We start from the raw sequence: 115,343 nt of genomic DNA on the forward strand, positions 1-115,343 counted from the left end.
GCCGGGGCCGGGAGGTGGGTGGCGCCGCAGACCGGGCAGGGCGCGCCCGGCGTCAGCCCCTCGGCCAGCAGGGCGGCCTGTCCCTGCAGGTGGCGCCGGCTCTCCTCCTGGGCCCGGCGCTGGGCCTCTGCCAGGGCCGTTTCCGCCTCCCCCCGGGCAAGGGCGGCCTCCCGCAGGGCGGTGAGGGCGCGCCGCTGCTCCTCCCCCTCTTGGCGCCTGTCCCGCAGCTGCAGGTACGCCTGCAACTGCCCCAGCCGCTGCAGGGTGCGCTCGCAGCGGGCCAGCTCCCCCTCCACCCGCTCTCGGCGGCGGGCCTGTTCCTGCTGTCCCCGCAGGGCTTCCGCCCGGCGCAGGGCTGCGGTGCGGGCGGTCTCCTGCCTCAAAAGGGCCTCGGCCCCGGCCTGGGCGTCCTCCCAGCGGGGGCGGTTCTCCGCCAGGGCGCGGGCGGCTTCCTCCGCCTGCCGGCGGGCGCTCTCGGCCCGCTCGGCCGCCTCCTTGGCCCGGCGCATGGCCTGGCGGCAGAGTTCGGCCCGGCGGGCCAGGTCCAGGGCCTCCTCCCGCTGGGATTGCAGGGGGCCCTCCGCCTGCCAGGCGGCCCATTCGGCCTTGGCAATCGCCAGGGCGGCAATGCCCTGGTTTTGCCGGGCCAGGGCGTCGGGGTCCAGGGCGCGGCGGCGGGCAGCCACCTCCTGCCGGCGGGCGGCGGCGCGCTCCAGTTCCCCCTGGGCGGCCTGCAAGCTCTCCTCCAACTGCTGCAGGATGGCGTCGTAGTCGGGGTACTCCGCCCCGCAGAGCCCCTCTAACAAGCTGCCCGGCACGCAGGCGATCTTCTCCCGCTCCACCTGAAGGCGGACGGTCAACTCCTCCATCTTGGCCTGGGCCTCCCCCGCCTGCTCCCGCAGCAGGTCCTCCAAGCGGCTGAACTTCTGGGTGCCGAAGATGCGTCGAAAAATCTCCTGTTTCTCGGCGCTGGAGGAGTCCAGCAGCTTGCGAAACTCCCCCTGGGGCAGCAGCACGATCTGCCGAAACTGCTCGGCCGTCAGCCCCACCAGCTCCACCACCCGGGCGTCCACCTCCCGGATTTTGGAGAGCACCTCCCCCTTGGGGCCGGTGAGCACCGCCCCCGCCTTCACCGTGACATACCGGCCCTTGGCGTTCTGGCGCACCTGCTGGGGCTGGCGCTCGATGCGGTAGCGCTCGCCGCGGATGGCAAATTCCAGCGCCGCCGAGCAGACGGCCGTCTCCTCCGCAAAGTCGCTGCGAAACTGTTCGGGCTGGCGGCGGTCGCCGCTGGCCCGGCCGTAGAGGGCGAACATCACCCCGTCGAAGAGGGTGGTCTTCCCCGCGCCGGTGGGGCCGGTGATGAGAAAGATGCCCTCTTCCCCCAGGGCCTCAAAGTCGATTTCCTGGCAGCCCCCAAAGGGGCCGAAGGCGCGCAGTTCCAGTTTGACAAGGCGCACGGCGCTACACCTCCCCTTCCAATTTTTCCAGCAGGGCGCGGATGGTCTCCATCTGGCCGGGGGTGGGCTCCATCCCCTTCACGTCCCTGTAAAAGGCCGCAAACCGCTCGTCGGTGGGCCGGTCGTCCTGGGGCGTGAGGTCGGGCAGGTCCTCCCCCTGTACCCGCGCCACCAATTTGACCCCCAGCAAGTTGGGGTAGAGCGCCCGCAGCCGGCTCACCGCCCCGTAGACCAACTCGTTGTCGGCGATGACGGCGTAGAGGTAGTCCTCCCCCGGGGGGTGGAGGGCGCCGGACGCCAGCTCTTCAAAGCTGCCCCGCACCACCGCCAGGTCCCGGCGGACGGGCAGCCGCTCCTGGCGCACCGAAACGGCGCCGGCGGCGTCGATCTCCACCACCGCCACCGCCTTTTTCTGCCCCTGTTCCGAGAGGGAGTACTTGAGCAGCGACCCGCTGTACCGGGCCGTCTCCCGCCCGCAGGTCTGGGGGGCGTGCAGGTGCCCCAGACAGGCGTAGTCGAACCCCCGCAGGGCGGAAGCGGCCACCAGGTCGCCGGTCCCCACCGAGAGCTCGGAGTCGCTGCGCACCAGCTCCTCCCCCCCGGCAAAAAAGCCGTGGGCCACCAGCACGTTGGGCCCGGCGGGAAGGGGCGTCCCCTCCAGCAGCGCCCGGTAGGCGTCGGTGTAGGTGGGGTACTCCCCCTCCGGCAGCAGCCGCCGCAGTTGGTAGCGGTCGGTAAAGGGGGCCAGGGTGAAGGTGACGGCGACCCCGTCGCGGCCGGTGACCGGCACCTGCGCCAGGGGGAGGGTGCAGCTCCCCTCCACAAAATAGCCCTCACTGCGCACCAGGCGGTTGGCAAAGGAGAGGCGCTGGGGGCTGTCGTGGTTGCCGGCGATGGCCAGCACCTTCACCCCCATCCCCACCGCGGCGCTGACAAAGTCGTCAAAGGCGGTGACGGCCGCCGCCGGGGGCACCGAGCGGTCGTACACGTCCCCGGCGATGACCAGGGCGTCCGCCCCCTCCCGCCGCAACAGCTCCAGCAGGCCGTTCATGGCAAAAATCTGGTCTTCCAGCAGGGAGAATTCCCCCAGCACCTTTCCCAGGTGCCAGTCGGCAGTGTGGATAAACTTCACGCGCGCGCCCCCCTATCCGGCAAAGACCAGCTGCACCAGCACCATGTAGAGGGCGGTGCCCCCCAGGATGCTGATGAGGTTGTTTTTCTTCCACAGGTGCAGCCCCACCACCGCGGCCCCCGCCAGCAGTTCCGGCAGGCCGTAGGGGTAGGTCAGCAGGCTGACCCCCCGCAGGCAGTAGACCACCAAAATGGCCATGATGGCCGGGGGCAGCACCCGGCCCAGGTAGTTGACCCAGCGGGGGGTCCCCCGCTTGAAAAACCAGAAGGGGGCCGCCCGGGTCAAAAAGGTCACCGCCCCCACGACGGCGATCACCGCCACCACATGCCAAGCGCTCACTGCTCCCCCTCCTCTCCCAGCTTTTTCACGATCGGCCGCGAAAAGGCCAACAGCCCCAGCACCGCCAGCAGCAGGGCGGGGATCAGGAACTTGTCCGGCCCCAGCAAAAGCAGGCAGGCCAGGGCGCACCCGGCCCCCCAGAGGGCGGGGAAGCGGCTCTTGTAGGCCTGCCACTGCTCGACGGCGATGACGATGAAGAGGGCGGTCATGGCAAAGTCGATGCCGGTGGTGTCAAAGGGGAGCAGCCCTCCCACCACCGTGCCCAGCACCGCCCCGGCGATCCAGTAGAGCTCGTCCAACAGGGCGATGGCAAAGAAAAACTGCCCCTGCTCCACCCCTTCCGGCGCCCGCTGGGAGCAGAGGAGGGAATAGGTCTCGTCAGTGAGGGAGTAGATCATGTACCAGCGCTTTTTCCCCATCTGGCGGAAGCGCTCGGTGAAGGAGAGGCCGTAAAAGAGGTGGCGGAAGTTCACCGCCAGGGTCATCAGCGCCACCTGCACCAGGGAAAAGCCGCCCCCCAGAAAGTTGAGCATCACAAACTGCATCGAGCCGGCGTAGACCGCCGCGCTCATCCCCGCCGCCCAGAGGGGGCCGTACCCGCCCTGGCGCAGCAGCACCCCAAAGGCAAGCCCCACAAACAGGTATCCCAGCAGCACCGGCACCGTGACCGGAAAGGCCGCGCGAAAGGCTTTTTTCAACTGTCTCCTCTCCCCTTTTCAACATCCCAGACCCGGGGCGTCAGCGCCCCAGGGTGTGTTCCAAAAAAATCTTGACGCCGATGCCCACCAGCAGCCAGCCCCCCACCACCTGGGCCCAGCGCCCCAGCAGACAGCCGAAGCGGTGGCCCAGGTAGACCCCGACAAAGCAGCACAAAAAGGTGCAGCCGCCGATGATGGCCGCCGCCTGCCAGATATTCGCCCCGATGCAGGAGAGGCTGACCCCCAGGGCCAGGGCGTCGATGCTGGTGGCCACGGCCTGGCCCAAAAGCAGCCGCCCGGTGAGCCGGCGGGGGCGGGAGAGGGGTTCGATCTCCTCCCCCCGGGCCTCCCAGACCATCCGCCCCCCCAACAGCGCCAGCAGCGCCAGGGCCACCCAGTGGTCGAACCGATGGATGTACCCGCTGAAGGTGTACCCGGCAAAAAAGCCCAGCAGCGGCATCGCCGCCTGGGCCAGGCCAAAGGCCGTGCCGCAGGCCAGGGCGCAGGGGAGCGGCCGCCCCCTGTGCGCCAACCCGTTGGAGACCGAGACGGCAAAGGCGTCCATGGCCATCCCCAACCCCAGCAAAACCATGGTGGCAAGATCCACGCTCTTCTCCCCTCCCGCCGGGCAGTGTGCCCGTGTGATACCGCAGTGGTCGTCGGCCATTGGGCAGGGGGCAAGCGGGTCTGTGCATCTGCCTGGCCATTATACCGCTATTTGTATGCACTCGGCAACCGCTTTACCTCTCCCCCCGCCCGCCGGGGGGTGGATTTTCCCCGCCAAATCCTCTATAATAGATGCGGCGCAGGCGCTCGGGCGGGCCGCACGGCCCGCCGGCGCCCCCTGCCCATTCGCCGCTAAAGGAGTTTTTTGCCATGATCATTGAACCGAAGATCCGCGGGTTTATCTGCACCACCGCCCACCCCGCCGGGTGCCGCGAAAATGTGCGGGAACAAATCGCATACGTCCGCTCGCAGCCCAAGACCGAGGGGGGCAAAAAGGCCCTCGTCATCGGCAGTTCCACCGGGTACGGCCTGGCTACCCGCATTGCCCTGGCCTATTCCTGTGGGGCCGCCACCCTGGGGGTGCAGTTTGAAAAGCCCGCCGCGGGCAAGCGCACCGCCTCCGCCGGGTGGTACAACACCGCCGCCTTTGAGGAGTTCGCCGCCGCCGACGGCCTCTACGCCAAAACCGTCAACGGCGACGCCTACTCCCAGCAGTGCAAGGACGAGGTCATCGCTAAAATCAAGGCCGATCTGGGCCAGGTGGACGTGGTGATCTACAGCCTGGCCGCCCCCCGGCGCACCCTCAAAGACGGGACCACCGTCTCCTCGGTGCTCAAGACCACCGGCAGCGACTACACCAACAAGACCATCGACTTGAAGGAGCGCACCCTCTCTGAAATCACCATCCCCCAGGCCAGCGAGGAGGAGATCGCCCACACCGTGGCCGTCATGGGCGGCGAGGACTGGGAGGACTGGATGCTCGCCCTGCAGGGCGCGGGGGTCCTGGCCGAGGGGGCGGTGACCGCCGCCTACTCCTACATCGGGCCGGAGCTGACCCACCCCATGTACAAAGACGGCTCCATCGGCCGGGCCAAGGACCACCTCTTTGCCACCGCCGCCAAGCTGGCCCAAGAGATCCCCGGCCTGCGCAGCTACCTGTCGGTCAACAAGGCCCTGGTGACCCAGTCCAGCGCCGCCATCCCCATCGTCCCCCTCTACATCTCCCTGCTCTACAGGGTGATGAAGGAGAAGGGTCTGCACGAGGGCTGCATCGAGCAGATGTACCGGCTGGTGCACGACCGGCTCTACGCCGAGCCCACCCCGGTGGACGGGGAGGGCCGCATCCGCCTGGACGACTGGGAGATGAGGGATGAGGTCCAGGCCGAGGTCGCCCGCATCTGGGAGGGGCTGAACGACGAAAATCTGGAGCAGTACGCCGACATCGACGGCTACTGGCAGGACTTCTACCAGATGTTTGGCTTTGACCTGCCCGGCGTCGACTACCAGGCGGACGTCGACCCCGCCGTGAAGATCCCCAGCATCGCCGAATAGTGCCGGAGCGGGTGGGATACTGCCCGCTCCTTTTGTGTTAAAGAGAGGAGGGGGAGCAGATGCTGCGCATCGGGGTGTTTTCCGACCCACACGGCAACCTGCCCGCCCTGAAGGCCGCCCTGGCCTACTTGGAGGGGGCGGGGTGCCGCGAGTTTCTCTGCTGCGGCGACCTGGTGGGGGTCGGCCCCTGGCCCCGGGAGGTGGCCGCCCTGCTGCAAAGCCGGGGGGACATCCGCTGTCTGGCGGGCAACCACGACCGCTATTTCGACCGCTGCCTCACCCCGCCCTATCCGCCCCGGATGGAGGAGGGGGAGGCCGCCCACCACCGCTGGGTGCACAGCGCCCTCACCCCCGCCTGTCGGGGGTGGCTGCGGGACCTCCCCCTCTCCCTGACCCTGCAGCGGGAAGGGGTCTGTATCAGCGCCCTCCACTACCCGCTGGACGCGGCGGGCGAGTTTGCCGCCCCCCACCCGGCCCCCACTGCCAGGGACTGCCGCGCCCTCTTTGGCCATCTGCCCGGGCAGGTGGTCCTCTGCGGGCACGACCACGCCGGCTTTGCAGTGGCGGACGGGGAGCGCCTCTACCTCGATCTCGGCTCTCTGGGCTGCCCCCACGGGCGGGGCGGGATCGCCCGCTGCGGGGTGCTCACCCTGGACCGGGGCCGCTGGCAGTGGCAGGCCGCCGCCCCCGCCTACGACCTGGGGGAGGTGCGGGCCGCCTTTGCCCGCCGCCGGGTGCCGGAGGGGCCCGCCCTGTTGCGGGACTTCTACGGGCTGCCCCACCCCTCCTCTTGAATCAAAACCACCGGTAAATAGAAGGGCGCCATGCAGGCTTCACCGCGCAAGGGACAGTGAAACTTCGCATCACACTCCCCCCTGCCACTGGCAAACCGGCAACCTAGGACAACTGTTCACCTACCCCCAAAGATCGCTTCTCTTTTGCACCTTCGGCACCCTTTCGTTCCGAAAGCCTATGACGCCAAAGCAATTTACTTTCCCCGGCAGAAGCGAGGGCTCCGGGGCCAAAGCGACAAAAAAATGCCCGCGGGGATCTCCCGCGGGCGCTTTTTTGCCCTTTTTACCGCTCGGCCCCCTCCCCTTGCAGGTGAGCCAAAACAGGGGCCAACTCCCCCTCGTCCGCCCGGCGCACCGCGACGCCCAGCAGGTCCCGCCTCGCCAGGCGGATGAGCCCCTTGTGCACCAGCCCCAGCGCGTCAAAGTCAAAGTCCCCCGGCAGCCAGAAGGCGGCGGCTCCAGAGGGGAGGTTTTGTCCCTTGAGAGCGGCCAGGTCCACCTCTTCCCGGGGGGTGAGCCCGCAAAAACAGGCGACCACCTCTTTGCCGGCCAGTTGGGCCGCCCGCTTTTTTACCCCGGAGGCACAGCTCCAACAGCCGGCATAGACCCCGCCCACCAGCACCAGGGTCTGCACCCCGGCCAGCGCCTCCGGGCGCACCCGATCCCACTCCACGGCGGGGCAGTGTAGATGCTCGGCCAGCCATTCGGCGTACCGGCGGGAACTGCCGTAGTGGGAGCGATGGGCCACCAGAATCGTCTTCGTCATCTCTCCATCTCCTCCAGTCGGTTGCAGAGGGCCAGCAGCAGCCGGTTTGCCGCCGCCAGGTCTGCCGGGGCGACACCGGCAAAGAGCTCCTCGACAAAGGTCCCGTCCTGTTCCTGCCGCTGGGCCCGGTACTCCTCCAGCCGTTCGGTGGGCGCCACCCGCAGGGCGCGGCGGTCACTCTCGTCCCGCACCAGGGCGACAAACCCCTTCTTTTCCAACTTCAGGGCCAGCTGCTTGACATTTTGGCGGGAGCTGCCCATCTGCCCCGCCAACTGGCTCAGGGTCGGGGGCCGCTCAAAAAAGGTGGTGAGGCAGAGCAGCAGATACCACTGCTTGGCTGTCAGCTCCTCCAGATAGCGGTCCCCCACCGTCTCCAGCCGGTTGCTGGCCGCAAAGAGCAGGCCAAAGGCCAGATAGCGCCCGTCCATCCCCTCCAACTTCTCCATCCCCTGCACAGCGCGTTCCCCCTCGCAAATAGGTAATATATTACTTGTTTGAGTATACTCTCACTTTTCTTCCCTGTCAACCGCCCGATGGCGCAAAACAGCCGCCCTCCCCGCAAACGGGGGAGAGCGGCTGTCACTCTTATGAGCTGCGGCCCCGGTCAGTTTTGGTAGAAGGCCACCATCTCCTGCAGCAGGGCGTAGAGTTTTTCCTTGTCGGCGGACATGGCCACGTCCACATTGGGCTCTTTCTTCCAGCGGTTCGGCAGGTCCACCACCGTCTGTCCCTCGGTGAGGCTGCCCCGCACCTCACAGGTGGCAAAATAGGGCTCGGTGCGGATGACCTCCGGGCAGTAGAGGGCGGCAATGGCCAGCGCGTCGTGGAGGATGATGCCGCTCTCCCGCCCCTCTCTGGCCTTCTGGGCCCGGGTGTACTCCCAAATGCCCCGCAGCAGCGGCGAGATCGCGCAGTCGGGGGCCAGCAGCCGGTCCATCTCCTCCGCGGTGAAGAAGGTCTGGCGGGTGGCGTCCAGCCCCACCATGGTGATGGGGATGCCGCTCTTAAAGACCACGTCGCAGGCGTGGGGGTCGATCCAGATGTTGAACTCCGCGTAGGGGGTGGAGTTGCCCACCCCCCAGGCCCCGCCCATCATGGTGATGCGCTTAATCAGGGGCTTGATGTCGGGGTATTTCAGCAATGTGATGGCGATGTTGGTCAGGGGGCCGATGGCGGCGATCTCCAACTCGCCCTTCTGGGCCACCGCCTCCCGGTAGATCACGTCCCAGGCGGGGTCCTCTTCAAAGGTGCAGCGGGGGGCGGGCAGCTCCACCTCGCCCAGCCCGTTTTCGCCGTGGGTGGCGGGGTTGATCACCCGCTCCTTGATCATGGGGCGGGCGGCCCCCTTGCCCACCGGCGCCCCCAGGCCCAGATAGTCGTTCAGGGCCAGGGCGTTGGGGGCGGTGTGCTCCAGCCCCACGTTGCCGGAGACCGGGGTCAGGGCGCGGATGTCCAGCCGGCCACTGGCCTTTGCCAGGGCAATGGCAAAGGCGTCGTCGGTGCCGGGGTCGCAGTCGATGATGACGGGGATCTTCTTCACAGCAATCTCTCCCTTTTGATCTGTTCGGGCGGCCGGGGCCGCGCGTGTTTCCTCGCTCTAGGGCAGCCGCCGCAGCGCTGCCAACAGGCGGCGGGCAAAGGCCTCGCGGTCCACCTCCACCCCCACCAGGGCGTTGCAGGGGCGGCCGGTCTTGGCGCCGCCCACATCCACCACTGTGGCGCCGCGGGTGGTGCGGCCGCAGAGGTCCGCCTCCAGATGGGCGGGCAGGGCTTTCACCAGCGCCTCGTCCAGCGCCCAGGCGGCCGCCAGGGGGTCGTGGAGGGCACAGCCGGGCGCGCCCTCGTAAAAGGCGGCGTAGTGGACAAACATCTCCCAGGCAAACCGGCCCGCCCGGGTGCCGCAGTCCCGCCAGGCCTCCCGCTCCGCCGCGGTGGCGTAGGCCTTGTAGGTGACGTCCAGCCCCGCCAGCTTGACGGGGATGCCGGCGGAAAAGACGACCTGTGCCGCCTCCGGGTCGCGGCCGATGTTGGCCTCGGCCACCGGGGAAAAGTTCCCTCGGCACCAGGCCGCGCCCCCCATCAGCACCAGCTGGTCAATCTTCTCTTTCAGGTGGGGGTAGCACAGCAGGAAGGTCGCCAGGTTGGTCATGGCGGCCACCGCCACCACAGTGACCCTTTCCGGGCTCTCCTCGATCAGCCGGGCCATCAACTCCACCGCCCGGCAGGGTTCGGGCCGCCGCACCGGGTCGGGGATGGAGACATTCCCCAACCCGTTTTCCCCGTGGATGGAGACCTTGCCGGAGGGGGAGAACCGCCCCAGCAGCGGCTTTTGGGCCCCCAGCGCCACCGGGATGTCCTCCCGCCCACAAAGCCGCAAAATCGCCAGGGTGTTGCGGGCCACCTGCGCCAGGGGGACGCTCCCCTCCATGGCGGTGATCCCCAGCAGCTTGGCCCGCGGCTCCCCCAGCAGGTAGAGCAGGGCCAGCGCGTCGTCGATTCCGGTGTCCACATCCAGCAAAATCGGGACTGGACGCCCCTCTTTGCCTCTCACTTCAGCCTCTCACAGGCGGCGGCCAGCAGGTCGATAAAGGCCTCGCGGTCCAGATCCATCGCCACCTGGGCGTTGGGGGCCTTGCCGGTGACCCCTCGCAGGTCGCAGACGGTGCAGCCCTGGGTGTACTCCCCCTCGATGTCCACCGTCACGTAGCAGTCGCGCAGGGTGAGCACCTGGGGGGCCACCACCGCCGCCACCGCCACCGCGTCGTGCATCGGCACCTCCAGCCAGTCGGTGCCCGGCAGGGTCTGGTCTTTAAAAAAGTCCATCAGCCCGGCCACCAGCCGCCCGCCCCGGGTGTCGATGGCGTGAAAGCGGGCCAGGTCGCCCAGGGTGGGGCGGGCCTTGTTGGTGGCGTCCAGCCCGCACATGGTGATGGGGATGCCCGCGTCAAAGACGATGCGGGCGGCCTCGGCGTCCTCCCAGATGTTGAACTCGGCGGTGGGGGTCCAGTTGCCCCCCACCGCGGCGCCCCCCATCAGGCAGATGCGGGCGATCTTCTGGTGCAGCTCGGGGTTTGCCAGCAGGAAGATGGCGATGTTGGTCAGGGGACCCATCCCCACCAGCACCGTCTTCTCCTCGCTGCCGCGCACCTTTTCGGCCATGAAGTCCCAGGCGTTTTGCTCCACCGGCGCGTGGGTGATGGGCGGGAAGACCGGGCCGTCCAACCCGCTCTCGCCGTGCACGCTGTCGGCGATCTCCAACCCCCGCATCAGGGGCTGGGCCGCCCCCTGGCAGACCGGCACGTCGGCCCGGCCGACCCACTCCAACACCCGGATGGCGTTTCGCGAGGTGTTTTGCAGGGTGCTGTTGCCGGCCACCACCGTCATCCCCCGCACCTCCACCAGGTCGCTGGCCAGGGCCAGCACCATGGCCATGGCGTCGTCGTGCCCCGGGTCCCCGTCCAGCAAAACAGGTATCTTTTTTGTCGTTTCCACCGCTTCAAACTCCTCCCCTGTGCGGCGCAAAAAGGGCGTCGCTCGTCCCCCCTAGTATACAGGAAAAATCCCCCTGGCGCAACGCTGTCCCGCCGGGGAGAGCCCCCTCTTTTTTCGCCTTTTCGCCCGGCCGCCACCCCGCCTTTGCCGCGCGCAAAAAGGGGGGCGTTCCCGCCAAAAGGGAGCGCTTCCCCGCCCCGGCGCGCATATCCCCCCCGCCCCGGCCGTATAGATAAAGCAGTGCAAAACTTTGGCAGCGATGGAGTGGATGATATGAAGTGTTATGTGTTTCGCCTGAAAAAGCGGATGCTCGTGATCCCCCTGGCGGTGCTGGCGGCCATCGGCATCTGCGTCGCCGCCTTTGCCGGGCGGGGTGGGAAGAGCGAGTCCGACCTCTTCCCCAGCGAGTACGGGCTGGATGCCGAGACCCTGGCAAACGCCGCCCCCCAGTCGGAAAATGGGCAGAAGGTGGCCTACCTGACCTTTGACGACGGCCCCTCGGAGGAGACCGAGAAAATCCTCAACGCCCTCCAGGAAAAAGACGTCAAGGCCACCTTTTTCGTGCTGGGCACAGAGCTTGAAAAGCGGCCCGACACCTACAAGCGGATCGTGAGCGAGGGGCACGTGCTGGGGCTCCACTCCTTCTCCCACGAGTACAAGGAGATCTACGCCTCCCCCGAGTCCTTCTGGAACGACCTCAACAAGCTGCAGGAGGCGGTGACCACCCTCACCGGCCAACCCAGCACCGCCTACCGCTTTCCCGGCGGCAGCTCCAACACGGTCTACCGGCGCTACAGCAAGGTCAGCGGCCTGATGGACACCATCATCCCCCAGCTGTCGGAAAAGGGGCTCTCCTACTACGACTGGACCGTCTCCGCCGAGGACGCGGTGGGGAGCAAGAAGAGTGCCGACTACATTGTGAACAAGGTGGTCAAGGAGGCCCTCAAGCAGGACTGCCCGGTGATTTTGATGCACGATGGCCCCGGCCACAAGGCCACTGCCGAGGCGATCCCCCGCATCGTCGACGAGCTGCAAAAGGAGGGGTACTCCTTCGCCACCCTCTCCGACTCCGTCACCTGCCACCACAGCCGCAGCAAGTGATCCCCTGCGGCCTCCTCCCCCCTGTGCAACCCGACAGGCGGGCCTTGCGGCCCGCCTGTTTTCGTGGTATTTTGTACGGTAGACCAAAAACAGAGGAGGGCGAACCGTGGCACAGAGAGAGAAGACGGAGCCGGTGGAACTGACCAACATGGTGATGGTCTACGACCCCCAGAGCAACCGGGCGGTGGTCCAGCGCCGGGTCAAGAGCTGGAAGGGGGTCACCTTCCCCGGCGGCCATGTGGAGCCGGAGGAGAGCTTGGTGGACTCCGCCGTGCGGGAGGTGAGAGAGGAGACCGGCCTTGAAATCTCGCAGCTGGAGCCCTGCGGCGTCATCCACTGGAGCACCGGGCACGGCCGGCCCCGCTACCTGGTCTTTCTCTACAAGACCTGCCACTACCGGGGGCAGCTGCTCGCCGCCACCGACGAGGGGGCGGTCTGGTGGCAGGACCTGAACACCCTGCCCCAGCTCGACCTCTGCAAGAATTTTGAGCACTATCTCCCCCTCTTTTTGGAGGGCGGGCACTGCGAGGTCTACAGCACCGGGATCGAGGCCGACGGCAGCCGCCGCATCGCCTACAAATAGGGCGTCAAAACAGGGCCCCCTGGAGGGCAAAAAGCAAAAAAAACCGTTTTTCTCACCCCATTTTGGGCCGCGCGCTCCACTCGGGCGAAAAAAACGGCTAAAATTGTCTACACAAAGCCAGTATTTACAAATTGTCCATTGTCAAAGGCGGTGGGCCGTTGTAAACTGATACTATTCCAGAGCAGCCGAACCGGCTGCTCTGTCCATCGGGTGGTGTTTCCTTGTTTGGCTATGTCAAGCCCTTTCAGCCCCATCTCCGCGTCTGCGAGTTGGACACCTACAAGTCCCTCTACTGCGGGCTCTGCCGCCAGCTGGGGGCCAGTTTTGGCCCCTTTTCACGGCTGACCCTCAGCTACGACTTCGTCTTTCTCGCCCTCCTCTTCACCGGCCTTTCGGAGGAGGGACCCCAGTACGGCCGCTGCCGCTGTATGGCCAACCCCCTCAAAAAAAAGGCCTGCTGCCTCGAAAACGAGGGGCTGCGCTTCTCCGCCGGGTGCGCCATGATCATGGCTTACTACAAGGCCAAGGACAACCTGCACGACCACGGCTTCAAGGACCGGCTGCTCTCCGCCCTCTCCTACCCCTTTTTGGCCCGGGCGCGAAAGAAGGCGGCCCGCCAGTACGGGGAGATCGACGCCATCATGGCCGAGGCCATGGCCACCCAGCGCCGGATCGAGGAGGAGGGCTGCGACAGCGTCGATCGGGCGGCCGACCCGTCCGGCACCTTTTTGCGCCGGGTGTTTGAGCAGGTGGCCCGCACCGACGGGCAGCGGCGCATCCTCTCGCGCATGGGCTACCTCCTGGGCCGCTGGATCTACATGATGGACGCTTTTGACGACCTGGAGAGCGACCTCAAGCGGGGAAACTACAACCCCCTCATCGGCCGGTACAGCCTGCACAGGGGAACTGATTATAATCGGGCGGCCATCGGCCAAGATATTGTGGAGATGCTCAACTTCACCATCAGTGAATTTTCCGCCGGCTACCAGCTGCTGGACCTGTATCACTACAAGCCCATTTTAGACAACATCGTCTTTTTGGGGTTTAAAAATACCCAAGCCAACGTTTTTACCAAATACAAAGGGGACGCATAAATGGACGCATATCGAGTACTGGGGGTATCCCGCGACGCCAGCGACGAGGAGATCAAATCCGCCTACAAAAAACTGGCCACCAAATACCACCCGGACAACTATGTCAACAACCCGCTGGAGGACCTGGCCGCCGAGAAGATGAAGGAGATCAACGCCGCCTACGACGAGATCATCACCGCCCGGCGCTCCGCCAAGCACACCGGCAGCACGGCCGGCTCCAGCGCGGGGTCGGCCGGCTCCCAGCGCCGCTACGGCGCCACCACCCAGTTCGGCGACGTGCGCAAGCTCATCGAGCAGGGGCGGATCGTCGAGGCCGAGGAGATCCTCGACGGGGTGCCCGGCGGCTCCCGCAGCGCCGAGTGGTATTTCCTCAAGGGCTCCATCTTCTACAACCGCGCCTGGCTGGAAGACGCCCTCAAGTACTTTCAGCAGGCCCAGAGCATGGACCCCGGGAACCCCGAGTACGCCGCCGCCATCCGCCAGATCCAGAGCCAGCGGGGCGGCGCCATGTACGGCAACCCCTACGGGGGCGGGTACAACACCAACCCCAATGTGGGCGGCTGTTCGGCCTGCGACGTCTGCAACGGCCTCATCTGCGCCGACTGCTGCTGCGAGTGCATGGGCGGCGACCTGATCCGCTGCTGCTGACAAGCTCTATAAACGCCTTTCAAGATTGCGGGGGACCGTTGTGAAATCCAGAAGTTTTCGGGTGGCCCTGGGCGGGGTCCTGGGCGCGTTGAGCGTGGTCATGCTCTTCTTCTCCGGCCTCTTTCCCTTTGCCTCCATCGCCCTGCCCGCCGTGGCGGGGGTGCTGTTTATGCCCATCGTGGTCGAGTCGGGCCGCCGGTGGGCCTTTTTCTGCTACCTGGGGGTGGCGGTGCTGGCGGCGCTGCTGGTGCCCGACAAAGAGGTGGTCTGTCTCTTTGTCTTCTACCTGGGCTACTACCCCATCCTCAAATCCAAAATAGAGGAGCTCTCTCACCGCTGGCTCCAGTGGGGCTGCAAGCTCCTCCTCTTCAACGGGGCGATCCTCCTCGCCTACTACCTGATGCTCCACGTCTTTGGGCTGGCGGCGGTGGCCGACGAGTTCTCCACCTACACCACCGGCTTCCTCGCGGTGCTGCTGGCAGTGGCCAACGTCACCAACGTGGTCTACGACATCGCCCTCACCCGGGTGGTCTCGATGTACATCCACTGGTTTCGCCCCAAATTTCTGCGCCGCTTCTGACCCCGTTTCAACGCCCTCCGCCCCTCGCCCTGCTGCGGGGGCTTTTTTGCGTCCACTTTTGCAGGGAGCGCCCGCCCTTCCTGCAACTCAAAAGGGGGACCTCGGTGGACGCGCCTCTGTTTTCTCTCCAATAATTTCCGTTCAGCCCGTTTCCTACAGGCGGCCAGGGAGAGCGTTCCCCCCGATCCCGCATTTCCCTTTTCGGGGAGAAATCGCTCAAAAAGCAGCACGAATTTTGACTTTTTGCATAACATGGGGTATAATATCTTTCACTTGTGAAGAGAGAGGAGGGCAGGGGAAGAGAAAGCGCCAGGGCCCACGGGGCCGACGAGGCGGAGGGTGATCGAAGATTCGGCGGATGCCCTCCCGGCTTTGGCAGAAGAGATTCTGCCCGGTCGTGACCGGCGCCACAAAACCCGCTGGCAACGGCGGGGACAAAGGGCGTTCGGGGAACAATTTTGAAATGATTTGAGGGATACATAGTATGTGTGGAATCGTAGGGTATGTCGGCCGTGAAAACTGCGCCGACCTGTTGATCGACGGTCTGAGCAAACTGGAGTACCGGGGGTACGACTCGGCCGGGGTGGCCATCTTTGACGAGGGGGCCATCCGGGTCGTCAAGGCCCAGGGCCGCCTGGCCTGCCTGGAAGAGAAGCTCAAGTCCCAGGGCTGGCCCACCGGCCACTGCGGCATCGGTCACACCCGCTGGGCCACCCACGGGGTGCCCTCCGACGTGAACTCCCACCCCCACTGCGGCAAGCACACCGCCGTGGTGCACAACGGCATCATCGAAAACTACATCGAAATCAAGGAATTTTTGCTGGGCAAGGGCTACACCTTCCAGTCCCAGACCGACACCGAGACCGTCGCCAAGCTGCTTGACTACCACCTGGAAAACGGTGCCAAAGACGAGTTTGACGCCATCAGCCGCACCCTGCGGCAGGTGCGGGGCTCCTACGCCCTGGGCATCCTCTTTGACAGCTGCCCCGACAAACTCTTCGGCGTGCGCAAGGAGAGCCCCCTCATCGTCGGGCTGGGCGAGGGGGAAAACTTCATCGCCTCCGACGTGCCGGCCATCCTCAAGCACACCCGCAACTACTACCTGCTGGAGGAAAACGAGGTGGCCACCCTCACCGCAGAGGGGGTCACCATCACCGACCTGGACAGAAACCCCATCGAGAAAGAGGTGCTCACCGCCACCTGGGACATCGAGGCGGCCGAAAAGGGAGGCTACCCTCACTTCATGCTCAAGGAGATTTTTGAGCAGCCCTCGGCCTTCTCCAACACCGTCTCCCCCCGCCTGCGCGACGGGAAGATCGACCTGGGCATCGAGCTGACCGACGAGCAGCTGAAAAACTTTAAGCAGATCCACATCGTCGCCTGCGGCACCGCCATGCACGCCGGCATCGTCGGGCGCTACCTCATCGAAAAGCTGGCCCGCATCCCGGTCAATGTGGACGTGGCCTCCGAATTCCGCTACCGCGACCCCATCCTCAACAAAGAGGACCTGGTCATCATCATCTCCCAGTCGGGCGAGACCGCCGACACCCTGGCCGCCATGCGGTTGGCCAAGAAACACGGCGCCCACACCCTGGCGGTGGTCAACGTGGTGGGCTCCTCCATCGCCCGCGAGGCCGACAGCGTCCTCTACACCTGGGCCGGCCCCGAAATCGCCGTGGCCAGCACCAAGGCCTACACCGTGCAGCTGTCGGTGATGTACCTGCTGGCCTTCAAGTTGGGGCTTTGCAAGGGCACCCTCTCCCAGGCCGACGCCGACGCCCTTATCGACGAGCTGGCCGGCATCCCGGCGCAGCTGCAGTCGATCCTCGGCCACGCCGAAGAGTACAAGGCCATTGCCGAGAAGTACTGCCGCGCCGAAGACATGTTCTTCATCGGCCGGGGGCTGGACTACGCCCTCTCCCAGGAGGGGTCTCTCAAACTCAAAGAGATCTCCTACATCCACAGCGAGGCTTACGCCGCCGGCGAGCTGAAGCACGGCACCATCTCCCTCATCACCGACGGGGTGCCGGTCATCGCTTTGGCGACCCAGCAGCGGCTGTGCGAGAAGATGGTCAGCAACATCAAAGAGGTGAAGGCCCGCGGGGCCGACGTCCTCTTCATCTGCTACGAGGGATACGGCGACTGCTCGGAGTTTGCCGACAGCGTCATCGCCCTGCCCCAGTCAAACGACCTCTTCGCCCCCCTGCTCTCCATCATCCCCATGCAGCTGTTTGCCTACTATGTGGCCCTCCTCAAGGGCTGCGATGTGGATAAACCCCGCAACCTGGCCAAGAGCGTCACTGTGGAGTAAATTTCCAAACGGAAAAGTCTTTAAGAGGGAGCCCGCTTTGATGCGGGCTCCCTCTTTTGCACCCCAGCCCCAGTCCCTGTGGAAATAGAGAGGCGGTTGTGTTATGGTGGGTAAAAAGCAGAGCGCCCACCGCAAGGCGGACGCCCCAGAAAAAAACACTTGTGGAGGTGTAGGAAAAATGGAGTACCGGGTGGACGACCGGGAACTTGACGCGGCGGCGTTTCTCTCCTTTGTCAACCAAATATGGCCGGGCGACTACGACCTGCAAAAGACCGAGTGCGCGCTGGCCAAGACCATCAACATTGCGGCCTACGACGGCCAACTGCTGGTGGGGTGCCTGCGCATCCTCACCGACGGCTACTATTTCGGCACCATCACAGAGCTGTTGGTCCTCCCGCAGTACCAGCGGCAGGGCGTCGGCAGCCGCCTTCTCCAGCTGGCCCGGGAGCACACCCCCACCATGCTGTATTTTGGCGCGCAGCCAGGAGCAGAGAGGTTCTATGAAAAGAACGGGTGTCGGCCAAGTCTGCCCTCCTACGCCATTCAAAAAGAGGGGGCGCAGTAGACCCGTTCCTTCTCTAGCGAGCAACTTGCCGTGAACGGCTCTTCTCCTTTTGGAGTGAAGACGGGCTCCCCCCCTCCTCCACACCGGCGGCCGATCGCGCTGGCGCTGCGCCTCTTGCCGCCTCGGCAATGAAGTTTCTTTTGTTTGAAGGGGAGTAAAAAATCGCGGTCGCGCACAATCCTCTTTTTTGATATCGGGAAACCCGCCCTTCCCCGCATAGGCGAACACTGCAGCCTGCCTTTCTCCCTTAAAAAGCGGCCTGATGCAGAGACATCTCTCCCTTGGCAGAGAGATGCAAGCCATTTTCCCCCCGCCCCTGCACCCGACCGTGCTGGGGCAGGGGCCTTTCACCCCTCTAACAGTAAAACTTCTTTCAACCGAGAGAAGAACTATGCAAAATCTCTGTGGGCAGTGCTGTTTAATCCGACAGCCGGAAACGCACTGCATCCCCCCTCTCCCCCACTGCAGGAAAGGGGTTCCCATATCAGAGAGGGCGAGTTTCCTTCTCCCTCTTCCCGCACTTGACCGCATTCACGCCGGATATCCTAGACACCTGGCAGTGAAACTTCGTTCATCTCTGGAAGACGTCGAAAAGCGGCAATGGACAGTATCGCTGCTCCCCACAGCCGCCCCAACTGGCCCCCCTCACCATATAGAAGGCCTATTGCAGTGCACTTTTCTCCCCCAGAGAGCGACCTATTCAGGGAGAGGTCTCCTTTGTAAAAAAGGGCAAGCCTCTCCTTCCCTTTTCCGCACCCAACCGCAGCTGCACCGGGCCCTCTCCCATATCTATCAGCAAATTTTCTTTTATCTCTGGAGGATGTCAAAAAGCGGCAATGAACAGTATCGCTTCTCCCCACAGCCGGCCAAACTGTCCCCCTCACCATATAGAGGGCCTATTGCAGTGCACTTTTCTCCCCCAGAGAGCGACCTATTCAGGGAGAGGTCTCCTTTGTAAAAAAGGGCAAGCCTCTTCTCCCTCCCCTTTTCCACCCCCAACCACAACTGCACCGGGCCCTCTCCCACATCTGTCAGCAAATTTTCTTTTATCTCTGGAGGACGTCAAAAAGCGGCGATAGGCATCGCCGTTTTTTCGGCCGATCGGCCATTTCTCCTCGCCACATAGGGGCGTTCTTCCCTTCAAGGAGCAACCTGCTGCAGAAAAAAACGCCTTTATTAGAAGAGGCCAGCCCTTCTTTTGACCAGTTGCACCAGCGCAGGCCACCCGGCTGGCCTGGCGACTCGATTGCTCCGGCCTTTTGAGAAATGCACAGAAAGTCGCGGACTTGTGCCGCCTTTCGCCCGCGATTGACAGGCTTTTTGTCCGGCCGTATAATAAGTGAGGAAGTGCTGTAAAGCAGTAAAATAATTGCACTGCCCCCTTATCCGCGACCGCGGGGCAGCTGCTATCGGGAGGAAAAACAGATGGATCTGCATCAACTTGTCAAATCGCATGAGTCGTACGTGGTGGAGCGCAGACGGGAATTTCACATGCACCCCGAGCTGAGCTTGCAGGAGGAGTGGACCTCCGGCCGCATTGCCGAGGAGCTGGGCGCCATGGGCATCCCCTACGAGATCGTGGGCCGCCGCAATGTGGTGGGCGTCATCGAGGGGGGAAAGCCGGGCAAATCCCTGGCCATTCGCGCCGACTTCGACGCCCTCCCCATAGAAGAGGAGACCGACGTCCCCTACAAATCCCAAATTCCCGGCTGCATGCACGCCTGCGGCCACGACGCCCACGCCGCCATGCTGCTGGGCACCGGCAAGGCCCTGCTGGAAATCAAAGACCAGCTGGCGGGGAAGGTCTATCTCTGCTTCCAAATCGCCGAGGAGGCCGGCCAGGGCGCCGACGAGATCGTGGAGTACCTGCAGGGCAAGGGCGGGGTCGATCAGGCCATCGGCATCCACGTGCTGGGCGACCTGAACCCCGGTACCCTTGAACTGGTGCCCGGCGCCCGCCTCTCCGGTGCGGAGATTTTCTACATCGATGTCAAGGGGGTGGGGGGCCACGGCTCCCGGCCCGACCTGACCGTCGACCCCATCAAGGCCACGGTGGACTGCTACCAGCGGCTCATCACCATCCCCGTCAACCACCACAGCATGTTTGACACCTGCGTGGTCAGCCCCTGTGCCATCAAATCAGGGGACCGCTTCAACATCATCCCCGAGACCGGCCACATCGAGGGCACCATCCGCTACTACAAGTACGGCGACGGGCAGAGGGTGCTGGAAAAGATCCGCCAGACCTGTGAAGGGGTCTGCGCCTCCCACGGCTGCACCGTCGAGGTAACCAGCGCGGTCGCCGCCAAGTTCCCCCTCATCAACGATCCCGCCGCCACCGAGGCCGGCCGCCAGATTGCCCAGGAAATGGGGCTGGAACTGGTCGACGGCAGAGACCCCTCCGCCGCCTCCGACAACTTCGCCGAATTTCTGGCCGCCTTCCCCGGCTTCTACGCCAACCTGGGCTGCCACTCCACCCGTCCCGGCACCTCCGGCAACCACCACAACCCCACCTTTGATGTGGACGAGAGCGCCCTTCCCCTGGGAACCGAGTTCTTTGTCCGCTACGCCGCCTCCTTCCTGGGCGAGTAGGCGCCTTTCCCCCGCATGCCAAGAGGGCGCTGCACAGATTTTTGTGCAGCGCCCTCTTTTCTATCCGCATCGCCGTCCCCTCCAATTCTCTTGGCGCGGTCCTTTTACGCCAAGATGTGCAGGCCCTCAGGGCCGACAAGGCGGCATTTCTCCAAACAGCTGGCAGGATAGTTGACAGCCGCTCCCAGCGCAAAGCCATTACCCCTCCCCGACAGATCATCCCCCGCACCTGACCGCGCACAGATGGGAAAACAGGCGATATGCCCGCCTTCAAGAGTGGGTATATCGCCTGTTTTCCCATTTGTTTTGTCAGAGAGAGGGCAGAACGCCTCTCCTCTCCGCCAGCGAGCCAAGGACACATACCGGGCTGCAGAGGCTGCACGAAAGAGAGGTTTCGTGCCCTTCGTGCTGGAAAGGGGAGCGAAAAAGCCCAGCCCATCAGCGCTGGCAACTCCACCAGGTGCTTTGACCCCTCCTCCCGGGGAAATGCAGTCAAAGCCGACAGCCGCGCTGGAAAATAGCTCTCGAACTCTGTCAGGAGAGAAGGATACCGGCCTTGTCCGCCATGAATTTCATCCACCGGTCCCGCTTCATCATCGAGACTTTGTCGGTCACTGTCTCCCCTGTTTTCGCGTCCTCATGGGTGATGGCAATGCCAATGGGCATCAGGCTCTGGGAGCACTTTCCCAGCTCGCGGATGGTCTTATAGGGGATGATGAGGTTTTCCTCCAGCAGCCCCGTTGTGACGATCAGCCGCTCCTCTGTAAAATAGGCCCAGCCCTGTTTCCATCTGCCCATCTTCCCGACCAGGCGCTCCACATAACTGGCCTGCAGGAAATCAACCAGGGTATCCTCCGGTTCCATGGCGCCCAACTCCACCAGTTTCGCCTTCTGTTTCTCCAATTTTGCTGTGCTCATCTGTTTCTACCTCCTATTTCTTTATCTGTCCTATTTGGGTAAAATGTCTACCCCTATTCTATCACCATTTCAAAGATATGCAAATAGGCAGTTTTTTGCAAGGTGTTGGCCCTCAAAAAAGCGGTTAACAGGCGCTTGTCCCCCTGTGTCCAACTGCTTCAATTCATTCCCAAATCTGTGCAATTCCCCAAATAAGAGACCGCCAGGCAAGCTGCAAAAGGCATCTGTTTTTACCCATTGGGAAGGAGGGCCCTCAAGCCCCCACAGACAGTTCCGCCCCCGCCTTGCGGCAGTCGGCCTGCAAAGACAGGATACTTTCCCCAGCGCCAAGCCGGACGTCCTTCCCCCTTCTTTGCACAAAAAAACGCGGCTGCGCACTGCGGCCGCGTTCTTTTATTCTGGATGCTATTTGGCGTAGACTTCCGCCATCTTGTAGAAGAGGTCGACAAATTTCTGGCGGTCGGCGCTCTTGACCACCCGGCAGTTGGGGGTCTTGCCCGCCCGGTTGCGGTAGTCCACCACCGTCCGGCCCATGCAGGGGCCGTGGGTCTCCACCGACACGGGCAGACACTCGTAAGTAAAGAGGTCCTCGTCCAACAGGGCGGCAATGGTCACCGCGTCGCAGGGGCCGTATTTGCCGGCATAGGGGGTGCCCGCCATCCGCTTGCGGCGCTCCCCATCCCGCTTGGCCATAAAGTCAAAGAAGCACTCGCTGTACCGATTTCTCATCCCCACAAAGACGTCGTACTCCTCGTCGGTGAGGTAGCTCATGTGACAGGCGTCCAGGTCAATCATGGTCATGGGAATTCCCGCCTGGAAGACAATTTCCGCCGCATGGGGGTCGGCCCAGATGTTGAACTCGCCGTAGGGAGAATGGTTGCCCGCCGTCTGGGCGCCCCCCATAATGGTCAGGTGCTTGATCAACCCCTTCAGTTCGGGGTACTTGAGAAGGGCAATGGCGATGTTGGTCAGGGGACCTACCGCGGCGACCTGCATCTCGCCCCCTGCCTTTTTGCACTCTTCATAGATGACGTCCCAGGCGGGCAGGGGGTCTACCTCCTTGTCGGTCTCGGGCAGCTCCAGCCCCCCCATTCCGTTTTTCCCGTGGGCCATCTCCGCCGTCTCCTGGGGCACGATCAGCGGCTTTTCCGCTCCAGCCGCCACCCGGGTCTCGGTCAACCCCATCATCCCGGCCAGACGGCGGGCGTTTTCCAGGGTGTAGTGCAGGGGTACATTTCCCGCCACTGCGGTGATGGCGCGAATCTCCACCCGGTCGCTGGAATTCGCCAGCAGCAGGCAAAAAGCGTCGTCCACACCCGGGTCGGTGTCAATGATCAGGGGAATTCTCTTTTCCAAATGAATCATACTCCTCTCAAATGGCGGTCTGCCCGCCTGTTATACCAGTCGACAGAGAGCGCCCTTGGAAAGCGCTCTCTTTTGTGACAGTTCGCCGGCCTGTGCGGCCAGCTGTCAGCCGGTTCCGCAGTGTCGGCTGCAGCCGACATCCCGGCTGCCCAGCTCTCAATATCTCCAAGTTCTCAGTTTCTGCGGCAATCGGCTTGGCCCCTTGGGGGATCTTCCCGGCCGGCACTGTTTTCACCTTTGCGGACCCTGGCCGCAGGGCGTTCTCCTGAACGCCGGAGCGGGAGTTCCCCTCTGGCCGCGCCAGCTGGCCCGGCCCCCCGCACAGCCATCGGGCGCCGTTTGCCTGTTGAAAGCACTCACGCCCATCCGGCTGCACCAAGGCGGTTTTGATCACGGGACTGTCCTGGTGACAAGCTCCCCTCCGGCTCCTAGCTCTTTGCCCTGCAAGGCGAATTGCAATGGGCATTGCCGTATGCCGCGGCCATCTGCCGCCGGTCTCCCATGCGGTTTTAACACTTAAGCGGCCTGTTCGTCGTAATGGTGCAATAGCTCTTTGATGAGATCGACAAAGGCCTCCCGGTCAATGTCCAATCCCACATCGCAGTTGGGCTCTTTGCCGGTGACGCCGCGAAAATCGGTCACCGTACAGCCCACCGTGTGCTCGCCGTCCAGGTCGACCGAGACATTGAGGTGTTCTGTCCGGCAGATGGTGGGGTCGATGACCCAGGCCACAGCCACCGGGTCGTGCAGAGGGGTCTCATTGACGCCAATGGACTTGTAGTAACTCGAGAAGAAATCCAGCAGATCGGCCACCATCACCGCCGCCCGATTGCCAATGGCCCGGAAGTCGGCGATGTCGCTGTCCCGAATCAGTGCCTTGTGGGTGATGTCGATGCCGCACATGGTGATGGGGATGCCGGAGGAAAAGACCAGGTGGGTCGCCTCCGGGTCCTGCCAGGTGTTGAATTCAGTGGTTGGGGTGCGGTTGCCGCTGATGGCGGCCCCACCCATCAGGGAAATGCGGCTGATCTTCGCCTTGAGTTCCGGGTGAGCCAAAAAGAGGGTGGCGATATTGGTCAGGGGGCCCAGGGGGATCAGGGTGACCGGACGGTCACACCCTTCAATCAACCGGCGCATAAATTCGACTGCGTGGGTGGAAACGGGTTTGGAGTGGGGCGGCGGCAGCGTCGGGCCGTCCAGTCCGCTCTCTCCGTGCACATTGGCCGCCACCGTCAGCTCCCTGCGGATGGGGCCCTCGGCCCCCACGGCCACCGGCACCTCTTTGCCAATGTAGTCGAGCACCGTCAGGCAGTTCTTGGTGATCTTCTCCAGGGTCTGGTTGCCCCCCACCAGGGTCACTCCCAGCACCTCCAACTTCTCGCTGGCCAGCGCCATGGTGAGGGCGATGGCGTCGTCGTGCCCAGGGTCGCAGTCGATAATAACGGGGATTTTCTCCACAGATGTCTCCTCCTTTGAAAAGCTGCAGCCATTTGGGTCGGCTGCCTTGGAAAAAACAAATGGATAGCCAAACAGCTATCCATTTGCAAGGTATTCGGATTTTGACTATCTGGACATGCGGAGCTTTTTGATTTTCGCTTCGCGACGGATAGCGTAGACGATCAGGCCGATCAGGGTGACGAAGTAAGGGATCATCAAAACCAGCTGATAGGGGATCTTCAGCGACTGCAGGATGGTGGCAATAGCTTCGGCAGCGCCAAACAGCATGGCGGCCAGCATGGTGCCAACAGGATGCGAGTTGCCGAGGTTCATAGCAGCCAGGGCGATAAAGCCACGGCCAGAGGTCATCTCACGCTGGAACCAGGTCACATAGTCCATGGAGAGGTAGGCGCCGCCCAGAGAAGCGAAGAAGCCGCAGATGATCAGAGACATGGCTTTGATCCTCTTGACGTTGACGCCGACAGACTCAGCGGCATCGGGGTTCTCGCCGACTGCACGGATCCGCAGACCAATGGCGGTCTTGAACAGCAGGAAGGCGGCAATGAACACGCAGGTGAAGGCAAAGTAGGTCAGGATACTGTGCCCGGAAAGGATCTCGCCCAGAACAGGGATATTCTTGATCAGGGGGATGTCGATGCTGGGCATTTTGTAGCTGGTCAGCTTTGTTGATGTGCCCTTCTCACCCGTTATCATAAACAGTACGAATATGGTAAGACCGGAGACGAAGGTGTTCAAAGCGGTACCGGCAAGCACCATGTTGGATTTCATGTAAATGCCGTCCCAAGCGAGGATAGCAGCAATCAAAACGCCTACCAGAATGGCGGCCAGAACGCCGGTCCAGAGGCTTCCACCGTAGTGGCACCCGAGAACGCCGCCCAAAGCTGCGGCCAGCATAGTACCTTCCAAGTTCAGGTTCAGAACGCCTGCTCTCGCAGTAAAGATAGCGCCCAGAGAAGCCAGCAGGATGGGGGTTGTAAAACGCAGAGCAGCTTTCAGGGTAGCCCAACTAAACAGAGTCGAAAAAATCTGTTCTAACATTACTTCGCAACCTCCTTCACAGCAATCTGTTTCTGAGCATTCTTAACGATGAGCTTGTGTTTCCACTTGGCCAGGAACATGTCGGCGGCAACCAGCATGATGACAACGCCCTGGATGATGAACACGAACTCGATGGGCATATCGGTAACACGGGACATGACGTCAGCACCGGTACGGATATATGCCAGGAACAGAGCAGACAGGGGAACCATCGCGGGGTTGTAGCGAGCCAGGATGCCGACCATCAGAGCGTCGTTGCCGTAGGTCGGGGGAGCTTCCCAGGTGAACCGGGTGAACAGACCCATCATCTCGACAGAGCCGCCGATACCGGAGATGACACCGCCGATGATCTGAGAGTACATCATAACGGAGGCAACCGCGATGCCGGAGTACTTGGCGAAATCCTGGTTCTGGCCGACTGCGCGAATGGCGTAGCCCCATTTGGTTTTGTAAAGGAGCAGGTAAGCGAAGACCACGACCAGGGCGCAGACGATGATGCCGGTGTGAATGCGGGTGCCCTTGATCAGAACGGTCAGCTTGGCGGACTTGTGGAACTCGTAGGATGCGTTGAAGCCTGCGTCTTTATCTTTGAAGATGTAAATCAAGAAGTAGGCGACAAAGTTGTTGACGATGTAGTTGAGCATCAGGGAAGAAACGACCTCAGAGGCCTTCCATTTCACCTTCATGAAGGCGGGAACAGCGGCGATGGCACCACCGATGATAGCGCCCATGAAGATGACCAGCAGGCTGTGCAGGCCCTTCGGCAGCTTCACGTAGATGGCAAACCAGGAGCTCAAGCAGGCCGCCAGGAAGAAGGAGGACTGGGTGATCATGGAGAACTGGTTGGCCGAGTACATGATGGCAACACCGACGCCGCAGAAGGTCAGGGGGATTGCCAGCTCAATGACGTTTGCCATCCGGCGGACGGACTGCAGAGGCCCGATCAGGAAGACCTTGAAGGTCTCAAACGGGTCTTTACTGACCATCAGGATGAGGATAAACGCAATTACAAAAGAAATGAGAACACAGAGAACGGTTTTGAAAAAGTCAAAGCGTTTTTCAATTTGTTTACTAGTCATAGCAGACCCTCCCGATTTCCTCGTCGGACATTCTCTTCAGGCCCAGCATATACTCACCAAGAATGAAGTCGGTGACCTGAGAGGCATCTTCAAAGTAGGCAACGATCTCGCCGCCGCACATGACAACCAAGCTGTCGCTCAATTCCAGCGCTTCGTTGAGGTCTGCGGTGATCAGCAGAACAGCCGCGCCGTTATCTCTCAGCTCGACGAGCTTTCTGCGGATAAACTCGGTGGCGCCGACGTCGATGCCGCGGGTGGGCTGGTTGGCGACGATCAGGCGGGTCTCGCCGGAGAACTCTCTGGCGACGACGACCTTCTGCATGTTGCCGCCGGAGAGCATCCGGACCGGCTCATTGCGGTCGCCACATTTGACCAGGAACTCCTTGATGAGCTCGTCTACTTCGGTGTCGAGCTTTTTGTTGTTCATCAGGGGGCCCTGCTTGTAGTCTTTCTTGTAGTAGCGGTCAGAGATGATGTTGTCCTTGACCGACAGGTTCTCGGAGCAGCCGTAGGTCATGCGGTCCTCAGAGATGTGGGCGACGCCCATCTCGCGGATCTGGCGGATGGACTTGCCGCGGATGGACTGGCCGTCGATGGTGATCTCGCCGTTGTTCAGCGGCAGCAGGCCGGTGATGATCTCGGAGATCTCGCGCTGGCCGTTGCCCTCAACGCCGGCAATGCCGACGATCTCGCCCTTGCGGACACTGGCGCTGAAGCCCTTAACGATGTCGCGGCCCTCTTCGTCTTTATATGTAAGGTCGCGGATCTTCAGCACGGTCTCTGCGGGCTGAGCTTTGGTCTTGTCGATCTTCAGCATGACGTCGCGGCCGACCATCATCCGGGAGATATCCTGCTGGGTCACGTCTGCCACGATGGCGGTGCCCACGGATTTGCCCAGGCGCAGGACGGTCAGGCGGTCGCAGAGCTCTTTGACCTCGTCCAGGTGGTGAGAGATGAAGATGATCGTATGGCCCAGCTCTTTCAGGTGGCGCAGCTGCACGAACAGCTCGGCGGTCTCCTGCGGGGTCAGAACGGCGGTGGGCTCGTCGAGGATTAGGATCTCGGCGCCGCGGATCAGAGCTTTGAGGATCTCGACTTTCTGCTTGTTGCCGACAGCCAGCTCCTCTACTTTTCTGGTGACGTCCAGCTTGAAGCCGTATTTCTCACAGGCTTCCTGGGCGACCTTGTTGGCCTGCGCCATGTTCAGCGGCCCGAACTTGCCGAACTTTTTGGGCTCCATGCCCAGAATCAGGTTTTCAGCGATGGTCAAAGAGGGGCAGAGCATAAAGTGCTGCCAAACCATGCCGACCCCAAGGGCGATAGCCTCCAGGGGGTTGTTGATTTTGACCTCTTCTCCCTTGATGACAATGCGGCCTTCTTCGGGGGTTTCACTACCGAAGAGGACCTTCATCAAGGTGGACTTGCCAGCGCCGTTCTCGCCACACAGCGCGTGGATCTCGCCCTTATTAACGGACAATGTTACGTCTTTGTTGGCCACAAAGCCATTGGCGTACACTTTGGTAATGTTGTCCATTAATAGAATTTCTTCTGGCATACAATCACCTCGTACTTACCTTTAAACGGCCTGCCTTTTGACAGGACATTTGCAGTAGATTTTCGTGATTTCGGGCGCTCGGGACACCCAAAGATTAGCACTGTAAACCGCGGCCGCACCAAACGCCGCACGGCACCCAATACTAATTTCACTATCATAAATTCTAACCAATTTGCTTGGAAATGTAAACAGGGAATGAAGAAAACCTCTTTATAGCACATATATGGCTTTTGGATTTTATGCAAGTTGTCAATTTCTGAATTTTTGCTAAGAGGAATGTTTGAAAATATCTAGATAAAATTGCCATAAACATTAAAAACAAACTGAACTTAATTTGTATAACTGTATAGATGATTGCAGTTTTGCAGCGGTCCCCTCTTGTCAAATATAACAGTTTCCTCATTTTTACAGTTCGTTCACAACTTTGTTATCCAACATGAGTTTCCTGCTGTTTCCTCCGCTTATCAATCCCTTTCATTTTACTGAAAACTTTTCCATGCCCTTTGAAGAAAAATTGCTTTTTAGCAAACAAGCGGTTTGTGTTGCAGTGCTGACACAAAAAAGAAGGGCGGATTCTCCGCCCTTCTCTTTTATTGCTGAATGAACAGTTTACGGTTTCACAGAGTCACGGCGCTTGTTCAGCTCGTCCTGAGCCATGCCGTAACCGGTGGTGACCTTCACCTTGCCGCTCTTGATGTCCTCGCGGGCAGCGTTCACAGCGTCTTTGCACTCCTGAGGAGCATTCTTCTGGTAGTAGTCGTTCTCGGCGATGTCGGCAACGCCCTTCTCAACACCCCAGTCCTCACGGGTGCCGTAGTAGGTGGCAGTGCCGTTGTAGGTGTCGGTGATGGCGGTCTCCAGAGCCACGTTCACTCTCTTCTCGGAAGAGGTGATGATGACCTTGGCAATCTCGGGTTTCTCGTCTTTGAAGAACTCGTACTGGTCAGCGTCCACGCCAACACCCCAGATTCCCTTCTCCTGGCAGGCCTGGAACACGCCCAGCCCAGCGCCACCGGCGACCTGGTGCAGAACGTCAGCGTTGTTGTTGTTGACCATCATCAGAGAGAACTCTTTGGCCTTGGGGGCGTCGGTGTAAGAACCGTTGTAGACCATGGCGACCTTGCCGTTGGCGTCAGCTCTCTGGACACCCTCGATGAAGCCGACCAGGAAGTCGTTGATAACGGGGGCTTCCATGCCGCCGACAAAACCGACAGTCTTGGTCTTGCTCAGGGTGATGGCGAAAACGCCGGCCAGGTAGTCACTCTCGCACTGGCGGAAGGTGATGGCGAAGACATTGGACATCTTAATATCGGTGCCCGGCTCGATGTCGAAGCAGACGAACTTGGTGTTGGGCCACTCATCGGCGTGTCTCTCGAGGATCTCGAGGAACTCGTTGCCGGAGAAGATAATCATGTCGTACGCATCAGCGCTGTCCAGCAGAGTGGGCTCCATCTTGGATTTGTCGGTGCCGTACTCAACTGCCTTGTAGGTGATGCCCAGCTTTTCGCCGGCGGACTTGACACCCTCGTAGGAGATGTCGTTGAAGGACTTGTCGCCCAGGTTACCACAGATGAAGCCAACACTCTTGATGGCGCCCTCTTTGGCGTCGCCACCGGCGTTGCCTTCATCCTTGCTGTCGCCGCAACCGGTCAGGGCCAAACCCGCGACCATGGTCACCGCCAGCAGCATTGCCAGAAGTTTTTTCATTCGAATAGCCTCCCCATAAAAATACTTGAGATGGGTTTTTCCATGTTTGCAGTATAATCCTTTCGTAACAATTCGTCAATAAAATCGAACCGTTTTCTCTAATATGGAACAAAAACTCGGTCTTTTTTTGTGCACGATTTATATAAAACCATAAATTCCATTTAAAAGTTACCCTTCCTTATATAAATAGGCGTTTCATTCCCAACTTTTGTGCGATTTTTCCTATCAAATGTGATTTTTCGCAAAAATCTCTTTTGTTTTCCCCTGCGGGGAAAATGGCCCTTTCAAGCGGGGAATCGCCCCTTTTTGCAGGCGTTTTCTATGTGGTAGACCTCTGCCCAACAACTGGACAAATAGAAAAGTATCCACTTTTTTATTTCATAAAGATAAAAGCTGTTCTCCCCAACTGCCTACTCCCCATTTCCAATTTCCTTTTCCCCGCTCTTTATCCCCAACTCTCTGCGGACCTTCCTTCCCACTTCATCTGTCCAATCAAAAGGAGAGGGCGCCTACGCGCCCTCTCCTTTTGAAAGAAAGAGAAATTTCTACGGTTTTACCGAGTTGCGACGTCTGTTCAGCTCCTCTTGATCCATGCCGTAACCGGTGGTGACCTTTACCTTGCCGCTCTTGACATCTTCGCGGGCCGCGTTGACTGCATCTTTGCAGGCCTGCGGCGCGTTGGCCTCGTAAAACTCATTTTGGGCCAGGTCGGCAACGCCCTTTTCAATGCCCCAGTCCTCCCGGGTGCCGTAGTAGGTAGCGGTGCCGTTGTAGGTGTCGGTGATGGCGGTTTCCAGCGCCACGTTCACCCTCTTTTCCGCAGAGGTGATGATGACTGCGGCGATTTCAGGTTTTTCATCTTTAAAGAACTCGTACTGATCGGCGTCCACGCCAATGCCCCAAATGCCAGCCTCCTGGCAGGCCTGGAACACCCCTAATCCAGCGCCGCCGGCGACCTGGTGCAAAACGTCCGCCTTGTTCTGGTTGACCATCATCAAACAGAACTCCTTAGCTTTGGGGGCGTCGCTGTAAGAGCCGTTGTAGACCAGCGCTACCTTGCCGTTGGAGTCCACTCTCTGTACGCCCTCGATAAAGCCGACCAAGAAGTCGTTGATGACAGGGGCTTCCATCCCGCCCAGGAAACCGACCACCTTGGTATCGCTCAAGGTCATGGCGAAGGCGCCGGCCAGGTAGTCGCTCTCGCATTGGCGGAAGGTGATGGCGAAGACGTTGGCCATTTTGATTTCGGTGCCCGGCTCAATGTCAAAGGCCACAAACTTGGTATTCGGGAAATCGTCGGGGTATTTGTACAGGTACTCCAAAAATTCGTTGCCAGAAAAGATGACCATATCGTAGGTCTCCGCGCTGTCCAAAAGGGCCGGTTCCATCTTGGATTTGTCGCTGCCGTACTCCACAGCCTTATAGGTGATGCCCAACTTTTCGCCGGCGGATTTGATGCCGGCATAGGAGATGTCGATAAACGACTTGTCGCCGAGCGCGCCGGCAAGGAACGCCACGCTCTTGATGGCCCCCTCTTTGCTCTCGCCCGTTCCGCCTCCCTCCTTGCTCTCGCCGCAGCCAGTCAGGAGTATCCCCACTGTCAATGTCAGTGCCAATACCAGTGCGCCAATTTTCTTCATGTCAAGCAGCCTCCTCAAAATATCCCTCTCAAGGGTGGGGTTGTTGCCTTGACCATATACTATATATAAAAATATGTCAACATGTAGATAAAATCTTCTCTCTTTTCAATTGTTATCGCCGTACATTTTGTATTCATTCAACAAAAATATCGGTAAGGGGTCCTGTTTTACCTCTCTCAACAGGGCCTTTTCTTTTGAAGGGCTTTCCCCCCGCCGCCGGATCCTCCGCGGCGCGTCCTTTCCCTGCACGCAAAAAAGAGGAGAGCGAAACCGCTCTCCTCTTTTGATTTGATTAGCTGTTTGAAAACCCGCTTGTTGAGAGACCTCTCTCTTTAGGCTTTGGCCTTGTTGCGCAGGGCGTTCAGGGTATCCTGGTCCATGCCGTAACCGGTGGAAACTTTGATGGAACCGTCGATGATGCCCTTCTTGCACTCGTCGACAAATGCGCGCTGCTCTTCGGTGGTGTTCTCTTTGTAGTAGTCGTTCTCGACCAGAACGGTAACTTCCTTCTCAACGCCCCATTTTTTGATGGTGCCGAAGTCGCTGGTGTCGCCGTTGCAGGTGCGGGTGACGATGTCCTCGATGGCAATGTCGTTGCGCTTGAGCATGGAGGTCAGAATGACGTTGGCGATCTCGGGCTTGGAGTCCACGAAGAACTGCTGCTGGTCGGCGTCAACGCCGATGCCCCAGACACCCTTGTTGTCGGCCGCAGCCTCGAACACGCCCAGGCCAGCGCCGCCGGCCACGCCGTGCAGAACGTCCGCCTTGTTGGTGGTGATCTGAAGGAGAGCAAACTCTTTGGCCTTGGGGGCGTTGGTGTAGTCGCCCACGAAGGCGATGGCGACCTTGCCGTCAGCCTTGGCGTGGAGAGCGCCCTCGATGTAGCCGACCATGAAGTCGTTGATGACGGGGGCCTCAGCGCCGCCGACAAAGCCGATGACGCCGGTCTTGGAAATCTTCATAGCCAGCGCGCCGGCCAGGAAGTCGCCCTCGTTCTGGGCGTAGGTGATGCAGAAGATGTTGGGGAACTTGGGGTCTTTGTCGGGGTCGATGTCAAAGCCGACAAACTTCACGTCGGAGAACTCCTCCGCGTGGCGCTGGATCAGCTCCAGCTGCTCGCCGCTGGAGAAGAAGACCATGTCAAAGTTCTCAGCCGCGTCCAGGAAAGCGGGCTCCATCTTGGACTTGTCGGTGCCGTACTCGATGACCTTGTACTCCAGGCCCAGTTTCTTGCCGGAGTTGACAATGCCGTCGTTGGCGATGTCGTTAAAGGATTTGTCGCCCAGGTTGGTGGTGACAAAGCAGATGCTCTTGATACCGCCCTTGCTGTCGCCGCTGCTGTCACCGGTGCCCTTGTCTTTGCTGTCGCCGCAGCCAACGAGCGCCAGAGAGGCGATCATGGTCACGGCAAGCAAAGATGCCAGTAATTTTTTCATTTTGAAACCTCCTCCAAATGGTTCCCCGCGCCACACGGGGATTGTCAAACGGGTTTTGCTGTAACTAATTTTAGTCAGCTGGGAATGCCTTGTCAATTCAATTGACCTATCTTTGCCGATTTCCATTAAAAGCAATTTTGATTTTTGTACATTTTCCCTTTTTATATGTAAGTTGTTCATATGAGAAACCGTTTTTACATTTCATTGTAGTAAAATGCTACAACTTTCTTGTCAAAGATTTCTTTCTCCCCCTGTTTCCGGCGGCCGCCCCAAAATGTGCAAACTGCATGCAACTATCATTTTCGCTAAAAACATTCAATAACTTTCACCCTGTGACCGCTTCCTTTCCCGGGTGAAAATGCGCGAAGTCTTCCCTCTTTCAGGCGCGGGGCAACCGCCCCTTTTTTCAGTGCAAAAAAGGGCGCCTTCACCCACTGTATGAAGGCGCCCTTCTATTCATTTTTCCCGCTGTTTACATGTCCCGCTTGTCGCCGAGGAAGAAGATGGCCATGGTGCCGCAGCCGGTGTGGCTGCCGATGACCGGGCCGATGTAGTTGATGTACACCTCTTTGACGCCAAAGCGCTGCTTGATCTGCTTGGCCGTCTGCTGGGCGTCCTCCAGGCAGTCGGCGTGGCAGATGTAGACCACATCGTTGTCCTCCTTGACAAACTTCTCTTCCATGGTCTTGAGCAGGGACTCGATCCCCGCCTTGCGGCCCCGCGCCTTGCCCACCGGGATGAGCTTGCCCTCGTTGTTGACGTGGATGATGGGCTTGATGCCCAGCATGGTGCCAAAGACCGCCGCCGTCTTGGAGACGCGGCCGCCCCGCTGCAGGTGGTGCAGGTCGTCGGCGATGACCTGGTGGCACAGGCGCAGCTTGTTGTGCTCGGTCCACTGGGCCACCTCTTCCATGCTCTTGCCCTCGGCCTGCAGGCGGCGCATGTGGTGGTAGAGCAGCCCCTCCCCCAGGGAGGCGCAGAGGGAGTCGATGACGGTGATCTTGCGCTCGGGGTATTTCTCCCGCAGCTCGTCGGCGGCCACCATCATGCTGCCGCAGGTGCCGCTAAGGCCGGAGGTAAAGGCCAGGTGGAGGATGTCGTACCCCTGCTGCAAAAGGGGCTCAAAGAAGCGGATCCCCTCCTCCGGGGTGACCTGCGAGGTGGTGGGCATGGCCCCCGCCCGCAGGGCGTCGTAAAAGGCCTTGTAGTCGCCCGTTTCGGTGGCGTTGAGGTCGGGGTGGCTCACCCCGTCCAACACGTAGGAGAGGGGGACCATGTGAATGCCGTGTTCCTTTATATAAGCGGGGTCAAAATCGGTGGTGGAATCGGTGGTGATGAGATAGGTGTTTTCCATGTTGGATACCTCCCTGTTTGTTGTCTACATTTTATAGTATCTGCACTGGGAAATCAAGGCAAACCCATTTTCCCCACTTTTTCTCCAAGGCCGCCTTCAAAAAGATGTGCAGTTTGTCGGCACAATTGTTTTTCCCCCCAAATTGTGATAAAATTTGATAAGCTGTGTCGATTTCAGCAAAACTAAAGGAGGTCATCGCTATGGAGCACTTCGGCTTCTGGTCCCTGCTCCCCCCCATTTTGGCCATCGTTCTGGCCCTCATCACCAAAGAAGTCATCTCCTCGCTGCTGGTGGGCATCCTCTCGGGCCTGCTCATCTACACCGGCGGCAATCCCCTTCAGGCCCTGGTGGAACTCTTCTCCCTCATGACAACCAAAATCGGCGAAAATGCCTATATGATCGTCTTTCTCTCCCTCTTGGGCGCCCTGGTCTGCGTCATCACCATGTCCGGCGGCTCCCGCTCCTACGGAGAGTGGGCCACCAAAAAAATCAAAAAGCGCTCCAGCGCCATGCTGGCCACCAGCGGGCTGGGCCTGCTCATCTTTATTGACGACTACTTCAACTGCCTCACCGTGGGCACCGTGATGCGCCCCATCACCGACAAGCACCTGATCTCCCGGGTCAAGCTGGCCTATGTGATCGACGCCACCGCCGCCCCCATCTGCGCCATCGCCCCCATCTCCAGCTTTGCGGCCTACGCCATCTCGGTGCTGGCGGACACCGGCGCCACCCAGAGCGGGATGACCACCTTTTTGCAGTCGGTCCCCTTCAACCTCTACGCCATCCTCACCATCGTCATGGTGCTCGCCCTCTCCCTCTGCCAGCTGGACTTCGGCCCGATGGAGCGCTTTGAGAAGGCCGCCCGGGAAGGGCGGGAGGTAAAGGGCAGCAAGGCCGCCCACTCGCAGGACGAGCTGGACGGGATCGTCCCCTCGGAGAAGGGGCGGATCTGGGACCTGGTCCTCCCCATCGTCGCCCTGGTCCTCTTCACCGTGTCCTCCATGCTCTGGACAGGCGGCTTCGGCACTGTAGTGGACGGCGAAAAGGTCGGCCTGATGGCCGCCTTCGGCAACACCGACTCCAACGCCTCCCTCGCCTACGGGGCGTTTGGCGCCCTGGTCGTGGCCCTGCTCCTCTACCTGCCCCGGCGGCTGATGACCTATAAAGAGTTCTTTGCCGGCATCAACTCCGGCTTCAAGTCCATGACCAGCGCCATCACCATCATGGTGCTGGCCTGGTCCATCGGCGGCGTCTGCACCGAGTACCTGCTCACCGGGCAGTTCGTGGGCGAGCTGGTGCGCTCCTCCCACTTTCCGCTGCAGTTCTTCCCGGCCATCATCTTCGCGGTGGCGGGGGGCCTCGCCTTCGCCACCGGCACCTCCTGGGGGACCTTCGCCATGCTCATCCCCATCTCGGTGGAGATCTCCCGCTACTCGGCGCCGGAGCTGATCCCCATTATCTTCGCCGCCATCCTGGCGGGGGCGGTCTACGGCGACCACTGCTCCCCCATCTCCGACACCACCATCCTCTCTTCCGCGGGGGCCGGGTGCAACCACATCGACCACGTCTCTACCCAACTGCCCTATGCCACCCTGGCCGCCGGTTGCTGCTTTGTGGGCTTTTTGGTGGCGGGCTTCACCGCCAACGCCCTCCTCACCCTGGCGGTGGCTGTGGCCCTGCTGCTGCTCTCCCTCCTCTTCCTCCACCGCCGCACCATGAAAAAAGAGCGGGCCGAGGCAGAGGCGGCCGGCCGCTAGGCAGACGCCCCTCCCGGCAAATCCATCCGCCCCGCGCGGGCAAGCACACACGACCTTGGAAAGGGGAACTTTTATGGACAACGAATCGCTGGTCCGCGCCTCCTACATGGCGGGGCAGACCCTGGTATACGCCCTGCTGATGCTCATTGCGGTCTTTATTGTCCGCAAGCTCATCAGCAACCACTACAAGAAAAAGCAACAGCAAAAAGAGGAGTTCAACCGGGCCAACAGCCGCGCCTACGACGGGCCAGTGGAAAAGCTGGAGATCCAGCCCCAGCCCCCAGAGTCCCCTGCCGAGCACCTGGAGATCCGGGAGCCGGAGGGAGACGATGCCCCCCCAGAAGGCGATCGATAATTTAGACAAAACAGGGCCGGTGGAGCAGTATTTGCTCCACCGGCCCTGTTTTTGCGCCCTCCCCTGTGCGGAGAAATCGCGAAGGAGGAAGCCCTCTGCACCCAGAGGGCCCCTTGGGGCGACAGCGGCTATCAGCACCCGCTTCCCCCGTCGGGGGACAGTGGACGCCCCGTGCCGGGGCCACCGCCCTTCCCCCCTTTGCAGGGCAAGGGGGAGAAGGGCCCCGTGCGGCCCTGTGCCCTTCTTTTTTCTCCAGCGCGCCTATTGCGCCCTTTTGGGACAGGTGTAGCGCGGCAGGCCCCTGCTGTGCCGCCCGTACTCAATGGCCTCTTTGGGACAGCGGCAGATACAGGCCATGCAGTGGGTACAGCGGTCCCCCCACACCGGTTGTCCGCCCGCCAGGTGGACATTGCCGAGGGGGCAGACGTCGACGCATCTGCCGCAGGAGATGCAGTCGCCGGTGGCGTAAAATTTCTTGGCGCGGACAAACAGGGGGTAAAAGAGCCGGTTGACCAACCCGCTGTTGACCCGGTCGCCGAAGGAGACCTCTGACGCGGGAAGATCCTCGCCGCCCTTGAGGAGGCGGGCCGCGCTCTCGATCACCCTGTCTGCCTTCTCTATCGCCCGCAGCGCCTCCTCTCTGGTCGGGGTGGTGAACAGGGCGAGGTAGTTTTCGGGCATCGCGATTTCCATGCAGCCGCGGTAGTTCATCCCCTTTTGGGCGCAGAGCTCCGCCAGGTATTGCCCCGCATTGCCGATGCTCCCGCCGCAGGTCATGGCAAAATAGAGCTCCGCGCTCCCGGCGAGACGGGTGCGCTCCAGCCACCGCTGCAAAAGGCGGGGGATCCGCCAGGCATATGTCGGGGCCACGACCACCCAGGGGCGCTGGGAGCGCAACTCTGAAAAGTCGTCGCTTCGAATCGCCTCAAAGAGGTTCAGGACCTCGTCGTCGATCGCCCGCCCCAGCTTTTGGGCGACATACTCGCTGTTTCCCGTCCCCGAAAAATACAAAATCATCCTTCTTCCCCCTCCGATGGCGCGCCGATGTGCCGGATGCTCGAATAGACGCGGCCCACCAAATCGGCCATCTCTCTCCACCGCGTCTCGTCGGCGCTCAAATAGTAGTAGTGCTTCGTCCCCTCCCGGCGCATGGCGACGATGCCAGACTCTTTCAATATCTTCAGGTGGTGGGAGACAGAAGGGCGGGTGAGGTGGGTTTTCTGGGCGATCTCCCCCACCCGGATCCCGGCCAAATCGCTCTCCAACAGCGCCAGCAAAAGGGCCTGCCTCGTCTCGTCGCCGATCGCCGTAAAGGCATCCCGGCACTGCCGAAAGCCGTCGGCGAGCTGCCGGCAGGTTTCCTCGCACCCCTTTTCCATTTCCGATCCCCCCTATAAATAGCGCGCGTCCAGCGCCCGGTGAGGGGTCGACCGCAGATACTTGACGCCCGGATAGCCGAGCACCAGCGTCATGGCCACCCGTTTCCCCTTGGGGACGCCGAGCACCTGCTTTATCTTTCGCGAAACGCGGGCGGCCATGGTAAAAAAGCCGCTGTACAGCACGCCCAGGCCGTTTGCCTCTGCGACAAACTCCATATTCTGCGCGGCGAGGACGCCATTCGTCGGATCGTTTGCCAGGATGGCGATGGCGATCGGGGCGCGAAAGAAGAAAAAGTGATCGTCGATCCGGCTGTTCCTCGCCAGCGGGCTAAACCAGCCCGCAATCGGCCGCACCGCCCTGAACAGCTTGACCGCCATCCCCTCCACGCGGTCTTTTTCCCTGTCGAGGACGACGAAGGAGAGGTCCTGCGCATTCTTTGCCGTGTGGGTGAGCCGTCCCGCCTCTAAAACCTGTGCCAGCACCTCCCGCGGGATCTCCCTCTGCTGAAAGGTGCGGATGCTCCTGCGAAAGCGGATGGCGTCCAAAACGTCGTCGGGACAGAGGCGGACATCCCTCTTTTTCTCGACCTGTCCGTCCCCACAACCCACCATGGAAATGGCCTTTTGCGGGCAGACTGCCGAGCACTGCCCGCAAAAGATGCAGTCCTCCCCTATTGTGCCCGCTTTTTGACCGCTGACGGCAATGTTGCGGGCGACGCAGACCCGGCTGCACAGACCACACCCCACACAGCGTTCTGTGTCAATGAGCACCTGGCGCTGTTTCATCTCTCCCCACCCTTTCGTCAACCTTCTTTAACTGTTATAACAGAGAGGCAGGGGCAACGCAACATCGGTAAAGAAATTGGTTCCCATCCGGCCCAAAATGGGCTCTCTATCACCCGACATCCCCCGCCAGGGCAGGTGTGGCTTTCCCACAGGGAGGGGGACAAAGGCGTCTCCCAGACGGCAAATGGGGCGGCGGCACAGCCCTCTTGGCCGCGCCGCCGCCCCATATCCACTTCCGCGTTCCCCATTTGGGGGCGCATGTTTTTGTCAGCTCTCCAGGGCGGGGCGGTAGTCCGGATCCCGCCGCTTGAGGATAAAGTCGGCCAGGATCAGCTGGGCCATCCCCATATAGCTGTTGACATAGGCCAGGTAGAGCGAGCAGGCCAGCCGCACCCCTATCGCCGCCCACAGGCCGTAGCCCTCCGCCGCCATCCCCGCCAGTTCCGGCGGCACGATCCAGAGGATAAAGGAGAGGATGAGGACGATCACCTGTGCAAAGTTGTGGCGCATGGCCTTGCAGGAGGCCGCCACCGACTGCAGGGGGTCGCGCCGGGGCGACAGGGCCTGGCAGTACTTGGCCAGGAGGACAAAGAGGGAAAAGATGACCGCCAGCAGGGAGAAGATCGTCAGCACCAGCCCGGTGCCCAGTCCCCCGGTGCCCCGAACGGCCATCAGCCCGTCGGCCCGGCTCAGCAGGGCGGAAAAAAAGCTCATCAGCACGTCGGTGCAGAGGCCCAGGGCCAGCGCCCGCCAGAGGCGGCCGGGGGCTGCGTAAAACCAGAAGAGGTCAGCCATGCGGGCCCGCTCCTCCTCCCGCACCCGCCAGAGGGCGCGCACAAACCCCAGCGAGAGGGGGAAGAGCAGCCATTTGACCGCCGGCGAGACCAGGGTCAGCCCCAGGGTCAATGCCTCCCCCTGGGGGAGAAAATAGCCCACCGCGCCCCCCGCTGTCACCAGGAGGGAGTAGACCAGCGCCACCAGATAGAGCCCCCTCTGGCCCCGGCAGAGCTCCTTCGCCTGCCGCTTGATCTCCTGTGTCAAAACAGACCCCTCCCCCGCGCCGCATCTGCGGCCGCAATGTAGTGAAAAGTATAGCACATCCGCCCGGCCCGGACAAGGTCTGCCCCAGACAGAGAGGGCGGGCGGCGCGATGTGCGCCGCCCGCCCGGGCAGTTCGCGGTTTTCCGTCAGTCAGCGGCCTGGGAATTGGCGTCCTGGGTGCGCAGCCGCAGGGTGCAGATGACCGGGTAGTGGTCCGACGGGTAGAACCCGTCCTCGCTGCGCTTGTCCAGCTGCACGTCCAACACCTCGAACTCCTCGGTGACGAAGATGTAGTCCAGCCGCCGGGTGGTGTTGTCCTTTCCCTTGAAATAGTGAAAGGTGTTGACCCCCTGTCCCCCGTTTTGCAGGGCGGTGAAGACGTCCTGAAAGCGGGGGCCGTTTTTCAGCGACCGCTCCTGGATCCGCCGCACCGACCCCGAACGGGGCCCGGCGTTCAGGTCCCCCATCAGGATGGTGGGCAGGGGGTCGATCCGCTGGTACTCGGCGATGCGGTCGAAGATGACCTTGACCTCCAGGTTGCGGGCCACCGGCAGCAGGTGGTCAAAGTGGGTGTTGAAGACCCGGATGCGCTGGCGCACCTTCTTCAAATAGATCTCCACCACCGTGCAGATGCGGGGGAAGATGGCGAAGGCGTAGCGGCTGCCGATTTTGGCCGGGCTCTTGGAGAGCCAGAAGGTGTCGTGAAAGAGGACGTCCACGTCCTCGTTTTTGACGATGATGTCCGAGTGCTCGTCCCCCAAATTGCGCTTGCGGCCCCAGCCAAAGAGACTGTATCCCTCCAGCAGGGAGGCGATGTCCTGGCGCATCACCGGCATCAGCTCCTGCACCCCCACCACGCTGGCCCCCGAGTCGCGAATGACCCCGGCCGCCAGCTCCCGGCGGTTTTCCCATATTTTTTTGCGGGCAAATCGGCTGTCCCGCTTGAGGTTAAAGGTGATGACTTTCAGCACCTGCTCACTCACAGCTATCCCTCCAACTTACCTTTTCAGTATACCACAATCGCCGCAAAAGGGAACCTGTCCCCAGGGGGTTGGGAGGAATTTTCAGCACTTTGAAAGGGCTTTGTAAGCTTTTTTACCGCCCCGACAGCGCCTCCTCCCCACCCCCCGTAGAGGGCAAAAAAGGGAGGGCAGCCGTTGGCTGTCCTCCCCTGTAAAAAGCGCTATTTTTCATACCGCTTGCGGCGATTTTTGACGCTCCGCCGCACGTTGATGAAGAGGGAGACGGCGATGGCCCCCGCCACAAAGACGGGGATGATCCAGCGGTTGACGTTCTGGTCGTCGCTGAGCACCTCGATCCAGAGCTGCTGCATGTACTCGTTGGTCTCGTCGTCCAGGTTGAGGAAGGTCTCGGCGCTGCCCAACACCTCGTCCCCGGGGTAGAGGACCGGGTCGGCCTTCTCCTCCTCGTCCATCAGCTCCACCGCCCCGGTGTTGGGGGAGGAGTAGCCAATGGTCTCGAAGTTCTCGTAGGCCACGGCGGGGTCGTTGAGGAAGTTGATGAAGAGCTCCGCCGCCTCTTGGTTGTTGCAGTCTTTGGGCACGCAGGCCGCGTCCACAAAGCGGTTGACCCCCTCTTTGGGGAAGGCGAAGGCGATGTCCGGGTTGTCGGCCTTGATGAGGGCGTAGTCCCCCGCGTAGTAGGGGGCGATGGCCGCCTCGCCTGCGCCCAACTTGTCAAAAATCTCGTCCATGACATAGGCCTGCACCATGGGCTTTTGCTCCTTGAGCAGGTCGGCCGCCTCTTTGAGCTGGTCCTTGTCGGTGGTGTTCATCGAGTAGCCCAGCTTCTTCAGGGCGATGCCGAAGGCGTCGCGGGAGTTGTTGAACATCAAGATCTGGCCGGCGTAGTCCATGTCCCAGAGGATGTCCCAGCTGTCCACCTCTTTTTCTACCATGGCGGCGTTGTAGAGGATGCCCACCGTCCCCCAGGTGTAGGCCACCGAGTACTTCCCCTCGGGGTCGTATTCCAGATTCTTGAAGTTGTCGTCCACATAGCGGTCGTAGTTGGGGATGTTCTTGAAATTCAGTTCGGCCAACATCCCCTCCTCGATGAGCTTGCCCACCATGTAGTCGGAGGGGAAGATCACGTCGTACTTGGAGGCGCCGCTCTTGAGTTTGGCGTACATCTCCTCGTTGGTGGCGAAGTTGGTGTAGTTGACCTTGATGCCGGTGAGCCTTTCAAACTCCTTGCAGACGTTCATGGAGTCGTCCTCGCCCTCGGCGATGTAGAGGCCCCAGTTGTAGACGTTGATGGAGACATTTTGCCCCCGGAACTTCTGGTAGTCCACCCCGGTGGTGTCGAACTCGTAGCCGTCCTCCTCGGCCAGGACCGGGCAGGCGGCGCAGAGGAGGAGTGCCAGGCAGAGCAGCAGGGAGAACACCCGCTTGAAAAGACGGTTTTTTTTCATCTTCCCGCCCTCCCTTTGTTGCGCTCCCGCCGGGCGGAAATCAGGTTGTAGATCACCAGCAGGGAGAGGATGACCGCGAACATCACCGCCGAGAGGGCATTGATTTCGGGGCTGACCTTTTTGCGGGTCATGGAGTAGATGGCCAGGGGCAGGGTCTGGGCGGTGGGGCCGGCCACAAAGTGGCTGATGATGAAGTCGTCGAAGGAGTAGGTCAGGGCCATCAAAAAGCCGGACATGATCCCCGGCATGATCTCGGGGATGACCACCTTGAAGAAGGCCTGCACCGGGTTGCAGCCCAGGTCGCGGGCCGCCTCCACCTGGTGGGCGTCCATCTGGCGCAGCTTGGGCATGACGTTGAGGATCACATAGGGCACATCGAAGGTGATGTGGGCGATGATGAGGGTGGTGAGCCCAAACTGAAAGCGCAGAAAGACAAACAGCAGCATCAGCGAGACGCCGATGACGATCTCCGGGTTGATGACCGGCAGATAGGTGAAGTTCATCACCAAACTGCGCATCTTGCGGCCCATGGCGTTGATGCCCACGGCCGCCAGGGTGCCGATGGCGGTGGCCGCCACCGAGGCGATGACCGCCACCACCAGGGAGTTTAGGAGGGCGGACATGATGGCCTCGTTGTGAAAGAGCTTGGCGTACCAATCAAAGGTGAAGCCGGAGAAGACCGCCCGGCTCTTGGACTCGTTGAAGGAGTAGACGATGAGCACCAAGATGGGCAGGTAGAGAAAGGCGTAGACCAGCACCATGTAGAACTTGGCGCCAAAGGACATTTTCTTTTTGTTGTTCACGAGTAGATGCCCTCCTTTCCAGAACTGTCGAACTGGTTAAAGAGGCTCATGCACAGCAGCACGATCACCATCAGCACCAGCGAGATGGCGGAGCCCATGTGGGGGTTGTAGCTGGCGCCGATGAACTGCAGCTCGATGATGTCGCCGATGAGGCTGTTGCCGCCGCCCCCCAGCATCCGGGAGATGATAAAGGTGGAGATGGCCGGCACGAACACCATGGTGACGCCGGTCATCACCCCGGGCAGGCTCAGGGGGAAGACCACCCGGCGAAAGCTCTGAAACCAGTTGGCGCCCAGGTCCTGGGCCGCCTCCAAGGTGGTGTTCTCGATTTTGACCATGATGGAGTGCAGCGGCAGGATCATAAAGGGCAGGTAGTTATAGACCATCCCCAGCACCACCGCGCCAGAGGTGTTGATCATCTGCACCGGGCCCAGGCCGAAAAAGCCCAGGAACTTGTTGATGAGGCCGCCGTTTTCCAGCAGGGTCATCCAGGCGTAGGTGCGCAGCAGGAAGTTCATCCACATGGGGAGCATCACCAGCATGATGAAGGTCCGCTGGACAGAGGCCCGGGTGCGGGAGAGGAAGAAGGCCAGGGGGTATGCGATCAGCAGACAGATGACCGTGGCCACCGCCGCCAGCCAGATGGAGCGCAGCAGCACCCCGGTGTACTGGCCCACCTGGGAGATGTTTTCAATGGTGAAGGCCCCGTCTTGAGTGGTGAAGGCAAAGTAGAGCACCAGCCCCACCGGGACGACGATGAAGACCGCCATCCAAATCAGGTACGGGAGGGAGGGCAGCTTTGACTTCATTTCTCCCCCTCCATCTTCCGCATGATGTGGATGTCGTCGGGGGTGAGGGTCATCCCCACCACGGCGCCCACCTGCTCGCTCTGGGTGGAGTGGACCTTCCAGTGGTAGCCCATGGAGTCGATGCCGATCTCGAAGTGTACCCCCTTAAAGATGATGGATTCCACCACCCCGGTGATCTGGCCGGAAATCTGGGGGACGATCTTCACGTCCTCCGGGCGGACCACCACGTCCACCTGCTCGTCCTTTTCAAAGCCCTTGTCCACGCAGACAAACTCCGCGCCGCCAAACTCCACCAGGAAGTCCCGCCGCATGATGCCCGGCAAGATGTTCGACTCGCCGATGAAGTTGGCCACAAAGGCGTTGATGGGCTCGTTGTAGATATCTTCGGGAGAGCCGATCTGCTGAATGACCCCGTCGTTCATCACCACCACCGTGTCGCTCATGGTGAGGGCCTCTTCCTGGTCGTGGGTCACGTAGACAAAGGTGATCTCCAAACTCTTCTGGATCCGCTTGAGTTCCACCTGCATCCCCTTGCGCAGTTTCAGGTCCAGGGCGCCCAGAGGCTCGTCCAATAAGAGGACGCGGGGGCGCAGCACCAGGGCGCGGGCAATCGCCACCCGTTGCTGCTGTCCGCCCGACAGCTGGTCGATGCTGCGCTTCTCGTAGCCCGACAGGTTGACCAGGGCCAGCATCTCTTGCACCCGGCTGGCGATCTCCTGCTCCGGCAGCTTTTGGATGCGCAGCCCGAACGCCACATTCTCAAAGACATTGAGATGGGCAAAGAGGGCATAGCGCTGAAAGACGGTGTTCACCTGCCGCTTGTGGGGCGGCAGGGCCTTGATGTCTTTGCCATCAAAAAGGACCTCTCCTGCTGTCGGCTCCACAAACCCGCCGATGACGCGGAGGGTGGTGGTTTTGCCGCAGCCGGATGGCCCTAGCAATGTCACAAACTCCTTGTCGCCGATGTCCAGGTCCATCCCGTCGATGACGCGTTCGTCGTCGTAGTCGACGACAAGGTTTTTGATTTCAATTATATTGTTTTTCATCTCTTTATCACATCCCCTTTGCGGTTTTTTGCAGGCCGCCTCCCGGCTTGCGCGCGACAGCTTTTGACTCCACCCCGCAAAAGGTTTTTACCGGATTGCCCCGGTTTCTGTGGGCATACGCTGCCATGCACATGTGCCTGCATGAATGAGATACCCCTACACTATACGTGCTTTGTAACACTTTGTCAACAAATTCAGCCCTCTGCTCTTGTAAAATACATTTTTGAGCGGAAAATGGCATGGCCATCCCCTTTTTGAGGGGGCAAGCAAAAAGAGACGGTTTTTTTGAAAAAACCCCCTTGCAATTCAAAATTGAATATGCTATATTAGTAGGGCAGTTCCGGGTGTAGCGCAGTTTGGTAGCGCGCTTGAATGGGGTTCAAGAGGCCGCAGGTTCGACTCCTGTCACTCGGACCAAGGTGAATCGATTGAATCGATTCACCTTTTTTGTGTTTTCTGAAGGGATGGTTTGAACCGACCTTTGGGAAAACCGCTACATCGGGTTCCTTCCAATGCCAAAGTCGGCGTTAAAAATTCTATCTGTACATCTCATCATTTATTTTTGCGATTTCCACCACGGCAACACCGTATGTGGACAGCAGTTACAAGCCTCCCAGTGACAGTCACAACCTTTTTCTCTCGGCTGTCCGGCGCACCTTCGGTCAAAAAAGCGGGCCCGTCTCACGACGGACCCGCTTTTTCTATTTACAGCCCGACGGCACTTACCCCATAGACCGCCTGCTCCTCTGTGAATCCCTCGTATTTCAACTGATCGATCAGCCCCTGACGGGAATGGGGGGAGATCTCCAGATAAGACTTGGCCGACTTGGCGGCCTGCTCGTTCCAGTTGGCCCCGCAGTTAGCCGCTCCGTAGGCGGCCTGTTCGCCGGTGTACCCGTCATACTGCAGCTGTTGTGCCAGCCCTTTTTGGGAGAAGGCAGCGACTTCCAGATAGGACTTGGCCCCCTTCAGCGCCTGTGCATTCCAGTTTGCTCCACAGTGGTCGGCTCCATAGACAGCCTCTTCATGGGAGAACCCCTCGTATTCCAGCTGTTCCACCAGACCCTTGTGTGAAAAGTCAGAGATGCTCAGGTATGACTTGGCTGTGCTAAGGGCGTTTTTCTGCCCTGCCGTCGCGCCGGAGGAGGCGCTGTTTCCACCGCTCTGAGAAGCGCTGCTCTGAGCGCTGTTGCTGCCGGGTTTTGAGCTGCTCTGCCCCGCACCGCTCTGGGTCGAGCCGCTTTGGCCAGAACTGCTCGCGCCGGCATGGCTGCCCCCGCCCTGATTGCCGGCAGTTCCCTGAGAGCTGCCGGCCGTACCGCCGCCCGCCGCGGCGCTGGAAGAGGGCTTTGACGATCCGCCGCTTTCCCCGCCACCGGATACCTGCCCCCAGCCGATTCCTCGGCTGCTGAAATGAAAGCTGTCGGTGATGGGGGTGATCTGGGCGCTCATCTCCTCTTTGAGGGCGTCGCCCATGGTGAAGATGGCAAAATACATGGCCTCTTTGTCCGGGCCGGCGAAGATATACGCCTCTATGGTGTAGACCCCGTAGGGGTCAACCCGCTCGGTGTAATTGACCTTCAGCGCCTCCACCCCCGCCAGCTTGACCCGCTCTTTTTTGTTCAGGTGAAAGTCGACCGCTCCCTTTTCCATTCCCTCCAAGACCGCGTCATACACCCCATAGAGTGCCTCGGTGTCGGCGGCAGAGGAGACATCTCGGTCGGAGTAAAAGAGGAAGAAATAGCCCGCCTTATTCTCCTGGGTGGGGTAGTGGTAGCACCTCGTGTCGTCCTTTACCCTCCGCCATTCGGCGGGCACTTTATAGGAAAGCCTCTCCAGCTGTACGCTCTCCAGCTGGGGGACAGTGCTCTCTTTTTCGCCCTCTTCCCTCTTGAGGATCGTTTTGCAGCCCGTCAGCTGCAGACACAGGGCCAGCGCGAGGATGGTCCCAACCGCTCTCTTCATATCAACGCCTCCAAACAATCATCTGCAGGCCCACCTGACCGCCCGGTTTCTCACCTGTGAAACTGCACGCTGTTGACAATGGGTTCGATGGCTGGCTTCATGGTCTTGGCCAGCTCGTCGTTCATGATGAAAATCAGAAAGTACATGATGTCGCTGTCCACATCGGCCAACAGGTAGACCACGGTGGTGTAGGGTCCCCGCCCGCCAATGGTCTGGGTGTAGGTGACTTTCATGGCCAATTTGCCCGCCAAATCTACATACTCCTTTTTGTCCAGTCGAAAATTGTCCGCGCTGCCCTGGACCCCCTGAAAGGCCAGCTCGTACCCCAATTTGAGGGCATTTTCGCTGGCGGCGACCGAGAGGTCCGCCTCCATATAGTTGACGTTGAGCAGCCCCGCCGTCTTGTCGGAAGAGGGGTAGTGCCAGTAGCCTGTCTCCCCCGCCTGCTGCGCCCACTCCTCAGGGACCTGGTAGGTGATGCCCTGCAGGGACACCGTCTTCATCGCCACCTTCGACGCGCTCTCCCCGCCCTTCTGGGGCTTCCCCTTGCCGCACCCCGTCAGCTGCAGGGCCAGACACAGCGCCATGACGACTGCCAAACACCTTTTCATACAAACTCCTCCTTGCGGGCCGTCGACGGCCCGTTTTGCCCATTATAACACATCCCAAACGACAAAAAAGGAGAAAATTCGACACACAGGTTGTGCAGATTGCCCGGCGGCCCAAAGCCCCCATTCTCGCCCTCCCCTTTTAAAAAAACAGGGCCCGCACATGATGCGGGCCCTGTTCTCTATTAGGGGGCGCAGACAGCCGCAAACGACACGGCGCCCCTTACTTTTACATTGGGGCCGTCATCCCTTTCCCGTCACCGGGAGGAGGGGGAGCTGTCTGTTCTGCGGTTGCGGCGGGGAAGAAGGGTGAGCCCTCCCAGGCCGGCAGCCAGGGCTGCCAGGAGGAGGACCATCCCAACCCCCTTCTCGCCGGTGGTGGGACTGCCGCCGTCCGGCTCTCCCCCGTCGGGGGTAGGCGCGGGATCGGGGGCAGGGTCGGGGGTAGGCGTGGGATCGGGCTTGGGGATGGGGTCAGGCTCCTCTGTGCCGGCGGCAACCAAGGCCTTGACGGCAAAGAGGGCGCCCGAGTCGTTGCCGTAGTAGGCGACGCCGCTGGCCCCGTCGATGACCACATTGGAGAGGCAGTAGTTCTGGCTCCCCTCCTGGGGGGTGTAGACGGTGGCGAGGGTCAGCTGCCCATCTTTGAGGGTCGCCCGGTAGAGGGCGCCCGGGTTGGCGTTTTGGGTGAACCAGGCACTCACCTCTTCCCCGTCAACGGTGAGGGTGGGGGTGTTGCCTGCGGCCGCCAGGGCCAGTTGGGTGACGGGGGCCAGGGTGGCGCTGTCAAACACCGCCAGGTAGCCGTCGGCGAAGGTCCCGCCGGCCACAAACACCTTGCCCTCCGCCACCACCGGGCTGGCATTGGTGCCGGCGGGGAGGGCGGCCTTGGCCGAGAGGGTGGGGACGCCGCCCTCGCTCAGGGTGACGCGGCAGAGCTGGCCGTCTTTGGTGGCACAGTAGAGGGCCCCGCCCGACTGGACAATGGCGCTGCGCACCCCGCCGCCCAGGTCGAGGGTCCCCTTGACGGCACCGGTCTTGGCGTCGGCCGAGACCAGCACGCCGTCGTCCCCGGCAAAGACGATGAAGTCGCCCACCATGGCGGCTCCCGCCCCGTAGTAGCCGGGGCTGTCCACGCCGTAGGTCCAGAGGGGGGCCACCTCCTCATCGCTGCGGCGGCCGTCGGTATCCGCCGCCGAGAAGGCGGCAAAGTACCCCTTCAACCGGCTGCCGGAAGAGCCGTTGGTAAAGCCGGTGTAGAAGACGCCGTCGCGGTAGGTGATGGTGGAGAGCGTCTGCATCCCGCTGACGCCCTCGGTCAAAAAGAGGGATTCGAGGGTAGAGGCGCTAAAGACCTGTACCCGCCCGTCCCCCAGGGGGACAAAGAGTTTGCCCTCGCCGTAGGCGAGATAGGCGTAGTAGCCGTTCGGGGCCGCCAGGGCCGCCGCCTTCTCCACCTCGCCGGTGGAGGCGTTTAGCAGCTGCACCTGGTTGTCCCGCACCAGGGCCAACTTGCCGTCCACCAGGATGGGGGAACCGGCATAGCCGCCGCCCCAGAGGGGGTCGACCGCGGTGCAGGTCTGCTGCCAGAGCAGCGAGCTGCTGCCCGCGGGCTTGAGGGAGGGGAGGACGGCGTTGTTGCCGACATCCCCCTGGTGCATCGGCCAGGCGGAGGGGAGAGCGGGCTGAACCGGGCCGGGCACCGGGGTACGTTTGAGGACCAGATCGAGGGTGTTGGTCTGCCCCTGCACGGTGACGGCGAGGACGACCGGGGTCTCCTCCCCCGTCAGGGGGATGGTGACGCGCACCGGGTTTCCCTTGGTCTCGGCGGCCAGGGAGACCGCCTGCGCCCCCACCTCTTTGCCGTTTACGGTGACGACGGCGGCGGGGTCCTTGACATTCAGGGTGAGGGTCACCTCGTCCTTGGCCTCGTCCACCGGGATGGTGTAGCTGCTCTCCCCCGGCTGCAACGCGATGTCGAGCCCCTCGACCGAGAGGGCGGCAACCTCGTTGGTAAAGGCGGGGATGGTCAGCGCGACCTGGGCGGTGATGCCGGGGACGGCCGCTGTGCCGTCGGCGTTCTTCACCTTCTCATAGCGCAGGCTCTTCAGAGGGGTGGAGAGGGTGACCTGCGCGTCGGGCTCGCCAAAGTCGGGCCGCTTGAGCAGCTCAAAGAGGTTGGAGCCGCCGTAACCACCGGTGGTGGTGCCGATGTAGCCGTAGGGAGAGGCGCTCCAGCTGCCCAGCTCCACCCCCACGTTGCCGGGGCAGGAGCTGTTTTTCAGGGTGTAGACAAAGGCGTCGCCCTCCCTGTGCATCCGGTAGAAGGAGACGTGGCCGTTTGCCCGGTCCCACCCCAGGTTGTGGGTGATGAAGTCAGGGCTCTCGTTTGCGCCCTTGATGCCGTCAAAGAGGGCGTCCTCATAGGCCTTCATCTCGGCGTTGGCGACGTCCACCTCGGCCTGGGTGATCCCCTTGATGGTGACCGGGAAGGTCTTGGTGGCGCTGACCCCCTGGTAGGTGAGGGTCAATTTGAGGTTGGTCTGGGTGTCGGGCGCGCCGACGCTGCGGTAGACATTGCAGCGCAGATAGCTGGCGGTGAGGTAGTTGGTCCCATCCGCCGCCGCGCTGTCGGTGGACCACTGGTAACTCATGGCCCTGTTCTCGGGGGTGTCGGCGATCACCCCCGCCTTGATCAGGTCGCTGACATCCTTGAGCTGAATGTCGAATTCCAGCGCCTGGGGGTCGATTTCGGTCAGCCCCAGGCTGCTCATCTCGGTAAAGCCGTCGAGGGTGACCCCCGCCAGCGCCGCATCGACGGCCGTCTGGGCGGCGTCGTGCTCCTGCTGGGTGACGGCGGGGACCGTGAGGGGAATCTCCACCGTCCGCTTGGTGACCGAGCCGGAGGTGTAACTGTCCTTGTCGATGGTGAGGGTCAGCTTGACGGTGGCGTCGAGCTCGCCGTAGGCGGGCCGGTTGACCTTCACCGAGCTGGAGCCGTAGGAGGGCGGATCGATAACAGCGGTGTTGTCACTCGCCCACTTCAGCGCGACGTCGCTATACCCGCTCACCCCATAGGAGGAGAGGGTCTTTTGCAGTTTCAGCGGGCCCACCACGTGGTCGGCGTCGGCATTGTCCAGGCCGATGAGGGCAAATCCGTCCGCCCCGCCAAAGAGGGCGGCGGCGCCGTCGATCTGCTCCTGGGTGGTCTTTGTGTGCGCCGGCACGGTGACCAGAACGGTCTTTTCGCAAAAGACGCCGGGGACACTCGCCTTGGAGAAGCGGAAGGTGACCTCTCCCTGCACCTTTTCGTCGGTGAAGGTGACCTTCCCATTTTCATCGCCCGCCGCAGCGGAGATGTTGGCGTTGCCGCTGGAGACCACCTCGACCAAAATGTCGGTGCGGTCCATCCGCAACTGCCAGGTGGTCTCAATATTGTCCACCGGCACGTCGTTGTAATCGCTGTCCCAATCGGTCTCCCGCACATAGAGGCCGGTGGTCGCGGAGAGGCTCACCCCGTCCACCGCGGCCTGGATCTCGGCGCGCACCTCGTCGGCGGTGACGGCCTTGACGGTGACCGAAAAGACCTTGGTGTCGCTCGCGTTGCCGCGGGAGATGGTGGCGGTAAGGGTGAGGGTCACATCCACCCCGTCGGTGGGGCGGGTGAGCTTGCCGTTGTCGCCGAGAACCGCTTGATTGTCGCTCTGCCAGGCGATGCTGGTCCCGGCGCTGCCGGCGGTGGGCAGGGTCAAATCGCCCTTCACCGCCGAGAGGTCGCCCAGATCCAGCTCGCCTTTGGCCTTGGCCACCGCCTCAGCGTCGGTGTAGGTCACCTCGGTGACCGTCAGCTCGGCATAGGGGCGGCTGATGTCGATAGCCGGATTCCCCTTGCTGTCGTACCAACTGCTCTTGCGGACAGCGGAGAGGGTGTACAGGCCCGCCTCGTCAAAGGTGAGGGAGGCGACGCCGTTTTCGTCGGTGGTGCCCACCTCGGCCTCTGCCCCGCCGTCTTTAGAGGCGAGGATGGTGGCCCCCTTGACCGGCGACGCCGCGGCGGCATTCATCCCCGCGGTGCCCATGAGGGTGACCGAGACGGGTTCGCCGGTGTTGGCCGTCAGGCTATCACCGGCAAAATAGGTGTAGAGGCTGCCGGCGTATGCACTGTACCAGAGGTCGTATAGGGTGACCTCGTCGCCATTTGCCAGGGGGCAGCCGTCGATGAGGTAGCCGGTGCCGTCCTTTGCGGGATAGGCGTCGTTGACCATGTACATGAAATAGACATCGGTCGGGGCGTCGGCGTTGGTGTCCAAAAAGTCCTGCAAAAAGCCGGGAGTGGCGTCGATAACGTCCGCCGGGTTCAGGCCGTTGTCCACGCAGTACTGCGCCAGCAGGTGCAGGGGGGTGTAAAAACCGGGGTCCTTGTCCGCCCAGGCCGTGAGGCCGTATTCGGGCAGGGATTTGTAGGTGTCGGGCAGGGTGACGGCCGTCGGCTCAACCGCCGTAAAGCCGTACCCCTCGACCCGCAGGGTGGTGCTAATCCCGGCGCCGCCCCGAGGGGCGCCGGCCGCGGCATAGGCCGGGGTCAGCAGGGCGCCCAGCGCCAGGCAGAGCGCCAGGACCAAGCTTGTCAGTCGTTTTGTCATTGTCTCTCTCCTTTTTTGTTCCCTTCGGGGGAAAAAGGAAAGGGCCCGCCGAAACTCGGCGGGCCCCAAAGAGCGTACAAACATGATTGGGGGGCCAGGACATGCCCCCGCGCACTATTGTACCGTCTTTTCCTCACCGAAAGATAGGTTCCAATGCGCCGGCGGATATCCTGACTTGAGGCTGCGGGCGGCCTGTTGGCCGCCACTCCTCCCCCCGCCCTTCCCAGCGCGCGCCCAGAACGCGCGCCAGTGGTTGCGGGGTTCGTCCCCTCTCACAGTAGAGTGAGCTGCTGCGGATTTGCACCGCATTCCCCGTCCGGCGGCAGGGCTTTTGCCCGCCGCCTCCACAGCCAAAAGGCTGTACCGACACCCCTATGATACAGGCATTTTTTGGAATTGTCAATGCCTGACCAAGCGATTTTTCCCCCTTTCGGCAGGGGGCGGCCTCCCCGCAAAATCGACGGCCTTCCTTGTTTTGCGGCCGGTTTCATGGTATGATAAAAAATATCGATCCCGGCGAACAAGGGGCGCCGACTTGAAACGAAAAAGGAGCGATCTCCCCCATGGGAATTTTTGTTGCAATAGCCATCCTCTTCATTTTGATCTCCTGCGTCCTCTTTTTGGTGCGCACCCCGCTGGCCCAGTGGGGCAGTTGGCAGTGGATCTTCCTGGCCTTCAGCGTGCTGCTGCTGCTCTTCTTTGTGGCCATGGTCTGGTACTCCATCCAGACCCACCGGGAGCGCAAGGAGGAGAAGGCCGAGCGGGCCCAGCAGGAGCGGGAGGCCCGCCGCCGGCAGGCCGCCATCACCTACGACGACCTGGACATCCTCCCCGAGGAGGAGCGGGAGGAACCCGACGACTTTGACTACGAGGGGTACAGCCAGGTCGAGGAGGGTGAGATCGTCTACATCGACGGCAAGGTGATGATCGCCGGTTCGGAAGAGGCCAACGCTGCGGTGGCCGCCCTCAAGGCCGAGAAGGAGGAGGCCCGCCGCCGGGACGCCGAGGAGAAAGCCCGCCTCAAGGCCGAGGAAGAGGCCCGCCAAAAGGGCGAAGATCCCCAGGAATGACCCCGTTTTTCGGCAGCCAAAAGCCGCCCCCGCCGCGCGTTGCGGCGGGGGCGGCTTTTTTGCTGGAAAGGGGCTACTTCTCCCCCTCCTTGTGGCGGGCCTTGATCCCGTCCCAGTAGGCCTTGGCGGCCTGCTCGGTCTTGTTGGGGCCGTACTGGTAGTAGACCCGGCCGCGCAGGCTGTCGGGCAGGTACTGCTGGGCCACATAGTGGTCGGGGTAGTCGTGGGGCAGGCGGTAGCTGAGCCCGCGGCCCATCTTGGCCGCCCCGCCGTAGTGGGCGTCTTTGATGGAGGCGGGCACGTCGGAGTAGCGGCCCGCCTCCACGTCGGCCATGGCGGCGGCGATGGCCAGGTTGGCCGAGTTGGATTTGGGGGCGGTGGCCATGAGGATGGCGGCCTGGGCCAGGGGGATGCGCCCCTCGGGCAGCCCCAGTTGCAGGGCGCTGTCGACGCAGGCCTTGACGATGGCCACACACTGGGGGTAGGCCAGACCCACGTCCTCGCTGGCGATCACCAGCAGCCGCCGGCAGGCCGAGGGCAGGTCCCCCGCCGCCAGCAGCCGGGCCAGGTAGTGGACGGCCGCGTCCGGGTCGGACCCGCGGATCGACTTTTGCAGAGCGCTCATCACGTCGTAGTGGGCGTCGCCGTCCCGGTCGTAGCGCATGGCCGAGCGCTGGGCCACCTGCATCGCCCGCTCCAGGGTGATGGTCTTTTCCTCCCCGCCCTCGTCAAAGCCGGTGCCGTTGCAGCACAGCTCCACCGCGTTGAGGGACTTGCGCACATCCCCCCCGCAGCTCTGGGCGATGTAGTCGGCCACCTCGTCGGGGCAGTGGATGGGGTAGCCCATCTCCCCCGCCATCTTCTCAAAGGCGCGCAGCACCGCCCGCTTGACCTCCTGTGGCTCCACCGGCCGGAACTCGAAGATGGTGGAGCGGCTGAGAATGGCGTTGTAGACGTAAAAATAGGGGTTTTCGGTTGTGGAGGCGATGAGGGTGATGGAGCCGTCCTCCAAAAATTCCAGCAGGGTCTGCTGTTGCTTTTTGTTCAGGTACTGGATCTCGTCCAGGTAGAGGAGAATCCCCCCCGCGCCGGAGAAGGTGTCCAGCTCGGCGATGATCTGCTTGATGTCGGCGGTGGAGGCGGTGGTGCCGTTGAGGCGGTGGAGTTCCTTCCCCGCCTGCTTGGCCACGATGCGGGCCACGGTGGTCTTCCCCACCCCCGAAGGGCCGTAAAAGATCATGTTGGGGATCTGCCCCGAGTCGGCGATGTTGCGAAAGACCGAGCCGGGGGCCAGCAGGTGTTGCTGGCCCACCACCTCGTCGAGGGTCTGGGGGCGAATGCGGTCGGCCAAGGGCATGGCGGTCTCCTCCTGTTTTTTGCAAAGTGAAGTCAAAACAGATGGGCCGGCGGGCTTCTCCCCGCCGGCCCATCTGCTATTGTAACACAGTCTCCCCTGTTTTTTAGAGGTAGAGGGGATATTTTTCGCACAGGGCCCCCACCCGCTGGCGGATGGCGTCGGCCTGGCCCGCAAAGTCGGCGGCGGCCAGGTAGATGAGCTCGGCGATCTCGGTCATGTCCGCTTCCTTGAGGCCGCGGGTGGTGACCGCCGGGCTGCCGGCGCGGATGCCGCTGGTGACAAAGGTGCTCTTGGGGTCAAAGGGGATGGCGTTTTTGTTGACGGTGATGTAGACCTCGTCCAGCCGGCGCTCAAACTCCTTGCCGGTGAGGTCGAAGTTCTGCAGGTCCACCAGCACCAGGTGGTTGTCAGTGCCGCCGGAGACCAGGCGGAATCCCCGCTCGGTGAGGCCGGCGGCCAGGGCGGCGGCGTTTTTCACCACCTGGCGCTGGTAGTCCTTGAAGGCGGGCTGCAGCGCCTCGCCAAAGCAGACGGCCTTGGCGGCGATGATGTGTTCCAGCGGGCCGCCCTGGGTGCCGGGGAAGATGGCCTTGTCGATTTTTTTGCCCAACTCGGGGTCGTTGGAGAGGATGAGGCCGCCCCGGGGACCCCGCAGGGTCTTGTGGGTGGTGGTGGTGACCACGTCGGCCCAGGGCAGGGGGGAGGGGTGCTCCCCGGCGGCCACCAGCCCGGCGATGTGGGCCATGTCCACCATCAGCAGGGCGCCGCACTCCTTGGCGATCCCCGCAAGGGTCTCAAAGTCGATGGTGCGGGGGTAGGCGCTGGCCCCGGCCACGATCAGTTTGGGCCGCCACTCCAGCGCCTGGGCGCGCAGGGCGTCGTAGTCGATCTGCTCGTCCTCGCGGGTGACCCCGTAGGAGGCAAACTGAAAGTATTTTCCCGACATGTTCACCGGGCTGCCGTGGGTCAGGTGCCCGCCGTCGGCCAGGGACATCCCCAGCACCTTGTCGCCGGGGGCGAGGAGGGCGAAGTAGACGGCCATGTTGGCCTGGGCGCCCGAGTGGGGCTGTACGTTGGCCCACTGGCAGTCAAAGAGCGCCTTGGCCCGGTCGATGGCCAGGGTCTCCACCATGTCGATGTACTCGCAGCCGCCGTAGTAGCGCTTGCCGGGGTAGCCCTCGGCGTACTTGTTGGTGAGGATGCTCCCCATGGCGGCCATCACCGCCGGCGAGACGATGTTCTCGGAGGCGATCAGCTCCAAATTGCGGCGCTGGCGGGCCAGCTCCAGCCCCATGGCCTTGGCCAGCTCGGGATCGGTCTTTCCCACAAAGCCGATGGTGTCCATCATATCTGCAAACATAGTTCTTCCCTCCTATTTTCCAAGCCGCAAACCGGGGCCGCGGCCGCATTATCAACCAGTATACCCCGATTTCCCCAAAAGCACAAGGCGGCGCACAGACCGCCGGGCCTCTCACCGGGCGCCGTTTGCCCAAAGTGGGGCGGATGCGGCCAGAACCGCCCCCGCCCCATCCGCCGTCCCCCCGCAGAGTGAGGGCGCACGGCCGCAAAGGGAAGGGGCGGGGCCGGCAAAACCGCACAGACAGGCAGAGGATGTCCCCTACGCCCGTGCCATCGCCACGGCGCACAGACCGGCGCGGCCACAGCCGCCTGATGGGGCCCCCTTCTGCCGTCCGGCTGCGCTTTCCACCCCCTTTCACCGGGGAAGCGAAAGGGCGGGACAACAGGTGCCGCGGGGGCCCTAGCGGCCGACGAGCATTTGAAAGAGGGGGGCGCTCTCGTTCCAGACCAGGGGGTAGGTGTGGGGAAAATAGAGGGCCATGCGCACCACGTAGATCAGCAGCACCCCCACCATCATCACCCCGTAGGGCCAGACCTGGGTGTGCCAGGTCTTTTTGAGGAGAAGGGAGAGCAGGGCAAACCCCGCCGTCAGGGCCACCAGATAGATGGCCGGGTTGAGGGCGAAGGCACCGGCAAAGTCCAGCTGCAACAGGCAGATCCCGGCGCGGGTGAGGCCACAGCCGGGGCAGGGCACCCCGGTGATCGCATAGAAGGGGCACTGGTAGTGGCCGGTGAGGATCAGCACCACCTCCACCGCAAAGAGGGCGACGATGAGCCAGACCAGCCAGCGGTTTTTGGGGCGGAGGGCGGATGGGACACGGTTCACGGACAGACCTCCTCTCCTTCGTTTTTCCGGGCCGCCCAGCACAGAGCAGCGGGCGGCCGATTTTTTTATTTTACCATGAAACGGCCCCGCTGGCAAAGGGGCGCGGCGGGTTTCCAGCAGGGCAAAAATCGGCGAGGGACCCGGCTGCTTACCGGGCGGCAGGGCTTTTCTCTGCCAACTGTGGGTGGATAAAGTATCCTTTCAACTGTGCTCCGAACGGTTCTTCCATTTCAAAATTTCCCGATGCAACAGCGCTCCTGCCTGTCAGGTCTGTCCCACTTCCCCGGCGGCAGAGCCGCAAAAGGGGGGGCACGCCGCCCCCTGCCGCGGGCCGCATTTTTTTACCGCCGCCTGTGCAAACGCCCAACTCGTAGCGGGGAAATCGAACGCCCTTATAATGCCAAACCCGGCCAGCCTCGAAACGGGGGGTCGGCACAGCTTTGGGGAGCTGCGCTCGCGACCCTCTCCAACCGCCGGTTGGGGCGCACCCCATTTTACGACAGATAAAATCTGCAAATCCGCCCCCGCCGTCTTGCGCAACACCGGGCGGTATGGTACACTATTTTTGTCTAATTTGCGGGATAGAGGCCGTTTTCCGGCGGCTTTTTCCGCCCTGTGAGGAGGGTGTTTCATGACCAAAAAAGAGCGCGCCTTAGAGGCGGTGCGGCGGCTGAAGGAGATCTACCCCATGTCCGACTGCACCCTGGAATACGACCAGCCCTACCGGCTGCTCATCGCGGTGCGGCTGGCGGCCCAGTGCACCGACGCGCGGGTAAACCAGATCACGCCCATTTTATTCGAGCGCTTCCCCACCCTGGAGTCCCTGGCCGACGCCGACCCCAAGGACGTGGAGGCCATCGTCCGCCCCTGTGGGCTGGGCAAGACCAAGGCGCGGGACATCGTCAGCCTCTGCGGGATGCTCATCGACCAGTACGACTCCCAGGTGCCCGACAGCTTGGAGGAGCTGCTCAAGCTGCCCGGGGTGGGGCGCAAGACCGCCAACTTGATCGTGGGGGACGTGTTCGGCAAACCGGCCATCGTCACCGACACCCACTGCATCCGCCTGTCCTACCGCATCGGCCTGACGGAGCGCAAAGAGCCGGTGAAGGTGGAGATGGCCCTGCGCAAGATCATCCCCCCGGAGGAGTCCAACAACTTCTGCCACCGGCTGGTCAACTTCGGGCGGGACGTCTGCAACGCCCGCAGCCCCAAGTGCGAGGGCTGCCCCCTGGCAGACATCTGCAAAAAGACCGACGTAGAGAAAAAGCCCGCCAAGAAGCCTGCCGCCAAAAAGGCGGCCGCACCGGCGGTCTGAGGAACAAGTGGAGAGAGACGAGAGGAGAGAGAGCATGGCCCCTTCAAAAGTGTATTTCACCAACATGCGCACCACCCTGGAGGAAAACCTGCTGCAGAAGCTGGAGCGCCTCTGCCGGGAGGCGGGGATGGAGCGCATCGACTTTCACAACAAGTACGCCGCCATCAAGATCCACTTCGGCGAACCGGGAAATCTGGCGTTTTTGCGGCCCAACTACGCCAAGGTGGTGGCCGACCTGGTCAAAAAGCTGGGGGGACGCCCCTTCTTGACCGACTGCAACACCCTCTATGTGGGGCGGCGCAAAAACGCCCTGGACCACCTGGACGCCGCCTATGAAAACGGGTACAGCCCCTTTTCCACCGGCTGCCACGTGATCATCGCCGACGGTCTCAAAGGGACCGACGAGGCCCTGGTGCCCATCGACGGGGAGTATGTGCGCGAGGCCAAGATCGGTCAGGCGGTGATGGACGCCGACGTGGTCATCTCCCTGACCCACTTCAAGTGCCACGAGGCCACCGGCATCGGCGGGGCGCTCAAGAACATCGGCATGGGCTGCGGCTCCCGCGCCGGGAAGATGGAGATGCACTCCAGCGGCAAACCCTATGTGGAGGAGGAGCGCTGCATCAGCTGCGGCAGCTGCCGCAAGAACTGCGCCCACGGCGCCATCTCCTTTGTGGAGAAAAAGGCCCGCATCGACCACAGCCGCTGCGTGGGCTGCGGGCGCTGCATCGGCGTCTGCCCGGCGGACGCGGTGCAGCCCGCGTCGGACGAGGCCAACGAGATCCTCGACTGCAAGATCGCCGAGTACTCCCTGGCGGTGCTTCAGGGGCGGCCCCACTTCCACATCAGCCTGGTGATCGACGTCTCCCCCTTCTGCGATTGCCACGCTGAAAACGACGCGGCCATCATCCCCGACGTGGGGATGTTCGCCTCCTTCGACCCGGTGGCGCTGGACATGGCCTGCACCGACATGGCCAACCGCCAGCCCGCCCTCCCCGGCAGCCACCTGGACGGCAGGGAGGACGGCGACCACTTCTGCGCCGCCCACCCCACCACCGACTGGAAGGGCACCCTGCTGCACGCCGAGAAGATCGGCCTGGGCAGCACCGAATACGAACTGGTTGAAATCTAGGCCCGCCCGGCGGGCTTTCAGCGCGAAAAACCGTCCACCAAAGAAAGCGGGGCCGGAAGGGATCCTCCTTCCGGCCCCGCCTTTTTGCGCCCTCTTTTCACCCCAAATATTTTCGCCCTTTGCTCCATCCCCTGTGCGGGTGCGCCCGGCAGGCCGCCTTTTGGCCCCAGCAACAGGGCCATCGCCGAGGGCGATCCCCGCAAGGCGTTCCCCTTGCCTCCCCCTCTTGTCCGCCCCAAAATAGACGTTGATTGGTTCGGGCCGGGCTTCAAGGGCACAGCCCCCTTCTGCTCGAAGTGGGGGCCAATCGGTCGGGGGCAACCGGCTTCCTCCCCCCTCGTTTGGGCCAGCGGCGCGCCGCCGCAAAGGGGGGCATCCAGGCGGGCCGCATCTGCCCCTGCCCCTGCCCCTGCCGGTACAACGCAAGGTGGGTGCACTCTAGGGAGGGGGAACATCCCGCCGGACGTGGAGTGAACAATCACAGCAAGCACTTGCGACAATATCGTCAAAAAAACATCCCCTCGCGGGGCGACGCTTAAAAGCGCGGCCGCATGGGGAATGGCGGGTCGCACAGCCGCGTATTGCAGCCTCCAAAAATCCCCCCACAACCCGTCGGGGCGTTGGCGGGGCTTTCCCCTGCCTGTCCCGCAGAACTTCTCCTTCCCGGCCGAAGGCCCCGCTGGCAGGGGCGGTGGGGCCTTTTTGATCCGCCGTCAACCCCGTCACCTGGGGTTATCCCTTCTTCCAGCCATATATGGCAATGTAGAAGGGCAAAAGAGGGCAGGGCCGAAAAGGGATTCCCTTTTCTCCCCTACAGGTGGGCGCGGTCGGAAAAAGCCCTGTCAAAATTGACCCTCACCAGCCGCCCCCCTCTCCTATCCCCTTTCATCGCTTTTGGAGTGTAGGGCAAAGGGGCGCGCTTTTCCCCTCCCGCCCCGGCAGAAAAAGGGGGCCGGCGGTCCTTTGACCATCGGCCCCACAAGAGCTTTTTCACAGTTTGATTTCCACCACGCCGCCGTCTTTGGTGCGCACCTCCACCAAGGTGAAGCCCGGATGGGCTTTGCGGTAGCGGCGGATGGCCTGAAAGAGGGTCAGGATCTGCGCGGCCGTCAGCTCGATGCCCCGGTCTTTTGCCGCGCGGGCGAAAACCCTGGCCGAGAGCCCGCTGAAGGCCAAGCGGTTGGGGATGGGGAGGCGAAGGCGAACGCCCCCCTCCCGGATGCGAATATTCATTCCACCACGATCTCCACGTGTTCGCCCTTGGCGGTGTCGACCTCTACCAGGCGGCCGATGACCCCCTGCTCCACCAAATCAAAGATCTTGTCGAAGTCCAGGTCCTTGAGGGCGGGGTTCTCCCCCACCTGGGGGATCTGCAGTCCGATTTGCAGGCCGATGCGCACCAGCGAGAGGGGCAGCTTGATCCGCACCCGATCCCCCTCGTCGCTGTCGACGATGATCTTGATGAGCATCTCGTCCGCGTTCTTCCGCTCCTCCGGCGGCAGCAGCCGCACCTCTTCCCCCCGGGGGCCCCGTAGCAGTTCGTCCACGGTGATGCCGAAGAAGTCGGCGAGTTGGGGGAGGATGAGGATGTCGGGACAGGAGGCGCCGTTCTCCCACTTGGAGACCGCCTGGGGCGAAACCCCAAACTCCTCCGCCAGCTGTTCCTGGGTGAGCCCCTTGGCCCGCCGGTTTTCCGCGATCTGTCTGCCGATCTGATTCTCTTCCATTTTTCATTTCTCCCTTTCGGTGATGTAGGCGGCTCCCTTTGGGGCCTGGTACCAGTATGCCGGAAATGGCCCCCCGTCGGAAGGGACTTGCCGTTGAGCGAAGGGAGAGCGCTGGTTGCATTTTGCCCGCTTTTCCCCGGTTTTTCACAACCGTGAGTTGGATTTTGCCGGTTTTCCCTCAACCGGCGTCCATCTCTCTACTGCTGGTTGTATCACACCTCCAGCAGCTTGTCAAAGCAGAGGCGCTCGGCCCCCGCCTCGGCGCCGTCTTGCAGGTAGATGATCCCGCAGTAGGCAAAGCCATTTTTTTCGAGCATCCGCTGCATCGAGGCGTTTTGCCGGTGGGTGTCGATGCGGATCTGCCCCACCCCCTGCGCCCTGCAGAGGTCGGCCGCCGCCGACACCAGCCGGCCGGCCAGCCCCTGGCCCTTGCAATCCTCCCGCACCGCGACCCGGTGCATCACCGCGTAGGGGCCCTCGCCCCGCCAACTCCCCTGGGAGATGGTGTCGTAGGTGGGCTCCCCCGCAAAGGAGATGGCGGTGGTGCCCAGCACCCGCTCCCCGTCGGCCAGCACATAGGACCAGCCCCGGGCGATGTCCGCCTCGATGGCGGGGCGGTCGGGGTAGCCGTTTTGCCACTGGTCGATCCCCCGCGCCTTTAAGGAGGCCTGCGCCTGGCGGACGATCTCCATCACCCCGTCCAGGTCGGCGGCCTCTGTCTTGCGAAATGTCATCTCTTGCACTCCTCCCTCTTCTCTTTCTCTGTTTGTCCTTTTATTATACGGGATGTGCCCCCCTCCCGCAACACGCAAAAAAGCGCCCCGGACGGGGTCCCGTCCAGGGCGCTTTTTGTCAGTGGAAAACGGGTCACTGCCCCTGTACCATCGGCTCTGCCGACTCCTCGGGGAGGGCCGCCAACCGGCTGCGCAGGTTGTAGATGAGCAGGCCGATGCACAGCAGGAAGGTCAGCAGTTCGGAAGAGGGGGTGGTCAGCCAGACCCCGTCGACCCCCAGCAGGCTCGAGAGGGTCCAGAGGCCCAGCAGCATGAAGACGACCCCCTTGCAGATGGAGAGAAGGTTGGCGCTGCGGGAGCACTCGAGCCCCTGAAAGATGGCGATGGTGGTCAGGTTACAGGCCATGGTCAGGAAGGCAAAGCTGTACAGCCGCAACCCGTGGGTGCCGATGGCGATGAGGGCGTCCTCCCCCGCCTTGGCAAAGACCCCGATCACCTGGCTGGGGAAGAGCTGGAAGAGGGCGAAGAGGAACAGTCCAAAGCCCACCGCCACCGCATAGGCGGTGACGAGGGAGCGCTTGACCCGCTCCCGCTTGCCGGCGCCGTAGTTGACCCCCACCAGGGGCTGGGCCGAGAGGCCGATGGAGTTGCACATGGAAAAGACCACGAAGGAGAGGTTGGAGACCACCGAGTAGGCAGAGACCGCCAGGTCGCCCCCCAGCCGCAGCATGGCGTTGTTGAAGCAGAAGATGGTGAAGGCCGAGGCCAGTTCGGACACGCAGGAGCCAAAGCCGTTTTTGGCCACCCGCCCCAGCCAGGAGAACATGGCCTTGGAGGGGCGGAAGGCGATGGTGTGGGGATGCCCCTTGCGGAAGTGGAGCAGGTTGACGGCAATGCCCACCGCCGGGGCCAGACCGGTGGCCAGAGAGGCGCCGAAGACCCCCATCCCCATGGGGAAGATGAAGACGTAATCGAAGATGATGTTGAAGCTGTTGGAGGCGATGGTCGCCCCCATCACCAGGTTGGGGGCCCCGTCCACCCGCACAAAGAAGCCGATGATCTGGTTGAGGATGTAGAGCACCTGGGTGGCGGTGAGGGGGAGCAGGTAGTCCTTGACCATGGGCAGCAGCTCCTCGCTGGCGCCGGAAAAGCGGGCGATGGGGTCCAAAAAGAGCATGACCACGGCGGTGATGAGCACCCCGGCAATCGCCCCCAAGCTCACGCAGAGGGAGAAGAGCTCGGTCCCCGCCCGCTCGTTTCGCCGCCCGGTCTCGATGCCCAGGATGGTGCAGCCGCCGATGCCCAGCAGCAGGGAGATGACCCCGCCCACAATGACAAAGGGCAGCGCCAAACTCAGCACCGCCAGCCCGTCGGCCCCCACCCCTTTGCCCACATAGAACATGTCGACAAAGGCAAAGGCCGAGACAGAAAAGTTGCTCAGCAGCGTCGGCACAAAGTAGCGGATAAAGTGCCCCTTCACACTTCCCCTGGTCAAATCGTACTGTTTCAAACAAATCCTCCTCTGTCAAAACCGGAGGCGGATGGCCCCGGAAAAATTAGTCCAAAGTTATACTATATACCCCCAAAAAGGGGCACGGCGATGGCTCGCCGCACCCAATTCGGTTGGTTCTTGGCGCCGGTGAAGGCCTTGACAAGGCCCCTGCGGCTATTTTTGAGAACCCCTTAAAGGGGCTTTTTCTCCCGCATTCGCTGGAGGAAGCGCTGGGCCCCCACCACGGCGCGGGTGTGCTCCCCCTCGCCGATCTTGCCAAAGTCGTCCTCGGCGGTGACGGCGAAGCGGGCGGTCCGCCCGTCAAAGGACAGCAGGGTAGCCGTGGCCCGGACGGTGGCCCCCAGCGGGCTGGGGGAGAGGTGGGTCGAGCCGATTTGGGCCCCCACCGAGGTCTCGCCCTCTTTTAACAGGGGGGCCAGGCAGGCGGTTGCCGCCTTCTCCATCAAGGCCAGCATGGCGGGGGTGGCGTACACCTCCAATTCGCCGCTGCCCACGGCTTTGGCGGTCTTTTCGGGCGTCACCTCTTCGGTGGCGGTGTAGCTGCGGTTTTCCTGCTCCATTGGGCTCCCCCTCGATTGTCCGATATTTTACGAATCGTGTTTAGTATAGAAGAACTGGTCGCCATAGTCAAGGGTAATGGCGTCATTTTTTTGCAGTTTTCCGGCCAACAGCTCCTCCGAGAGCATATCCTCCACGTGGGAGACGATGGCCCGGCGCAGGGGGCGGGCCCCGTAGACCGGGTCAAAGCCCACCGAGGCAAGCTGTTTGACCGCCGCCTCGGTCCAGTCCATCTGCACCCCTACGTTTTTCAGCCGCCCGGCCAGTTCGCCCAGCATGTTGCCGGCGATCTGCTCGATGTTTTCCTGGGTGAGTTTGGAGAAGACGATGATGTCGTCCACCCGGTTCAAAAACTCGGGGCGGAAGGTCTCTTTGAGCTGCTCCATCACCCGGGCCTTGACGTCCTGTTCCAGGCTGTCGGCCACCCCGGAAAAGCCCAGGCTCTGGCGCTTTTCGGTGATGAGCCGGGCCCCCACGTTGGAGGTCATGATGATCACGCAGTTGCGGAAGTTGACCTTGCGGCCCTGGCTGTCGGTGAGGGTGCCCTCGTCCATGATCTGCAGCAGCATGTTGAAGACGTCGGGGTGGGCCTTTTCGATCTCATCAAAGAGGACCACGCTGTAAGGGTTGCGGCGCACCTTCTCGGTGAGCTGGCCGCCCTCGTCATAGCCCACATATCCCGGGGGCGAGCCGATGAGCTTGGAGACGGTGTGCTTCTCCATGTACTCGGACATGTCCAGCCGGATCATGGCGGTGTCGTCGCCGAAGAGGGCCTCGGCCAGGGCCTTGGTGAGCTCAGTCTTGCCCACGCCGGTGGGCCCCAAAAAGATGAAGGAGCCGATGGGGCGGCGGGGGTCTTTGAGCCCGGCCCGCCCCCGGCGGATGGCCTTGGCGATGGCGGTGACCGCCTCGTCCTGGCCGATGACCCGCCGCTTGAGGATGTTTTCCATGTCCAACAGGCGCTCGCTCTCCTGCTTGGTCAGCTGGCTCACCGGCACCTTGGTCCAGAGGGAGACCACCTGGGCAATCTCCTCGGGGCCCACCTCGTCGGACTTGTGGGTGTTGCCCTCCTCCCACTTTTTTTTCTGGGCGTCCAGCTTCTCCTTGAGGGTCTTTTCCTGATCGCGCAGGGCGGCGGCCCGCTCGAAATCCTGGGCGTTGACCGCCGACTCCTTCTCGGCTGCCAGCTGGCCCAACTGCTCTTCCAGCTCCCGCACGTCCTGGGGGGCGGTGTAGTTTTTCAGCCGCACCCGGGAACAGGCCTCGTCGATGAGGTCGATGGCCTTGTCGGGCAGGTAGCGGTCGCTGATGTAGCGGGTGGAGAGCTCCACCGCCGCCTCGATGGCCTCGTCGGTGATCTTGACCTTGTGGTGGGCCTCGTACTTGTCCCGCAGCCCCTTGAGGATCTCCACCGAGTCCTCCTTCGAGGGCTCCTCCACCGTCACCGGCTGGAAGCGGCGCTCCAGGGCGGCGTCCTTTTCAATGTACTTGCGGTACTCGTCCAGGGTGGTGGCACCGATGACCTGGATCTCCCCCCGGGAGAGGGCGGGCTTCAGGATGTTGGCGGCGTCCACCGCTCCCTCGGCCGCGCCGGCGCCCATGATGGTGTGCAGCTCGTCGATGAAGAGGATGACGTTTTTGGAGGCGGTGAGCTCGGCAATGGCGTTTTTCAGCCGCTCCTCAAAGTCGCCCCGGTACTTGGTGCCCGCCAGCATCCCGGTCAGATCCAGGGTGATGACCCGCTTGCCCTTGAGGATCTCGGGCACCTCCCCGGCGGCGATCTTCTGGGCCAGCCCCTCGGCCAGGGCGGTCTTGCCCACCCCCGGCTCGCCGATGAGACAGGGGTTGTTCTTGGTGCGCCGGGAGAGGATCTGGGTCACCCGCTCGATCTCCCGGTCCCGGCCGATGACCGGGTCCAGCAGCCCGTCGCGGGCGGCCTTGGTCAGGTCCTTGCCGTATTTGTCCAGGGTGGCGGTGCTCCCCTTCCCCCCCTTGGGGGCGCCGGGTTCCACCGCCTCGCCGCCGTCGGCCGAGACCGACTCGGCGCACTCGCCGTAGAGGCGGTCGATGTCCACCCCGCACTGTTCCAGCAGCCGCACCGCCACCGAGTCCCGCTCGCTCAGCAGGGCCAGCAGCAGGTGTTCGGTGCCCACATAGTTGTGGCCCATCTTGCGGGCCTGGAGGATGGACAGCTCCAAGATCCGCTTCACCCGGGGGGTGAAGTCATTTGGGGTGACGCTGGAGTGGATGCCCCGCCCCACCATCTCCACGATTTTTTGCTCTAAGTCGGTGTAGGTGATCTCGCTCTCGGAGAGCACCTGCCCCGCCACCCCGGAGCCCTCTTTGATGAGCCCGGCCAGGATGTGTTCGCTGCCGATATAGGTGTGGCCCAGGTTCTGGGCCGTCTCGATGGCCATGTTCAAGGCCGTGTTGGCCTTTTCGGTGAATCCGCGAAATGAGTACATCATTTCATCCCTCCTCTATCCCCGCCCTGTGGGCGGGCGCTCTCGGCGGCCTCTGCCACCCTCTGTCACTGGTTTTCCCGGCCCTCTGCCGGGGGCCGGTCTTCTCGGGCCCGCCGCTCCCGGCCCAGGATGTCCCGCACGATCTGGGCGCGGATGCGGTCGCGCTCCCGGGCCGACTGGGCCTCGGGGTGGGCCGCGGCGATGGAATTGGCCCCGGTCTCCCCCAGCAGGCGGGCGGCGGTGAAGAAGTCCAGCTTTTCCACCACCTGCCCGGCGATCCCCAGCCGCAGCTGGGAGACGCAGTCGATGACCTCCCGGTGGGAGAGGAGCCGGGCGTTTTCCAGCACCCCCAGGGCGCGATAGACCCGGTCCTCAAAGGCCAGGGGGTCCTCGGCGCAGAACTGGGCGCGCTGGCGGCGCTCCTCGGCGGCCAACTGCCGCACCACCGCGGCCAGATTGTCCCGCACCTGCTTTTCCGAGAGGCCCAGGCTCAACTGGTTGGAGATCTGGTAGAAGCTGCCCTCGGCCGAGGTGCCCTCGCCGTAGGTTCCCCGAATAGTTATGCCCAATTTGTAGGCGCTGTTAATCAGGCTGCGCAGGTATCCCGAGCGCTCCAGCGCCGGCAGGTGGACCATCACCGAGGCCCGCATCCCGGTGCCCAGGTTGGTGGGGCAGTGGGTCAGGTAGCCCCACCGCTCGTCAAAGGCGAAGTGCAGCCCCTCGTCCAGCAGGTCGTCGAGCCGGTCGGCCAGCTGCCAGCACTCTTCGCAGCAGAGGCCGGCCCCCATGATCTGGATGCGCAGGTGGTCCTCCTCGCAGAGCATCACCGAGACCGTCTCGTCGTCCGAGAGGAGGAGGCCGCCCCCGGCCTTGGCCATCTCCAGGCTGATGAGGTGGCGCTCGACCAGGGCCATGCGGTGGCTCTGGTCAAGGGCGCCCACGTCCACATAGCGCAGCTGCAGCCCCTCGCCAAAGGCGGCGTTTTCCACCGCCGCCTGCACCCGCTGGATAAAGGCGGCCCGCTGCCGGGCGCTCATCAAATCGGGGAAGGGCAGATCGCCCACGTTGCGGGCCAGGCGGATGCGGCTGGAAATCACCACGTCCCCCTCGGGGCCCGACTGAAAGTACCACTTCTCGCCCATCACTGCTCCCCCTCCCCTCTCGCGCACTCGGGCTGTTCTAGGGCGTGGATCTGGTCGCGCAGCACGGCCGCCCGCTCAAAGTTCTGGCTCTCGACGGCCGCCTGCATCTCCTCCTTGAGGGCGGCCAGCTCGGCCGACCGGTCCTGCCGCGGGGCCAGGTGGGCCGAGTGGGGGATCTTTCCCTGGTGGGTCAGGTTGCCGTGGATCTTGCCCACCATCCGCGCCACGTCCTCGCCGAAGAAGGCGTAGCACTGGGCGCAGCCCAACTTCCCCTTCTCGGCGATCTGTTCAAAGGTGCTGCCGCAGCCCGGGCAGCGCCGCTGCACCTGGGGGGTGTGCCCCTCCCCGAAGAGGGCCCCGGCGAGGATGCCGCCGCCCAAAAGTCCCATGTTGGCCATGCAGCTGGGGCAGAGGTGCAAAATGGTCTCCTGCCCGCCCGCCACCTGGCGGTAGCTGATCTGGGCCTGGTTTTTCTTGCAGATGTCACAGAGCATATCGCTTCCTCCTCACGCGTTGAGCAGCATATTTTTAAACAGGGCCGCCCGCACCCGGTCGCGGCAGTCGGGGGGACAGGGGCGCAGGGTCTTGTCGGACACCGCCGAGAGCATCAGCCGGGCAGTGTCCTCGCTCAAGATCTCCCGCTGGGCCAGATTCTTTAAGAGGATGCGGGCGGTGTTCTCGTCCAGCGCCTCGCCGATGGAGTTGACCACGTGCATGATGAAGTTCTGCGGCCCCACGGTGATGCGGGTGATGCGGATGTACCCCCCGCCCCCCCGGCGGCTCTCGATGGTGTAGCCCTGCTCCGGCGTAAAGCGGGAGGTGAGGACGTAGTTGATTTGGCTGGGCACACAGCCGATCTCCCCGGCAAACTCGTTGCGCTGGATCTCGGCAATGCCGTCCTGCTCCTCCATCAGCTGGAGGATGCGCTGGGTAATCAAGTCGCTGATTTTCATCGTTCCCCTTCCCCTTTCTGGGCCTCGTCTCTATCTCTATGCAATAGGAGCTGACTTTATCTGACCTTATAGAATCAGTATACCCATAAGTCAGGAAAAGTCAAAGTATTAAATATTGGAAATAGCTCTCCCGCGCGCCCATTTTTGAAATCGTTCGCCGTTTTTCGCCTTCTGGCAAAAAAAGCGGGCGCTTCACCAGCGCCCGCTCTCTCTTCTCTCTCACAGCTCTTTGAGCATGCTCACATGGGGCCAGCCGTCCTCGGTAAAGGCCTTGCCCTGGGAGGTGTAGCCCGCCGCCTCGTAAAAGCCCGCCGCCTGCACCTGGGCGTGCAGCAGCAGCGAGCGGGCCCCCAGTTCGCGGGCCTTGCCCTCGGTCTCCTCCATCAGCAAGAGGCCCAGCTTTTGGCCCCGGCAGTTCTTCTTAACGCAGACCCGGCCGACGATGTACTGCCCCGGCTCCTCGCCGGGAAAGAGGCGGCAGACGGCCACCGCCTCGCCGCCCCGGCGGACGATCAGGTGGTATGCAGTGTCGTCCACCTCGTCCACCTCGATCTCGGCGGGAAAGTCCTGCTCGTAGGTAAAGACCTCCATCCGCAGGGCAAATCCGTCCTCTGCCCCCTCTTTGCCCCGGTGCCACTCGCACCGCAGGGCCTCGCTCTGCAGCTGTCTCGCCATCTCAAGCGCCCTCCCCTTTTTCACGATTCCCCGCCATTATAGCACAAAGGGAAGGCGGGGAAAAGGCGCGGGCAGTCTCCCCCGATCGGGCGGCCCAGCCGCTCCCTAGCGGCGACGTGCTGGGCGACAGAGGCGAAATTCTGGAGGTCCTCTTCATCCAGCCCCCGGATGGCGCAGAGCTCATCCCAGAGCAGGGTGCTCCCCTCCACCGTGAAAAAGCCGGGGACCGAGTCGATGCCGACGAAGATCCTGCCGCCCGCCCTTCCCCTGGGGACCGAGTCGCCGCCCTCCTCGCACAGGGTCTTTCCCGCCCCGCTGTTTTCCAGGTAAAAGGTCCGCGCGACAGGGCGGGCGCCCGCTGGCAGCTTTTCGCAGTAGCAGGCATTTTCCAAAACGCTGCCGGCCACGCAGTCGGCGGCCCACCCGTCAAACATTTCAGTCAGCTCGTGCCTGCCCTGCAGATAGCCAAGCAGCGCCCGCCCCGAGACCCGGTCCGGCCGCAGCCGGTCGCGGTACCCCTCCCAAAGGGCCCGTCACTGCGCGGTCGTCTCTTTTGTCGGCTCCTCTGTGACAACGGCGCACCGTCCCCCTCTGTTTTTTCCACCATAACAACTGGGCCCTGCCCTGCTACCCCCGGCGGAGGATCCCCATGGGGGTCTGCTCGCTGCACTGGCCCAGGGGGTTGTCCCGCAATAGGTTGCACAGGTGCGCCCGGTCCATCCGCCGGTCGGAGACCCCGAGGATCTCGCCCCCCAGGTCGTTGAGGTCCACCACCGCCACCGCACAGCCCAGGGCCTGGGCCAGCTCTTCGGCCACCCCGTCGGGGCGGAGGGGGCCCAGCACCACATAGCGGTTGTAGGGGGGCAGGGTGTTGGGGCAGGGGCCGTCGATGCTGGCCGCCCGATACCCCGCCACCCGGTAAAACCAGCCCCGCTCCCCCAGCAGCTTCCCCACCGCCGAGACCGCCGCCGCCAGCAGGATGCGGAGGGTGCCGCACTCCCGCAGGGCGCACTCCATGGTCTCGGGCATGGCCAGGCCGATGCCGTAGGGGGTGCAGCGGACAAACCGGCTCAAAAAGCGGGCCAGAGGGCGGGGGTGGATCTCCTCCAGGGGGATGGCCCGCCGCTGGGTGCAGGCCACCGCCTTCTCGGTGACAAAGAGGATGTCCCCCTTCTCGAGCAGCGGCCCGGCGTACCGGCCCGCCACCTGGACGATGTCGTCCCCCGCGGTGATGACGGGGGTGCGGATGCACAGCCGCCGGTAGCGCATCCCCTGCCAGGTGATCTCCTCCTCCTTGTCGGGGTTGATGACGGTCCCCGCCACCGAGGCGGGGCGCTGTACCCCCTTTTCCCCGTCTCTCGACTGCTCTTTTTCTCTCTCGTCCATCTCTCGACTGCTCCTCTCCGGCCCGGGCGGGCCCGTTTCTCTTTGACAAGACCCATTCTAGCGCGGGTGGCGGAGCGGTGTTTTGAGGGGAGGTGGAGAAACCGTGGGGAATTGATGGAGACTTTCTCAAGACTTGACGGAAGGAGGTCAGGGTGATAGGCGGTCACAGCAGCAGGGGGAGGTGGAGGGGGCAGGAGGGCCGAGCGTTCCAGCGCAGAAAAACCGGCAAGAAGGAGGCCGATGTCCACGGCATGGAGAAATCGTCGAAAGGGAAGCCAGTGACCATGGTACAGGGGAACCGGCAAGGGAGCAGTCGGGAGGGGTGGTGCAAGAAACCTTGTAGGGCGGGCGGAAACGGCGGTACAAAAAAGCGGCAGGGGGGCTGCCCAATGCAATCGCATGGAGAAAATGGCGAGAGCATACCTCGCGCCGCAGCGCGGGGAAAGCAATGAGAGGATGTCCGGGAGGCGGGAGGACACAGGGGAATTGGCGGGAGGGCGACTGGGAGCCGCCGCGCAGGGAAACTGGCAAGAAAGGGACTGGAGAATGCGGCATGGGGAAACCAATGGGAGGGCGCTCGAGAGCGGCGGCGCCGGAAAGCTGACGGAGCGGCGCCGGGAGGGGCCGTGCAGAAAAATCGGCAAGCGGGGGGTGAGAGCGACAGCGCGGGAAAACCGCGGGAAGGGAACCGGGAGAGACGGCACAGAAAGGGCAACAGGAGCGCTGCCGAGGGGGGATGGCGCGGGAAACCCCGTGAGCAGACGGCGCGGAAGCGAGACCGGCCAAAAAAGCCGGGCGGCAAAGAGAGCGGGCGGCTGCCCCGTTCGGCAACCGCCCGCTCCTCTCTCTATCTCGCCGGTCCTGATGGCCCTCCGCCAGTCCCCACCGGCAGGTCGACGGTGAAGGCGATGCGCCCGCCCCCGCTCTCGGCCCGGATATCCCCCCCGTGGCGCTGCACGATGTCCCGGGCGATGGCCAGCCCCAGCCCTGCGCCGCCGGTTGCCGTCTGCCGGGAGGCGTCGAGCCGGTAAAACTTCTCAAAGATCGCCTCCAGCTTTTCCTGGGGAATGTCGCCGGCATTCTCAAAGCAGACAGAGACCCTCTCCCCTGTCCGATTGCCGGAGATGTGGATGTCGCTCCCCGGCGCGCCGTAGGCGACGGCGTTTTTGAGGAGGTTTTGAAAGACCCGGGCCATCTTGTCCGGGTCGACCCAGGCGCAGAGCGAGGGGGGGAGGTGCAGCCTCGCCTGCCGTCCCCCGGCGGCCAGCTGGGGGTAGGCCTCGTCGGCCACCTGTACCAGCATGCAGCAGAGGTCCACCGGCTGGCGGGAAAGGGCCTCCTGTTGCAGCAGATCCCGGGTGATCTCGAAAAACTCCCCCACCAGTCCCTCCAGGCGGCCGGCCTTTTCCAGGGCGATGCGGATGTACTTCTCCCGCTGCTGGGGGGGCATATCCGGCGCCTCGTCCAGCAAGCTCAAATAGCCGATGACCGAGGTGAGGGGGGTCTTGATGTCGTGGGCCAGGTAGAGCACCAGGTCGTTTTTGCGGCGCTCGGCCTCCCGCTCGGCGGCGGCGCTGCGCTCCAACTCGTCCTTGACCGCCCCCAGCTTCTCGGCCATAAAGTCCAATTCGGGCGGGAGGACCAGGTTTTCCCCCTTCCCGCCGGCCAGCCAGTCCACCCCGGCGATGATCTCGTCAAAGTAGCCGGTGAACCAGCTCAACAGCGCCCAGAAAAAGAGGAGGAAGAAGGCAACGATGGCCACCCCCAAAAAGATGTCCAGGTACTGGCGCACATAGTTGAAGTAGAGCCGGGCGGCGGTCTCCCAGCTGACCCCCAGGTAGGTGCTGATGAGCCCGGCGATCCAGTTGCCGATCTTCCCCCGCCCGGCCGAGCGCAGCACCACCACCGTCACCACCGCCAGCAGGGCAATGCCCAGCACCCGTCCGAACACCTTGCGCATCATCTGCCGATAGGGCTTTTGCCGCCAGCCGTTACCCCTCAATTTTATACCCCACTCCCCACACCGTCTTGATGTATTTCGGCCGCTCCACCGAGTCGCCCATCTTCTCGCGCAGGTGGCGGATGTGGGTGGCGATGGTGTTGTTGTTCTTGGTGAAATAGGCCTCGCCCCAAATCTGGGCGAAGAGCTGCTCTGAACTGACCACCCGCCCCCGCTCCTCGCAGAGGATCTGCAGGATGGCAAACTCGGTGGGGGTGAGCACCAGGGGCTTCCCGTCGAGGGTGCACTCGTGGGTGCCGGGGTCGACGGTCAGCCCGCCCCGCACCAGCAGCCCGTCGGGGCGGGCGGCGGCGGGGTTGTAGCGGGTGTAGCGCCGCAGCTGCGCCTTGACGCGGGCCACCAGTTCCAGCGGGCGAAAGGGCTTGGTGACGTAGTCGTCGGCCCCCAGGGCAAAGCCGGTGATCTTGTCGGTCTCCTCCCCCTTGGCCGTCAGCAGGAGGATGGGAAAGGTGTGCTCCTCCCTGATTTGGCGGCAGAGGGCAAAGCCGTCCCCGTCGGGGAGCATCACGTCCAGCACCGCCAGGTCGATCTTCTCCCCGGCGATGCAGGCCAGGGCGTCTTTGGCCCGGTAAAAGGTCCGCACTGCAAAGCCCTCGTTTTTCAAGTACACCTCGATGAGGTCGGCGATCTCCCGCTCGTCGTCCACCACCAACACCGTCTCGCCCATCTGCGCATCCCCCTTTTCTCCCGTTTTTCCCATTGTACCAGAAAAGGGGGCGGATATTTATTGAGAATTTCTGTGTTTTTGCAAAATGCGGCCGCCCCTCAAACGGGCGGACTTTTTTGCATTTTGGTTGCGCGGCGGGGAAAAATGGGGTATACTGAAGGCAAGAAAACAGCATTTCACAGCGACGACGGGAACTGCGGTCCGCGAATCCGCCCAGAGAGCCGGTGGTTGGTGCAAACCGGCGGGAGGGACGGGCCTTTCCACCCCTGAGCTGTCGGCGACGAGCCGAAGGCCGGTGCCCTTTACCGCACTGTCGAGAGGCCGCCCCCTGTGGGGGCGAGCAATTTGGGTGGCAACGCGGAAGGAACGCCTTTCGTCCCAACAGCGCCGAGAGGGCGGCTGGGGACGAGGGGCTTTTTTGTTGCCCCACAGCTTTGAGAGAAGAGGAGAGAGAAGCGATGCTGGACATCAATCTGCTGCGGCAGGACCCCGAGCGGGTCAAGGAGAACATCAAGAAAAAATTCCAGGAGGAGAAGCTGGTCCTGGTGGACGAGGTGGTAAAGCTGGACCGGGAGTTCCGCGAGGCCAAGTCCCGGGGGGACCTGCTGCGCAGCCAGCGCAACTCCATCAGCAAGGAGATCGGCGCCCTGATGGGCAAAGGGCTCAAGGAAGAGGCCGAGAAGACCAAGGCCAAGGTGGCCGCCATCGCCGGGGAACTGAGCGAGCTCAAGGCCAAGGAGGAGGAGCTGACCCAGCAGATCCGCGAGCGGATGCTGGTCATCCCCAATCTGATCGACGACTCGGTCCCCATCGGCAAGGACGACAGCGAGAACGTGGAGATCGAGCGCTTCGGCGAGCCGGTGGTGCCCGACTTTGAGGTGCCCTATCACGTGGACATCATGGAGGGGCTCGACGGCATCGACCTGGACAGCGCCCGGCGCACCAGCGGCAACGGCTTTTACTACCTCAAGGGGGACATCGCCCGGCTGCACTCGGCCATCCTCTCCTACGCCCGGGACTTTATGATCGACCGGGGCTTCACCTACTACGTGCCCCCCTTCATGATCCGCAGCAACGTGGTCACCGGGGTGATGAGCTTTGCCGAGATGGAGAACATGATGTACAAGATCGAGGGGGAGGACCTCTACCTCATCGGCACCAGCGAGCACTCGATGATCGGCAAGTTCATCGACACCATCCTCCCCGAGGCCGAGCTGCCCCAGGCCCTCACCAGCTACTCCCCCTGTTTCCGCAAGGAGGTGGGCGCCCACGGCATTGAGGAGCGGGGGGTCTACCGCATCCACCAGTTTGAAAAACAGGAGATGGTGGTGGTCTGCAAGCCCGAGGACAGCATGATGTGGTACGACAAGCTGTGGCAGAACACCGTCGACTTCTTCCGCAGCCTTGACATCCCGGTGCGCACCCTGGAGTGCTGCTCGGGCGACCTGGCCGACCTGAAGGTCAAGAGCCTGGACGTGGAGGCCTGGTCCCCCCGCCAGAAAAAGTATTTCGAGGTGGGCAGCTGCTCCAACCTGGGCGACGCCCAGGCCCGGCGGCTGGGCATCCGCGTCAAGGGGGCCGACGGGAAAAACTACTTCCCCCACACCCTCAACAACACGGTGGTGGCCCCGCCGCGGATGCTCATCGCCTACCTGGAAAACAACCTCCAGGCAGACGGCACCGTGGCCATCCCCCAGCCGCTGCGGATGTACATGGGCGGCAAGGACAAGCTGGGAAAATAGAGCGATTTGCCCGGGAGAGGGGCGCCGGTCTGGCGCCCCTCTCTTTTTTGCGGCCATTTTCCCGTTTTCCCTCCGCCCTCTGCCCTCCGCCCGCTCCCCCTCACCGGCAAAGGGCGTCGCCCGACGGTGGCGCGTCTGCCCGGGCCTCTCCCCCTTCCGCCGAGGCGGCCGCCTGCCGCCTGGGCGGGCAAAACAGCGGGCCCGGCGGCAGGGCGAGAGAGGCTCGGCCGCACGGTTGCCGATAATCCCCCTGTCCGCCCCGAAAGCAAGCAGAGACACCGCCGCCTTGTTGGGACATCCCCGCCGCCCCCCCGAAAATCGCTGTACTGCGCCCGACGTCGGCCCTCACAGTGGGAGGGATCGGCCCACGCAAAAAGCCTCTTTCCCAGCGACGACAGCCGCTTCCGCAGCTCCACCGAAAAGCCCCTTCTCCCATATTTTTCGCGGGATCGCACAGGTCCGCTTGGCCCGCCGCAAGGCGACCCCCTCTCCCCCCTGTGCTCTTGCACAATTTCAGTCTCCACTTTTCTACACTGTCATAGAATGTTTCACAAACTCTTCACCGTTTTGTTTTTTATGCTATAATGGTAAAAAGGTTTTGTCGAAATCAGTCGATGTGGGCAGCTCATCCATTCGGGAGGAGGGGCAGTGCGAAGAAGAGGTTCGGCGGGACGCCGGCGCTGTTCCTCGCCTTGACGCTGTCCCTCACCGGCTGTGGGGTCGACCACAAAGAGGCAATTAAAGGGCAACGGCTGCTTTGCCACCCTGCAGGCAAGGCGATTGGGAGGGGCTGGACAAGCTGTGCACCGATGACTTCGCTGACGGGTGCAAAATCCGCTTTTCCTGCGCTGTCATGAAGACATGAAGGCGGGATCTGGCGCCACCTCGCCGGGCAGCGGGTTTGAGGTGCGGGGCAGGCATTCGCCGGGCACCCGGCCGCACACGCCAGCCGCCAGTACAGCCTGGTGAGCGCCAGGGGGAAAAAGGGCCTGGCCACCATCGCCTTCACGGGGAAGAAAGTCGACCTGCTCAACCACTCCTTCCCCGTGTATGGCGAGGCCTTGGGCACCCGGTACGTCAACGGGTCCCTCCGCGAGCTGCTGATGGCCCTGCAGACCTGGGGAGGAGGCGGTGAAGGGAACCGTCTCCGAGGGGGCTTACGACCTTCTCTTTGAGAAGATGCGCACCTCAGTGGAACAGGTACTTCGAGATGGAGATGCCCTCAAAACAGGCCGATGGAAGGCGGCTGGTCGGCCGCGCTCGGCCCAAGGAGATGGAGGCGCAGAGCGGCCCGCCGAAAAAGGCCGTTTGCAAAAGGGGGAAGTAATATGAAAAAATGGGGAAGCATTTTGTTGGCCGCCCTGCTCTGCCTCGCCCTTTCGGGGTGCGGGAAGAGGGACCAGCAGGCCATTGAGACCACCGTCAACAACTTTTTTGCCGCCGTGCAGGAGGGCGAGTGGGAGAGGGCGAAGGAGGAGAACTGCACCTCGCGCTACGACTCCGGCACCTTCCGCATCGAGGACAAGGTCGCCTACTACTACGACCTGATCCACGTCCTCCTCCGCGAGAACCTGGGCGACACCTTCCGCCAGGAGGGGGAGCGGTTTCTCCATCACGCCCTGAGCAAATTTGTCCCCAGCTACGCCATCGAGAGCATTGAAATCGAGAGGGGCTCCCCCACCAAAGAGCGAACGGCCAGGGTGACGGTGCGCGGCAAGTCCATTGATTTTCACCAGTTGCCCCTGCAGTTGGAGCCGGAGGCCATCATCACCCAGTACACCAACACCCACCTGTACGAATTGGCCGCCATCCTGCGCTCCCAGGGGGAGGACGCCATGGGCCGGCGGCTCTACGACGCTGTCGCCCCCCTGATTTACGACGACCTCTGCAAACAGGTCGACGAGATCGAGCCCGTCGACTTCGCCTGCGTTTTGACCCTCAAGGGAAACGACGGCGAGTGGCGCATCGATCGCATTCAGGAACTGTAAAAAAGCCGCCTGCCGGCAAAAAAAGGGTGGGATGCCCCATCCCCGGCAGAGCGCTTTGAAAGGGCGGTCGACCCGCCTGGGCCATCGCCCGCGAAAGGAGAAGAAAGATGAAAAAGTTGATCGGCACCGCCCTGGTCTTTGTGCTCTGCCTGGCCCTCACCGGCTGCGGCAACAAGGACGAAAAGGCCATTCAAGAGGTGGTCAACGGCTATTTCGCCGCCTTTCAGGCGGGGGATTTGAGCGGGGCCAAGGCCTTTTGCGACGACGATCTCTCGGATCACACTACCATGATCCTCTCCGGCGAGGTGATGGAGGGATTTGTCACCGACCAATTCGGCGACGTCTTCCGAAGCGAGGCCGAGCAGTTTGGCAAGGACACCATCGCCAAATTCGTCAAGGAGTACAAGCTGGACAGCCTCTCCATCGAAAAGGGGAAGGCGGTCGCCACCCTCACCGTCAAGATGCTCGACTTGGGCCAGCTCCCCATGGACAACACCGGGCTGGTGCGGGAGCTGGGCAACCAGTACACCGAGGACCACATGTATGAGCTGATTGCCGTGATGCAGAGCCAGGGAGAGGCGGCCATGAAGAAAAAGCTCTACGACGGCATGGCCCCCCTGATTTTTCAAAAGATGGGCGAGAGTGTGGACAAGATCAAAGCAGTGGACTACACCTTTGAGGTGAAACTCGAAAAGCAGGGCGACCGCTGGGTCATCACCCAGCTCTCCCGGTAGGTCCGGCTTCTCCCCCTGCACAGAAGAGGGCCGCTTTGCGAGGCCCTCTTTTTTTGCCCCGACGGCCGGGCGGGCGCTGTCTTTCCCCTCCCATGCTGTCATCTGTTCGCTTTTTCTTTTGATCCTCTGTTTTTTGGCTAAAATAGTCCACAAATTTTTGTATCTGTGGTATAATGTCCATCAAGTGACCATTATACCTGGGATGGCCAGGCAGGGAATAAACAACGTTTACTCCCTGCCTGGTCATCCCGCTGCGCGCTCGGCGCCTGTGGTATAATGGCAGCAATATTTCTTCGGAAAGAGGGATCATATGAAAAAACTGGCAACTCTCGCACTGGTCCTGGCGCTCTGCGTCTCCATGACCGGCTGTGGGAAAAACAACAAAGAGGCCATCAAAAACGCCGTGGACAGCTACTTCACCGCCATGCAGGCGGGGGATGTGCAGGCGTTGAGCGCGGCCTGTGAAGAGGGCTATTCCGACGAGATGGGGCTGGTCGACTTTGAGAAAAACCTCGACGAGTCCTTCGGTGGTGACGAGATGGGCGAGGTCTTCCAGACCGAGGCCAAAGACTTCTTCAAAAACGTGGTCGGCAAGGTGATCAAAGAGTACACCCTGGTGAGCGCCGAGGAGAAAGACGGCGAGGCCTATGCCGTCGTCAACATCAAACAGCTCGACTTTGACAGCATCGACTTCTCCACCGCCTCCGAGGAGTTCGCCCTTCTGGGCCAGACCTACGCGCTGGAGCACATGGACGAACTGCTGGAAGTCATGCAGAACGAGGGAGAGGCCGCCATGCAGCAGAAGCTGACCGACGCCCTGGCCCCCCAGCTGTTTGACAAGATGGAAGAGATCGTCGCCGCTGCCCCCTACGTGGACACCACCCTGAAGGTGACCGTCGTCGATCACGGCGACAAGTGGCTGATCTCGGGCGTTTACGAGCAGTAGATCGCACCGAACAATCAAAACAGGTGGGCGCCCCAACGGGAGCGCCCGCCTGCTTTTTGTCTCCGCGCTGCAGGGATCGGGGGTCAAAATCGCCGGTCCCTTCCCCGCCGCGCGGGGCAGGCCGTAAAACCCCTGCAAAAAAGGCATTTGGCCCGGTTGGGCCGAATGCCTTTTTTCTCCCTCTGGGGACTTGGCCCGGCGGCCGCCCCTATGTACCCTCACAGCCCAAAGAGGAATTTCAAGAAGAGCATCCCCACCACCCCCGGCACCCCCAGCACCGCCGAGGCGCCACAGGTGTAGAAGTTGAGCTTGAGGGTCGGCCCGATAAAGGGCGAGAGCACGTTGAGCAGCAGCAGAACGCAGATGCCCGCCAGGCCGGTAAAGAGGGCGGTGGGACAGGGGTGCCGCCCCCGCGAAAAAGCCCAGATCATGCAGAGCACGGCCACCACCGCCACCGCGATGAGGGCCCAGGTATAGCTGTCCATCCTGTTTTCCATCCCCTTTTATGGCGGGGGCAGGGCTCACCCCTGCGCCCCGATGTGCAGTCCCTTTTCCTTTGCCTTGCGGTAGAGAAAGGCGAGTCTGCTCTCCAGCGCCTGCATCTCAAAGGCAGCCGCGTCGATGAGCAGGTCGTCACAGGAAAAGTTGAACCGGTTGACCGCCGCCGCCAACTCGTCGTTGGTGCGGGCGATGTCCCCCAATATCTGCTCCAGGTCGGAGGGCTGCTCCTCGCCTTTGGCCCGGCGCAGCCAGTCTCGCGCGCTCGCGCGCGCCTTGATGATCGCTTCCACTGGGAAATCCCCCTTCCGCTTCGCTGTCGGTAGTGGTAGTCTGCCCGGTCGCTACCATTTGTATGCAGCGGGGGAAGGTTTTAGTAACCCGCACCCGGGCGCAAAAAGAGGGCGGAGCCGCAGCTCCGCCCTCGCAAAGGCGTTTTTGGGGGAAAAAATCCTATTTTGCCAGGTCGAAATCCACCTGGCCCAGGGAGACGTTGACCGCCCGCACCTTGACCCTGACCGGGTCGCCGATGCGCAGGGTGTGGCCGGTGCGCTCCTCCACCAGCTTGGTGCCGTCCTCCGACAGTTCAAAGTCGGTGTTCTCGATGGTCGCCAGCCGCACCAGCCCCTCGGCGGTGTTGGGCAGCTGGACGTAAAAGCCGTAGCTGGCCACGCCGGAGATGATGCCGTCCAGCTCCTGGCCCACAAACCGCTCCATGTACTGGGCCTTGTAGGCGTCGTCGCAGGAGCGCTCGGCCAGCATGGCCCCGATTTCGCGGTTGGTGGACTGAAGGGCCGCCTCCTTGACAAACTCGCCGTAGCGCTTTTTGATCTCCTCGGCCGGCACCCCATCCAGATAGTCGGTGAGGATGCGGTGGATCGAGAGGTCGGGATAGCGGCGGATGGGGGAGGTGAAGTGGGTGTAGTCGTGCAGCGACAGGCTGTAGTGGCCCAGGGGGGTCTCGGCGTACTTGGCCTTGGCCATGGAGCGCAGCACCATCTTGTGAATGAGGATCTGCTCGGGCTTGCCCCGGGTGGCGTCCAGCACGTCGGCCAACACCTTGGAGGGGGCCCCGGCCTTGATTTTCAGGTAGGGGTGGCCAAAGGCCTTGACGATCCCCTGCAACACCTCCAACCGCTCGGGGTCGGGGTCCTCGTGCACCCGGTAGACAAAGGGGAGCTGCTTCTCCCTGCCAAAGCGGGCCACCGCCTCGTTGGCGGTGAGCATGAACTCCTCGATCATCTTCTCCGAGTCGCCCCGGTCCCTCACCAGGATGTCCACCGGGTCGCCGTTCTCGTCGATGACGATTTTGGCCTCCATGCTCTCGATGTTCATGGCCCCCCGGCCAAAGCGGCGGGCCTCCAGCACCTTGCCGAAGGCGCCCATCTGCAAAAGGGTCTCCTTCACCTGGGCGTAGGCCGCCTCCACCTCGGGGGTGGCGGTGCCGTCCAGAAGGGCGTTCACCTCGCTGTAAGCGCACTTCTTGCAGGAGCGGATCACCGTCTTGGCGATGCGGTAATCGAGGATCTCGCCCGAGGGGGCCATCTTGCAGATGCAGGAGAGGGCCAGCCGGTCCTCGTCGGGGTTGAGGGAGCAGACCCCGTTGGAGAGCTCCACCGGCAGCATGGGCACCACCGCGTTGGCGTAGTAGACCGAGGTGCCCCGCTCAAAGGCCTCGGCGTCCAGGGCGCTGCCCCGCTTCACGTAGTGGGACACGTCGGCGATGTGCACCCCCAGCTCAAAGCCGCCCTCCACCTGGCGAAAGGAGATGGCGTCGTCGATGTCCTTGGTCTCCTTGCTGTCGATGGTGAAGATGCACCAGTCCCGCAGGTCCTCTCTGCCGGCAAAGTCGGCGGGGTCCACCCCCCGCTCGCCCACGGCCGCGGCCTCCTGCAGGGTGGCCTCGTCAAAGTCCAGCTTGACCTTGTTCTCCACCAGGATGGCGTCGCAGCAGTTTTTGGCCTTTTTGCTGTCGCCGAAGACGGTGACCACCTCGGCCACGTGGCTGAAGTGGCTCTTGCCCCGCACCGCCAGCTTGACCATCACCTTGTCGCCGTCCTTGGCGGTCCCCACGCTGGAGGGGCGCACCTGGATGTCGGTCTTGGGCATCGAGTCGAGCACCACCCAGCAGCTCTGGCCGGCCTGGTGCAGCACCCCGATATAGCCGCCGTCGGGGTCGGGGGTGACGTGGAGCACCTCGCCCTCCAGCGACTGGCCGGTGCGGCTGGGGCGGGTCTTCAGCAGCACCTTCTCCCCCGCCATGGCCCCCATCAAAAAGCGGCCGGGGATGAAGACCTGGGTGCCCTCCTCGTCGTCGAGCTGGGCAAAGCCGAACTTGCCCGCCACCTTGACCACCGTGCCGCTGACGATGCCCAGCCGGGAGCAGAGGGCGTAGCCGCTCTCCTTGGAGAAGTAGACCTTGCCCTCCCTCTCCAGCTCGTTGAGGCAGGCCCGGATCTGGTACTTCTGAAAGCTGGGCATCCGGGTGCACAGCAGCTTCATGTTCATGTAGGGCTGACGGGATTCCCGCAGCTGTTTCTCTACCGTTTCTTTCAGTTTAATGGTCGTTCACCTGTCCTTTTCCCAGGGGCCATCCCGGCCCAACTGTCTTTTCATCCACAATATCCGACGAATTTTTTGCGAAATAAAGCACCCTGCACATCCGGCAGGGTGCTTTTTCTCATCTTACTTAAAAAATATTTCAAGTACGCCGACTAAAATTGTCAGTACAAAAAAGGCGACCGCTGCGATCTTGGTCCATTTCCCCAGCAGAGCTTCCGGGGTCCGTCCGCCGGAGCGCCCCAGGTAGGACTGCGTCGCGCCGCCGCTGATGGCGCCGGACATGCCGGAAGTGGCCTCCTGCATCATCACCATCAAGATGATTACCAGGCAGGCGATGATCAGCAACACGCCCGCTACGATTTGAATTGTATTCACGGCGAACCCTCCGAATAGAATTTTTTCTCGCTCAAGACCTCAAAATAACATTCATATTCTAGCACACCCACCGGGGCTTGTCAATTTTGTTTTTCCCCGATTTTTCGCATAAATACCCGGTGGCGGGGACAGACTAGTTCTTGTCCAGTGTACCTTTATTTTTTGGCGTTTGCAAGTATTGTCCACTGGACAGAGCCGGCGGGAAACCGCCGGCTCTCCTTTTTGCCCAAAGAAAGGGGCGGTGGGGCCGCCAAATTTTCCCCTGGCCGCCCCCCTCTTTTCCTTGTGCTTTTGGGGCGGTTGTCGTAAAATGGGAAAAGAGAGATCTTCACTGCCCCTCGCGGGGCTTCTTTCTTTTGGGGGTGAGCGCTTTTGAATATTGCCATGGCGGGCATTGACCACCGCCGCGCCTCCCTGCAGCTGCGGGAGCGCTTTGCCTTCACCAAGGCCGAGGCGGCCGAGGCCCTGGCCCGGCTGGCCGAACATCCCGCGCTCGAGGGGGCGGTCCTCCTCTCCACCTGCAACCGCACCGAGCTCTGGCTCTCCTGCGCCGAAGGGGCGTCCCTCGACCCCGCCGCGCTGCTGGGCGCCCTCAAGGGGGTCGACCCGGCGGACATCCCCTTTGTCGTCCGCCGGGGGCGGGCGGCGGTGGACCACCTCTTCGCCCTGGCCTGCGGGCTGCGCTCCCGGGTCTTTGGGGAGGACCAGATCATCGCCCAGGTCAAGGGCGCTCTGGCCCTGGCCCGCAGCTGTGGCAGCGCCGACGGGGTGCTCGACCGCCTCTTCCTCTCGGCCGTCACCGCCGCCAAAGAGGTCAAGACCTCGGTGCGGCTGACGGCGGTGGACAGCTCCTCCGCCAGCCGGGCGGCCGACCTGATTTGCCGCCACTTTGCCGATTTAAAGGGCCTTCCCTGCCTGGTCATCGGCAACGGGGAGATGGGCCGGCTGGCCGCCTCCACCCTGGTCTCCCTGGGCTGCCGGGTGGAGATGACGGTGCGGCAGTACCACTCGGGGGAGGTCAAGATCCCCGCGGGCTGCCGGGTGATCCGCTACGACGAGCGGCTGCAGGGGCTGGCCCGCTGCCGCGCCCTCGTCAGCGCCACCGCCAGCCCCCACCACACCCTCCGCTACGAGGAGGCTGCCCCCGTCCTCGCCGACGGGGTGGAGCGGGTGCTCATCGACCTGGCGGTGCCGCGGGACATCTCCTCCCGGCTGGGGGCTCTCCCCGGCGTCACCCTCTACGACATCGACGACCTGGAGGGGGGAGGCGAGGGGGAGGCCCACCGCCAGGAGGTGGCACGGGCCGAGGCCATTTTGCAGGCCGCCGCGGACGGGTTTTGCGACTGGTGCGACTTTCGCCCCCATCTCCCCGCCGTGCGGGAGGTGGCAGCCCTGGTGGCCGACGACGTGGCCGCCCGGCTGGAGCGGCCCATCGCCAAGCTGGCCGCCGGGCCCGAGGCGGCTGCTGAATTGGAGCGCCGGGCGCGGGACGCCTGCGAAAAGGCGGCCGCCCGCCTCCTCTACGGCCTGCGGGAGGAGCTGGACCGCACCCTCTACCGAGACTGCATCGAGGCGCTGCAGCGCTCGGCCCGGCCCCGGGGCGAGGGGGAGTGACCCCCGCCCTTTTCACCACAGAAATCACCTGCAAAGGAGCATTGCCGATATGGATATGATCAAGCGCCCCCGCCGCCTGCGGGGGAACCCCGCTCTGCGAGGGATGGTGCGGGAGACCAGGGTGGACAAGTCCTCCCTGATCTACCCCGTGTTTGTGCGGGAGGGCAGCGGCGTGGTGGAGGAGATCCCCTCCCTCTACGGCCAGCTGCGATACAGCCCTGACACCCTCTGCCAGGGGCTCGAAGAGGTGGTGAAGGCCGGGGTGCCCGCCGTCCTCCTCTTCGGGCTGCCGGCCGAGAAGGACGCCTGCGGCAGCGGCGCCTGGGACGAAAACGGGGTGGTGCAGCGGGCGCTGCGCCAGGCCAGGGCGGCCTTCCCCGAACTCTACCTCATCACCGACGTCTGCCTCTGCGAGTACACCTCCCACGGGCACTGCGGCATCCTCGACGGGGAGACGGTGGACAACGACAAGACCCTGGAGGTGCTCTCCAGGACCGCCCTCTCCCACGTGGAGGCGGGGGCGGACATGGTGGCCCCCTCCGACATGATGGACGGGCGGGTGGGGGCCATCCGCCGGGCGCTGGACGGGGCCGGCCGCAGCGATGTCCCCATCCTCTCCTATGCGGTGAAATACGCCTCGGCCTTTTACGGCCCCTTCCGAGAGGCGGCGGACAGCGCCCCCGCCTTCGGCGACCGCCGCGGCTACCAGATGGACCCCCACAACCGGCGGGAGGCCATAAAGGAGGCTGCCCTGGACGTGGAGGAGGGGGCCGACCTGCTGATGGTCAAGCCCGCCCTCTCCTACCTGGACGTCATCCGCGACGTGTCCCAGGCCTTCCCCCTCCCCTGCGCGGCCTACAGCGTCAGCGGGGAGTACGCCATGATCAAAGCCGCGGCGGCGGCCGGCCTCATCGACGAGGCGGCGGTGGCCTGCGAGGCCGCCCTCTCGGTCTACCGGGCCGGGGCGGACATCCTCATCACCTACTACGCCAAGGAGCTGGCCGGGTGGATGGACGAAGGGAGGATCGGCTGATGGGCCGTTCAGAAGAGCTCTTTACCCGGGCGGTGCAGCACATCCCCGGCGGGGTCAACAGCCCGGTGCGGGCCTTTGCCGCGGTGGGCAGCACCCCCCGCTTTATCCGCAAGGCGGACAAGCAGTTCATCTGGGATGTGGAGGGCAACCGCTACATCGACTACATCGGCTCCTGGGGGCCGATGATCCTGGGCCACAACTTCCCCGCCATCCGCGAGGCGGTGATCTCGGCGGCGGGGAGCGGCCTCTCCTTTGGCGCGGCCACCGAAAAGGAGGTGGAGATGGCCGAGCTCATCTGCGAGCTGGTCCCCTCCATCGAGATGGTGCGGATGGTCAACTCCGGCACCGAGGCGGTGATGAGCGCCCTGCGGGCCGCCCGCGGCTACACCGGCCGCCCCAAGATCGTCAAGTTTGACGGCTGCTACCACGGCCACTGCGACGCCATGCTGGTCAAGGCCGGTTCCGGCGTCATGACCGCCGGGGTGCCCAGCAGCGCCGGGGTGCCCGCGGGCACGGCAGAGGACACCCTCACCGCCGCCTACAACGACCTGGGCAGCGTGCGCGCCCTCTTTGCCGACAACCCCGGGCAGATCGCCGCCGTCATCGTGGAGCCGGTGGCCGCCAACATGGGGCTGGTCCCCCCCGCCCCCGGCTTTTTGCAGGGGCTGCGGGAGATCACCAAAAAAGAGGGGGCCCTCCTCATCTTCGACGAGGTGATCACCGGCTTTCGCCTGGGGCTCGACGGGGCCCAGGGCTTTTACGGGGTGCAGCCCGACCTGACCACCTTCGGCAAGATCATCGGCGCGGGGATGCCGGTGGGGGCCTACGGCGGCCGTCGGGACGTGATGGAGCAGATCGCCCCGGTGGGGCCGGTCTACCAGGCGGGCACCCTCAGCGGCAACCCGGTGGCCATGGCCGCCGGATTGGCCCAGCTGCGCATCCTCAAGGGCCACCCGGAGGTCTACGCCCGGGCCGCCGCCCGCGCCACCGAGCTCTTTGACGGGCTGCGGGAGATCATCGGGGAGAGGGGCGCGCCCTGCACCGTCAACAGCGTGGGCTCCCTGGGCTGCCTCTTCTTCACCCCCGGCCCAGTGGTGGACGCCGCCAGCGCCCGCCGCGCCGACACCGACGCCTACGGCGCCTACTTCCGCCACATGCTGCAAAACGGCTGCTACTTCGCCCCCGCCCAGTTCGAGGCCATCTTCCTCTCCAACGCCCACCAGAGCGAGGACATCGAGCGCACCCTGGAGGTGGCCAGAGCCTATTTCACCCGCTGATTTCCCCCCCCTTTCAGCGCCCCTCACAAGCCTCTTTTCGGCGGCGAAAAGAGGCTTGTTTTCTGCCGAAAAATGCGCTATTCTAGGAGTTGCGTCTGCCGGGCCCTTCTCTGGCGGCGCGGTCAGTTCGAGACCTTCCTGACCCAAAATAAAACTAAAGGATGGATGAAATGATGAAACGAAGGAACCCGACGCGCTACCTGGTGCAGGCCGGCATGATCGCCGCCCTCTATGTAGCGCTCACCTACCTCTCCAACGCCCTGGGGCTCGCTTACGGCATGGTGCAGTTTCGCCTGTCCGAGGCGCTGTGCATCCTGCCCCTCTTCACCCCCGCCGCCGTGCCCGGCCTGGCGGTGGGCTGCATTGTGGGCAACCTGGGCAGTCCCATGGGGGTGGTGGACATCGTCTTTGGCACCCTGGCCACCCTGGGGGCCGCCCTCTGCACCCGCGCCCTGCGCCAGGTGCGGGTGCGGCGGCTCCCCCTCCTCCCCGCGCTGATGCCGGTTCTGTGGAACGCGGTGGTGGTGGGCATCGAGCTGACCATCTGGCTGGTGCCCGGCGAGGCGTTCACCCTGCCGGTCTTCTTCACCAACGCCCTCTGGGTGGCGGTGGGCGAGGTCACCATAGTCTACCTGCTGGGCATCCCCCTGGCCCTGCTGCTGGAGAAAAAGGGGCTGCACCGCCAGCTCTTTGGGGAGTAAGTCGTTGATATAGGTCAAAAGAAGTGCCCGGCGCGCAGTTTCCGCGCCGGGCACTCTCTCTTTTGTACTCCCCCTTGCTTTAACCGAGGTCCGCCAGGGTCTGACCGATGTCGGCATCGATGCAGATGGCCCGCCCCGCCAGCTCCCGCGGGGCGGAGGCCTCCCCCAGGTTGATGCAGCAGTAGGTGGCCCTGGGGTTTTCGGCGCTCATCTGCCAGAAGGGGTACTTGATGATGACCGGGGTGTTGCCCCCCACCCCCAGCTCCAAAAAGAGGAGGCGCCGGCCCCGGTGGCCCTTCAAAAAGGCCTGGTAGCGCAGGGCCGCCTCATGCCATCCCTCCTCCTCCACGAAGCGGCCGTCGCAGCGCAGGTTCATGGCCATGGGCGCGCCGCAGACCGGGCAGCGCGGCACCAGCTCACTGGGGACCCGCTGGTCTTTTTGGCGCTGGACCATCTGCCGCACTGTCTCCTCGTTGTCGTAGGTGCGGTCGTGGCAGGGACGGGAACACTGCCAGAGGCCGTAGTCCCCCTGGGTGTAGAAAAGCCGCCTCTTGTCAAAGCCTGCCAGCTGAAACTGGTGGTCCACGTTGGTGGTGAGGACAAAGTAGTCCCTCCCCGCCAACAGCCGCAACAAGTCGAGATAGGGCTCGCCCGGCGGCTGGTCATAGCGGTTGAGGAGGATTTGGCGGCTCCACCAGGCCCAGTACTCCTCCAAACTGCCGTAGGGGTAGAAGCCGCCGGAGTACATGTCCCCAATGCCGTAGCGGGCCTTGAAGTCGGCAAAGTTCTTCTCGAACCGCTCCCCCGTGTAGGTCAGCCCGGCCGAGGCGGAGAGCCCGGCCCCGGCCCCCACCACCACCGCGTCGGCCGCTGCCAGGGCCTGCCGCAGCCGCTCAACCTCTGCCCAGCAGTCGCCGGTAGAGGGCGAGGTCCCTCTCTGTAAAGACATTGAACACCACCTCCAGTGGTCGCTTTGACAGGGCCCGGTGGACCCGAACGGTTTCGACGGCGATCTCGGCCGCCGCCTCGGCGGGGAAGTGAAATTCCCCGGTGGAGATACAGCAAAAGGCCAGGGAGCGCAGCCCCCTCTCCTCCGCCAGCGCCAGGCAGGCGCGGTAGCAGTCGGCCAGTTGACGGCGGTGCCCCTCAGTCAGGGGGCCGGCCACGTAGGGACCAACTGTGTGGAGGACGTATCGACAGGGCAGGTTGAAACCGGGGGTGATTTTGGCCCGGCCCACCGGTTCCTCCTCCCCCTGGCGGGCCATCAGCTCGGCGCAGGCCAGGCGCAGCTGCACCCCGGCGTAGGTGTGGATGGCGTTGTCGATGCAGCCGTGGCAGGGGCAGAAGCAGCCCAGCAGCTGGCTGTTGGCGGCGTTGACGATGCCGTCGACGCGCAGGGCGGTGATGTCCCCCCGCCAGAGGGCGATGCCCTCCTCCACCGGGGGGAGGTCCGCCCAGTCGACGATCCCCTTGCGGGCGGTCTCCTCCTGCAAGTAGGCGTCCTGCACCTGCAAAAATGCCTCGCTGACCGGCCGGGGCGGGCGGACGTTGAAAAGGCTGCGCAGCAGCCGCCACTGTTCCTCCGGCGAGGGGGGGATCGTCCCCCTCTCCTCCTGCCGCTCCGCCAAAAGGGTTCGCAGCAGGTAGACTCTGCGCTCGTCCTGATTCATCGCTTCTCCTCCTCTTCTGGTCGCTGTGCGCCGGTTTCGGGTCCTCCGTTTTGAGATGGCAATGCCCCCCGGCCGGTTTTGCCCTGTCGGGGGGACTTGCGCTTGCCGCTCAACTGGGTCGTTCCACCGCCCCCACCGGGCAGGCGTCCGCGCAGTTGCCGCAGTGGATGCAGTGGGCCGGGTCGATGGCGCGGGGGCTCTCCCCGCTGATGCAGCCGGTGGGGCAGACCTCCCGGCAGGCCTGGCAGCCGATGCAGCGGGCCGGGTCGATTTGATAGGCCGACGCCCGGGCTCTCTCCCCGCCAAAGGAGAAGGTCTGGCGAAAGGGCGGCAGCTGGGAGAGGTCGAAATACTCCCCCTCCCCCCGGTAGAGGCAGAACACCTCCAGCGCCCGGCGGCTGGCCTCGGTGGGGTAGATCTCCCGCATGTAGGGGTTTTTCTCGAAGATCTCCTCCAGCCGCTGCTGGCCGATGGGCTTCACCCAGCCCCGCACCGAGACGGCCACGGTGGAGAGGGTGTCCTCTCCCTTCATCCCGCTGAGGGCCAGGTAGCGCCGGGCCATCAGCCGCCGGTAAAAGGCCTTGCCCCGGGCGGTGAGAAAGTAGAGGCCCCCCTCGTCGGCGAGCATCATGTCGATGGCGCAGGTGTGGGGCAGTCCCTGCTCATCCACCGTGGCCGCCACGGTGGAGTGGATCCCCTCCACCAGGTAGGTCAGACACTGCTGTGCGTTCACCGCGTTCTCTCCCCTCTAAAGCGTGTACTCCCGGGGCGGGTTGCCGGAAAAGTCGGCGAGGACCGCCTTGGCCCCCTCCAGATAGAAGACCACGAAGATCGGGTTGTCGGCGCTCTGATACTGGCCCTTGACAATGGGGTTTTCCATGCACCCCTCCTTCACCGCCCAGTCGTCGGCAAAGACGGCCTTGCCGCTCAGGCGGATCCAGGCGTAGGCGGGGCTGGAGGTGGAGACCTCCACATAGGGGTTTTCCTGCAGGTCCTTGTAGACCTCTTTGGTGTTGTTGGTGCAAAACCAGAGTTTGCCCTCTCTCTCAAAGCAGAACATGAACGGCCGGCATTTGGGCTTGCCGTCCCGCCCCACGGTCGCCAGATACTGTACCGGGTTCTCCTGCAAAAATGTGACCACTTCGCTCATCATAAGGCACCTCCTGTGTCGCTTAGGGGGAGGAGTTGACTTTTTCCTCCCACAACCCTATACTAGTCCCACAGGTGCTTTTCGTAAAGTACGCACTGCAAAGTGGTGTAGTTACCAAATAGAAACCATTGTGTAACCGTGCGGTTTGTGGGAAACTCCCTTCCCCCCGCACACGGGAAAAGGAGGAGTCGAGATGGAAAAACAGCTGCCCGCCTGCCCGGTGGAGACCACCCTCACCCTCATCGGCGACAAGTGGAAGGTGCTGATTTTACGGGACCTGCTCTCGGGCACCAAGCGCTTTGGCGAGCTCAAGCGCTCCATCGGCAGCGTCTCGCAGAAGGTGCTCACCGCCCAGCTGCGGGCCATGGAGGCCAGCGGCCTGGTGAGCCGCAAGGTCTACCCCGAGGTGCCGCCCCGGGTGGAGTACACCCTCACCGAGACCGGGTACAGCCTCCGCCCCATCCTCGACGCCATGTGGGACTGGGGCGAACAGTACAAGGCCCAAAACGCCCCCTCCGCCTAGGGAAAAAGAGAAGAGGGTGGGCTGCCAGCTCTGCGCCGGCGACCCGCCCTCTCTTTTTATCGTTTGCCCTGTTCCCCATTTCCTCGGCATTTGCCATTGTCCTGCGGCGAGGGGGGCAGTCAGCGCAGGGGACGCCCCTCCCCCGCCCGGCAGAGGGCCTCGACGTCGCCGCTGCGGATGGCGGGCAATAGCGCCTCGATGGCCGGGCGCGGCAGGTCCCACCAGCGGGCCGCCAGCAGCCGCTGCACCGTCTCCTCGTCGAAGCGGCGCTTGATGGGCTTTGCCGGCACACCCCCCACCACGGTGTAGGGCGGCACGTCCCTGGTCACCACCGCCCGCGCCCCGACGATGGCCCCGTCGCCGATGTGGACGCCCGAGAGGACAACGGCCTCGTAGCCGATCCAGACATCGTTTCCGACGACGATATCCCCCCGGTTGTCCCAGGCGGTGGCGACCTCGGTCACCGGCAGCCCCCACTCCTCGTAAAAGAGGGGGAAGGGGTAGGTCGAGAGGGAGCGCTGGGTGTGGTTGGCGCTGGTGAAGAGGAACTTGGCCCCACAGGCAATCGAACAGAAACTGCCGATGATCAGCCTGTCGCCGTTGACGGGGTAGTGGTAGAGCACGTTGTTTTTTGCAAAGTCGGCCGGGTCGTTGACAAAGTCGTTGTACATGGTGTAGGCCCCCACCTGAATGCGGGACCCCTTGGTGACCGCGTCCAGATAGACCGTCTGGCGGTCCCCGGTGCGCGGGTAGATGGTTTTGGCCGGAATAGACATAACTGAAAAACCTCCTTATAAGCGGTGTTTTAGTTCGATGCTATCCCGGCGGCGGCAATGCAGCGCTTCACCTGATCCCCTTCTCTCTGTCTCTGCAGGCCGGGCGGCCCGCCTTCCCCTCTATCCTACCCCACAAAAGGGCCGTTGTCCACACCTTGGAGAGGGGAAAGGCAGAGGAAGATCCTCCCCGGCCGCACAAAAAAGGGGCGCCCCCTGGCGCGGCCTCTCGCCGCGCCGCAGGGCGCCCACTGCATTTTGAAAGCATTCTTCGCCGGCGGCCCATCAGCCCAGGGTCAGCTGGCTGGCCAGGTCCTCCGCGGCGATTTTGGCCCCCATGGAGGGGATGGTCTTGGTGCGGTAGCGGTGCTCGTCGGCCAGCTCGGCCTCCCGCAGGGGGCGCACGCTCTGCAGCACCGCCTTTTTGGTCAGCTTGATGCCCGCCACCCCCTGGGTGTTCTTGGTCTGCTTGGGGGCGATGAGGGCTGAATTGACGATGAGCATCCGGTCCAGCGAGGTGCGCAGCAGGTACTCCTTGTCCTCGGGGGCGTAGTCGATGGCCACCAGGGGGGACTTGTCGCTGTACGCGCCCACCAGCTTTTTGCGGTTGGTCTTGGTCTGATAGGCCGAGAGGCCCACCTTGGCCACCTTGCCGTTTTCAAAGAAGAAGAGCATGTACCCCTCAAAGGTCTTGGTGGCCACCATGTAGAGGCACTTCTCCCCCGGCTCCATCTCCAGCTTGGCGGGGATGAAGTCGCCGATGAGGCTGGCCTTGGTGTCGGCAAAGTCGGCACAGCGGGCCTTGTAGACCTGCTGGCGGTCGGTGAAGAAGAGCAGCTCGCAGTCGTTGTTGGCGTCCATCTCCTGGGCGATGAAGTCCCCCTCCTTGAGCTTGTGCACCTGGCTCATCCGCCAGGACTGGGGGGTGATCTTCTTGAAGTAGCCCTCGGCGGTGAAGAACAGCCGCACCTCGTAGCTCTGCACCTGCTCCTCCTCCGGCTCGTAGACGTGCTCGTCCACATAGCTGATTTCGGTGCGGCGGTCCTGGCCGTACTTGGCCATCACCTCTTTGAGCTCGCCGATGATGATTTTGTCCAGCTTTTTCTGGCTGCCGAGGATCTCCTCCATCTCGGCGATTTCCGCCTTCAGGGTCTCGATCTCGCCGGTGCGGGCGAGGATGTACTCCCGGTTGAGGTGGCGCAGCTTGATTTCGGCCACGTAGTCGGCCTGGATCTTGTCGATGCCAAAGCCGATCATCAGGTTGGGGACGACCTCCTGCTCCTCCCTGGTCTCCCGCACGATGCGGATGGCCTTGTCGATGTCCAGCAGGATCTTTTCGAGCCCCAGCAGCAGGTGCAGCCGGGCCTTTTTCTTCTCCAGATCGAAATAGACCCGGCGGCGGACGCACTCCCGGCGAAAGGCCGTCCACTCCTGCAGCAGCTCCCGCACCCCCATCACCCGGGGCGACCCGGCGATGAGGACGTTGAAGTTGCAGGAGAAGTTGTCCTGCAGGGGGGTCATCCGGTAGAGTTTGGCCATCAGCTTGTCCGGCTCCACCCGGCGCTTTAGGTCGATGGCGATCTTGAGCCCGCCCAGGTCGGTCTCGTCGCGGATGTCGTTGACCTCCCGCAGCTTGCCCTGTTTGGAGAGGTCGATGATCTTGTCGATGATGGCCTCCACCGTGGTGGTGGGGGGGATCTCGGTGATCTCCAGGCAGTTTTCCCTCTCGTCATAGCGGTACTTGGCACGGATCTTAAAGCTGCCCCGCCCGGTGTCGATGACCTTGCGAAGCTCTGCCTCGTCGTAGAGGTAGATGCCCCCCACCGGGAAGTCGGGGGCCTTGATGGTCTCGCTGATGTCGCAGTCCGGATCCTTGAGGATGCCGATGGTGGCCTCGCAGACCTCCCGCAGGTTGAAGGAGCAGATGGCGCTGGCCATCCCCACGGCGATACCCAGGTTGGCGTTGACCAAGATGGTGGGGAAGGTGGCCGGCAGCAGGGTGGGCTCCTTCATGGTGTTGTCGTAGTTGTCGACAAAGTCCACCGTGTCCTTGTCGATGTCGCGAAAGAGCTCCTCGGCGATGGGGTCCAGCTTGGCCTCGGTGTACCGGGAGGCGGCGTAGGCCATGTCCCGGGAATAGGCCTTGCCGAAGTTGCCCTTGGAGTCCACGTAGGGGTGCAGCAGGGTCTGGTTGCCCTTGGAGAGGCGGACCATGGTCTCGTAGATGGCGGCGTCCCCGTGGGGGTTGAGTTTCATGGTCTCGCCCACGATGCGGGCCGACTTGCTGCGCCCGCCCTTGAGCAGCCCCATCTTGTACATGGTGTAGAGGATCTTGCGGTGGGCGGGCTTGAAGCCGTCGATTTCGGGGATGGCCCGGGAGACGATGACGCTCATGGCGTAGGGCATGTAGTTTTCCTGCAGGGTGTTGGTGATGGGCTGTTCCACCACGATCCCCGCCCCGGCAATCTCGGCGTTGGGGATGGCCCGCTTCTGCCGCGGGGCCTCTTTTTTCTTTTTGGGTGCCATATCATTTCCCTCTCAAAAGCGTTTTCCTGGGGCGCGTCGGAATCAGGACACGTCCAGCATGTCCAGGTAGTCCTGCCCGCGCTCGGCGATAAACTCCTTGCGGCCGGCCAGGTTGTCCCCCAGCAGGATGTCGAACATGGCGGCGGTCTCCTCCACCGAGTCGGGGGTGACCTTGATCAGCCGCCGGCTCTCGGGGTTCATGGTGGTCATCCACATCATGTCCGGGTCGTTTTCGCCCAGCCCCTTGGAGCGCTGGATGGTGTATTTCTGGCTGCCGATCTCCCGCAGCATGTCGGCCTTTTCGCTCTCGTTGTAGGCAAAGTAGACCTTGTCCTTGGTGGTGATCTCATAGAGGGGGGACTCGGCGATAAAGACGTACCCCTCCCTTATGAGGGTGGGGGTCAGCCGGTAGAGCATGGTGAGGATCAGGGTGCGGATCTGAAAGCCGTCCACGTCGGCATCGGTGCAGATGATGACCTTGTTCCACTTGAGCTGGTCCAGGTTGAAGCTCAGGAGGTCCTTGTTGGCCTTGCTCTTGACCTCGACCCCGCAGCCCAGCACCTTGATCAGGTCGGTGATGATCTCGCTCTTGAAAATCTTGTCGTACTCGGCCTTGAGGCAGTTGAGGATCTTCCCCCGCACCGGGATGATGGCCTGAAACTCGGCGTCCCGCGAGAGCTTGCAGGCCCCCAGGGCCGAATCGCCCTCCACGATGTAGACCTCCCGCCGGGAGACGTCTTTGGTGCGGCAGTCCACGAACTTCTGCACCCGGTTTGCCATGTCGATGGTGGCGGTGAGGGTCTTTTTCAGGTTTTTGCGGGTGTTCTCCGCCTTCTCCCGGCTGCGCTTGTTGATGAGCACCTGGTCGGCGATCTTCCCCGCCTCCTCCGGCTTCTCGATGAAGTAGACCTCCAGCGAGCGCTTGAGAAAGTCGGTCATGGCCTGGGCGATAAAGGCGTTGGTGATGGACTTTTTGGTCTGGTTTTCATAGGAGGTCTGGGTCGAGAAGGAGGAGGAGACCAGCACCAGCGCGTCGGCCACATCCTGGTAGGTGATCTTGCTCTCCCCCTTGAGGTACTTGGCGTTTTGCTTCAAGTAGGCGTCGATCTGGTAGACAAAGGCCGTCTTCACCGCCCGCTCGGGGGAGCCGCCGTGCTCCAGGAAGCTGGAGTTGTGGTAGTACTCCACCACCTGCCGCCGGTTGGAGAAGCAGCAGGCCACCGACAGTTTGACCTTGTAGTCCTGCTTGTCGGCCCGGTCCCGGCCGGCCGTCTCGGTCTGCCAGTACTGGACGGCGGTGAGGGTGTCCTCCCCTGCCAGCTCCTGCACATAGTCCTTGATGCCGTTTTCGTACCGGTAGGTGAACTCCTCAAAGCCGCCGTCCCCCTCTGCCCGCAGCAGAAAGAGGACCCCCGGGTTGACCACCGCCTGGCGCTTGATGGTCTCCTGGTAGTACTCCAGCGGGATGTCGATGGCGGTGAAGACGTCCAGGTCGGGCCGCCAGCGGATGCGGGTGCCGGTCTTTTTGCGGGTGGTGGGCTCCTTTTGCAGCTCCCCCACCGGCTCGCCCTTTTGAAAGTGCATCTCGTAGCGGAAACCGCCCTGGTAGATCTCCACGTCCATGTACTCGCTGGCGTACTGGGTGGCGCAGAGCCCCAGGCCGTTGAGGCCCAGGGAGTACTCGTAGTTGTCCCCGCCCTGGCCGTACTTGCCGCCGGCATAGAGCTCGCAGAACACCAGTTCCCAGTTGTACTTTTTCTCCCGGGTGTTGTAGTCCACCGGGATGCCCCGGCCAAAGTCCTCCACCTCGATGGAGTTGTCCCGGTACTTGGTGACCACGATTTTATCGCCAAAGCCCGCGCGGGCCTCGTCGATGGAGTTGGAGAGGATCTCAAAGACCGAGTGCTCGCAGCCCTCCAGCCCGTCTGAACCAAAAATAACACCGGGGCGCTTGCGGACCCGGTCAGCCCCCTTCAGGGCGGTGATGCTTTCGTTGCCGTACTGCTTGGCTTTCGCTGTCATATCTGCTCTACATCCTTTTTCTCTGTCGGTGCGGCGTCGGATAACGGGAGCGGCGCCCGGCGGACCCCTCTGGATCAGGGGGCGGCGGGCGCACTTCCCAACTTTATTAGAGTATCTCAAAACAGGGCGGACTGTCAAGGGCCGACGGCCGTCTTTGGTGATTCTGCGCCCTTTTTGCCCACTTATGCGCCCGCCTCGGGGCGCGCACAAAAGGGGCGCGGGGGGCCGGCTCATTGCGCAGCCGGTCTCCCGCGCCATCTATTTTTTCTGCCGGCGGGCAAAAGGGGAGCTATCCCCAGACCCCACCGGGCAGCTTTCGGTGCAGCAGCGCCGCGATCTCCTGCGCCTGTTCCAGGGGCAGGCCGCGGCGGTCCACCGCCAGGTGCCGCGCCCCGTCGCTCAAGTAGATGACGCCGCCCTGCTCTCGGGCACGCACCACCTCGGCGTATACAAGGCGCCATTCCCGCCCGCCGGCGGTACAGATCAGCTGCCGCCGCCCCAGTGTCAGGTGCTGGCGGCCCAGCAGAGGGCTGTTTTTCCGGCAGTAGAGCCGGGGCAGCAGCCCCTCCCAAAAGAGGGCGAGGGCCAACACGGTAAGCCCCAGCAGGAAGAAGGCGGCCTGCAGGAGGAGCCCGCCCCACACCGAGGAGAGGGCCGGGGCGAGGGCGGCGGCAAAAAAGAGGAGGGCGGTAGCAAACAGGGCGGCGCGGGTGACGCGCTGTACCCCGCGCCCGGGGGCCAGCGCCGCGCCCATGGCCTGCAGCCCCTCTCTCGTCACATAGCTGTCGATCTCGTAATAGCAATCCATCGCGTCACCTCACTGTGCTGATAGGATACCCAGCTTTTGTGAAAAAACAGTGACGGGGCGGTGAGATTTGGGTAAAAAATGGGCGGCGAAAGGGAGGACAACTTTTTCTTTCGCGCTGGCGAGTTGGCGCGATGGGAGGGCTAGCGCTTCCTCCTCCCGGTCAAGAACACGGCATTTTCTGCTGCACCGGCAGACCGGCACGTCGGGAGGGCTGGCGTCCTCCCAGGGCAAGAGGTAAGCTCTTTCTACTTCACTGGCAGGTTGGCGCGGCGAGAGGGTTGGTGTTCCCTCCCCTGGGGCAAGAGCACGACTTTTCTCACTGCATCGGCGAACTGATACGACGGGAGGGCTAGCGCTTCCTCCTCTGGGACAAGAGATCGGCTTTTCCCACTGCACCGACAAATCGGCACGACAGGAGGGCTATCGTTCCCTCCTCTAGGGGAAGAGGTCGGCTTTTCCTTCTACACCATCGAACTGGCGTGACGGGATAAATGTTGTCCCCTCTGAGTCTAGCGGGAGGCTTTCCCTTTTGCTCCGGCGAACACCTCCTCCGGGCCAAAAGGTAGGGTAGACTCTTTCCACTTCACTGGTAGGCTGACACGGTGAGAGGGCCGGCATCCCCTCCTCCCGGTCAAGAGCGCTGCATTTTCCACTGCACCGGCAGACCGGCACGGCGGGAGGGCCGACGTCTCCCCCAGGACAAGAGGTAAGCTTTTCCTATCTCACTGGCAGGCTGACGCAGCGATAGGGTTGCTGTTCCCTCATTTAGGGCAAGAGCGAGGCTTTCCCCGCTGCACCGACAAATCGGCAAGGTGGGAGGACTATCGTCCCCTTCTCTAGGGCGAGAGCACGACTTTTCTCACCGCATCGGCGAACTGATACGACAGGAGGGCTAGCGCTTCCTCCTCTGGGACAAGAGGACAGCTTTTCCCACTGCAGTGGCGAACCGGCACGGCAGGGCGAATGTTGTCCCTTCTGAGTCAAGAGGTCGGCTTTTTCTTTTGCTCCGGCGAACCGGCGCAGCGGGAGGACTGCCACCCCCTCCGGGCCAAGAGGTCGGCTTTTCCTACTTCACTGGTGGGCTGACGCAGCGGGAAAGCTTCCGGCTCCTCCTCTAGGGCAAGAGGGCGGCTTTTCCACTACATCGGCGGACTGGCGTGGCGATAGGACCGGCACTTTCTTTCCCGGGCCAAAAGCGCTACTTTTCCCACTGCACCGGCAGACCAGTGCGCCAGGACGACTGCCGCTTCCTCCTCCGAGACTGCGAAAAAAAGGGAGGAGGAGGACAAAAAACGCACCGGCTGCCAAGCAGATGGCCCCCTGCCAGCGGGCGCAAAAAGGCGGCTGCCGATACCTCGGCAGCCGCCTATCTCTGTTCGGTAAAAAGCGCTATGCTTGGGGTCCGCTCTTGTCCTCTTCTCCGCCCTTGCCCGCATCGGGCTGGGCCGAGGGAGCGGGGGGTGTCGGCAGGCCGCCGTTCCCCTCGGGCAGGACCGGGGGTTCGCCCGCCGGGGCCGAGAGGGCCGGAGCCGTCCCTTCCCCCTCCAGCAGCGGGGTCTCCATCAATTTGATGAAGGTCTCGCCGTCGACCTTTTCGTACTCCAGCAAAACCTTGGCCACGGTGTTCAGGGCGTCGGTGTGCTCCTCCAAAATGGTTTTGGCCTGGCTGTACGCCCTGTCGATGATGGCCCGCATCTCCTTGTCGATCTTGGAGGCCACCTCTTCGGAGTAGTTGCGCGCCTGGTTGAGGTCGCGCCCCAAAAACACCTCCTGCTGGTCGGTGCCGTAGACCAGGGGGCCCAGCTCCTTGGAGAAGCCGTAGCGGGTGACCATCGCCCGGGCGATGTTGGTGGCCCGCTCGATGTCGTTGGAGGCGCCGGTGGAGATGTCGTCGAGCATCAGCGACTCGGCCACCCGTCCGCCCAGCAGGGTGACGATGTCCTCAAACATCTGGGAGCGGGTGCGATAGTTGCGGTCCTCCTTCGGCAGGCTCATGGTGTAGCCGCCCGCCTGGCCCCGGGGGACGATGGAGATCTGGTGGACCGGGTCCTGGGACTTGCAGTAGTAGGTGACGATGGCGTGGCCCGCCTCGTGGTAGGCCGTCAGGCGGCGCTCCTTGTCGGAGACCACCCGGCTCTTCTTCTCGGGGCCGGCCACCACCTTGATGGTGGCTTCCTGAATGTCGGCCTCGGTGATGGCCTTGCGGTTTTTGCGGGCCGCCAACAGGGCCGCCTCGTTGAGGAGGTTGGCCAGGTCGGCGCCGGTGAAGCCGTTTGTTGTCTTGGCGATGACGCCCAGGTCCACGTCGGGGCCCAGGGGTTTGTTGCGGGCGTGCACCTGCAAGATCTCCTCCCGGCCCTTGATGTCGGGGTAGCCCACATAGACTTCGCGGTCGAAGCGGCCGGGCCGCAGCAGGGCGGGGTCGAGGACGTCGCGGCGGTTGGTGGCGGCGATGACAATGACCCCTTCGTTGGCGCCAAAGCCGTCCAGTTCCACCAGCAGCTGGTTGAGGGTCTGCTCCCGCTCGTCGTTGCCGCCGCCCAGGCCGGCGCCGCGCTGGCGGCCGACCGCGTCGATCTCGTCGATGAAGATGATGCTGGGGGCGCTCTTCTTGGCCTGGTCAAAGAGGTCGCGCACGCGGGAGGCGCCCACGCCGACAAACATCTCCACAAAGTCGGAGCCGGAGATGGAGTAGAAGGGGACTTTTGCCTCCCCCGCCACCGCCTTGGCCAGCAGGGTCTTGCCGGTGCCCGGAGGGCCGATGAGCAGCACCCCTTTGGGGATGCGGGCGCCCAGGGCGGAGAACTGGCCGGGGTTTTTGAGGAACTCCACCACCTCGCGCAGCTCTTCCTTCTCCTCGTCGGCGCCGGCCACATCCTGGAAGGTGACCCGGTTGGGGCCCTCCCCCTGCTGGGGTTTGACCTTGGCCTTGCCGAAGGAATTCATCTTGCCGCCGCTGCCCGCGGACTGGCGGAACATGAAAAACCACAGCAGCGCCATCCCGCCGATGAGCAGCACATAGGGGATCATGGCCGCCCACCAGGGGGCCTCCACCGGCGGGGTGTAGTCGTACTCAATGGGGGCGTCGGGGTGCTTCTCGTTGTACGCGAGCACACCGGGCTCCACATGGTCCACAAACATCTTTACATTGGGCACGTTGTAGGTGATGGTCTCCTCCTGGCCCCGCAGCTTGGCCTTGAGTTCCCCGCTGCCGAAATCCAGGGTGAACTTCTCCACCTTCTGGTCGTCAAAATACCCGATGACTTCTTGGTAGGTTCTGGTCTCGCCCGTCTTGAGGTTGAGCAGGACGAAGGCGCAGACCACCAGCCCCAACAGGATGAGTACATAGATCCCTGTGCCGGAGCCTTTCCCTCTCTTTTTTGTCAACGGCTTAGCCTCCTAACTGACTGCTTTTGCTATTTCGTGTAAACTTCCGGTTTGAGAACGCCGATATAGGGGAGGTTGCGGTACTTCTCGTCGTAGTCCAGCCCGTAGCCGATGACGAACTCGTCGGGGACGGTAAAGCCCACATAGGCGGGGGCCACCGACACCTGGCGGCGCTCGGGCTTGTCGAGCAGGGTGCAGATCTTTACCGAACTGGGCTCCCTGGCCTCCAACATCTCCATGATGTAGCTGAGGGTCATGCCCGAGTCGAGGATGTCCTCGACGATCAGCAGGTCATAGCCCTTGAGGTCGATGTCCAGATCCTTGATGATCTTGACCACGCCGGAGGTCTTGACCCCCGCGCCGTAACTTGAAACCGCCATGAAGTCGATGGACAGGGGCAGATCGATGGCCCGCATCAAGTCCGCCATAAAGGCAATCGAGCCCTTGAGCACGCTCACCAGCAGCAGGTTCTTGCCCTGGTAGTCCCGGGTGATCTGCTCGCCCAGCTCCCGCACCCGCTCCTTGAGTTCCTCTTCGCCGATCAGGGTCTTCAGCACGTCGTCTTTCATCATTTTATACGTCCTCCCCGCAGTACAGTACCGCTATCCTCTCGGTTTTTCCGGTCACGGCAACCCGGGCCGCCACGTCCACGCCGGGGATACAGACCACCCCTTCGCCGTCGGCGATCACCGGGACCCGCCCCCGCTCTTGGGGGGGGATGCCCAGCTCGCAAAACAGCTTTTTCAGCGTTTTGGTGACGCCCCGCCGGGAGAGGGCGATGCTGTCCCCTTCCCGGCGGCCGCGCGCAACAAGTGTAGTCTTTAGTTTATCATAGTCCATACAATTTATTAAGTGGTTTTTGTGAACTTTTTCTAGAATTGCACCATTTTCCGCTGTTGTGACACAGAGGGTGAGGGTTTTGCCAAAAATACTGGCGCTTTTGCCCACCGCCAGCTCGCAGGGCGCTGCCGGCGGCGGGGGGGCGGTCCGCTCCCGGCAGACAAGCAGGTCCCCCCGGCGGCGCAGGTAGCGCCCGGCGGCCAGCTCCCGCTCCCCCTCCTCCCCGGCGGCCAACCGCGCCACCGCCTCGGCGGCCAGGGCGGTGGCGGGCAGGGCGCAGTCGGTCAAAAAGAGCCGGGCCACCCGGCCCTGCAGGGCCGGGTGGAGGGCCGCAAAGGCGGCGGCGTTCAGGGTCGGGAGCGCCCCGCCGCCGGGGCCCTTGCAATCAGCATATGCCTCGGCGGCCCGGAGATTGAGAAAATCCCGGTCCTGGGCCAGGTAGCCGGCGGTGGCGGCCACCGTCTTTTCCAGGCTGGGGTTGAGCTGCCGCAGGGCGGGCAGCACCTGCAGCCGGATGCGGTTGCGGGCATAGGTCTCGTCCCCGTTGGTGGAGTCCACCACAAAGGGGAGCCCCTCCTTTCGGCAGTAGTCCTCCACCTCGGCCCGGGTGCAGCCCAGCAGGGGGCGGATGAAGGGACCCCGCACCGGGGGGATGCCGCAGAGCCCGTCGAGCCCGGCGCGGCGGGTGAGGCGAAAGAGGACGGTCTCCACCTGGTCGGTGAGCTGGTGGGCGGTGGCGATCTTCGCCCCCTCCCGCTCGGCCAGCTCGCCGAAGAGGCGGTAGCGGATTTCCCGCCCGGCCAACTCCTCTGAAATGCCCCGGGCCCGGGCGGCGGCCCGCACGTCCTCGGAAAAGGCGTACAGGGGCACCCCCCACTGCGCGCAGAGGGCGCGGACGAAGGCCTCGTCCCGCCCGGCCTCCTCCCCCCGCAGCCGGTGGTTGAGATGGCAGGCCGAGAGCCGGGCCCCCAGCTCCCCCTCGCTTGCCAACAGGGCGTGGAGGAGGGCCACCGAGTCCGGCCCGCCCGAGAGGGCCACGATCACCCGCTCGCCGGGGGAAAACATCCGGTGCCTCCGCACCGCCGCGCAGACGGCCGCCCGCAGCCCCTCCCCCTCTGGGTTACGGGGCATCGCGGTAGGTTTCCAGCGAGGCGAAGCGGGTGTAGGAGCCGTCCCAGCTCAGCTTCACCGTGTCCACCTCGCCGTGGCGGTTTTTGGCCACGATGCACTCGGCGATGTTCACGTCCTCGGTGTCCCGGTTGTAGTACTCGTCCCGGTAGAGGAACATGACGATGTCGGCGTCCTGTTCGATGGAGCCGGACTCGCGCAGGTCGGAGAGCATCGGCCGCTTGTCGGGCCGGCTCTCGGGCCCGCGGGAGAGCTGGGAGAGGGTGATGATGGGCACGTCCAGCTCCTTGGCCATGATCTTCAGACTCCGGGTGATCTCGGACACCTCCGCCACCCGGCTCTCGATGCGGCGGCCGGAGGTCATCAGCTGCAGGTAGTCGATGACCACCAGCCCCAGGTTCTTGATCCGCCGCAGCCGGGCCTTCATCTCGGGGACGGTGATGCCCGAGGAGTCGTCGATATAGATCTCCTTTTGGGAGAGGTGCTCGGCCACCGCCACCAGGTTGGCCCACTCCTGCCCGGTCAAATCGCCGGTGCGAAAGGCCGAGTTGGAGATGGACGCCTCGCTGGAGAGGACGCGGGATACCAGCTGCTCCTTGCTCATCTCCAGCGAGAAGATGACCACCGCCTTGTCGCTGCGGTTGGCCACGTTGGTGGCGATGTTGAGGGCGAAACTGGTCTTGCCCATGGCCGGGCGGGCCGCCAGCAGGATCAGGTCGGACTTGTTGAGGCCGAAAATCAGGCTGTCCACCGCCGAAAAGCCGGTGGAGAGGCCGGTGAAGGCCTGCTTGTCGTCGCCGGAAATCTGCTGCAGGCTGTCGAAGGTGTCGATGATGATGCCGTCGATGCGCTGGGGCCCCTGGGCGGTGCGCCCCTGGCGGATGTCGAAGATCTTCTGCTCGGCGATGTCCAGCAGCATCTTGGCGTCCTGCTCCCCCTCGGAGGTGGTGTCGATGATGTCCCGGGCGGTGTAGAGGAGAGTGCGCAGGTAGTACTTCTCCTCGATGATGCGGGCGTAGGTCTCCATGTTGGAGAGGGAGGGCACCATCTGGGCGATGTTGGTCAGGTAGATCTTGGCCTGGTCTTTGGTCTCGAAGATCTGCCGGTCACAGACCTCGTTGAGCAGGGTGACAAAGTCAATGGGCTCGCCGGCGGTGAACATCCGGATGATGCAGGCGTAGATCTCCCGGTGTTGGGGGTTGTAAAAGTGTTCGGGCTTCAGCCTTTCCAACACGGTGGAGAGGCAGTTGGGGTCGATGAGGATGCCGCCCAGCACCGACTGTTCGGCCTCCAGGTTGTAGGGCATATTCAGGCCGTACACGTCCCCGGTTGGTTGCAGCGGTTCCACCGCAGTCCCTCCTTCTTGGGCGGGCGCCCCTCGGGGCCCGCCTCGACTTCTCACTTACACGGCGAAAGGGGACGCGGGCGGGCCGGTTTTCCCGGCCCGCCGTCGTCCCCCTGCGGCGCTGTTACAGCTCGACTACCGAGACCTTGATCTCCGCCTCGATGGAGTGGGCGAATTTCACCTGGGCGCTGTAGCTGCCAAAGGCCTTGATGGCCGTGTCCAGCTTGATCTTGCGCTTGTCCACCGCCACGCCGTAGGCGTCCTGCACGGCCTGGGCGATCTCCTTGCCGGTGACTGAGCCGAAGAGCTTGCCCTCTTTGCCGGCCTTGGCCTTGACGGTGACGGTCTTGCCGTCTATCTTGGCGGCCTCCTCCTTGCAGCGGGCAATGTCCTCCTGGGTGTGGTGCTCGGCGGCGGCCTGCTTGTTTTTCAGGTCGTTGATGGCCTGGGCGTCGGCCTCGATGGCCAGCCCTTTGGGGAGCAAAAAGTTGCGGGCGTACCCGTCGGAAACCTTATGTAACTCCCCCTTTTTGCCCGTTCCCTTCACGTCCTGTTTCAAAATGACCTGCATGGCAGTTCTCTCCCTTCTCTCCCCCGCTCGCGGGGGCCTTTTCATCTGGTGGTATCTATTGAATGTGGTTTTGCTCGTAGTAGAGGTCGATGGATTTTTCCAACATCTTCACCGCGGTGTCCAGGCTGGTCTCCCGCAGCTGGGCGCCGGCCATGGTGTGGTGGCCGCCGCCGCCCAAACTCTCCAAAATCAACTGGACGTTGAGCTGCCCCAGGGAGCGCGCCGAGATGTTCACCTGGCTGCCCTGGGAGAAGAGGACGAAGGAGGCCCGCACGTCGGAGATCTCCAACAGCTCGTCCGCAGCCTGGGCCGACACCACCCGGATGTCGGGGATGTCGTCGGGGGATTTGGCGATGGCGCAGCTCTTGTAGACGTGGGCCCCGGTGACGATGGCGGTGCGGTTTTGAAAGTCCTCCATGGTGGAGGAGAAGAGACGCTTGACCTCCACCGTGTCGGCCCCCAGGGAGCGCAGGTAGCCCGCCGCCTCAAAGGTCTTGACCCCGGTCTTGACGGCGAAGTTCTTGGTGTCCAAAACCAGCCCGGCCAGCAGGGCCTCGGCGAAGACGGCCTCCACCTCCTTCTCCCCGTCGCCCAGGTACTGCAGCAGCTCGGCCACCATCTCGGAGGCGGAGGAGGAGTAGGGCTCGTGGTAGAAGATGACGGCGTTTTCGATGTAGTCCACCCGCTTGCGGTGGTGGTCGATCACCACCACCGACTTGCACCGCTCCAGCAGCTCGGGCACCTCGACCATCGGCTTGGCGTGGGTGTCCATCACCACCACCAGGGTCTCGTCGTCCACCAGGTCGCGGGCCGCGGCGGCGTCGACAAAGAGGGACTCAAACCCGGCGGCGCCGATCTGCTCGATGAGGGGGGCCGAAAGGGTGGTCTGCCGGTCGACGGCCACAAAGGCGTCGATCCCCAGCAGCCGCAGCCCCCGGCAGAGCCCGGCGGAGGAGCCCACGCTGTCCATGTCGGAGAAGCGGTGGCCCATGATGATGACCTGCCGGTGGATCTTGCAGAGTTCCAGCAGGGCGGAGGCGATGATCCGCGCCCGCACCTTGGTGCGCTTCTCCACCCCCTTGGAGACCCCGCCGTAGAAGTCGTAACCGTTGACGGTCTTGACCGCCACCTGGTCGCCCCCTCGGCCCAGGGCCATGTCCAGGGCGTGGCGGGAGGTCTCCAGGTTGCCGGTGAGGCTGTCCGGCTGCATCCCCACCCCGATGGAGACGGTGATGGGCACCTTGCCGTCCACCGTGATCTTGCGCACGTCGTCGAGGATGGGGAAGCGCTCCTCAATGATCTTGTGCATGTAGCGGTACTCCACCACGGCGAAGAAGCGGCGGTTGTTCATCTTGATGAGGATGCCGTTTTGCCGGCCCACAAACTCCTCCAAGCTCCGCTCCACCTCGCCGGTGACCCGGGCCTTTTCGCTCTCCTTGTAGGACTGGAGGATGTCGTCGTAGTTGTCCACCAGGATGCTGAAGATGCAGGGGCGGGATTGCAGGTACTCGATGGAGTCGCGCTTGAGCTTGGTGGTCTCGCAGAGGTAGATCACCGAGGTCTCCCGCCCCTCCCGCAGGGAGACGGCGGCAAAGGCCGAGAAGAACCGGTCGCCGATGCGCACCGGGCAGCCGGTGGGCTGCTTGGCCTTGGCCAGGTTAAAGCCGGAGATGAGCCGGGAGAGGCCGTCGCTGAAACAGTCCCCCTCCCCCTTGCCAAAGATGGCGGCGAAGAGGCCGTTGTGCCAGAGGATCTCCCCGTCCGCTGCGGTGACCGCCGTGGGCAGGGGGAAGGACTGGATGGCCGCCCCCCGCTCGAAGGTGATGTCGGAGGCCACCACGTCGATGACCTGAAAGGCCCGGCGGCGCAGCCCGGCGATCATCCACCAGGCGACGGCCACCACCCCGGCAGAGACCACACCCATGGCCGCGCAGAGCAGCGGGTGGACAAACCAGGCGAGCGCCGTCAGCAGCACACAGCAGCCGGCGATCACATAGAGGAGGGGGTAAAACCCCTTGTAGCTTTTTTTCACGCCTTCACCTTCCCAATGGCGCCGCCCCGCCGGGGGCGGCCAGATCGTTGCCTCAGACCTCCATGATGATGGGGAGGATCATGGGGCTGCGCTTGGTCTTTTGAAAGAGGAACATGGACAGGGCCTCGCGGATGTTCAGCTTTAAGTCGGCCCAGTCGTTGACCTCCCTCTCCAGGCACTTGTCGAGGGTTTTGGTCACCACTGCCCGGGCCTCTTTGATGAGCTGTTCGCTCTCGCGCACATAGACAAAGCCGCGGGTGACGATGTCGGGGCCGGCCACCACTTCGCTGGTCTCGGAGTCGATGGTGATGACGATGGTCAGCAGCCCGTCCTCGCTCAGGCGCTTGCGGTCGCGCAGGACGATGCTGCCCACGTCGCCCACGCCCAGGCCGTCGACCATGACCTTGCCGGCGGTGACCAGCTCGTCTTTCTTGACGCCCCGGGGCCCGAACTCGACCACCCGGCCGTTTTCGCTGATGACGATGTTCTTTTCGGGGATGCCCAGGGAGCGGCCGAGGCCGGCGTTTTTGATGAGGTGGCGGTACTCGCCGTGCACCGGCATGAAGTACTGGGGCTTGGTCAGGGCGAGGATGGTCTTGAGCTCGCCCTGGCAGGCGTGGCCGGAGACGTGCACCTCATACATGCTCTCGTAGATGACCTCGGCCCCCAGCTTGAAGAGGGCGTTGACCACGTTGCCCACATGCTTTTCGTTGCCGGGGATGGGCCGGGCCGAGATGATGATGAAGTCGCGGCTGTTGACCGACAGCTGCCGGTGGGTGCCGTTTGCCATCCGCGAGAGGGCGGCCATGGGCTCGCCCTGGCTGCCGGTGGTGATGACCACCAGCTTCTCCGGCGGGTAATCGCCGGCCTCGGCCAGTTCGATGAGCTGGCCCTTGGGCACCTTGAGGTAGCCCAGCTCGATGGCGCGGGCGGTGACGTTTTCCATGCTGCGGCCGCTGACGAGGACCTTGCGCCGGAACTTGTGGGCGGTGTCGATGATCTGCTGGATGCGGTGGATGTTGGAGGCGAAGCTGGCGATGATGATGCGCCGGTTGCCCGCCCTGGCGAAGAGGTTTTCAAAGGAGCGGCCCACGCTGCGCTCAGAGGCGGTCATGCCGGGGCGCTCGGCGTTGGTGGAGTCCATCAGCAGCGCGGTGACCCCCTCTTTGCCCAGTTCGGCAAAGCGGGCCAGATCGATCATCTCCCCGTCGATGGGGTCGTAGTCGATCTTGAAGTCGCCGGTGTGCACCAGCGTCCCCGCGGGGGTGTGGAAGGCCAGCGCCACCGCGCCGGGGATGGAGTGGTTGACCCGGATGAACTCGACTTGCATCCTGCCCAGCTGCACCCGGTCGCCGGCGGCCACCACGTTGAGCTTGCTCTTTTCCAGCAGGCGGTGCTCCTCCAGCTTGCCCTCCACCAGGCCCAGGGTGAGCCGGGTGCCGTAGAGGGGGACGCTGATCTCCTTTAACAGGTAGGGCAGGCCGCCGATGTGGTCCTCGTGTCCGTGGGTGAGGACCACGCCGCGAATGCGCTTTTTGTTTTCGATCAAATAGGTGAAGTCGGGGATGACGATGTCCACTCCGGGCATGTCGCTGTCGGGGAAGGTGAGGCCGCAGTCGATGACCACGATGTCCTCGCCGTACTCGACGGCGGTGCAGTTTTTGCCCACCTCGTGCAGCCCCCCCAGGGGGACGATGCGCAGCGGCAGGGCGCCGCCCTTTTTGCCGGAAGCCGATTTTTTGCGGCCGCCGAAGGGCTTTTTCTTCCCCTCGGCCTGGGGCTGGGGGGCGGCGGCCGGGGCCAGCGCGGCGCTCTGGGCGGCGGCTGCGGTCTTGGCCGCCTGGGCGGGAGTGGCCTTTTTGGGCTGGCGGCTGCGGCTCGAGGGCCGCCGCTGGCCGCCCTGGGCGGGCTGTTTGGCCGCCGCGGCCTGCTTTTTCTGGGGGGCCTGTTTTTGCTGGGCCGGCTGCTTGGCCGCGCCCGCCTGGGCCTGCTCCTGCGCCTTGGCCGCCTGGGCCGGGGTCGCCTTTTTGGCGGGGCGGCCCTGCCCCTGGCGGGGACGGCGGTTGCCGCCGCTGCGGCCGCTCTTTTTCTGCTGGGGCTGAGAAGCGCCCTGGGTCTTGTTCTTGTCGGTGGTTGATTCTGCCATTTGTTCCTCCTGTAACTGCGGGGCGGGCCCTTTTGGGCACAGCCGCCGCAGGCGCCCCGCAGGGCGCCTCTTTATTTTCATTGATTGGATTGTAGGATTTTCCGAATGCCCGGAAAGGGTGCGCGGCCGCCCGGCTCTGCCGACGCGCAGAGGGTCTGCGGCCACACGCTGCGCCAAAGGGCGCAGGGAAAAACGTACAGATACAGATAAAATCATACTATCCGTTTTCCCCGCAAATGTCAAGGAAGGGGGAATGCCTTCCCCGCCCTTCCGTCTTTTCCCAGTATGGGCCGATCGGGCGAGAAATATCTCCCTTTCGCCAAGGGGCGGCGCTTGTGCCGCCGCCCCTTTTTGGGTATACTGGAAAAAGCGCCGGGCCCCGCCGCGACGGGCGGGGGCCAGGCGGGAAAGGGAGGCAGAGAGATGCCGGCAAATCACGTGGAAATTTTTACCGACGGCGCCTGTAGCGGCAACCCCGGCCCCGGGGGCTGGGGCGCCATCCTCCGCTGCGGCGACGCGGTGCGGGAACTCTCCGGCGGGGAGGCGCAGACCACCAACAACCGCATGGAGCTCACCGCCGCCATCGAGGCCCTGGCCGCCCTCAAGCGCCCCTGCCGGGTGGAGCTCTACTCCGACTCCAAATACCTGGTGGACGGGGTGCAGAAGGGCTGGGCCGTGAGCTGGCGGAAAAACGGCTGGCGCAAGGGGAACAAGGAGCCCGCCCTCAACCCCGACCTCTGGGGGCGGCTGCTGGAATTGCTGGAGGTGCACCAGGTGACCCTGCACTGGGTCAAGGGCCACGCCGGCCACCCGGAAAATGAGCGCTGCGACGCCCTGGCGGTGGCCCAGCGCGACCGCTTCGGCGCCGCCGGGCGCTGAAGCGAGGGCGGCCGGCTGTCGCCAATCGGGGCGGCGGGGAATACCATTTTATCAGAGCCCGCTTTTGGGCCGGGGCCCCTCCCCCCACTCGGCAGCGGCCCTCTTTGAAAATAGACGGGCGTCCCCCTTGCAATTCATACTAAATTGGTGTATATTAGAGTCGACGGGTCCCCCAGCCGCGCCGGACGGCGCAGCCGGCCCCCATTTTACAGAGATATGAGGTGTGTTCCATGAGCAGATATATCTACGCGGACAACGCCGCCACCACCCCGGTGAGCGAGCCGGTGCTGGAGGCCATGCTCCCCTTTTTAAAGGAGGAGTACGGCAACCCATCCAGCATTTACCAAAAGGGGCGGGCCGCCCTGGCGGCCATCGAGCACGCCCGGGTGCAGACGGCGAACGCCCTGGGCTGCGAGCCGGGGGAGATCTACTTCACCGGCTGCGGATCGGAGGCGGACAACTGGGCCCTCAAGGCGGCCGTGATGGCCCTGGCCAAAAAGGGGAAGACCCACCTGATCACCACCGTGTTTGAGCACCACGCCATCCTCCACACCGCCCAGAAGTTGGAGCGGCTGGGCTGTCAGGTGACCTACCTGCCGGTGAGCCCCGAGGGGCTGGTGGACCCGGCCGACGTGGCCGCCGCCATCCGCCCCGAGACGGCCCTGGTCTCGGTGATGTACGCCAACAACGAAATCGGCACCATCCAGCCCATCGCCGAGATCGGCGCCATCTGCAGGGAGCGGGGGGTCTGGTTCCACACCGACGCGGTGCAGGCGGTGGGGAACGTGGAAATCGACGTGAAGGCCCAAAACATCGACATGCTCTCCCTCTCGGCCCACAAGTTCCACGGCCCCAAGGGGGTGGGCGCCCTCTACCTGCGGCGGGGAATCGCCATCCCCAACCTGCTCGACGGCGGCGGCCAGGAGCGGGGCCACCGCGCCGGGACCGAGAACGTGGCCTCCATCGTGGGGCTGGGCCGGGCCATCGAGCTGGCCTGCGACCCGGCGGCCATCGCCCGCAAGAGGGAGCACCTGACCCCCCTGCGGGACCGCATCATCGCCGCGGCCCTCGAGCTGCCCCACACCCGCCTCAACGGCGACCCGGTGAAGCGGCTGCCCGGCACCATCAACCTCTCCTTCGAGGGGGTGGAGGGCGAGTCCCTGCTGCTGATGCTGGACTTAAACGGGATCGCGGCTTCCTCCGGCTCGGCCTGCACCTCCGGCTCCCTCGACCCCAGCCACGTGCTGCTGTCCCTGGGGCTGACCCACGACGTGGCCCATGGCTCCCTGCGCCTCTCCCTGGCCGAGGATATCACCGAGGAGGAGGCCGACTATATCATCGAGACCATCCCCACCGTGGTGGCGCGGCTGCGCGCCATGTCCCCCCTGTGGGAGAAGATCGTCAAGGCCGAGCAGTAGCGGCCCGGCCGGGCGCGGGCGGACCTTTCCCCCGAACGCGCCCCTCTCAACACACATTTTTACAACTGGAAAGGCGGATGACAAATGCTCTATTCTGAAAAGGTACTGGACCACTTCTCCAACCCCCGCAACGTGGGCGAGATCGAGGACGCCGACGCCGTCGGCGAGGTGGGCAACGCCAAGTGCGGCGACATCATGAAGATGTACTTGAAGATCGACGGGGACACCATCACCGACGTGAAGTTCAAGACCTTCGGCTGCGGCGCGGCCATCGCCACCAGCTCGATCGCCACCGAGATGATCAAGGGCAAGAAGATCAGCGAGGCCCTGAAGCTCTCCAACAAGGCGGTGATCGAGGCGCTGGACGGGCTGCCCCCGGCCAAGATCCACTGTTCGGTGCTGGCCGAGCAGGCGGTGAAGGCCGCCCTGAGCGACTACTACCGCAAGCAGGGCATCGACCCGACCCCCATCGTGGGGGAGATCGGCGACTGCGAAGCCTGCCATGGCTGAGCGGGTCCTGGTCGCCATGAGCGGGGGGGTGGACTCCTCCGCCTGCGTCTCCCTGCTGCAAAAGCAGGGCTATGAGGTGGGCGGGGTGGTCTTTGACATGTCCCCCGCCCACCATCAGGCGGTGGAAGACGCCCGGCTGGCGGCCGACTTCTTCGGGGTGCCCCTGACCGTCTGCAACCTGAGGGAGCGGTTTTCCCGCGAGGTCATCGACTACTTCTGCCAGAGCTACCTCTCCGGCGAGACCCCCAACCCCTGCGTCCGCTGCAACCCCACCGTCAAGTTCGCCGCCCTCTACGAGGAGATGCAGCGCGGCGGCTACGACTGGATAGCCACCGGCCACTACGCGGGGATCGTGCGCCGGGGGGACACCTACTACTTCACCCAGGCCCAGTCGGCCCAGCGGGACCAGAGCTATATGCTCTACCGGCTGCCCCAGGAGATCATGGCCCGGCTGCTGCTCCCCCTGGCGGGGATGGAGAAGCCCCAGGTCCGCCAGTTGGCCCGGGAGGCGGGGCTGCCCACCTTCGACAAGCCCGACAGCCAGGAGAACTGCTTCATCCCCGACGGCGACTACCCCGCCTATGTGGAGGGGCGCTGCGGCCCCTCCCGCCGGGGGCAGTTCATCGCCCCCGACGGCAGCCCCGCCGGGCCCCACCGGGGCATCGCCCACTACACGGTGGGCCAGCGCAAGGGGCTGGGCATCGCCCTGGGGCGGCCGGTCTTTGTCCGCGCCATCGACCCTGCCAGCGGGGACGTCCTCCTCTGCGACGCGGGGGAGGAGTACGCCGGGGAGATCCGCCTGCGGGAGGTCTGCGCCCCCGACCCGGCCCAGCTCGCCGAAGGGGCGCAGGTGCTGGTGAAGATCCGCTCGGTGGCCAAACCCTGCCCCGCCACCCTGCACCCCCTGCCCGGCGGCGGGCTGACCGTCCACTTTGCAACGCCCCAGCGGGCGCCGGCCCCCGGCCAGTCGGCGGTCTTTTACCGAGACGGGCTGGTGATCGGCGGCGGGATCATCGACCGGCCTCGGTCGGAGAACGGAGGTGCTGCAGGTGGACCCCAGACAACCGCGTGAAAAGCCCTCTGCCATGAAGGTGCTGGTGATGACCGTCGGGGTGATCGTGGCCCTGGTGCTGCTGGGCTACTTCTTCGGCGGCAAATAGCCCCCTTTTTAAGAGAGCGATCAAAAAGAGCTGTGCCCCGGGCCGACCGGCCGGGACACAGCTCTCTTTTTTTCTCGGTCCGGGAAGGGCGCTTAGCCCCTCCCCCTCACCCCTCCGGGGTGTAGGGCGGGTATCCGGCGGCCGCCAGCTCCCGGTCAAAATCGGCCCGGGCGCGCTTCATGGCGTCCTCCATCGTCCCCTGCACAAAGGTGAAGGGCACCCCCAGAAAGAGGTTGTAGGGCAGCCCCCTGTCCTCGATGAGGTAGCTCTGCCCGTCCACCCAGCGACCCTCCAGATTTTGGTGCTTGGCGCCAGAAAAGCGCTCCACCAGGGGGCGGATGTCCTCCATAAAGGCGTAGCAGCGCAGCCCCAGGGCCCAGGCGGCCCCGCACTCAAAGGCGGTGCCGGAGTCGGGCTCCTGCCCGCGGCGGAAGTCGTTCAGGTTGGCGATGATCATGTCCGAGCGGTAGATCTGGTTCATGTCGTGGGTGAAGATCTTCTTCTCCAGCTCCTCCTGCGAGTTGTCCACCGGGGTGTACTCCCGGTACTGGTCCTCCCTGGCGGGGTCGGGGGGGAAGATGCCGTCGATGCCGTAGCGGTGGCTCAACTCCACATACCCGGCGCCGATCTCCATTCCGTTGGGCCAGAACATGTCCGGCCCGGCCAGATAGGCCACCGGGCGGCGGACCACCCCATTTTTGTCTACAAACACCGGTGTGCGCCCCCTTCCTCGTCCTGCTGGATCCGCTCCAGCGCCTCCTCAAAGCCGCCCTCCACCATGGGCGCGTGGGCGGACATCATCAGGTTCAGGGGGCCGTTTTCCAGAACGATCCCCTCCTTGTCCCGCCAGCCCTTGGAGACGGTGCCCTTGTTCTGGTTTTCGGGGGCGGTGATGTCGATTTGCTCCCCCGGCTCGTCCTGGTACTTCTCCTCGGTGAACTTCTCGGCGCAGCTGCGCAGGTCGTCTAGGTAGAGGTAGATCTTCTTCCCCCAGACATAGCCCGCGCCCAGGACAAAGCAGGCCCCCGAATCGGGCTCCCAGCCGCGGAAGTTGTTCATGTCCCCCACCAGGATGTCGCAGCGCCGAACGGTCTCCATCCAACTGTGGAAGTCGTCCTCCACCCGCTGTCCGGCGCAATCGGGCTCCAGCAGGGCAAAGCCCCGCGCCTCGCAGGCCCTTTGGTATCTCTGTCGCTGCTGTTCCCAATCCGGCGCATACCGCTGGGGGGTGCACAGGCAGATGGTCTGTTTGCTTGCCATTTCATCACTCCTCGATCGATTTGGCACACCACCAGTACAGGCCGATGGAACGTGTCTCCACCAGCATTGACCAATGCGTACGCCACCAGTATAGGGAGAAATCGCCGGGCTGTAAATGCGCAAAGCCCCCAAAGATAGACGGCGCTTTTGATGCCCCCCTACAAGGATCGCCCCGGGCCGTTGACAGCCCCTCTCCCCTTCGCTATACTGGGCTGGAAACCAAAAAACAGAGAGCCCCTTCCCGCTGTTGGGAAGGGGCTCTCACCCTCTTTTCAGGCGGGGAAACCGCCCCCCACCTCCAGCACCTGGCCGGTGATGAAGGAGGCCCCCTCCCCCGCCAAAAAGAGGACCGCCTGGGCTACCTCCTCCGGCCGGCCCAACCGGCCCAAAGGGGTGGCCTCGGCCAGCTCCCGACGGTCGGCAGGGCCGAGGTGGGCGTTCATCTCGGTGTCGATGACGCCGGGGGCCACACAGTTGACCCGCACCCCGCTGGGCCCCACCTCTTTGGCCAGGGCCTTGGTCAGGCCGATGACCCCCGCCTTGAGGGCGGAATAGGCCACCTCGCAGGAGGCCCCCTGCACCCCCCAGACCGAGGAGAGGTTGACGATGCTGCCGCCCCCGGCGCGGATCATCCCCGGCAGGGCCCGCTGGCAGCAGTAGACCGCGCCGTCCAGGTCCACCCCGCAGAGCCGCCGCCAACCCGCGCTGTCCAGGTCGGTGAAGAGGCCCTGGCGGGGGGCGATGGCGGCGTTGTTGACCAGGGCCGCCACCGGGCCCAGGTCCCGCTCGACCCGCGCAAACATCTCCTCCACCGCACGGCGGTCGGAGACGTCGGCCCCCACCGCCAGCACCGCCGCACCGGCCGCCGCCAGCTCCCCCGCCAGGGCCTCGGCCGCCCCGCGGCTGTGGCAGTAGTTGATGGCCACCTTCCACCCGGCGGCGGCAAAGGCCCGGGCACAGGCGGCGCCGATGCCCCGAGAGCCACCGGTGATGAGCGCTGTTCTCCCCATCGCGCTTCCCCTCCATCCTTTTTTTGTTCAGTGTGAGTATAGCACAGCCGCCCCCCTTTGGGCAAATGCGCGCCGGCCGGCACAGCGAAGGGCTGCACCGGCCGGCGCGCAAACTGGTCGGGGGGCCTGCCCCCTCGCCCCGGGAAGGGAAGAGGGGGGCAGTGGCGATGGCCCCGGCGGCCCTTTACAGCCGCACCGAGTCGCGGATCTTTACAAACTCGCTCTGCTCCATGCCGAAATAGCTGCTCACCTTGATCTTCTTCTCGACGATCTCGCCCTTGATCTCCTCCAGGTAATCCCGCACCTCCTGGGGGACCATCTCCTTGTAGTAGTCGTCCTCCACCAGGGCGGTGACCCCCTCTTTGACCCCCATGGTCTCCAGGGTGCCGTAGGCGAGGGTGCCCTCCACCGTGCCCTTGAGCATGTTGTACATGGCGATGTCGTTTCGCTTGAGCATGGAGGTGATGATGACGTCGGCGATCTCGGGCTTGCTGTCCAGGAAGAAGGCCCGCTGGTCCGCGTCCACGCCGATGCCCAGGGCCCCCTTCTCCTGGCAGGCCTCAAACATCCCCAGGCCGGCGGCCCCCGCCACCTGGTGCAGGATGTCGGCCTTCTGCTGGATCATCAGCAGCCCCATCTCCTTGGCCTTGGTGGCGTTGACAAAGTCGCCCACATAGGAGATGGCGATCCTGCCGTTGGGGTCGGCCCGCTTGCTGCCCTCGACAAAGCCCACCAGGAAGTCGTTGATGACGATCACCTCTGCGCCGCCCAAAAAGCCCACGATGCCGGTCTTGCTCATCTTCTGGGCCAGGACGCCCGCCAGGTAATCCCCCTCGTTCTGGGCGTAGTAGACGGCGAAGACGTTGGGCATCTCCACCTGGTAGTCGGGGGGGATGTCGACGCCGATGAACTTGGTGTCCGGGAACTCCTGGTAGTGCTTCTCCACGATCTCCATGAACTCGTTGCCCGAAAAGGCCACGATGTCGTTGTTCTCCGCCGCGTCGATGACCGAGGGGTCAAACTTGGATTTGTCCGTCCCGTACTCCACCACCTTGATCTCCAGCCCAAAGTCCTGCGACGCCTTCTGGAACCCCTCCCAGGCGATGTCGTTGAAGGCCTTGTCGCCCAGCCGGTCGCAGAGGTAGGCTGCCTTGAGCGGTTTCTTCTCCTCCCCCGCGTCCCCCTTTCCACAGCCCGTCGCAAAGGCCGAAAGGCCCAGCACAGCCACCAGCAAAATCGACAGCATCTTCTTTTTCTTCACGGTACCATTCTCCTCTCTGCACCGGCTGGCCGCCGGCTCTCATCACTGTTTGGCGAACGCCTCCGCCACCTCTCTGCAGGCGCGGGGCGACAAGTCGGCGTAGGGGCCGCCGGGGGTTTTGAGACAGCTGCCGATGATAAAGCCCTGCGCCCGCCCCTTGAGCTGCCCGGCGTTTTGGGCGTCCACCCCGCCGCCGATGAGCAGGGGGGCCCCCGTCGCCCGGCCGGCCGTCTCCAGCATCTCCTCGGTGCCCCGCTGGTCCTTGCCGGTGAGGATCAGCCCGTCGGCCTTGCAGCTCTGCACCGCAAAGCGGGCCATCTCCCCCAAATCGGTGTCCCCCAGGGGGTACCCCTCCCTGTCAAAGACGTCGGCGAGAATGTCCACCTCCCCGGCGCCGATCTCCCGCCGGTAGCGGACGGCGTCGTAGTAGAGCCCCTCCAACATGCCGGTCATCTTCACCATGAGACCGCAAAACACCTTGATGCGCACATAGTCGGCGCCGGCGGCCTTGGCGATGGCGATGGGGGCCCTCCCGTCGTGGTCCAGCAGGGTCACCCCCAGAGGGATGGAGAGGGCCTTCTTGACCTCCCGCGCCAGAGCGGCCATGTTGGCCACCGTGTCCGGCGAGGCGGCGAGGCCCACCGGCTCATCCCCCACGTTTTGCAGGAGGACGGAGGAAAAGCCGCTCTCCTCCAGCACCCGGGCGTTTTTCACGCAGTGCTCGACGATCTCCTCCAGGCTCCGCTCTCCCCCCAGCACGCTGGTGGGAAAGGGGGGGACGTGCAGGACGCCGACGGTGAAACAGCCCTCTCTCAACTGGTTCAAAATGCTCATTTTTGCAGGTCCTCCCGATAGGCGCTGTTGTGCAGCGTGTTGTAGTGCTCCTCCTTGGCCTCGTCGCTGGCGAAATCACAGCTCTCGACCCCACTCACCTTGCAGATCTGGTAGCCAAAGAGGCCCAGCAGGGCGCTGATGACCAGGGGGGTGTACCGCTCGGGCAGGCCGGGGGCGTAGGTGATTCGGTGGCTGGCCTCTGCCCTGTCCAGGCCCCTCTCTGTAAAGAGGATGCTGTTGGCGCCGATAAAATTCATCTCCCGGATCAGCTCCACCGCCCGGCTGTACCCGCCGCCCTGGGGGGCGCAGATCAGGATGGAGGTGTCCGGCCCGCT

The 115,343-nt window shown here is 63.4% G+C and carries 102 protein-coding genes, 1 tRNA gene and 1 riboswitch (1 of these 104 running past the window's edge); of the genes, 29 read left to right on the forward strand and 74 right to left on the reverse strand.

Translation table 11 applies throughout. The annotated features are described in order from the left end of the window. The 5 genes from KQI11_RS11480 to KQI11_RS11500 form a co-directional block, all read right to left on the reverse strand. Positions 1-1,460: AAA family ATPase (locus KQI11_RS11480; RefSeq protein WP_216402216.1), on the reverse strand; the 1,460-nt coding region annotated here is incomplete at its 3' end. A gap of 4 nt (positions 1,461-1,464) precedes the next feature. Beyond that, entirely contained in the window at positions 1,465-2,592 is a 1,128-nt protein-coding gene (locus KQI11_RS13550; protein WP_216402217.1) for an exonuclease SbcCD subunit D, read from the reverse strand. 12 nt (positions 2,593-2,604) lie between these two features. Next, complete coding sequence (locus KQI11_RS11490) at positions 2,605-2,931, reverse strand: branched-chain amino acid transporter permease (protein ID WP_216402218.1); 327 nt, start codon at positions 2,929-2,931, stop codon at positions 2,605-2,607. After that, a complete protein-coding gene (locus KQI11_RS11495; RefSeq protein WP_185916083.1) occupies positions 2,928-3,629 on the reverse strand; it encodes an AzlC family ABC transporter permease in 702 nt (233 codons plus the stop codon). The genes KQI11_RS11490 and KQI11_RS11495 overlap by 4 nt, the downstream gene beginning before the upstream one ends. 40 nt (positions 3,630-3,669) lie before the next feature. Beyond that, entirely contained in the window at positions 3,670-4,236 is a 567-nt protein-coding gene (locus KQI11_RS11500) for a manganese efflux pump MntP (protein WP_185916082.1), read from the reverse strand. A gap of 269 nt (positions 4,237-4,505) precedes the next feature. Here KQI11_RS11500 and fabV point away from each other — a divergent pair, with 269 nt between their 5' ends. Both fabV and KQI11_RS11510 read left to right on the forward strand, forming a co-directional pair. Beyond that, positions 4,506-5,687: an enoyl-ACP reductase FabV gene (gene fabV, locus KQI11_RS11505; RefSeq protein ID WP_216402219.1), complete on the forward strand. Its 1,182-nt coding sequence runs from the start codon at positions 4,506-4,508 to the stop codon at positions 5,685-5,687. A 59-nt stretch (positions 5,688-5,746) separates the two neighbouring features. Beyond that, positions 5,747-6,481 carry a metallophosphoesterase family protein gene (locus KQI11_RS11510; protein ID WP_216402220.1) on the forward strand — a complete coding sequence of 245 codons (735 nt, stop codon included), beginning with the start codon at positions 5,747-5,749 and terminating at the stop codon, positions 6,479-6,481. A gap of 283 nt (positions 6,482-6,764) precedes the next feature. Here KQI11_RS11510 and KQI11_RS11515 read toward each other — a convergent pair whose 3' ends face one another. The 5 genes from KQI11_RS11515 to KQI11_RS11535 form a co-directional block, all read right to left on the reverse strand. After that, positions 6,765-7,247 carry a flavodoxin domain-containing protein gene (locus KQI11_RS11515; RefSeq protein WP_216402221.1) on the reverse strand — a complete coding sequence of 161 codons (483 nt, stop codon included), beginning with the start codon at positions 7,245-7,247 and terminating at the stop codon, positions 6,765-6,767. Then, entirely contained in the window at positions 7,244-7,693 is a 450-nt protein-coding gene (locus KQI11_RS11520) for a MarR family transcriptional regulator (RefSeq protein ID WP_256136660.1), read from the reverse strand. Before KQI11_RS11520 ends, KQI11_RS11515 begins: the two co-directional genes overlap by 4 nt. Positions 7,694-7,851: 158 nt before the next feature. Next, positions 7,852-8,787 carry a nucleoside hydrolase gene (locus KQI11_RS11525; RefSeq protein WP_216402223.1) on the reverse strand — a complete coding sequence of 312 codons (936 nt, stop codon included), beginning with the start codon at positions 8,785-8,787 and terminating at the stop codon, positions 7,852-7,854. A gap of 57 nt (positions 8,788-8,844) precedes the next feature. Continuing rightward, positions 8,845-9,756, reverse strand: coding sequence for a nucleoside hydrolase (locus KQI11_RS11530; protein WP_353653980.1), 912 nt, complete (start codon positions 9,754-9,756; stop codon positions 8,845-8,847). Positions 9,757-9,794: 38 nt separating this feature from the next. Next, positions 9,795-10,739: a nucleoside hydrolase gene (locus KQI11_RS11535; RefSeq protein ID WP_353653977.1), complete on the reverse strand. Its 945-nt coding sequence runs from the start codon at positions 10,737-10,739 to the stop codon at positions 9,795-9,797. 273 nt (positions 10,740-11,012) lie between these two features. On the opposite strand from KQI11_RS11535, the gene KQI11_RS11540 reads away from it, so the two are divergent. The 8 genes from KQI11_RS11540 (at position 11,013) to KQI11_RS11575 (ending at position 20,213) form a co-directional block, all read left to right on the forward strand. Further along, positions 11,013-11,840 carry a polysaccharide deacetylase family protein gene (locus KQI11_RS11540; RefSeq protein ID WP_216402225.1) on the forward strand — a complete coding sequence of 276 codons (828 nt, stop codon included), beginning with the start codon at positions 11,013-11,015 and terminating at the stop codon, positions 11,838-11,840. 106 nt (positions 11,841-11,946) lie between these two features. Continuing rightward, a complete protein-coding gene (locus KQI11_RS11545) occupies positions 11,947-12,423 on the forward strand; it encodes an 8-oxo-dGTP diphosphatase (RefSeq protein ID WP_216402226.1) in 477 nt (158 codons plus the stop codon). A gap of 221 nt (positions 12,424-12,644) precedes the next feature. After that, positions 12,645-13,517, forward strand: a complete 873-nt coding sequence (locus tag KQI11_RS11550) for a DUF5685 family protein (RefSeq protein ID WP_216402227.1) — start codon at positions 12,645-12,647, stop codon at positions 13,515-13,517. Further along, positions 13,518-14,165: a DnaJ domain-containing protein gene (locus KQI11_RS11555; RefSeq protein WP_216402228.1), complete on the forward strand. Its 648-nt coding sequence runs from the start codon at positions 13,518-13,520 to the stop codon at positions 14,163-14,165. Between the two features lie 40 nt (positions 14,166-14,205). After that, positions 14,206-14,745 carry a hypothetical protein gene (locus KQI11_RS11560; RefSeq protein WP_185916072.1) on the forward strand — a complete coding sequence of 180 codons (540 nt, stop codon included), beginning with the start codon at positions 14,206-14,208 and terminating at the stop codon, positions 14,743-14,745. A gap of 484 nt (positions 14,746-15,229) precedes the next feature. Further along, positions 15,230-17,056, forward strand: a complete 1,827-nt coding sequence (gene glmS, locus KQI11_RS11565) for a glutamine--fructose-6-phosphate transaminase (isomerizing) (protein ID WP_216402229.1) — start codon at positions 15,230-15,232, stop codon at positions 17,054-17,056. A 178-nt stretch (positions 17,057-17,234) separates the two neighbouring features. Then, positions 17,235-17,621: a GNAT family N-acetyltransferase gene (locus KQI11_RS11570; RefSeq protein ID WP_216402230.1), complete on the forward strand. Its 387-nt coding sequence runs from the start codon at positions 17,235-17,237 to the stop codon at positions 17,619-17,621. Positions 17,622-19,046: 1,425 nt separating this feature from the next. Then, positions 19,047-20,213 carry a M20 metallopeptidase family protein gene (locus tag KQI11_RS11575; protein WP_216402231.1) on the forward strand — a complete coding sequence of 389 codons (1,167 nt, stop codon included), beginning with the start codon at positions 19,047-19,049 and terminating at the stop codon, positions 20,211-20,213. A 534-nt stretch (positions 20,214-20,747) separates the two neighbouring features. On the opposite strand, the gene KQI11_RS11580 is transcribed toward KQI11_RS11575, so the two are convergent. The 10 genes from KQI11_RS11580 to KQI11_RS11625 form a co-directional block, all read right to left on the reverse strand. Next, a complete protein-coding gene (locus KQI11_RS11580; RefSeq protein WP_185916068.1) occupies positions 20,748-21,131 on the reverse strand; it encodes a hypothetical protein in 384 nt (127 codons plus the stop codon). A gap of 405 nt (positions 21,132-21,536) precedes the next feature. After that, the gene (locus tag KQI11_RS11585; RefSeq protein ID WP_216402232.1) at positions 21,537-22,487 is read right to left on the reverse strand and encodes a nucleoside hydrolase; all 951 of its coding nucleotides are present in this window, start codon (positions 22,485-22,487) and stop codon (positions 21,537-21,539) included. 525 nt (positions 22,488-23,012) lie between these two features. Next, positions 23,013-23,954: a nucleoside hydrolase gene (locus KQI11_RS11590; RefSeq protein WP_216402233.1), complete on the reverse strand. Its 942-nt coding sequence runs from the start codon at positions 23,952-23,954 to the stop codon at positions 23,013-23,015. A 105-nt stretch (positions 23,955-24,059) separates the two neighbouring features. Further along, the gene (locus KQI11_RS11595; protein WP_216402234.1) at positions 24,060-24,992 is read right to left on the reverse strand and encodes an ABC transporter permease; all 933 of its coding nucleotides are present in this window, start codon (positions 24,990-24,992) and stop codon (positions 24,060-24,062) included. Beyond that, positions 24,992-26,071 (reverse strand): ABC transporter permease, encoded by a 1,080-nt coding sequence (locus KQI11_RS11600; protein WP_185916064.1) that lies wholly within the window; start codon positions 26,069-26,071, stop codon positions 24,992-24,994. The genes KQI11_RS11595 and KQI11_RS11600 overlap by 1 nt, the downstream gene beginning before the upstream one ends. Continuing rightward, positions 26,064-27,605 carry an ABC transporter ATP-binding protein gene (locus KQI11_RS11605; protein ID WP_353653978.1) on the reverse strand — a complete coding sequence of 514 codons (1,542 nt, stop codon included), beginning with the start codon at positions 27,603-27,605 and terminating at the stop codon, positions 26,064-26,066. Before KQI11_RS11605 ends, KQI11_RS11600 begins: the two co-directional genes overlap by 8 nt. Before the next feature lie 630 nt (positions 27,606-28,235). Beyond that, complete coding sequence (locus KQI11_RS11610; protein WP_216402235.1) at positions 28,236-29,297, reverse strand: BMP family ABC transporter substrate-binding protein; 1,062 nt, start codon at positions 29,295-29,297, stop codon at positions 28,236-28,238. A 581-nt stretch (positions 29,298-29,878) separates the two neighbouring features. After that, positions 29,879-30,973 carry a BMP family ABC transporter substrate-binding protein gene (locus tag KQI11_RS11615; protein ID WP_216402236.1) on the reverse strand — a complete coding sequence of 365 codons (1,095 nt, stop codon included), beginning with the start codon at positions 30,971-30,973 and terminating at the stop codon, positions 29,879-29,881. Positions 30,974-31,305: 332 nt separating this feature from the next. After that, positions 31,306-32,409, reverse strand: coding sequence for a BMP family lipoprotein (locus tag KQI11_RS11620; protein ID WP_216402237.1), 1,104 nt, complete (start codon positions 32,407-32,409; stop codon positions 31,306-31,308). A 472-nt stretch (positions 32,410-32,881) separates the two neighbouring features. After that, on the reverse strand, positions 32,882-33,763 hold the full coding sequence (locus KQI11_RS11625) for a DegV family protein (protein ID WP_216402238.1): 882 nt from the start codon (positions 33,761-33,763) through the stop codon (positions 32,882-32,884). Positions 33,764-33,963: 200 nt separating this feature from the next. Between KQI11_RS11625 and KQI11_RS11630 the strand changes: the two genes are divergently transcribed. Beyond that, the gene (locus KQI11_RS11630) at positions 33,964-35,520 is read left to right on the forward strand and encodes a Na+/H+ antiporter NhaC family protein (protein WP_185916058.1); all 1,557 of its coding nucleotides are present in this window, start codon (positions 33,964-33,966) and stop codon (positions 35,518-35,520) included. A 73-nt stretch (positions 35,521-35,593) separates the two neighbouring features. Continuing rightward, positions 35,594-35,875, forward strand: coding sequence for a hypothetical protein (locus tag KQI11_RS11635; RefSeq protein WP_216402239.1), 282 nt, complete (start codon positions 35,594-35,596; stop codon positions 35,873-35,875). Between the two features lie 261 nt (positions 35,876-36,136). Here KQI11_RS11635 and KQI11_RS11640 read toward each other — a convergent pair whose 3' ends face one another. The 9 genes from KQI11_RS11640 to potA form a co-directional block, all read right to left on the reverse strand. Next, the gene (locus KQI11_RS11640; protein WP_216402240.1) at positions 36,137-36,892 is read right to left on the reverse strand and encodes an EFR1 family ferrodoxin; all 756 of its coding nucleotides are present in this window, start codon (positions 36,890-36,892) and stop codon (positions 36,137-36,139) included. Further along, positions 36,889-37,254, reverse strand: a complete 366-nt coding sequence (locus tag KQI11_RS11645) for an ArsR/SmtB family transcription factor (RefSeq protein ID WP_216402241.1) — start codon at positions 37,252-37,254, stop codon at positions 36,889-36,891. The genes KQI11_RS11640 and KQI11_RS11645 overlap by 4 nt, the downstream gene beginning before the upstream one ends. A 12-nt stretch (positions 37,255-37,266) precedes the next feature. Next, complete coding sequence (locus tag KQI11_RS11650; protein WP_216402242.1) at positions 37,267-38,040, reverse strand: nitroreductase family protein; 774 nt, start codon at positions 38,038-38,040, stop codon at positions 37,267-37,269. 267 nt (positions 38,041-38,307) lie between these two features. Continuing rightward, positions 38,308-39,081, reverse strand: a complete 774-nt coding sequence (locus tag KQI11_RS11655; RefSeq protein WP_216402243.1) for a hypothetical protein — start codon at positions 39,079-39,081, stop codon at positions 38,308-38,310. 146 nt (positions 39,082-39,227) lie between these two features. After that, positions 39,228-40,064: an endonuclease/exonuclease/phosphatase family protein gene (locus tag KQI11_RS11660; protein ID WP_185916052.1), complete on the reverse strand. Its 837-nt coding sequence runs from the start codon at positions 40,062-40,064 to the stop codon at positions 39,228-39,230. 200 nt (positions 40,065-40,264) lie between these two features. Further along, positions 40,265-41,512 carry an ABC transporter substrate-binding protein gene (locus tag KQI11_RS11665; RefSeq protein ID WP_216402244.1) on the reverse strand — a complete coding sequence of 416 codons (1,248 nt, stop codon included), beginning with the start codon at positions 41,510-41,512 and terminating at the stop codon, positions 40,265-40,267. Next, entirely contained in the window at positions 41,509-42,297 is a 789-nt protein-coding gene (locus tag KQI11_RS11670) for an ABC transporter permease (RefSeq protein ID WP_044992208.1), read from the reverse strand. Before KQI11_RS11670 ends, KQI11_RS11665 begins: the two co-directional genes overlap by 4 nt. 14 nt (positions 42,298-42,311) lie before the next feature. Continuing rightward, complete coding sequence (locus tag KQI11_RS11675) at positions 42,312-43,124, reverse strand: ABC transporter permease (RefSeq protein WP_059005476.1); 813 nt, start codon at positions 43,122-43,124, stop codon at positions 42,312-42,314. Then, the gene (gene potA / locus KQI11_RS11680; RefSeq protein WP_021658863.1) at positions 43,121-44,170 is read right to left on the reverse strand and encodes a spermidine/putrescine ABC transporter ATP-binding protein; all 1,050 of its coding nucleotides are present in this window, start codon (positions 44,168-44,170) and stop codon (positions 43,121-43,123) included. The genes KQI11_RS11675 and potA overlap by 4 nt, the downstream gene beginning before the upstream one ends. 340 nt (positions 44,171-44,510) lie before the next feature. Between potA and KQI11_RS11685 the strand changes: the two genes are divergently transcribed. Next, positions 44,511-44,587: transfer RNA gene (locus KQI11_RS11685), tRNA-Pro, on the forward strand. 288 nt (positions 44,588-44,875) lie between these two features. Here KQI11_RS11685 and KQI11_RS11690 read toward each other — a convergent pair. The 3 genes from KQI11_RS11690 to KQI11_RS11700 form a co-directional block, all read right to left on the reverse strand. Continuing rightward, positions 44,876-46,135 carry an Ltp family lipoprotein gene (locus KQI11_RS11690; RefSeq protein WP_216402245.1) on the reverse strand — a complete coding sequence of 420 codons (1,260 nt, stop codon included), beginning with the start codon at positions 46,133-46,135 and terminating at the stop codon, positions 44,876-44,878. Positions 46,136-46,185: 50 nt separating this feature from the next. Next, positions 46,186-46,746, reverse strand: coding sequence for a hypothetical protein (locus KQI11_RS11695; RefSeq protein ID WP_216402246.1), 561 nt, complete (start codon positions 46,744-46,746; stop codon positions 46,186-46,188). Positions 46,747-47,000: 254 nt separating this feature from the next. Then, positions 47,001-51,386 (reverse strand): immunoglobulin-like domain-containing protein, encoded by a 4,386-nt coding sequence (locus KQI11_RS11700; RefSeq protein ID WP_216402247.1) that lies wholly within the window; start codon positions 51,384-51,386, stop codon positions 47,001-47,003. A gap of 143 nt (positions 51,387-51,529) precedes the next feature. Further along, positions 51,530-51,769: riboswitch (cobalamin riboswitch) on the reverse strand. Between the two features lie 180 nt (positions 51,770-51,949). On the opposite strand from KQI11_RS11700, the gene KQI11_RS11705 reads away from it, so the two are divergent. Next, positions 51,950-52,456: an MFS transporter gene (locus KQI11_RS11705; protein WP_021658855.1), complete on the forward strand. Its 507-nt coding sequence runs from the start codon at positions 51,950-51,952 to the stop codon at positions 52,454-52,456. Between the two features lie 73 nt (positions 52,457-52,529). Here the strand turns inward: KQI11_RS11705 and KQI11_RS11710 are convergent, their stop codons facing one another. From KQI11_RS11710 to KQI11_RS11720, 3 genes are all read right to left on the reverse strand, one after another. Further along, positions 52,530-53,813: a replication-associated recombination protein A gene (locus KQI11_RS11710; protein ID WP_021658854.1), complete on the reverse strand. Its 1,284-nt coding sequence runs from the start codon at positions 53,811-53,813 to the stop codon at positions 52,530-52,532. 103 nt (positions 53,814-53,916) lie between these two features. Beyond that, positions 53,917-55,173: a serine hydroxymethyltransferase gene (glyA, locus tag KQI11_RS11715; RefSeq protein WP_161213524.1), complete on the reverse strand. Its 1,257-nt coding sequence runs from the start codon at positions 55,171-55,173 to the stop codon at positions 53,917-53,919. 399 nt (positions 55,174-55,572) lie between these two features. Continuing rightward, positions 55,573-55,998: a DUF2752 domain-containing protein gene (locus tag KQI11_RS11720; protein WP_216402248.1), complete on the reverse strand. Its 426-nt coding sequence runs from the start codon at positions 55,996-55,998 to the stop codon at positions 55,573-55,575. Positions 55,999-56,629: 631 nt separating this feature from the next. Here KQI11_RS11720 and nth point away from each other — a divergent pair. Further along, the gene (gene nth, locus KQI11_RS11725) at positions 56,630-57,313 is read left to right on the forward strand and encodes an endonuclease III (protein ID WP_021658848.1); all 684 of its coding nucleotides are present in this window, start codon (positions 56,630-56,632) and stop codon (positions 57,311-57,313) included. A 34-nt stretch (positions 57,314-57,347) separates the two neighbouring features. Continuing rightward, positions 57,348-58,445, forward strand: coding sequence for a DUF362 domain-containing protein (locus KQI11_RS11730; RefSeq protein ID WP_044992182.1), 1,098 nt, complete (start codon positions 57,348-57,350; stop codon positions 58,443-58,445). A gap of 990 nt (positions 58,446-59,435) precedes the next feature. Here the strand turns inward: KQI11_RS11730 and KQI11_RS11735 are convergent. The 14 genes from KQI11_RS11735 to vanR form a co-directional block, all read right to left on the reverse strand. Next, positions 59,436-59,678, reverse strand: a complete 243-nt coding sequence (locus KQI11_RS11735; protein WP_021658843.1) for a hypothetical protein — start codon at positions 59,676-59,678, stop codon at positions 59,436-59,438. Further along, the gene (locus tag KQI11_RS11740; protein ID WP_059005495.1) at positions 59,675-60,172 is read right to left on the reverse strand and encodes a helix-turn-helix domain-containing protein; all 498 of its coding nucleotides are present in this window, start codon (positions 60,170-60,172) and stop codon (positions 59,675-59,677) included. The genes KQI11_RS11735 and KQI11_RS11740 overlap by 4 nt, the downstream gene beginning before the upstream one ends. A 212-nt stretch (positions 60,173-60,384) precedes the next feature. Beyond that, positions 60,385-60,906: a GNAT family N-acetyltransferase gene (locus KQI11_RS11745; protein WP_021658821.1), complete on the reverse strand. Its 522-nt coding sequence runs from the start codon at positions 60,904-60,906 to the stop codon at positions 60,385-60,387. A 133-nt stretch (positions 60,907-61,039) separates the two neighbouring features. Beyond that, the gene (locus KQI11_RS11750) at positions 61,040-62,416 is read right to left on the reverse strand and encodes an MATE family efflux transporter (RefSeq protein ID WP_216402249.1); all 1,377 of its coding nucleotides are present in this window, start codon (positions 62,414-62,416) and stop codon (positions 61,040-61,042) included. A 173-nt stretch (positions 62,417-62,589) separates the two neighbouring features. Next, complete coding sequence (locus KQI11_RS11755; RefSeq protein WP_216402250.1) at positions 62,590-62,979, reverse strand: thioesterase family protein; 390 nt, start codon at positions 62,977-62,979, stop codon at positions 62,590-62,592. Positions 62,980-63,006: 27 nt separating this feature from the next. Next, complete coding sequence (locus tag KQI11_RS11760) at positions 63,007-65,442, reverse strand: ATP-dependent Clp protease ATP-binding subunit (protein WP_192926655.1); 2,436 nt, start codon at positions 65,440-65,442, stop codon at positions 63,007-63,009. A 65-nt stretch (positions 65,443-65,507) separates the two neighbouring features. After that, positions 65,508-66,584, reverse strand: a complete 1,077-nt coding sequence (locus KQI11_RS11765) for an ATP--guanido phosphotransferase (RefSeq protein ID WP_216402251.1) — start codon at positions 66,582-66,584, stop codon at positions 65,508-65,510. Beyond that, entirely contained in the window at positions 66,584-67,078 is a 495-nt protein-coding gene (locus tag KQI11_RS11770; protein ID WP_216402252.1) for a UvrB/UvrC motif-containing protein, read from the reverse strand. The genes KQI11_RS11765 and KQI11_RS11770 overlap by 1 nt, the downstream gene beginning before the upstream one ends. 12 nt (positions 67,079-67,090) lie before the next feature. After that, on the reverse strand, positions 67,091-67,537 hold the full coding sequence (locus tag KQI11_RS11775; protein ID WP_021658814.1) for a CtsR family transcriptional regulator: 447 nt from the start codon (positions 67,535-67,537) through the stop codon (positions 67,091-67,093). Between the two features lie 219 nt (positions 67,538-67,756). Continuing rightward, the gene (locus KQI11_RS11780; RefSeq protein ID WP_216402253.1) at positions 67,757-68,212 is read right to left on the reverse strand and encodes a GNAT family N-acetyltransferase; all 456 of its coding nucleotides are present in this window, start codon (positions 68,210-68,212) and stop codon (positions 67,757-67,759) included. Between the two features lie 20 nt (positions 68,213-68,232). After that, positions 68,233-68,646 carry a hypothetical protein gene (locus tag KQI11_RS11785; protein ID WP_216402254.1) on the reverse strand — a complete coding sequence of 138 codons (414 nt, stop codon included), beginning with the start codon at positions 68,644-68,646 and terminating at the stop codon, positions 68,233-68,235. 193 nt (positions 68,647-68,839) lie between these two features. Beyond that, a complete protein-coding gene (locus KQI11_RS11790) occupies positions 68,840-69,598 on the reverse strand; it encodes a coenzyme F420-0:L-glutamate ligase (protein ID WP_216402255.1) in 759 nt (252 codons plus the stop codon). Between the two features lie 847 nt (positions 69,599-70,445). Beyond that, entirely contained in the window at positions 70,446-71,600 is a 1,155-nt protein-coding gene (locus KQI11_RS11795; protein ID WP_286172758.1) for a sensor histidine kinase, read from the reverse strand. Further along, positions 71,590-72,285 carry a VanR-ABDEGLN family response regulator transcription factor gene (gene vanR, locus KQI11_RS11800; RefSeq protein WP_185916406.1) on the reverse strand — a complete coding sequence of 232 codons (696 nt, stop codon included), beginning with the start codon at positions 72,283-72,285 and terminating at the stop codon, positions 71,590-71,592. The genes KQI11_RS11795 and vanR overlap by 11 nt, the downstream gene beginning before the upstream one ends. 458 nt (positions 72,286-72,743) lie before the next feature. Between vanR and serS the strand changes: the two genes are divergently transcribed. The 4 genes from serS (at position 72,744) to KQI11_RS11820 (ending at position 77,695) form a co-directional block, all read left to right on the forward strand. Next, the gene (serS, locus tag KQI11_RS11805; RefSeq protein WP_185916405.1) at positions 72,744-74,027 is read left to right on the forward strand and encodes a serine--tRNA ligase; all 1,284 of its coding nucleotides are present in this window, start codon (positions 72,744-72,746) and stop codon (positions 74,025-74,027) included. A 1,328-nt stretch (positions 74,028-75,355) separates the two neighbouring features. Beyond that, positions 75,356-76,015 (forward strand): hypothetical protein, encoded by a 660-nt coding sequence (locus KQI11_RS11810; RefSeq protein ID WP_216402256.1) that lies wholly within the window; start codon positions 75,356-75,358, stop codon positions 76,013-76,015. A 107-nt stretch (positions 76,016-76,122) separates the two neighbouring features. Continuing rightward, positions 76,123-76,749, forward strand: a complete 627-nt coding sequence (locus KQI11_RS11815; protein WP_216402257.1) for a hypothetical protein — start codon at positions 76,123-76,125, stop codon at positions 76,747-76,749. A gap of 310 nt (positions 76,750-77,059) precedes the next feature. After that, positions 77,060-77,695 (forward strand): hypothetical protein, encoded by a 636-nt coding sequence (locus KQI11_RS11820; RefSeq protein ID WP_185916401.1) that lies wholly within the window; start codon positions 77,060-77,062, stop codon positions 77,693-77,695. Between the two features lie 218 nt (positions 77,696-77,913). Here KQI11_RS11820 and KQI11_RS11825 read toward each other — a convergent pair whose 3' ends face one another. From KQI11_RS11825 to secG, 4 genes are all read right to left on the reverse strand, one after another. Then, a complete protein-coding gene (locus tag KQI11_RS11825; protein WP_161213615.1) occupies positions 77,914-78,180 on the reverse strand; it encodes a pro-sigmaK processing inhibitor BofA family protein in 267 nt (88 codons plus the stop codon). 36 nt (positions 78,181-78,216) lie between these two features. Beyond that, on the reverse strand, positions 78,217-78,486 hold the full coding sequence (locus KQI11_RS11830; protein WP_021659759.1) for a DUF2508 family protein: 270 nt from the start codon (positions 78,484-78,486) through the stop codon (positions 78,217-78,219). Between the two features lie 160 nt (positions 78,487-78,646). After that, the gene (rnr, locus tag KQI11_RS11835) at positions 78,647-80,755 is read right to left on the reverse strand and encodes a ribonuclease R (RefSeq protein ID WP_216402286.1); all 2,109 of its coding nucleotides are present in this window, start codon (positions 80,753-80,755) and stop codon (positions 78,647-78,649) included. 123 nt (positions 80,756-80,878) lie between these two features. Beyond that, positions 80,879-81,130, reverse strand: a complete 252-nt coding sequence (secG, locus tag KQI11_RS11840) for a preprotein translocase subunit SecG (protein ID WP_207721336.1) — start codon at positions 81,128-81,130, stop codon at positions 80,879-80,881. Positions 81,131-81,502: 372 nt separating this feature from the next. Here secG and hemA point away from each other — a divergent pair, with 372 nt between their 5' ends. From hemA to KQI11_RS11860, 4 genes are all read left to right on the forward strand, one after another. Beyond that, positions 81,503-82,744 (forward strand): glutamyl-tRNA reductase, encoded by a 1,242-nt coding sequence (hemA, locus tag KQI11_RS11845; protein ID WP_216402258.1) that lies wholly within the window; start codon positions 81,503-81,505, stop codon positions 82,742-82,744. Between the two features lie 49 nt (positions 82,745-82,793). Beyond that, positions 82,794-83,777, forward strand: a complete 984-nt coding sequence (gene hemB, locus KQI11_RS11850; RefSeq protein ID WP_216402259.1) for a porphobilinogen synthase — start codon at positions 82,794-82,796, stop codon at positions 83,775-83,777. Continuing rightward, positions 83,777-85,054, forward strand: a complete 1,278-nt coding sequence (gene hemL / locus KQI11_RS11855) for a glutamate-1-semialdehyde 2,1-aminomutase (protein ID WP_185916398.1) — start codon at positions 83,777-83,779, stop codon at positions 85,052-85,054. The genes hemB and hemL overlap by 1 nt, the downstream gene beginning before the upstream one ends. Before the next feature lie 173 nt (positions 85,055-85,227). Continuing rightward, a complete protein-coding gene (locus tag KQI11_RS11860; RefSeq protein ID WP_286172759.1) occupies positions 85,228-85,755 on the forward strand; it encodes a QueT transporter family protein in 528 nt (175 codons plus the stop codon). Positions 85,756-85,834: 79 nt separating this feature from the next. Here the strand turns inward: KQI11_RS11860 and KQI11_RS11865 are convergent, their stop codons facing one another. The 4 genes from KQI11_RS11865 to KQI11_RS11880 all read right to left on the reverse strand — a co-directional run bounded on the left by KQI11_RS11865 (position 85,835) and on the right by KQI11_RS11880 (position 88,575). Beyond that, positions 85,835-86,704, reverse strand: a complete 870-nt coding sequence (locus KQI11_RS11865) for an SIR2 family NAD-dependent protein deacylase (RefSeq protein ID WP_216402261.1) — start codon at positions 86,702-86,704, stop codon at positions 85,835-85,837. Next, on the reverse strand, positions 86,649-87,425 hold the full coding sequence (locus tag KQI11_RS11870; RefSeq protein WP_216402262.1) for a protein-ADP-ribose hydrolase: 777 nt from the start codon (positions 87,423-87,425) through the stop codon (positions 86,649-86,651). Before KQI11_RS11870 ends, KQI11_RS11865 begins: the two co-directional genes overlap by 56 nt. Positions 87,426-87,534: 109 nt before the next feature. Beyond that, entirely contained in the window at positions 87,535-88,158 is a 624-nt protein-coding gene (locus KQI11_RS11875) for a 4Fe-4S binding protein (protein WP_216402263.1), read from the reverse strand. Between the two features lie 15 nt (positions 88,159-88,173). After that, positions 88,174-88,575, reverse strand: coding sequence for a pyridoxamine 5'-phosphate oxidase family protein (locus tag KQI11_RS11880; RefSeq protein WP_216402287.1), 402 nt, complete (start codon positions 88,573-88,575; stop codon positions 88,174-88,176). A 193-nt stretch (positions 88,576-88,768) separates the two neighbouring features. Between KQI11_RS11880 and KQI11_RS11885 the strand changes: the two genes are divergently transcribed. Further along, the gene (locus KQI11_RS11885) at positions 88,769-89,098 is read left to right on the forward strand and encodes a winged helix-turn-helix transcriptional regulator (RefSeq protein WP_216402264.1); all 330 of its coding nucleotides are present in this window, start codon (positions 88,769-88,771) and stop codon (positions 89,096-89,098) included. A gap of 119 nt (positions 89,099-89,217) precedes the next feature. Here the strand turns inward: KQI11_RS11885 and KQI11_RS11890 are convergent, their stop codons facing one another. The 11 genes from KQI11_RS11890 to KQI11_RS11940 all read right to left on the reverse strand — a co-directional run bounded on the left by KQI11_RS11890 (position 89,218) and on the right by KQI11_RS11940 (position 106,676). Beyond that, positions 89,218-89,874, reverse strand: coding sequence for a CatB-related O-acetyltransferase (locus KQI11_RS11890; RefSeq protein ID WP_216402265.1), 657 nt, complete (start codon positions 89,872-89,874; stop codon positions 89,218-89,220). A 282-nt stretch (positions 89,875-90,156) separates the two neighbouring features. Further along, on the reverse strand, positions 90,157-92,397 hold the full coding sequence (locus tag KQI11_RS11895; RefSeq protein WP_216402266.1) for a DNA gyrase subunit A: 2,241 nt from the start codon (positions 92,395-92,397) through the stop codon (positions 90,157-90,159). A gap of 42 nt (positions 92,398-92,439) precedes the next feature. Then, positions 92,440-94,419: a DNA gyrase/topoisomerase IV subunit B gene (locus tag KQI11_RS11900; RefSeq protein WP_216402267.1), complete on the reverse strand. Its 1,980-nt coding sequence runs from the start codon at positions 94,417-94,419 to the stop codon at positions 92,440-92,442. 289 nt (positions 94,420-94,708) lie between these two features. Next, positions 94,709-95,227: a hypothetical protein gene (locus tag KQI11_RS11905; protein ID WP_216402268.1), complete on the reverse strand. Its 519-nt coding sequence runs from the start codon at positions 95,225-95,227 to the stop codon at positions 94,709-94,711. Positions 95,228-96,616: 1,389 nt separating this feature from the next. Next, a complete protein-coding gene (gene ftsH, locus KQI11_RS11910; protein ID WP_216402269.1) occupies positions 96,617-98,614 on the reverse strand; it encodes an ATP-dependent zinc metalloprotease FtsH in 1,998 nt (665 codons plus the stop codon). A 29-nt stretch (positions 98,615-98,643) separates the two neighbouring features. Next, positions 98,644-99,183, reverse strand: a complete 540-nt coding sequence (gene hpt / locus KQI11_RS11915) for a hypoxanthine phosphoribosyltransferase (protein WP_044992738.1) — start codon at positions 99,181-99,183, stop codon at positions 98,644-98,646. Between the two features lie 4 nt (positions 99,184-99,187). Beyond that, on the reverse strand, positions 99,188-100,585 hold the full coding sequence (tilS, locus tag KQI11_RS11920; protein WP_216402270.1) for a tRNA lysidine(34) synthetase TilS: 1,398 nt from the start codon (positions 100,583-100,585) through the stop codon (positions 99,188-99,190). Further along, positions 100,575-101,930 carry a replicative DNA helicase gene (gene dnaB, locus KQI11_RS11925; protein ID WP_353653979.1) on the reverse strand — a complete coding sequence of 452 codons (1,356 nt, stop codon included), beginning with the start codon at positions 101,928-101,930 and terminating at the stop codon, positions 100,575-100,577. Before dnaB ends, tilS begins: the two co-directional genes overlap by 11 nt. A 121-nt stretch (positions 101,931-102,051) precedes the next feature. After that, positions 102,052-102,498 carry a 50S ribosomal protein L9 gene (rplI, locus tag KQI11_RS11930; RefSeq protein WP_021659427.1) on the reverse strand — a complete coding sequence of 149 codons (447 nt, stop codon included), beginning with the start codon at positions 102,496-102,498 and terminating at the stop codon, positions 102,052-102,054. 55 nt (positions 102,499-102,553) lie between these two features. Then, on the reverse strand, positions 102,554-104,530 hold the full coding sequence (locus KQI11_RS13555) for a DHH family phosphoesterase (RefSeq protein WP_216402271.1): 1,977 nt from the start codon (positions 104,528-104,530) through the stop codon (positions 102,554-102,556). A gap of 52 nt (positions 104,531-104,582) precedes the next feature. Then, positions 104,583-106,676 (reverse strand): ribonuclease J, encoded by a 2,094-nt coding sequence (locus tag KQI11_RS11940; RefSeq protein ID WP_216402272.1) that lies wholly within the window; start codon positions 106,674-106,676, stop codon positions 104,583-104,585. Positions 106,677-107,099: 423 nt separating this feature from the next. On the opposite strand from KQI11_RS11940, the gene rnhA reads away from it, so the two are divergent. From rnhA to mnmA, 4 genes are all read left to right on the forward strand, one after another. Then, the gene (rnhA, locus tag KQI11_RS11945) at positions 107,100-107,555 is read left to right on the forward strand and encodes a ribonuclease HI (protein ID WP_185916386.1); all 456 of its coding nucleotides are present in this window, start codon (positions 107,100-107,102) and stop codon (positions 107,553-107,555) included. 230 nt (positions 107,556-107,785) lie between these two features. Further along, a complete protein-coding gene (gene nifS, locus KQI11_RS11950; protein ID WP_216402273.1) occupies positions 107,786-108,973 on the forward strand; it encodes a cysteine desulfurase NifS in 1,188 nt (395 codons plus the stop codon). Positions 108,974-109,057: 84 nt separating this feature from the next. Next, positions 109,058-109,483, forward strand: coding sequence for a Fe-S cluster assembly scaffold protein NifU (gene nifU / locus KQI11_RS11955; RefSeq protein WP_021660233.1), 426 nt, complete (start codon positions 109,058-109,060; stop codon positions 109,481-109,483). Then, positions 109,476-110,555, forward strand: a complete 1,080-nt coding sequence (gene mnmA / locus KQI11_RS11960; protein ID WP_216402274.1) for a tRNA 2-thiouridine(34) synthase MnmA — start codon at positions 109,476-109,478, stop codon at positions 110,553-110,555. Before nifU ends, mnmA begins: the two co-directional genes overlap by 8 nt. A gap of 194 nt (positions 110,556-110,749) precedes the next feature. Here mnmA and KQI11_RS11965 read toward each other — a convergent pair whose 3' ends face one another. From KQI11_RS11965 to KQI11_RS11990, 6 genes are all read right to left on the reverse strand, one after another. After that, a complete protein-coding gene (locus tag KQI11_RS11965; RefSeq protein ID WP_216402275.1) occupies positions 110,750-111,355 on the reverse strand; it encodes a nucleoside 2-deoxyribosyltransferase in 606 nt (201 codons plus the stop codon). Continuing rightward, entirely contained in the window at positions 111,346-111,903 is a 558-nt protein-coding gene (locus KQI11_RS11970; protein WP_185916382.1) for a nucleoside 2-deoxyribosyltransferase, read from the reverse strand. Before KQI11_RS11970 ends, KQI11_RS11965 begins: the two co-directional genes overlap by 10 nt. A gap of 272 nt (positions 111,904-112,175) precedes the next feature. Continuing rightward, entirely contained in the window at positions 112,176-112,913 is a 738-nt protein-coding gene (gene ymfI, locus KQI11_RS11975; RefSeq protein WP_216402276.1) for an elongation factor P 5-aminopentanone reductase, read from the reverse strand. Between the two features lie 184 nt (positions 112,914-113,097). After that, entirely contained in the window at positions 113,098-114,174 is a 1,077-nt protein-coding gene (locus KQI11_RS11980; protein ID WP_059005540.1) for a BMP family ABC transporter substrate-binding protein, read from the reverse strand. Positions 114,175-114,216: 42 nt separating this feature from the next. Next, complete coding sequence (locus tag KQI11_RS11985) at positions 114,217-115,008, reverse strand: BtpA/SgcQ family protein (protein WP_216402277.1); 792 nt, start codon at positions 115,006-115,008, stop codon at positions 114,217-114,219. Then, on the reverse strand, positions 115,005-115,343 hold the 3' portion of the coding sequence (locus KQI11_RS11990) for an SIS domain-containing protein (protein ID WP_216402278.1). The gene runs 783 nt beyond the window's last position; only the last 339 of its 1,122 coding nucleotides appear in the window; its start codon lies off the right edge, out of view; its stop codon occupies positions 115,005-115,007. The genes KQI11_RS11985 and KQI11_RS11990 overlap by 4 nt, the downstream gene beginning before the upstream one ends.

Source organism: Acetanaerobacterium sp. MSJ-12 (assembly GCF_018917875.1).
GTDB lineage: Bacteria > Bacillota > Clostridia > Oscillospirales > Ruminococcaceae > Bittarella > Bittarella massiliensis.

Bases quoted from the DNA above. Each gene is read 5' to 3' on its own strand.
- mnmA (WP_216402274.1), top strand. From the start codon at position 109,476: ATGGCTGAGCGGGTCCTGGTCGCCATGAGCGGGGGGGTGGACTCCTCC.
- KQI11_RS11905 (WP_216402268.1), bottom strand. From the start codon at position 95,227: ATGGATTGCTATTACGAGATCGACAGCTATGTGACGAGAGAGGGGCTG.
- potA (WP_021658863.1), bottom strand. From the start codon at position 44,170: ATGAAAAACAATATAATTGAAATCAAAAACCTTGTCGTCGACTACGAC.
- hpt (WP_044992738.1), bottom strand. From the start codon at position 99,183: ATGAAAGACGACGTGCTGAAGACCCTGATCGGCGAAGAGGAACTCAAG.
- KQI11_RS11985 (WP_216402277.1), bottom strand. From the start codon at position 115,008: ATGAGCATTTTGAACCAGTTGAGAGAGGGCTGTTTCACCGTCGGCGTC.
- KQI11_RS11730 (WP_044992182.1), top strand. From the start codon at position 57,348: ATGGCCCCTTCAAAAGTGTATTTCACCAACATGCGCACCACCCTGGAG.
- KQI11_RS11760 (WP_192926655.1), bottom strand. From the start codon at position 65,442: ATGTACTCATTTCGCGGATTCACCGAAAAGGCCAACACGGCCTTGAAC.
- KQI11_RS11755 (WP_216402250.1), bottom strand. From the start codon at position 62,979: ATGGAGCAGGAAAACCGCAGCTACACCGCCACCGAAGAGGTGACGCCC.
- glyA (WP_161213524.1), bottom strand. From the start codon at position 55,173: ATGTTTGCAGATATGATGGACACCATCGGCTTTGTGGGAAAGACCGAT.
- KQI11_RS11615 (WP_216402236.1), bottom strand. From the start codon at position 30,973: ATGAAGAAAATTGGCGCACTGGTATTGGCACTGACATTGACAGTGGGG.
- KQI11_RS11785 (WP_216402254.1), bottom strand. From the start codon at position 68,646: ATGTTTGACGGGTGGGCCGCCGACTGCGTGGCCGGCAGCGTTTTGGAA.
- KQI11_RS11780 (WP_216402253.1), bottom strand. From the start codon at position 68,212: ATGGCGAGACAGCTGCAGAGCGAGGCCCTGCGGTGCGAGTGGCACCGG.
- KQI11_RS11600 (WP_185916064.1), bottom strand. From the start codon at position 26,071: ATGACTAGTAAACAAATTGAAAAACGCTTTGACTTTTTCAAAACCGTT.
- KQI11_RS11670 (WP_044992208.1), bottom strand. From the start codon at position 42,297: ATGTCCTTTGGCGCCAAGTTCTACATGGTGCTGGTCTACGCCTTTCTC.
- nifU (WP_021660233.1), top strand. From the start codon at position 109,058: ATGCTCTATTCTGAAAAGGTACTGGACCACTTCTCCAACCCCCGCAAC.
- KQI11_RS11665 (WP_216402244.1), bottom strand. From the start codon at position 41,512: ATGAAAAAAAACCGTCTTTTCAAGCGGGTGTTCTCCCTGCTGCTCTGC.
- KQI11_RS11575 (WP_216402231.1), top strand. From the start codon at position 19,047: ATGGATCTGCATCAACTTGTCAAATCGCATGAGTCGTACGTGGTGGAG.
- KQI11_RS11520 (WP_256136660.1), bottom strand. From the start codon at position 7,693: ATGGAGAAGTTGGAGGGGATGGACGGGCGCTATCTGGCCTTTGGCCTG.
- nifS (WP_216402273.1), top strand. From the start codon at position 107,786: ATGAGCAGATATATCTACGCGGACAACGCCGCCACCACCCCGGTGAGC.
- KQI11_RS11645 (WP_216402241.1), bottom strand. From the start codon at position 37,254: ATGGAAAAGGGGTGCGAGGAAACCTGCCGGCAGCTCGCCGACGGCTTT.
- KQI11_RS11570 (WP_216402230.1), top strand. From the start codon at position 17,235: ATGGAGTACCGGGTGGACGACCGGGAACTTGACGCGGCGGCGTTTCTC.
- KQI11_RS11595 (WP_216402234.1), bottom strand. From the start codon at position 24,992: ATGTTAGAACAGATTTTTTCGACTCTGTTTAGTTGGGCTACCCTGAAA.
- KQI11_RS11940 (WP_216402272.1), bottom strand. From the start codon at position 106,676: ATGGCAGAATCAACCACCGACAAGAACAAGACCCAGGGCGCTTCTCAG.
- KQI11_RS11630 (WP_185916058.1), top strand. From the start codon at position 33,964: ATGGAGCACTTCGGCTTCTGGTCCCTGCTCCCCCCCATTTTGGCCATC.
- KQI11_RS11690 (WP_216402245.1), bottom strand. From the start codon at position 46,135: ATGAAGAGAGCGGTTGGGACCATCCTCGCGCTGGCCCTGTGTCTGCAG.
- glmS (WP_216402229.1), top strand. From the start codon at position 15,230: ATGTGTGGAATCGTAGGGTATGTCGGCCGTGAAAACTGCGCCGACCTG.
- KQI11_RS11605 (WP_353653978.1), bottom strand. From the start codon at position 27,605: ATGGACAACATTACCAAAGTGTACGCCAATGGCTTTGTGGCCAACAAA.
- KQI11_RS11885 (WP_216402264.1), top strand. From the start codon at position 88,769: ATGGAAAAACAGCTGCCCGCCTGCCCGGTGGAGACCACCCTCACCCTC.
- KQI11_RS11810 (WP_216402256.1), top strand. From the start codon at position 75,356: ATGAAAAAATGGGGAAGCATTTTGTTGGCCGCCCTGCTCTGCCTCGCC.
- KQI11_RS11740 (WP_059005495.1), bottom strand. From the start codon at position 60,172: ATGGAAGAGAATCAGATCGGCAGACAGATCGCGGAAAACCGGCGGGCC.
- KQI11_RS11735 (WP_021658843.1), bottom strand. From the start codon at position 59,678: ATGAATATTCGCATCCGGGAGGGGGGCGTTCGCCTTCGCCTCCCCATC.
- KQI11_RS11650 (WP_216402242.1), bottom strand. From the start codon at position 38,040: ATGAAACAGCGCCAGGTGCTCATTGACACAGAACGCTGTGTGGGGTGT.
- KQI11_RS11790 (WP_216402255.1), bottom strand. From the start codon at position 69,598: ATGGACGAGAGAGAAAAAGAGCAGTCGAGAGACGGGGAAAAGGGGGTA.
- KQI11_RS11890 (WP_216402265.1), bottom strand. From the start codon at position 89,874: ATGTCTATTCCGGCCAAAACCATCTACCCGCGCACCGGGGACCGCCAG.
- KQI11_RS11870 (WP_216402262.1), bottom strand. From the start codon at position 87,425: ATGAATCAGGACGAGCGCAGAGTCTACCTGCTGCGAACCCTTTTGGCG.
- hemL (WP_185916398.1), top strand. From the start codon at position 83,777: ATGGGCCGTTCAGAAGAGCTCTTTACCCGGGCGGTGCAGCACATCCCC.
- KQI11_RS11770 (WP_216402252.1), bottom strand. From the start codon at position 67,078: ATGCTCTGTGACATCTGCAAGAAAAACCAGGCCCAGATCAGCTACCGC.
- hemB (WP_216402259.1), top strand. From the start codon at position 82,794: ATGGATATGATCAAGCGCCCCCGCCGCCTGCGGGGGAACCCCGCTCTG.
- KQI11_RS11635 (WP_216402239.1), top strand. From the start codon at position 35,594: ATGGACAACGAATCGCTGGTCCGCGCCTCCTACATGGCGGGGCAGACC.
- KQI11_RS11555 (WP_216402228.1), top strand. From the start codon at position 13,518: ATGGACGCATATCGAGTACTGGGGGTATCCCGCGACGCCAGCGACGAG.
- KQI11_RS11865 (WP_216402261.1), bottom strand. From the start codon at position 86,704: ATGTCTTTACAGAGAGGGACCTCGCCCTCTACCGGCGACTGCTGGGCA.
- KQI11_RS11510 (WP_216402220.1), top strand. From the start codon at position 5,747: ATGCTGCGCATCGGGGTGTTTTCCGACCCACACGGCAACCTGCCCGCC.
- KQI11_RS11700 (WP_216402247.1), bottom strand. From the start codon at position 51,386: ATGACAAAACGACTGACAAGCTTGGTCCTGGCGCTCTGCCTGGCGCTG.
- KQI11_RS11745 (WP_021658821.1), bottom strand. From the start codon at position 60,906: ATGACATTTCGCAAGACAGAGGCCGCCGACCTGGACGGGGTGATGGAG.
- vanR (WP_185916406.1), bottom strand. From the start codon at position 72,285: ATGGGCGAGACGGTGTTGGTGGTGGACGACGAGCGGGAGATCGCCGAC.
- rnhA (WP_185916386.1), top strand. From the start codon at position 107,100: ATGCCGGCAAATCACGTGGAAATTTTTACCGACGGCGCCTGTAGCGGC.
- tilS (WP_216402270.1), bottom strand. From the start codon at position 100,585: ATGCCCCGTAACCCAGAGGGGGAGGGGCTGCGGGCGGCCGTCTGCGCG.
- KQI11_RS11620 (WP_216402237.1), bottom strand. From the start codon at position 32,409: ATGAAAAAATTACTGGCATCTTTGCTTGCCGTGACCATGATCGCCTCT.
- KQI11_RS11820 (WP_185916401.1), top strand. From the start codon at position 77,060: ATGAAAAAACTGGCAACTCTCGCACTGGTCCTGGCGCTCTGCGTCTCC.
- fabV (WP_216402219.1), top strand. From the start codon at position 4,506: ATGATCATTGAACCGAAGATCCGCGGGTTTATCTGCACCACCGCCCAC.
- KQI11_RS11970 (WP_185916382.1), bottom strand. From the start codon at position 111,903: ATGGCAAGCAAACAGACCATCTGCCTGTGCACCCCCCAGCGGTATGCG.
- KQI11_RS11695 (WP_216402246.1), bottom strand. From the start codon at position 46,746: ATGAAAAGGTGTTTGGCAGTCGTCATGGCGCTGTGTCTGGCCCTGCAG.
- ymfI (WP_216402276.1), bottom strand. From the start codon at position 112,913: ATGGGGAGAACAGCGCTCATCACCGGTGGCTCTCGGGGCATCGGCGCC.
- KQI11_RS11825 (WP_161213615.1), bottom strand. From the start codon at position 78,180: ATGGACAGCTATACCTGGGCCCTCATCGCGGTGGCGGTGGTGGCCGTG.
- KQI11_RS11775 (WP_021658814.1), bottom strand. From the start codon at position 67,537: ATGAAAATCAGCGACTTGATTACCCAGCGCATCCTCCAGCTGATGGAG.
- nth (WP_021658848.1), top strand. From the start codon at position 56,630: ATGACCAAAAAAGAGCGCGCCTTAGAGGCGGTGCGGCGGCTGAAGGAG.
- KQI11_RS11900 (WP_216402267.1), bottom strand. From the start codon at position 94,419: ATGACAGCGAAAGCCAAGCAGTACGGCAACGAAAGCATCACCGCCCTG.
- KQI11_RS11815 (WP_216402257.1), top strand. From the start codon at position 76,123: ATGAAAAAGTTGATCGGCACCGCCCTGGTCTTTGTGCTCTGCCTGGCC.
- KQI11_RS11880 (WP_216402287.1), bottom strand. From the start codon at position 88,575: ATGAGCGAAGTGGTCACATTTTTGCAGGAGAACCCGGTACAGTATCTG.
- KQI11_RS11515 (WP_216402221.1), bottom strand. From the start codon at position 7,247: ATGACGAAGACGATTCTGGTGGCCCATCGCTCCCACTACGGCAGTTCC.
- KQI11_RS11640 (WP_216402240.1), bottom strand. From the start codon at position 36,892: ATGATTTTGTATTTTTCGGGGACGGGAAACAGCGAGTATGTCGCCCAA.
- KQI11_RS11580 (WP_185916068.1), bottom strand. From the start codon at position 21,131: ATGAGCACAGCAAAATTGGAGAAACAGAAGGCGAAACTGGTGGAGTTG.
- KQI11_RS11540 (WP_216402225.1), top strand. From the start codon at position 11,013: ATGAAGTGTTATGTGTTTCGCCTGAAAAAGCGGATGCTCGTGATCCCC.
- KQI11_RS11675 (WP_059005476.1), bottom strand. From the start codon at position 43,124: ATGAAGTCAAAGCTGCCCTCCCTCCCGTACCTGATTTGGATGGCGGTC.
- KQI11_RS11625 (WP_216402238.1), bottom strand. From the start codon at position 33,763: ATGGAAAACACCTATCTCATCACCACCGATTCCACCACCGATTTTGAC.
- KQI11_RS11710 (WP_021658854.1), bottom strand. From the start codon at position 53,813: ATGCCCTTGGCCGACCGCATTCGCCCCCAGACCCTCGACGAGGTGGTG.
- KQI11_RS11895 (WP_216402266.1), bottom strand. From the start codon at position 92,397: ATGGCACCCAAAAAGAAAAAAGAGGCCCCGCGGCAGAAGCGGGCCATC.
- serS (WP_185916405.1), top strand. From the start codon at position 72,744: ATGCTGGACATCAATCTGCTGCGGCAGGACCCCGAGCGGGTCAAGGAG.
- KQI11_RS11860 (WP_286172759.1), top strand. From the start codon at position 85,228: ATGAAACGAAGGAACCCGACGCGCTACCTGGTGCAGGCCGGCATGATC.
- KQI11_RS11705 (WP_021658855.1), top strand. From the start codon at position 51,950: ATGGGAATTTTTGTTGCAATAGCCATCCTCTTCATTTTGATCTCCTGC.
- KQI11_RS11610 (WP_216402235.1), bottom strand. From the start codon at position 29,297: ATGGTCGCGGGTTTGGCCCTGACCGGTTGCGGCGACAGCAAGGATGAA.
- KQI11_RS11765 (WP_216402251.1), bottom strand. From the start codon at position 66,584: ATGGGCGAGAAGTGGTACTTTCAGTCGGGCCCCGAGGGGGACGTGGTG.
- rplI (WP_021659427.1), bottom strand. From the start codon at position 102,498: ATGCAGGTCATTTTGAAACAGGACGTGAAGGGAACGGGCAAAAAGGGG.